The sequence below is a fragment of the Homoserinimonas sp. A520 genome (assembly GCF_054489245.1).
In genome coordinates this window covers 504,981-616,015 of record NZ_JBTMWX010000001.1, presented here as the reverse complement: position 1 = coordinate 616,015, position 111,035 = coordinate 504,981, and the positions used below count along the sequence as shown (strand labels likewise).

Below are 111,035 nucleotides of genomic sequence, written 5' to 3'. Positions count from 1 at the left end.
GCGCCGCCGGCGTGCTCGGACCGGACAACATCGGGACGCCGACAGATCCGGATGCCACCGGCTATGTTGCCGAGTCCACGGTGCGTAACAACGCGGTGAACAAGGTCACGGAGTCGCGGATCATCCCCTCCGGCTCGATCAATCGCCAGTCGGTCTCCGTCGCACTGAACGCGGCGGCATCCGACAACATCGACGTCGACAACATCACCGCACTGGTCACGGCGGCGGCAGGCATCAACGCCACCCGTGGCGACGAGGTCACCGTCGAGGTCGTCCAGTTCAACCAGGTCGGCTCAGAGGAGGCCGTTGCAGCGCTCGCCGCAGCGGAAGAAGCCGCCGCAGCCGACCGGTTCGCGGAGATCGTCCGCACCGCGATCATCGCCCTCGCCATTGCACTGCCGCTCGCGATCATGCTCATCCTGCTCGCCCGCCGTTCCCGCCGCCAGAGGCGCGACGGCATCGAGCTCGGCGAGCTCGAAGAGCAGCGCGCCATCATGAACGCGGCAACAGTCCCGGTCTCGCTGGTCGGTCCGCCGAAGCCGATCGGCACAGCGCACCTGCCGCAGGAACCGCTCGATAACGCCCAGCGCCGGGCGGACATCGACGCGCTCGCCGAGAAGGACCCAAGCCGTACCGCGGAGTATCTGCGCGGCCTGATGGATGAGAAGCAACCCGCATGAGTGACGCCACCACCACGCTGACCGGCACGCAGAAGGCCGCGATCGTCCTCATGAACATGGACCAGCTTCGTGCCGCCCAGGTGATGAAGCAGTTCACCGACGGCGAGGCGGAAGAGATCGCAGCCGAGATCGTGCGCCTGCGTCGCGTCGACTCGTCCATCGCGGAACGCACCATCATCGAATTCCACGACATGACCATCCGAAGCGGCTGGAACTCCCGTGGGGGCAAGGACTTCGCGGCCGGGTTGCTGGAGGCGTCCTTCGGCTCAGAGCGTGCTGCCGGAGTCATGACCAGAGTCAATTCCTCGATGGCCGGCAAGTCGTTCGAGTTCCTCGACACGGCTGAGCCGTCCCAGATCCTCACCCTGCTCGATGGCGAACTTCCGCAGACCATCGCGCTGGTGTTGGCGCACATGCGCCCTGAGCAGGCCTCTCCGGTGATCGCCGGCCTGGAAGGCAGCATGCGCACCGATGTCGCCCAGGCCATCGCGACCATGGGCACCGCAGCACCGGAGGCCGTGCGCGTCGTGGCTGACACCCTGCGGGTGCGCGCCGGCGCTGTGGTGGGAAATCGCGAGCAGACCGAAGTTGTCGGTGGGGTCCAACCGTTGGTGGAGATCATCAACCGGGCCGACATTTCGACCGAGCGCGCGCTGTTGGAAGCCCTCGACGAGCGTGATCCGGAGCTCGCCGAGGAGGTGCGCTCGCGCATGCTGACCTTCGCCGACGTGGTCAAGCTCGAGCGTAAGGACGTGCAGCAGGTGCTGCGCGGAATCGACGTGGGCATTCTGGCTGTGGCCATGAAAGGCTCGACGGAGGCGGTGACCGAGGTCATCCGCACCAACCTGTCAGAACGCAACCGCGAGATCCTCGACGAAGAGTACGAGGCACTCGGCCCGGTGCGGGTCTCCCAGGTGGAGGAGGCACGCGCCGAGATCGTGCGGGCGATTCGTGCGCTCGAGGCAGAGGGCATTATCACGGTGCAGCGCGGCGACGAGGACGAATATGTCAATTGACGCATCCTTCCTCCCGGTCAGCTTCCCCGCGCTGCGGAACAGCGCCCAGGACGCCGGCGATCTCAGGTCCCGTGTGTCAGGGCACGCTGCCGGCTATGCGGCGGGCCTGAACGCCGCCGCAGACGACCTCGCCGCCCAGAAGGCCGAGCAGGAGGCGGCGCTCGCCGATGCCATCGCTGCCGGGCAAGCGCGAATGGATGAGGCCGTTGCCGTGCTCAACGCGGCCACCGTGGCACTGGAGCGTCGCACCGTTCCGCGTCTTCAGGAGGCACAGGATGCGATTGCCGCCACCGCCATCGAACTCGCCGAAGCCATCATCGGGCGTGAACTGCAGGGCAGTGACACTTCGGCCAGGTCTGCACTCCAGCGCGCGCTGAGCGACGTCGACCCGGCCCTCGTGAACGTCGTTCGGCTGAATCCAGGTGACCTGGCAGCTCTCGACCAGCAGACCATCCTCGCCGCCGGTGTCACGTTTGTAGCGGATGCCGCACTCGAGCGGGGCGACGCCGTCACCGAGTTCGCCGACGGCTACCTTGACGCCCGCGTTTCGGCAGCGCTGGAGCGCGCCAGGGACGCCATCTTCGAGGAGGGACCATGACCACCACCTGGCGCCCGCATCCCGAGAAACTCAACGTCGCGCTGAAGGCCGCCAAGCCGCAGCGGGTCGGCGTGGTCTCGTCGATCGTCGGGCTGGGCGTCGAGGTCAGCGGGCTCGACTGCGCCATCGGCGAATTCGTGAGCATCGGCGATGACCGCGGGGTGGATGCCGAGGTGATCGCAACGACCAAGTCCGGCATCCGCTGCATGCCGCTCAGCCGGCTGACCGGAATCAACGCAGGCGCACCGGCCAGGGCACGGGGCATCCCGCTGCTCGTACCGACCGGAAGCAACCTCTTCGGCCGGGTCATCGACGGCGTCGGCAGGCCCATCGATGGCAAGGGCCCGTTGCACCCCGAAGAAATGGTGCCGCTCGACAACGACGCGCCGTCGGCGATGCACCGCGCCCGCATCACCGCACCACTGCAAACCGGAGTGCGCGTGCTCGACACGTTGACCACACTCGGGAAGGGCCAGCGCATCGGACTCTTCGCGGGGTCGGGCGTCGGAAAGTCGTCTCTGTTGTCGATGATCGCGCGCGGCACCGAGGCGGAGGTCTCCGTGATCGCCCTCATCGGCGAGCGTGGACGCGAAGTGCGGGAGTTTCTCGAAGACGACCTCGGGCCGGAGGGTCTCGCACGGTCGATCGTCGTCGTCTCCACATCGGACGAACCAGCCATGATGCGGTTGCGTGCCGCATTCCTTGCGACGCGCATCGCCGAGTCGTTCCGTGACCGCGGGTCTGACGTCGTGCTGATGATGGACTCGCTCACTCGGGTCGCCATGGCCCAGCGCGAGATCGGACTCTCGGTCGGCGAGCCGCCGGCGACCAGGGGTTACCCGCCGTCGACCTTCTCACTTCTCGCCCAATTGCTGGAGCGCGCCGGAACAGCGCAGCGCGGATCGGTCACCGGCATCTACACGGTGCTGGTCGACGGCGACGACCACAACGAGCCGATCGCGGATTCGGCACGGTCGATTCTCGACGGACACGTTGTGCTCGACCGCAAGCTCGCCGTCGCAGGGCACTTCCCGTCAGTTGACCCGCTCGCCTCCATCTCGAGGGTGGCCAGCAAGGTGATCTCCACCGAGCAGGGTGCCACCGCGACCCTGCTGCGCAAGACCCTCGCCGCGCGGAAAGCCGCGCAGGACCTCCTTGATGTCGGCGCCTACCAGCCGGGCGCCAACCCGCTGGTGGATGCTGCGGTCGACAACGAAGACGCCATCAACTCCTTCCTCCAGCAGCGAATGGACGACCAGTCGACATCCGCCGGTGCCTGGGACCAGCTCGCCCGACTCGTCCGCAAATGGGGAGGTGCCTGATGGCCAGGATGTTCCCTCTCGCCGGGCTGCTGCGCCTGCGGCAGGTCCAGGAAGAGCAGGCCGCCAGCGACCTGGCTGTGGCCAATGCCCGCGCACGAGAGATCCGTTCCCGCCAGTCGCGGGCCAGGGACCTGCTCGGTGCATCCGGTGCCGAAGCTGCCAGCAGCACCGTCCTGTATGCGGTTGCCGCGGCCCGGGCGTCTTCGCGGAGCATGCTCGCCGAACTGGACGCCCTCGACGGTGAGCACCAGCCAGTGCTCGACCAGGCGAACGAAGCGTTCGCGGAGGCGCGGGCACGCTCCATCGGGCTGGAGAAGCTGGCCGGTCGTCACCAGGTCAAGCAGACGGAAGAAGAACTGCACGCCGAACAGGCGGCCATCGACGAGATGGCCTCCACCGGCTGGCACCGCAACAAGGACGGGAAGACCCCATGAGCATGATCGGGCTATTGACCGGTGCGCCCCAGGCCGCCGGCAACAAGGCGAAAGCGGATGACGCCGCGGCGTCCGGCTTCGGCAGCGCCCTCCAGGACGAACTGAATGCGCTCGCTACCCCGCAGGCGGAGCTCATCGAAACCCTCGCAGGTAGCGCGTTCCCCGCTGGCAACCCGTTGCCCGCCTCGACGCCGACCCCGCTGGGTGAGCCTGGGCCCACGCCGCCGGTTCCGAACGATGCGCCAGCATCGGTCGGCCGTTCGGTGGAGAGCGAGACCCCCACGGCTAACTCGGCTCCAGCTTCGACGATTCCGCTGGCTCCGCTTGTCGAAACCTCCGCGGGTAACGCGTTGCCTGCGGCGACTCCATCCCCGCTGGCCCCGCTTGCCGAAATCCCCACAAGCAACGCGTCACCCTCGTCCGCACCAGTCCCGCTGGCCCCGCTCGTCGAAACTGCCGCGAGTAACCCGTTGCCCGCTTCGACGGGCTCTGCGGGCGGAATGGGCTCAGCGACCGGTACCGCAACTGCGACGACTCCAAACCCGCTGGCCCCGCCCGTCGAAACCCCCACGAGTAGCCCGTTGCCCGCTTCGACGGGCTCAGCGAGCGGCATCGGCTCAGCGACCGGTACCGCAATTGCGACGACGCCAACCCAGCTAGCCCTGCCTGCCGAAACGCCCACCAGTAACTCGGTGCCCACTTCGCTTCCCGCGGTGCGGCCGACCGATGCTGGCGCATCGTCCGAGACCGGCGGGGTGGCCGCAAGCTCAGCGAGTGGAACGAGCTCAATGAGCGGTTCAAGCGCTCCGAGCGGAATTGCGACTCCCGTTTCGACAATTCCGCTGGCCCCGCTTGTCGAAACCCCGGCCGGTAACTCGCTCCCCGCTTCGACGAGCTCAGCGAACGGGAATGCGTCCGCAAGCGTGAATGCTGCAGCGACCGTCAACACCTCTCCGGTGGCCGCTCCCGTCAGCGCGCCGGTCCAGGCCTCCGCCCCCGTGGCATCCGTCGCTGCTCCCGCCCCAGCACCCACGGTGCCGTTCGCCACCCAGTTGGCGCGACCGATCTTCAGCCTTGCCGCCGCCGGAGCCGGTGAGCACGTCATGACGGTGAGCGTCACCCCCGACAGCCTCGGGCCCGTCACCGTTCGTGCCCACGTCGGAGCAGAAGGGGTTCGCGTCGAACTGTTCGCGCCCAACGACCTGGGCCGCGACGCCATCCGGGCCATCATCCCTGACCTCCGCAGGGACCTCGCCGGTGCCGGACTGGGCGGCAACCTCATGCTGTCGTCTCAGAACCAGCCGGCGGCGGATGGATCGGCTCACGGTTCCAACGCCGGGCAACCGGGGGAGCGGGGTGCCGAGCGCGGCAATTCGCTGCGCGACCCGTCCGGGGCTGATGAAAACACCGAAACGACTCGCGAACAGGCAGTAGACCGAACCGGACTGTTCGGCACCACGTCGACGATCGACGTGCTGGCGTGAACCGGACCATGAAAGACCACAGGGAAAGGAAGTCGCGATGACCACAGTCGACTCCGTAGTCGGAGCATCACAGGGGACCTACGTCGCCAGTTCGACGCCCACCCGGGCGCCGAAACAGACCATGGACTCCGAGGTGTTCATGTCGTTGCTGGTCGCACAGTTGCGCAACCAGGACCCCAGCTCTCCGATGGACACCAACCAGATGATCTCCCAGACCACGCAGCTGGCGATGATGGAGAAGATGAACGAGCTGGCCGTCACCGGCCAGGAGGACTTCTCCCTGCAGATGCGCATCGCCGCCGCTGCCTTCGTCGGCAAGGACGTCAGCTACACGGATGCCACCGGCGCCACCATTACGGGCGTCGCCAGGTCCGTCTCGTTCGCCGGACCGGTTCCCATGGTCACCATCGACGGGATGGAGATCCCGCTCGACCTCATCTCCGGAATCACCGCCACCTCGGCACCCTGATCACCCCAATTCGCGTTCACCAGCTCTAATCAAACGGAAGGCAGAACAATGCTTCGCTCGCTCTACTCCGGAATCTCCGGTCTTCGCTCGCACCAAACCATGCTCGACGTCACCGGCAACAACATTGCCAACGTCAACACGACCGCGTTCAAGTCGTCCGCCACTCAGTTTCGCGACACCCTGTCGCAGCTGACCCAGGGGGCCGGCGGGCCGCAGGCCCAGGTCGGTGGCACCAACCCGTCGCAGATCGGTCTCGGCGTGCAGGTTGCCGGCATCTCCACCAACTTCGCGCAGGGCTCCGCCCAGGCCACCGGCCGCGCGACCGATATCATGATCTCCGGTGACGGCTTCTTCGTCACCCAACTCGGCGGTGAGACCCTCTACACGCGCGCCGGTTCGTTCGACTTCGATGCGGACGGCCGCTTGGTCGCTCCGGACGGTTCCATCGTCCAGGGCTGGGGCGCCGTCAACGGTGTCGTCACCGAGGGTGGTGCGATCGGCAACATCACGCTTCCGCTGGATGCTGTTGCACCGGCATCCGCCACTGCCAACGCCACCGCCGGTGGGAACCTGCCATCGGACGCCGCTACCGGGACTGTTCTCATGCGCGACGTCGAGGTTTACGACAATGCCGGAGTGGCGCAGACCCTGAGCCTGGAATTCACGAAGACCGCCGCAGGGTGGGATGTCGTCGGAACCGACGAATCAGCCAACACTGACAACACCGCCCTCACCTTCGCAGGAGGAGCAGCGACGACCCTGCCAGCTGACCTCGCCATCACCGTCGGTGGTGTCGCTGTCAACCTGGCCAACATCACCGGCTTCGCCGACCTGACCACGGTGTCCGTCACCAGTCAGGACGGCCGCGACGCCGGAACGCTCGACTCCTTCACCCTGGCCAAGGACGGCACCCTGGTCGGTTCGTTCTCCAACGGAACCTCGGAGGCGATCGGCCGCGTCGTACTGGCCAGTTTCGTCAACCCCGGCGGCCTGGAGAAGGCCGGCTCGTCGTCGTACCGCGCGACCTTCAACTCTGGCAACGCAGCGATCGGTGCACCGGGATCGGACGGCCTGGGCTCGCTTACCAGCGGTGCCCTGGAGATGTCGAACGTCGACCTCTCGCAGGAGTTCACCAACCTGATCGTCGCCCAGCGCGGCTTCCAGGCGAACGCCCGCATCATCACCACCTCCGACGAGGTGCTGCAGGAGCTCACCAACCTGAAGCGCTAATAGTTCTCCTGCGGATCAGAGGGGCGGGCGCATCCGCCTCTCTGATCCCAAATGAAGGAAAAAACCACCGCGGATGCCGTCCTGCCCAACAAGGGTGTGACGAAGACCGGTTTTTTCCTTCATTTGGGATTCGCGCCGGATTCGCGACGGGATGCAGGACGGGGGCCGGGCATTTTCGGGGCTGTGCGGTGTTTCTACGGCGCCTTACACCCGGACTGCGGTAGCCGATAGTACGCACTGAGGGCAGGAAGCCCGAAGTTAGTAGAAGAAAGCCAGGGACGGGCTGATGATTGTTGTGACGCGACTGAACGACAGTCAATTTGCGATCAACCCCGACCTTATCGAGCGCATCCATCAGGCCCCGGACACCACCATCGTGATGGTCGACGGTCGCAAGTACATCGTCACCGAGTCGATGACAGAAGTCATCGAGATGATCGCGGCCTATCGTGCCCGGGTCGTCGCCATGGCCACCCAGATTCCCTCACCGCTACACCAATTGGGTTCCCGTCGGTTGGAGCTTGCGAGTGATGACAGTGACAAGTCAGGCGACGAATTGATGCTCGTCGAGCACGAGCCGGTTCGGCCGACGCCGATCCAGTCACGGAAGAACTGATGGATCCCGCCACAATCATTGGCCTCGCCCTCGCCTTCGGCTCCCTGTTGGCGATGATCATCATGGAGGGCGCCAGCCCGATGTCGGTGCTGATTCCCGCGCCGATGATCCTCGTGTTCGGCGCCACAATCGCCGTAGGCATCGCCAGTGCCACAATCAAAGACTCGATTCATGCTGTCAAGGCACTGCCGCGGGCCTTCCTGGGCAAAGTCTCGAAGCCGCAGGTCATGATCGATCAAATGGTCGCCATCGCAGAGAAAGCGCGAAGCGAGGGACTCCTCAGCCTTGAGCAGGAGGCCGACAATGTGGACGACCCCTTCCTCAAGGGCGCCCTCCAGAGCATTGCCGACGGGATGGATGCCGAGGAACTGACCGTCATCCTCGAAGACAAGATCTCAAGTTACGAGAGCTCGGCGAGGTCGGCGAGCAAGTTCTATGCATCCATGGGCGGGTACGCACCGACGATCGGCATTATCGGAACGGTCGTCTCGCTCACACACGTACTGGAGAACCTGTCCCAGCCCGACGAACTCGGTCACATGATCGCAGCGGCGTTCGTCGCAACCCTGTGGGGGGTGCTCTCGGCCAACTTCATCTGGCTGCCGATCGCCGGACGGCTCGGCCGTTTGGCCGACCTCGACGTCCAGCGGATGACCCTGACCATGGAAGGCATCCTGGCCGTGCAGTCAGGCAGCCAGCCGCGCAACCTCGGTGACCGACTTCAGGCCCTGGTGCCCCACCACGACCAGCCGAAGCCATCCAAGGCTGCCAAGGGTGCCAAGGGTTCGAAAGAGTCGAAAGAGTCCAAGGGTTCCAACGTTGCGGAAGCAGCATGAGCTCCCGGCGTCGGCGCGGCACTAATCACGCGGAAGAGACACACGTCGATGAGAGGTGGCTTGTCTCCTACGCCGACATGATCACGGTGCTGATGTGCCTGTTCATCGTTCTGTTTGCCATGTCGACTGTCGACCAGAAGAAGTACGAGCAGCTGTCTAACTCGCTGGCCACCGGCTTCGGTGCAACGGATGTCGGCGCCATCGACACGGCCGAAGGCGTCGTCGTACCGGAGGAAATGGTCAACGCGACCGACGTCGGCTTCAGCAACCTCGAACTGGCGATCCAGGAGGTCAACCGCCTCACAGAGCTCATGGAGCAGATCGACGCCAGCCTGCAGGCAAAAGGCCTCGCCCACACCGTCGAGTATGAGTTGGATGAGCGTGGCCTCACCGTTCGGCTGATCGGGTCCGAGACCTTTTTCGACAACAACAGCATCAACCTGTCCGGTGTTGCGACCAGCGTGCTCGACTCCGTTGCCCCGGTGCTCGTGTCCAGCACATACCAGGTCAGTGTCGAAGGGCACGCCGACCACCGCCAGGCCGCGTATCCGTTCGCAACCAACTGGGAACTGGCATCCGGGCGCTCAACCCAGGTGCTACGCCGGCTGGTGGAGTGGGGCGGAATGCCGCCCGCACAGATCGCGTCAGTCGGGTACGGTGACGCACGGCCGGTAGCGGAGGGGAGCAGTGCCGCGGAACTGGCGAAGAACCGGCGAGTCGATATCGTCGTGCTGTCCGACCAGCCGGAGACCGTGCGCTCCCTCATCCCGATGGTGATCGAGCGCCATCTGAACGTCCCAGAACAGGGGGTGCGGGAGGCAGATCGCTTACCGCCAGGGTAGCGGGGCCGATAGTCCCTTTCGTGACGGTCCAGGAACAAGCAGTTATTGGTGTGCCCAGGGTGCCGGGACGCACGGTTGAGCTGTACGACTTCCGTCGCCCCACCACCCTCGCCAGGGAGCACTCCCGCGTGCTCGAACTGTCGTTCGAGACGTTCGCCCGCCAATGGGGCACCCAGCTCACCGCCAAGGTGCGCGTCGTATCGCAGGTCACTTGCGAAGAGGTGCTCATGCAGACCTACGACGAGTACGCGACATCGCTGCCGTCGACGACGGCCATGGTGCTCTGCCAGCTCGAGGGTGCGGATGCGAAGGCGGTCATCCAATTCCCGGCAGCTGCTGCCCTCTCCTGGGTCGGTCACATGCTGGGCGGCGCCACCAGCCCCACCCCACCCGAGCGCAAGTTCACCCTGATCGAACAGGCACTGGTCAGGCGCCTCATGGAGGACGCCCTCGAGGACCTGCGCTACTCGCTCGGGCAGATGCTGGTCAACCCGATCTCACTGGATGCCATCCAGTACAACTCGCAGTTCGCCCAGGCAGCCGCGACCGGTGACCTCATGATCGTCTCGACCTACACCGTCAGGGTCGGCGACAACACGACGACAGCAACTCTGGCGATTCCCGCCGACCTGCTGCTCGCCCAACTGGGTGAAGCGAACCCGACCATCACCGCCGACAATGCACGTGAACTGGTCACCGCACAACTCTCGAGGGCACCGGTCGAAGTGTCACTCAGGCTCAACTCGGCCACCGTCAGCCCCGCACGCATCCTCGACCTCGCGGTCGGCGACGTGCTGCACCTTCCCCACCCACAGCACCGTCCACTGGACGTTGCCGTCGAGGGTCAGGCCCTCGCACACGCGGCCGTCGGCTCGAACGGTTCCCGACTGGCCTGCGTCATCGTCAACACCGAGGAGAAATAGTGAAGACCACCACCCTTGACCAGAACGCGGCGGCCGCCGCGGCCCTCGCGTCACTGCTTCCGAGCGCAACCAAGCTGAAGGCCACCATGCTGGACGCTTCGGATGCGCCCACCGTTCCACTGACCGAGGCGGTCGTCGTCTCGTTCGTGGGCGAGACATCCGCTGACCTGGCCGTCGTGCTCACCGACCCGGACGCCATGGCGGTTGCCGCCGGCCCCGACTCGGCGCTGGTCTCCCTCGGCGATGTGCTGCGTCCTGCCCTCGAGGGCGCGGTCGAGAGCCTCGGCTCCGGCGTACTCGGTGACGTTGCGACCCAGGATGCGACCGCACTGTTCGCCGACCCGGACACCGTCGTCTTCGTGCTGGCCGGACGCGGTGCACCGACCGGCTGGTTCGCCATCCGCATCCGCGAGTCGGGTGTCGTCACCGGCGCCACTCCGAAGTCCGACAGCAATGTGACCCACAAGCTCGGCCGCATCAGCAACGTCGAAATGGCCCTCACGGTGGAGATCGGGCGCACCCGCATGTCCATCCGCGACCTGCTGAGCCTCGAACCTGGCGCCGTCATCGAGCTGGACCGTTCGGCCGGAGCACCCGCAGACGTGCTGCTCAACGGCCGGCTGATCGCCCACGGTGAGATCGTGGTCATCGACCAGGACTACGCGGTTCGCATCACCAAGATCCTCGATGTGGCCGACGGCCTCGGCTAGAAGACGCCCAAACACGTGGAAACCATTTATCTCGCACTGCGGGTGCTCCTCTCCCTCGCAGTGGTACTGGCAGCGATCTGGTACGCCCATCGCCGGCTGACCAGGAGCGGGCGCCTCCCGCGCGCGACCAAGGCGGTCAACGTGGTGACCAAGCAGAGCATCGGAGCGAAAGCATCCGTTGTGGTGATGGATGTCGACGGCCAGCGCTTCCTGCTCGGCGTCACAGAGCAATCGGTGACCGTGCTGAACACCAGCGAAACACCGACGGCGGAGCCGGTGCGCGAGCTTGCCCCGGCCCCCAGCATTCCGGCGGCCGTCCCAGGGCTCAGCACCACCCGCCCAAGCGGAGGGGCAGCGTTCGCCAGGGTGCTCTCCGAACTCCAGTCCGAGCCGACCGACCACGCCAAGCCGGCACCGGTCGTGTACCTTCCCGAGCAGCGCACCACCACGCTTGACGGCTCCATCCTGTCGGCAGCGACCTGGAAGCGCACCGCGGCCGCGCTCCGGCGGGCACGATGACCATGGCGGCGAGCCGGGGCATCCGCTCCGGTGGATTCACCCGGGTGCTGGCGCTTGGCGTGCCCACCCTGGTGGTCGCCGCCGCCATCGTCCTCACCACGACCACAGTCGGCTACGCGGCACCCATCGACCCGGCACCGCCGGTCGAACCCGGGCTGCCCGGCAGCGGCGGGCTCAGCATTGACATCAACGGACCGGACGGCGAACCGTCATCCGCCATCGTCACGCTGCTCGGCATCACCCTGCTCTCGGTGGCTCCTGCGCTGCTCCTGATGATGACGTCGTTCACCAAGATCTTCGTGGTGCTGGCCATGACCCGCAACGCGCTCGCCCTGCCCACCATCCCGCCGAACCAGGTGCTGGCCGGGCTCGCGTTGTTCCTGTCGCTGTTCATCATGAGCCCCGTGCTGGGCGACGTGAACGAACTCGGCGTGCAGCCGTACCTCGACGGGACCGTGGATTTCACGAAGGCGATCGACCTGGCATCCGCACCCCTGCGTGAGTTCATGCTGCTGCATACGCGGGAGGAAGACCTCGCACTGATGACCCGCGCCGCCGCGCAGGAGAACCCGGTCAGCCCGGACACCGTCCCGATGCTCACCCTCATCCCGGCGTTCATGATCTCCGAACTGCGGGCGGCCTTCATCATCGGCTTCGTCATCTTCGTACCGTTCCTGGTCATCGACCTGGTCGTCGCCGCGGCGCTGATGTCGATGGGCATGATGATGCTCCCGCCGGTGATGATCTCGCTGCCATTCAAGATCCTGCTCTTCATCCTGGTCGACGGATGGGGCCTCGTCATCACCTCTCTCATCGCCAGTTACGGGGGTGGTGGCTAGTGGATACCAACGCCGTCCTGGACATCGGCCTGCAGGCACTCCTCGTCGCTGGGAAGCTGGCAGCGCCCATCCTGATCACCGCTCTGGTGGTCGGTTTCAGCATTTCGCTGCTCCAGTCGATCACCCAGATCCAGGAGGTGACGCTCGCCTTCGTGCCGAAGGCGGTCGCGGTCGCCCTGGCCCTGTGGATCAGCGGCCACTGGATGATCACCGAGATCGTCACTTTCACCGAGCAACTGTTCGACAAGCTGCCATCTCTCCTCGGCGGCGGATGATGGGCAGTAGCTGATGGAACTCGCGTTCTCGATGGGGTGGATCGAGGCGGTCATGCTCGCGGGGGTGCGCATGACTGCATTCATCTTCATCGCGCCGCCGTTCTCCTACAACGCCTTCCCGGCCCGCATCAAGGCAATGCTCGGCATCGGGCTGGCGCTCGCCGTCTCACCACAGGTCGTCCCCGGCTATGTCGAGCATGAACTCCCCGGATTCCTCGGCGCCCTGGTCATGGAGATCGTGGTCGGCGCCGTGCTCGGCTTCCTGGTGTTCATCGTGTTCGCCGCCGTGCAGTCCGCCGGAAGCATGATCGACCTGTTCGGCGGGTTCCAGATGGCCCAGGGGTTCGACCCGCAGTCGATGATCAACGGCGCCCAGTTCGCCCGCCTTTTCCACATGACAGCCCTCGCACTGCTGTTCGCGTCCGGCGGTTACCAGCTCATCATCGGCGGACTCGCGCGGTCATTCTCCGCCCTTCCCATCGGTGGCGGAATCGACCTCGCCGCTCCGGCTGAGGCGATGGTGCACGGCGTCACGCAAATGTTCCTCGCATCCGTTCAGATCGCCGGCCCATTACTTGTCGTACTCTTCCTCGCCGACGCCGGGCTCGGCCTGCTCACCAGGGTCGCCCCGGCGCTCAACGCATTCGCACTCGGCTTCCCGCTGAAGATCTTCCTCACCGTGACACTGGCCGCCGTCGTCTTCGTGGCCATGCCATCCATCGTCTCCTCCCTCACCGGCGAAGCCGTCGGCCTCCTGACGGGAGGCACCCGATGAGCGAGACCACAGAAGAGCGCACAGAAGAAGCAACCCAGAAGCGGATGAAGGAGGTCCGCGAGAAGGGACAGCTCAGCCGCTCACAGGACCTGACCGCATGGCTCGGCATCGGCGGTGCCGGCGCGATGATGCCGATCACTGTGGAGCGTGCGTCCCAGGCGGGGACCGACCAGATATTCGCGGTCGGGATGATCGCAGCACACCCCGACCCGCTCGTCGCGCTGGAGGCGCTCGGCCAGGGCCTCGCCTCCTTCGTCACCATCCTCGGGCCGTTCTTCATCGTCGTGGTGATCGTGGTGCTCGCCGGTGCTGCCGCGCAGGGTGGCGTGCACCTGAAGAAGTTCACCGGCAAGTACGAGCAATTCAACCTGGTGAATGGCGTCAAGCGGGTGTTCGGCCTGCAGGCGTTGTGGGAGGGCGTGAAGGCACTGCTCAAGACCGCGGTGGTCGGAGGGGTTCTCTACGGTGTTGTCCAGACCATGACCCCGGTGCTGATGTCGGCCGGCGGGCTCTCGGTCGCCAGCCTGCTGGACACCGCGAACGACGGTGTGACGATGCTCCTGCAATCAGCGGTCCTCGCCGGGATCGCCCTCGCCGTCGCCGACTTCTACGTGGTCATGATGCGCAACCGGAAGAAAACCCGGATGACCAAGAAAGAAGTGAAAGACGAGAACAAGAACTCCGACGGCGACCCGCTGATCAAGTCGCAGCGCCGCTCCCGGCAGCTGGCGATGAGCCGCAACCGGATGATCGCCGCCGTCGCCGGTGCGGACGTCGTCATGGTCAACCCCACGCATTTCGCCGTGGCCATCAAGTATGAGCCGGGCAAGTCGGCACCCCGCATCGTGGCGAAGGGGGCAGGTCAGATCGCTGCGCGCATCCGCGAACAGGCGGAGACTGACAAGGTTCCGATCGTCAAGGACATCCCGCTCACCCGGGCGCTGCACTCCGCCTGCGAGCTCGGCGACGAGATCCCGGCCGAGCTTTACACCGCGGTCGCCAGGGTGCTCGCCTTCGTCATGTCGCTGAAGGCGCGCGGCAGGGCGACCGGTGGCGTGCACACCGGTCCGGATGCCGATCGTCCACCTGTCCATTACGACGCCACCCCGGTGCGCCACAAGAACCGCCGCCGGGATCCCGCTCTCGAAACCACACCGTCCAACCCCGGAGGTCACTGACATGGGTCGCAATCTCAGCAAGTTCGCCGTGCCGATGGGAGTCGTCGGCATCATCATGCTGCTCGTCGTTCCGGTGCCGGCCGGCGTCCTCGACGTGCTCATCATCGTCAACATCATGCTGGCGCTGGTGATCCTACTCACCACCATGTTCGTGAAGAAGCCGCTCGACTTCTCCGTCTTCCCGTCACTGCTCCTGGTGGCGACGCTGTTCCGCCTCGGCCTCAACGTGGCATCCACCCGACTGGTGCTCGGTGACGCCTACGCGGGTCAGGTGATCGAGGCCCTCGGGCATGTCGCCATCAACGGGTCGATGATCATCGGTGCGGTCATCTTCCTGATCCTGGTGGTCATCCACTTCGTCGTCGTGACGAAGGGTGCCGAGCGCGTCGCCGAGGTCGGCGCGCGGTTCACCCTCGACGCCATGCCGGGCAAGCAGATGGCCATCGATGCCGACCTGAACGCCGGCCTGATCACGGATGTGCAGGCTCGCGAGCGCCGCGCCGAAGTGTCGGCCGAAGCCGACTTCTACGGCGCGATGGACGGTGCATCGAAGTTCGTCAAGGGTGACGCCATCGCCGGAATCATCATCATCATCATCAACATCGTCGGCGGGATCGCGATCGGCATCCTGCAACGCGGCATGGAGGTCGGCGAGGCGCTCGACACCTACGCGCTGCTGACCATCGGCGACGGCCTGGTCACGCAGATCCCGGCACTGCTGATGGCGGTGGCCACCGGAATGATCGTGACCCGGTCGAACGCGGAATCCGACATGGGCTCGACCGCATCCGCTCAGCTCAGCCAGTCGCGGGTCGCGTTGACCATCGCCGGCGTTGCTGCACTCATCATGGGGCTCATCCCGGGCATGCCGCTGTTCCCCTTCCTCCTGGTCGGGTCGTTCCTGATCATTGCGGGGCTGCGGATCAAGGCTGCCGAGGCTCGGCGTCAGGCCAGCGACGATGCGGCTGCGGAGCAGGAGAACGCGCCCAAGGCTGAGACCACCGAAGACCTCATCGAGCAGATGCGGGTGCACGCGCTGGAGATCCTGCTCGCCCCCAACCTGGTCGACATCGTGTCCGACGCATCCGACGACCTGCTGGCCAGGGTGCGTTCGCTCCGCCGCAAGATCGCCATGGAACTGGGCGTCGTTGTGCCGCCGGTGCGCACGCGTGACAGCGTCGAACTGCCGTACTCGACTTACGTCATCCGCATCGCCGGTGTCGAAGCCGGCAGGGGTGTCGCGCCGGCCGGGAAGGTGCTGGCCCTCGGCGATAACCTCGACACTCTCCCCGGGTCGACAACCGTGGAACCCGTCTTCGGCCTGGCCGGCAAGTGGATCCCCAGCGAGATGCGGCACAGCGCGGAACTGACCGGCGCGACCGTCATCGACCGGGTCTCGGTGGTCGTCACCCACCTGTCATCGATCATCACCGCCAACGCTGCGCGGCTGCTCTCCCGTGAGGACGTTCGCGTTCTCACCGAGGGCGTCAAACAGGTCAGCCCGTCGGCCGTCGACGAATTGGTGCCCGGCCTCCTCACCCTGGCCGAGGTGCAGCGCGTGCTCCAGGGGCTGCTCAGCGAGCAGGTGCCGATCAACGACCTGCCGCGCATCTACGAGGCGCTGGCGCTGCGGGCGAAGATGTCCACCGATCCGGAGGGTCTCGTCGAGGCGGCACGGCAGGCGCTCGGACCGGCACTCACGTCGAAACACGTCGACGGCCAGCTGCTGCGGGTGATCATGATCGACCCGCTGCTGGAGCAGTCCATGCTGGAGGGGATGCGCCCGTCGGAGCTGGGAACGCAGATCCTCATGGACCAGTCCGGAATCGAAGGTGTCCTGGCGTCGCTGAAGGACTCGGTCGAGCGCGTCGAGGCGGCGGGCAACTCGGCGGTGCTGGTGTGCGCACCGGCGTTGCGGCCGGCCATCCGGCGCCTGGTCTCGGCCCAGAACGACGGGCTGCCGGTACTGTCATATCAGGAGGTCACCTCAGCGCAGGTGAACATCGAAACCGTAGGGGTGGTTCGTGTCGCCGAGTCGATTTCAGCTTGAGGGTGCCTCCCTCGCCGAAGTGACGGCGAGGGCGCAGGCCGAGTACGGGCCGAAGGCGAAGATCATCGCGGCCGAGGCCGTAACCACCGGGGGCATCTCCGGGTTCTTCGCCCAGCGGCACTACGAGGTGACGATCGAGGTTCCGGATGACACGGCGCAGGATGCGCACGAGTTCGACCTCCCGGCGCGGGCCGGTATCGCGGCGCTGCTCGACGATGCCGACAGTGCCGAGATCGGCCTGGTCACGGAGTCGGCCAAGCCGAGCCTGTCGACCGAGTCGGTCGATTTCAGGGCGATCATGGCTGACCTCACTGTGAACACCGTTCGCCCGCTGCCTCAGCCCGTCGCATCCGCTGGGCCGGCAACGCTCACCGGCGCAGGCGATCTGGTCGTGATCGTCGGGCTGGCCGGGGACGCGCTGCGGATCGCCCGCACCATGGCGGTGGGGGAGAGCGCACTGCGGGTCGCTGGAGACGTGTACGAACCGAGTGTTGGGCGGGTCGATGACCGCCGATCGTTGCTCGGTGCCAGGGCCACGGGTGTGGAGGGCGGCCACAGTGTCATGGTGGCGTTCGGGTTCGGTTCGGCCGGGTTCGACTTCGGCAAGACGGAGGCGTTGCGCCGACTGCACGCCGATCAGGTGTTTGTCGTCGTCGACGCCTCACGGAAGCAGTCGGACACCGAGAGGTGGGTCGGCGCGGTGAAGGCCGCGGTGACGGTGGACGGCATGATCGCGTTCGGGCGAGAGCTGACGGCGACGCCCGAATCGGTGGCCGAGCTCGGGCTGCCGGTGCGCTGGGTGTAGCTGCCCGCATCCGCATCCCCGCCGTACCGCTCTCCCGCTTGTGTCGCCTCGGACGGTGTTTCTTTCCGCCACCCGCATCCGCCCCTCCGTTTCTGCGGCGGGTCACACGAAAGTCCGTCGATCGCGACATGGGTGCGCGCAGATGGGCGCCTCTAGGGTGGGGCCGGTAGGCTGAACCGGTGCTGGTGCTTACGCGGAAGCCGGGGGAGAGAATCCTCATCGGCGATGACATCGTGGTGACGATCCTCGATGTGCGCGGCGACGGCATCCGCGTCGGGATCGACGCCCCGCGTGGGGTTCGCATTCAGCGCGAGGAGATCGTGCGCCAGGTCGGCGAGTCGAACGTCGCGGCCGCGCAGGCACCCGCCGAGGCGGAGGCTCAGATCAAGGCCGCGCTCGGGATCACCCCGCCCCCACTCGAGTAGTCGCGCATAGGATCGCCGGATGAGACTCTGGTCGGTGCATCCGCGGTACCTCGACCGGCAGGGGCTCACCGCTTGCTGGCGCGAGGCGCTGCTCGCTCAGGCTGTGGTCGAACACACCAGCGGCGGCTACAGCAACCATCCGCAGTTGGAGCGGTTCCGAGCCACCGATGACCCGCTGGCAGCGATCGGCGCGTATCTGCGCGGTGTCGCAGCCGAGGCGGATGCTCGGGGCTACCGCTTCACGAAGACGAAGATCCTCCGCGGCGATGAGGTGCAACCCATCCGGCTGGCGAACGGACAGCTCGACTACGAGTGGGGTTACCTGCTGGCCAAGCTCGCCATGCGCAGCCTCGATCGGTACCACGCGTTCGCCGACCTGGTGACGCCGGAGCCGCATCCGCTCTTCGTCATTGTCCCGGGCGGCATCGAAAGCTGGGAACGTCCGAAATCCCTCTAGCCTGAATTTATGCCCTTCAGTCCGTTGCCGTTCTCGCTCCAGACCGACCGTCTCACGCTACAGCTCTGGGAGGAGTCGGATGCCGCCGGCTACCGCGAACTGGTTGGCGAGCGCGGCGACTCCAAGCCGACCCTCGAGGAGGCGATCGATGAGATCAAGGGCGCGCGGGCATCCGCCCCTGGCCGCGGCATCCACCTTCTGACCCTGCGGCTGAAGGGCACCGAGGAGTTCCTCGGCTACTGCGGGCTGGTCATCGGCCGGGCAAGCCTCGAGGAGCCGGAGATCGCCTACGAGTTGCTCCGCAGCGCACACGGCCACGGGTACGCGACAGAGGCCGCAGCGGCGGTCGTCGACGCGGCCGCCGCGACGGGCAGGGCACGGTTGTGGTCTACCGTGCGCACCTGGAATGCCCCCTCCTTCCGGGTGCTGGAGAAGATCGGCTTCGCACGAGACCATTCCACAACCGACGAGAAGGGCGAGATCGTCTGGTTGACCCGCAACCTGTAGTGCCGCGGCATCCGGTGGCAGGATGAACCTATGGACCTCCACATCACCGACGACCCGGCCGCAGACACGCTGCTCTCTGAGAGCCCTCTCGCGCTCCTGATCGGGATGCTGCTCGACCAGCAGGTGACGATGGAGAGCGCCTTCGCCGGCCCCGCGAAGATCCGCGATCGCGTGGGCTCGCTGGATGCCGCCACCATCGCCGACTACGATCCGGATGCCCTGGTCGAGGTCTTCAAGCAGACACCCGCCGTGCACCGCTTCCCCGGCTCGATGGCCGGCCGGGTGCAGTCGGTGTGCGCTGCCGTGCGCGACGACTGGGCGGGCGATGCCGCGGCGATCTGGACTCAGGGAAATCCGGATGGCGGCGAAATTCTCCGCCGGCTGAAGGCACTGCCGGGCTTCGGCGAGCAGAAGGCGAAGATCTTCCTGGCGCTGCTGGGCAAGCAGGGTGGGCTGGATGCTCCCGGCTGGCGGGAGGCATCCGCCCCCTACGGCGAGGAGGGTGCCTTCCGCTCGGTGGCCGACATCGTCGACCCCGGCTCCTTGGCGAAGGTGCGCGAGACGAAGAAGGCGGCGAAGGCCGCAGCCAAGCAGAAGTAGACGCGGGGGAGGGACTGATGGCCAAGGCTGACCCGCTGGCCGCCGCCGCGACCGAACTGTACGCACTGCCCCTCGACGAGTTCACGAAGGCGCGAAACGCGAAGGCGGCGGATGCCCGTGACGGCGGCGACCGGGAACTGGCCGACCGCATCCGCCAGCTGAAGAAGCCGACGGTGTCGGCGTGGGCGGTCAACATGCTGTCGCGCCACCGTTCCGAGGAGGTGGGGCAGCTGCTCGAACTGGGTGCTGCGCTGCGGGAGGCGCAGAGCGGGCTGGATGCCGATGAACTTCGGGCGCTCGGCAAGCAGCGACAGCAGTTGATCTCCGCGGTAGTGAAGCAGGCGCGCACGCTGGCGGCGGAGTTGGGCGGCACTCTGGCCGCGGCCGCGGCCGATGAGGTGGGCCAGACGCTGCAAGCTGCGTTGGCTGACCCGAATGCGGCCGACGCGGTCACGGCCGGCGTGCTGACTGGACCGCTGCTGGCCTCGGGATGGGGCTCAGTCGATGTCGATAGTTCGGTCGCAGTGCCGTCGCGCGCCGGGCGCACGGCCAAGGTCACAGATATCTCCGAGCGGCAACGCGCGAAGGCGAAGCGGCGATTGACGGACGCTGAGGAGGCGCTCGAGAAACGCGAATCCGAGGCCGAGAACCTGGACGAGAAACTCGACCAACTGCGCCCGGGGCGGAAGGAACTTGAAGGGGAGGTCGCCGACCTTCAGGAGCGCATCGCCGCCCTGCAGAAGCAGCTGGCCGCCCTGGACCGCGAGCGCGACTCCCTCAAGCGGCAACGGGAGAAGGTGGCCTCTGCGGTGGGGGATGCCGCGCTGGAGGTCGACGAGGCGGCGGCAGAGCTGAAGCGGCTGACCTGAGTCGCGTCGCGTAGCGAAACGGAAGCGACAGGAGAGTCAGCTCCGGGCGAAGGCGGTTAGCGTCGGTGGCGTGAACGAGCATCCGGTCGCCCGCGTCGGCATCTCCGGCTGGCGGTACGCTCCGTGGCGCGGCGACTTCTACCCGAAGGGCCTTCCGCAGCGGCGTGAGCTCGAGTTCGCCTCCCGGCAACTCGACACCATCGAGCTCAACGGCACGTTCTACTCCCTGCAGCGCCCGGAGTACTTCGCCGCCTGGCGCGATGAGACTCCCGACGATTTCGTTTTCTCAGTGAAGGGCGGCCGCTTCATCACCCACCTGCTCCGCCTCAAGAATGTGCACACGGCGCTCGCCAATTTCTACGCATCGGGGGCGTTGGCGCTCGGCCCGAAGCTCGGACCGTTCCTCTGGCAGCTTCCCGAGAAGCTCACCTTCGATGCCGAGCTGGTCGACCAGTTCCTGGAGCAGTTGCCAAGATCGACGAATGCCGCGGTGCGCCTCGCGCAGGACCACGACGAGCGGCTGGATCGCCGCGAATTCGTGAAGACGGATGCCGACCGCCCCCTCCGGCACGCGCTCGAGGTGCGCAGCCACAGCTTCGACACCCCGGAATTCTTCGCCATCCTGGAACGCCACAACGTGGCATCCGTCGTCGCGGACACCGCCGGGAAGTGGCCGCGGCTGACCCGCCAGACCGCCGACTTCTCCTACGCCCGGCTGCACGGCGAGAAGGTGCTCTACGAGAGCGGCTACGACGATGAGGCGATCGACCGGTGGGCTCAGACGGTGCGTGGCTGGCTGGCATCCGGTCGCGATTCGTACGTGTACTTCGACAACGACATCAAGGTGCGGGCGCCATACGATGCCATGGCGCTGGCGAAACGGCTGGCGGAGGGCTAGGAATTCAGCCCGAGGTCCAGCTTGTAGCCGACGTGCGAGGCGACGAAGCCGAGCCGGTCGTAGAACCGGTGGGCGTCCGTTCGCGACGAATCAGAGGTCAGCTGCACGAGTCCGACGTTGCGCCGTTTCCCCTCGGCGATCGCCCAGTGCATCATGGCGCCGCCGAGTCCGTTGCTCCGATGGTCGGAACGCACCCGCACGGCCTCGATCTGCAGTCGAGTCGAACCCGCTCGGGATAGGCCGGGGATGAACGACAACTGCATGATGGCGACGACCCCTTCTGCATCGTCGGTGGCGACGACCAGCAGCTGCGCGGCATCCGCGTCGACACGGCGGAAGCCCTGCAGGTAGGCGTCCCGCGATTCCGGTGCAATAGTCTCGATCGCCGCGCGCCGGGTGTCTTCGACGAGAAGGCTGACGATCGACTCGACGTCCGAAGCGGTCGCCTTGCGCAGCAGGTAACGGTTGTCGACGAGTGGGGTGGGGAGGGCTTGCACGACCCTAATTCTCACATGACTAGTCGTGCGCCGCGTGCTCGTGCGGGTGGCTGTCCTCCGACTCCAGCTGGAAGGTGGAGTGCTCGATGCTCAGCTCGAAGTGGTCGGCGACGCAGGCCTGCAGGTCGGCCAGCATCGTGGAGGCGTGACCATCGTGGAAGCACTCCTCGGTGACGACAACGTGGGCGCTGAGAGTCGGCAGTCCGGTGGCGATCTGCGAGGCGTGCAGGTCGTGCACCGACACGACGTGCGGCACGCGCAGGATGTGCTCGCGCACCTCGTCGAGGTCGAGACCACGGGGTGCGGCCTCCAGCAGCACATGCGAGGTCTCGCGCAGCAGCAGGAGCGCGCGCGGGATGATGAACGCGCTGATCAGCATGGCGGCGATGGCATCCGCCCCGGTCCACCCGGTGACTGCGATGACGATCGCGCTGATGATGACCGCGACCGAGCCGAGGGCATCCACCACCACCTCGAGGAAGGCGGCGCGCAGGTTCAGGTTCGCGGACCTGCTCGAGTTCAGCACCGCGATGGCGGCAAGGTTGCCGGCCAGGCCGATGACCCCGAAGATCAGCAGGCCGGTCGGCGAAACCTCCGGCGGCGAGGAGAGGCGGATGATGCCCTCAACCAGCGCATAGACTCCGACGGCCAACAGGATGGCGGCCTGGGTGGTGGCGGCGAGCACCTCGGTGCGTCGCAGACCCCAGGTGTAGCGCGAGTTGGGTGGGCGCAGCGAGAGGGACGCCGCCATCAACGCGAGCAGCAGCCCGCCCGCATCGGTGAGCATGTGTGCAGCGTCGACCAGCAGGGCGAGGCTTCCGGTGAGGATGGCGCCGATGATTTCGGCGACGAGGATGACGGCGGTGATGCCGAACGCGATGGCCAGTCTCGTGCGGTGCGTTTGCCGGACCGAGTGGGTGTGCGTCATCCGTTGTCCTTGTGCGAAGCCGCGGCGAGGAGTCTCCGCGGAGTGCAGCAACTCGAGCAGTTCGGCTCGGTCGCTATCTAACGATGATAGCCGCGGTGCACTTACGCCTCGGGCAGCTCGACGGGCTGCAGCGTCGCGATCTTCGGCTCGCGGTTGTCGCCAGACGACCGCCCGGTGAGCCGCCGCCCGATCCACGGCAGTACGTATTGGCGCCAGTAGGCGGCGCTGCGCATCCTCGGCTCCTCGGTGTCCGGGTCGTGGCCAGGCTGCGGGATGGGCAGCCCGAGCGCTTCGAGCACATTGCTGGCCGCCCTGGCGTGCCCGCGGGAGTTCAGGTGGATCTTGTCCGCCGACCAGTACCTCAGGTCGCCGAGTTCGGCATCCGCCCAGTTGTCGACGAAGGTCACGTTCTCTTTCGGCAGGTGGTCGCGGATGCCCTGCGCCAGTTGCTCTCCGCGGGCCTGCACCATCGCGCCCAGCGGCATGTGGGCCGACGGGTTGGCACCGCTGGCCAGCACGACGTGAATTCCCTCGGCGGCTGCGCGGTCGACGGCCTCAAGCAGCTGGTCGGCGACGCGTGTGATGGCGACGCGCGGGCGGAGGATGTCGTTGCCGCCGCCGTTGATGCTGAGCAGCGAAGGCTTCAACGCGAGCGCGGCATCGAGCTGTTCGTCGATGATCGGCGCGAGAAGCCGGCCGCGAATGGCGAGGTTCGCGTACAACACCGGTTCCCGGGACGCGTAGGCGAGCCCGACCGCGACCAGGTCTGCCCAGCCGCGCACACGCCCGTCGGGAAGCTCGTCCCCGACCCCCTCGGTGAAGCTGTCACCGATGGCGACGTAGCTGGAGAATGTGTGCACGAAGAAAGTCCATCACACTCAACTGAACGGTTACGGTTCTCAGAAACCGTGCCGTGTCATGACGCCGGTGGGTCAGGTAGCGTCGACGACCGGTGTGAGCACGAACACCGGAATCTCGCGCTCCGTCTTCTGCTGGTAGTCCGCGTAATTCGGGAACGCCGCGACAGCCCGCTCCCACCACACCGGCTTCTCGTCGCCTTCGACCAGGCGTGCCGTGTAGTCACCGCGTGCCGGCCCGTCTTGCAGTTCGACATTCGGATTCTTGAGCAGGTTGAAATACCAGACCGGATGCTTCGGAGCGCCACCCTGGGACGCGACCAGCGCATACTCGCCGCCGTGTTCGACGCGCATGAGCGGTGTCTTGCGCAGCTTGCCGCTTTTCGCACCCACGGTGGTCAGCAGCACGACGGGCATCCCGCGCAGGGTGGTTCCCTCAGTTCCGCCCGAGCTCTCGTAGAGTTCCGCCTGATCGCGGGCCCAGCCGGAAGTGCTCGGTGCGTATTCTCCTTGTAGTGGCATGGTAGTTACAACCTATCGGCTCCTGCGATATTCCAGAGGGCTAGGTGGAATCCGGTCCGAGCACCAGGCGGGCGTCGCCCAGCATTTCGGCGTGACGCGTGCGCGCAAGGAAATTCCGCATGGTGTCGCGGCTGCGACTCAAGCAGTCAATCTTCGATTCGAGTGACGACAGTTCAGCGGTCAGGGTCTCGGCGAGATTGCGTGTGCAGGTGCGGGCGAGTTCCCCGCCTTCGACACCGTCCATCCCGATCAGCAGGTGGATCAGCTTGGTGGGAAGCCCGGACGAGATGAGTCCGCGAACCAGGTCAACGACTTCGGCGGCGGTATCGGGGTAGTCGCGGTACCCGTTGGGACTGCGTTTCGAGGTGAGCAGCCCTTGCTCTTCGTAGTACCGCAGCATCCGGGTCGGCACGCCTGTTCGTCGCGAGAGTTCGCCGATTCTCATCATTACCGCCCAACCGCTTGACCTTCACATTGATGTCAAAGTTTAGCGTGAAGCCATGACTGAAGCCACTGTTGCGCGCCCGGTCGCGGCGACGATGCGATCTCCCTGGTTCGCGCTCCTCACGCTGGCCTTCGGCGTCTTCGCGACCGTCACCGTCGAGATGATTCCGGCAGGGCTGCTTCCGGCCATGAGCGCAGAATTCTCGGTGTCGGCATCCGCCATCGGATTGCTGCTCTCGTTCTGGGCGGTCACCATCATCGTCGTCAGCCTGCCGGTGATCCACCTCACCGCGCGGGTGGACCGCCGCACCATCCTCGTCGTAGCGCTCGCCGTAATGGCGGCCGCGAACGCCGTGACTGCGATAGCCCCGACCTACGAAATCGCTGTAGCGTCCCGCGTGGTCGCAGCTGTCGGGCACGGGGCGTTCTGGTCGATCGTGATGGTATACGCGACGTCGCTGGTCGCGCCCAGCGTCTCGGGTCGCACCGTCGCCATCGTCAGTGCCGGAGCGTCCGCGGCGACGGTCGCTGGAATACCACTCGGTACTCTCATCGGCCAGGTCGCGGACTGGCGGGTCGTGTTCGGGGCCCTGGCTGTCGCGCTCGGGTTGATCGCCGCGGTCATCCAGCGTCGACTCCCGCGCTCTGCCGGAGTCGTCGCCCGCAGCGGAAGGCGCATCGACGGGTCGATCTGGGTGGTTCTCGCTGCGGCGATGGCCTGCACCTTCACGGCAGCGGCAAGCTTCACCCTGTTCACGTATGTCTCGCCCTACCTGACGGATGCTGCCGGGCTCGACCCGAAGTGGATCAGCGCGCTCCTCCTGCTCTTCGGGGCCGCCGGAATCGCCGGTTTGGCGGTCGCCGCGGTCACCGCGGATCGCTGGCCGGTGGCCTCGCTCGTCACGATGACGGGTGCTTTCGCGCTGGCGCTCGCGGCTCTGGGCGTGGCGCCGGAAAGCACACCGGTCGTCGTGGCGGCGATTGCGGTGTGGGGATTCAGCATCGGTGGCCTCCCCGCGATGCTGCAGGCTCGGATGCTCGGGGTGGCGTCCCCGGCATTGCGTGGGGCGGCCAGCGCCTTGATGGTGGTGTTCTTCAACGGCGGTATCGCTGCTGGTGCGACACTCGGTGGGGTGCTTGAGGGGTTCATCGGGCTGACCGGTGCCGCTCTGGTCGCGAGTGTCCTGGCGGGTCTCGCCGTGGCATCCGTCATCGCATCGCGGCTGGTTGCCGGACGCTGAGAGTGGAAGGCTCGACAACGCCGGAGCCGCAGCGCAATTAAATATGGACCTGACGCGCGGATCGGCGCAGAATCTACCTCATGAACCCCACCCCGGGTGTCATACGCACGCCCGACCAGCGCATTCGGGTTTTCATCAGCTCCACCCTGAGGGAGTTGGCGCCCGAACGCAGGGTGACGCGCGCCGCGGTGGAGCGGCTGCACCTCGCTCCGGTGATGTTCGAGTTGGGTGCCCGGCCGCATCCGCCGCGCGAACTGTATCGCGCCTACCTCCAGCAGAGTGATGTGTTCGTTGGGATCTATGGCGACAGCTACGGCTGGGTGGCCCCGGATGAGGTGGTGTCCGGCCTGGAGGACGAGTACAACCTTGCCGGGTCGCTGCCCAAGCTCATCTACATCCGCGAATCGGCCAGTGCCCGGGAGGACCGGCTTTCCGAGCTGTTGTCGCGCGTGCGGGACGACGACCGGGCGTCGTTCAAGCACTTCTCAACCCCGCAGGAGTTGCGCAGGCTGATCGAAGCGGATCTGGCCATCCTGCTGGCCGAACGCTTCGACCAGAGCCGCCCTGTGTTGGCATCCGAACCGCCATCTCCCCGTGCGGTGCAGTCACCCATCCCGGCGTCGCTGACCGAGCTGATCGGCCGCGACGGCGAGCTGGCCACCGTGGAGAGGCTGCTTCGGCGGGATCCGGTGCGGCTGGTCACCCTGATCGGGCCGGGCGGCATCGGGAAGAGCCGGGTGGCCACGGCGGTCGCCTACCGGGAGCGTGAGCGCGGCGAGCGTGAGGTGGTGTTCGTGGACCTCACCCCGGTGCAGGATCCGGCGCTGGTCCCCAACCTCATTGCCCAGGCGCTCGGGGTGCTCGACACCGGCGATGAAGCGGTGATTGACAAGTTGAAGACGGCGCTGAAAGATCGCAGCGCACTGATCGTCGTCGACAACTTCGAGCAGGTGCTGCCGGCGGCGCCGATCCTCACGGCGCTGCTGGCGAGCGCACCGGGGGTGAAGTTCCTGGTCACCAGCCGCACACTGCTCCGGGTGTCGGGGGAGCACGCTGTCGAGATCGGGCCGCTCGAACTTCCGGGTGACGGCGACGCAGCGAAGCCGGGTGCGGTGTCGGCATCCGTCGCCCTCTTCGTCGAGCGGGCCTGCGCGGTGAAGCCGGACTTCGAATTGAACTCGGTGAACGCTGCAGCCGTCGCCGCGATCTGCGTGGCGCTCGACGGGGTGCCGTTGGCGCTCGAATTGGCCGCGGCGCGCATCCGGATGCTCACGCCACAGTCGATGCTCTCCAGGCTGGACAAGCGTCTCGCCCTGCTGGCCGGCGGTGCACGCGACCTGCCGGTGCGGCAGCAGACGCTGCGCAGCACCATCGAGTGGAGCACGCAGCTGCTGGAGCGCGACGAGAAACGACTGCTCGCACGGCTGGGCGTCTTCTCCGGAGGGTTCTCGCTGGAGGCCCTGGAGGCGGTGGCGTCGGGCGACGATGGGGCGGATGCGATGACGGCGCTGGGCATGCTCGTCGACAACAGCCTGGTGCGGGAGCAGGATCGCGGGGGCCAGCCGTACTTCTCGATGCTCGCCACGGTGCGCGAGTATGCGCTGGAACAGTTGGGGGAGTCCGGGGCGCTCGCCGCGACTCGGGCGGCGCACGCCGCGTACTTCTCGAGGCTGGCCAAGTCGCTGGAGCTGGACCTCGAGAGCGCGGGCCTGCGTGACGCGATCGAGCTGCTCAATGTCGACCGGGACAACCTGCGGGCTGCGGCCCGCTACTACCTGGACTCCGGCGATTACGAGGCGCTCGCCGAGTTCACCTGGACACTGCTCATCTACTGGTGGGTCGGTGGGCTGCTGGGCGAGGTTCGCGGGTGGATGGAGGATGTACTGGCAGCGGAAGGGGCTGTGCTGCCGGATCGCACCAAGGCGATCGCGCTGTACTTCACCCGGTCGATCAGGTTGTGGCACGACTCGACCGAGTCGGTGGCGCCCGGGCTCACGGAGTGCGTCGAGCTTTTCCAACGGGTGGGAGATCGGCAGGGGGAGGGGATGGCGCTCATCTTCCTCGGCCTCGCCGGGCTGGCGGAGAAGCCACCGGACCCGGAGCGCGCGACGCGAACGCTGGAAGAGAGCCTTGACGTGCTGAGGAGTATCGGCGACGACTGGGGTGAGGCCATGGCGCTGGTCACGCTCGGTCGGGTGTCGCTGATGAGGCGAGCCCTGCATGAGGCGATCAACCAGTTCGAGGCCAGTCTCGCCCTCGCCCGTGCTCGGAGGGACGATCTGGGAACGGCGATTGCGCTCCACCACCTGGGCTGGGCGACGATGGTGAAGGGGGACCGGGCGGATGCTCGGAAGCTGTTTGAGGAGAGCCTCGCCACCGCGGCGCGGCTCGGGCATGCCGAGGGTGTCGCCTACGGGCTGGAGGGGCTCACCGCCATAGCGGCCGCCGAGCGGGATGTCGGTCGCGCCGGCCGGCTGCTGCGAGCATCCGAAGCCTTGCGGAACCAGACCGGCCTGCACTCGGCGACCCGGTTCTCGTTCCATGAGCACTATTTGGCACCGATCCTCGCCGGGGAGGACGCCGAAGAGTTGCAGCGCGTGCGCACCGAGGGTGGCGAGGTGTCGATCGAGGAAGCGGTACGGTTCGCGCTGGGTGGCGTTGCGCAGGACGTGGTCACGCAATAGCGCTGCTTGTACCTCTGAGTGGTCAAGTGCACACTCAAGCATGACAAGTTTGGGAGAACGGAATCCGGAAGGCCATGCTGCGGCTCGCAGAAACCGGCCTTGTGCTGGCAACACCCGAACCACACGCAACTCGGTACCGGGCAAACCGCGCGCACGCTTCTTGATCAAGTGGCACGACGCCACGGCGAAGAGAAGGGTGATGAGCGACACCAGGAGGATGTCGAAACAGGTAGTCAGCCGCCTCGCGGACCGTGAGCGCTGATGAGCGTAGATGAAACACCGCATTCCTTCACCTGACAAACGGGTCCATTGCCGGAGCAACCAACGGCTGCTCCTTAGCCCTATGCGAGGAGCAGCGCGACGGCTGGGTCATGCCAGCCAAATAGCCTTGATCGAGTGGAGATCAAAGTGCGGAGCGCATATTCAGCGCGGGCAGCGGAGTATGCCGAACGTCTCGGAACGATGACGGCCGTGCATCCCTCAGACCGTCAGCTCGTGGACAGTTGGGGGCAATCAGTCGTCGGACCCGTAATTGATGCTGGATGCGGGCCAGGGCATTGGACGAACTACCTTTCGGAGAACGGTGTTGACGTCGAGGGTGTCGACATCGTGCCCGAGTTCATCGCTCACGCTCGCGCGCAGTTCCCAGGAGTGCGGTTTCGGACTGGAAGCGTCGATGAGCTTGGGGCGCCGAATGCTGCCCTGGGTGGGATCTTGTCTTGGTATTCGCTGATCCACCAGCCGCCCGAGACTGTGGTCGTGTCTCTGACTGAGTTTGCCCGGGTCATAAAGCCGGGAGGCACGTTGCTCCTTGGTTTCTTCGAGGGCTCGTCACTCGAAACATTTGCGCACGCTGTGGTGACCGCCTACCGCTGGCCAGTGGCCGAGCTGGGCAGGGAGCTTGAAAGCGTTGGGTTCGAGATTATCGAAACACACACCCGAACAGGTCCCGGCTACCGTCCGCACGGCGCACTCCTTGTTCGGCGCACATAAGATCCGGTTGTTCGCAAGGATTGGAGCGGATGACGGGAATCGAACCCGCGCTATCAGCTTGGGAAGCTGAAGTTCTGCCATTGAACTACATCCGCGCATCCGGCGGACCGGACCAATCAATTGTAGCCATGGCCGGCGATGACCTGAACCAGCATGAAGTCGTGCCTGCTAGCTGTCGAAGGCCACCGCGCGCACCGGTGCGCCGTCCGCGTCGATCGGCAACGGAAAGAAGCCCACACGGATGCGCTCGGGCAGCGCATCCACGCCTGTGATGTTCTCGATGATGAGGGCGTCACCACCGAGCACGACTTCGTGCACTGGGAAATCGGCGGCGTCACCACTGGTCGGGTCGGGGCTGAGCGTGTCGACGGCCAGTAATCTCATGCCGCGCCGCATCAGTTCTGCGGCTGCATGGCGGTCGAGACTCGGGTGGGCGAGCGCCTCGTCAGTGCCGAAGTGTCGCGCCCAGCCGGTGTCCATGATGACGATGGCGGGAACAGTCTTCGGGATCGCGCCCAAAGCATCCTCGATCTCCCTGATGCCGTAGGTCGAGCGGGGGGCCAACTCCGGGAGGTGGACGAGCAGGGCATCGCCGACGAGTTCATCAAGCCCGATCGAACCGGTGGTCCGACCACCCACAACGGTATGCGATGGTGCATCGAGGTGCGTGCCGGTGTGCGATCCGAGATGGAGAAGCGCGACATCCACCCCATCCCGCTCAAGCTCTAGCGCGGGTTTCAGCGTGACCGCCGGGTCACCGGGATACACCTGCATCCCGGTGCTGATTGGATGACTCAGTTCTCGCATCCTGCCCCTCCATCTGCCGGTTGTTCGTCAGGGCTCAGGTTGCAGTGCTCGATTCGACCTGCTCCTCGGTCTTGCCGGCCAGGTGCTCACTGCGCACGCCCTGGTGCCGCGCCCTTTCGGGCAGCATCACCAGGAGGTAAAGCGCGAAGGAGAGCGCGAACGCCGGTATCGTCGCCCCGATCGGGAGCGGCCACACGTAGGTCCACAGGTAGGAGACGGCGGCTCCGATGACCCACACCACGACCGCGATCCAGTTGACTCCTCCCTTGTACCAGTACCGTCCACCACCGGCGGCGAGGATGTCCTGGGTGTAGGCGGCGCGCTTCACGATGTAGTAGTCGACGATCATGATGGCGAACACCGGGACGAAGAAGGCTCCGATCATCACCAGGAAGTCGGTGAACTGGTTCAGGAGGCCCATCCAGGTGGCCCCGATTATGGAGATTACGCCGAGCACCAGCGCGGTGGGCAGGAACTTCAGCCTGCTGCCGACCTTGGCGTTGACCACGGAGGTGACCATTCCGTAGACGACCATGGTGTTCGTCGCCATCACCGAGAGGAAGATCACGATGGCCAGCGGAGCGCCGAAGGCACCCACGATCGTTCCTGGATCGAAAGCAGCAGCTTCGTCTCCGGAGAGCAACACGAAGACGAAGGCGGTGAGGCCGAGCGTCATCGAGGTCACGGTGGAGACGGTGTAGCCGATGCCGGAACCGATGACGCCCGCTTTCGTGGTGCGGGCGAAGCGGTTGAAGTCGGCGGAGAGCACTGTCCAGGAGATCGCGGTGGCAATCACGATGTCGAGTACCACGATCGGCGTGAAGCCGAGTGTCGGGTCAACCTCGACCGCCTGGAAATCGACCAGGTCGAAGGTGCTGAACGCGGTGACGAAGATCCACGCGATGATTGCCAGCATGAGGACCGCCATCCACGGTTCGATCCTGGCGATGCCCTCGTGCCCGAGGATCGCGAGAATGACGACGATGCTCTGGCAGATGACCGCGAACAGGATCGGGTTGGAGTAACCGGTGAGGCTGTTGATCAGGAAGTCGACGGTGATCCCGGCGAGCATGGCCTGCACCCAGCTCCACCCCATGAGAATGATCACGTTGGCGCTCACCGGGAGGAAGCTGCCCCGGGTGCCGAACGCGCCACGGGTGAGTGCCATGGTGGGCAGTCCGGTGCGCGTGCCGATCGCTCCGATGGAGGTGAGGACTATCGCCCCGGCCACGGTGCCCACAACGATCATCAGGAATGCGGTTCCGAAGTCGACACCAGGAACGAACAGCGTTCCTGTGAGCAGGGTGGTCACCACCAGGTTGGCTGCCAGCCAGATCATTCCGATGCGAAGGAGCGAATAGGTTCCTCGTACGGGTCCGCCCCCATCGGATTGTGCTTCAACGCGACGGTTGATTCGGGTGTAGAGCGACATTGCTTCAGTCTCCTCGGTAGGCGGTTGGGGGATCAGGATCCGGATTCCGGCGCAGGGGACAGGTGCTCGTGCATGGCCACCAGCTGGTCGCCATCGGCACGGAACACGATGGTCTCCCGTTCGCGATACGCATCTTCGGTGCCGTCGGCCTCAACGCGGGTGAAGACGTTGTGGCTGAATACTGCGCCGCCGGGGAACGACTGGACTGCAGGCTGCGTTGATGCGCATTCGAGCACCCGCCATCCGCTGTCGACCCATCCGGACCACAGGCGCTCGTATTCGGCGCGGCTGTCGATTCGCGCCGGCTCGGTGTGGAAGATGAAGGTCGCATCCGGGGCGAAGCCGGCAAAGTAGCGATCCCGGTCGGTGGCGGCGAAGGCTGCGACGATGGCGGATGCCGCGTCCAGAACTTCCTGCTCGCTGGGGGTTCGTGTGCTCATCGCCTGCTCCTTTGAATGCGTGACCGGGTGTGTCGAAAGTACGGTGTCAGTTGCGCGGCGCCATCGCGCTGATCAGCTCGTAGGCGACGTGGCTGGCGGCGACAGCGGTGAGCTGGGCGTGATCGTAGGCGGGGGCCACCTCCACCACGTCGGCGCCGATGATGTTTCGGTCGGCGAGTGAGCGCACCATTCGCAGCAGTTCACGGCTGGTGAGTCCGCCGGCCTCCGGGGTGCCGGTGCCGGGGGCATGGGCCGGGTCCAGGACGTCGATGTCGATGGAGACATAGAGTGGCTTGTCGCCGATTCGGGCGCGGATGCGTTCGATCGCCGCCTCCACGCCGCGCTCCTCGATCTCCTCGCTTGTCACGATCGTGAAGCCAAGGCGTTTGTCGTCGGAGAGGTCCTCGGCGCCGTACAGCGGCCCGCGAGTTCCCACATGCATGCTCGCAGTGAGGTCGATCAGTCCTTCCTCCGAAGCGCGGCGGAACGGTGTGCCGTGCGTGATCGGCGCGCCGAAATAGGTGTCCCAGGTGTCCAGGTGTGCGTCGAAGTGCAGCACAGCTACCGGGCCGTGCTTCTTGGCGACTGCCCGCAGCAGCGGCAGCGCGATGGTGTGGTCGCCGCCAATCGTGACGATCTTGTCCGCACGAGTTGCCAACTCCAGCGCTCCCGCTTCGATGTCGCGCACGGCTTCATCGATGTCGAACGGGTTGGCGGCAATATCTCCGGCATCCGCGACCTGCTGTACCGCGAACGGAGAGATGCTCTGGGCGGGGTTGTATGGGCGCAGGAGCCGCGAGGCTTCCCGCACATGAGCAGGACCAAACCGGGCCCCAGGGCGGTAGCTCACTCCGCTGTCGAAGGGGACGCCCACGATCGCCACGTCGGCACGCTCGACGTCATCCAGCCGGGGCAGGCGGGCAAAGGTCGCGATACCGGCAAAGCGAGGAACGATGCTCGCATCGATCGGCCCGACTGGTTGTTGCATGGTGGACAACTTTCGATAATCAATAGTAAACTTGAGGCAACCCTAAACCGATCAGTCGACTGGGTCAAGAGCGCGAGGAGCACCGTTGAAGCCTGTTTCGCCATCGCCCAGCATCGAGCAGCCGGCCATTGGAGCGCGCATCCGCGGGGCGCGGAAGGCGCAGGGGTTCACGCTCGAACAGGTCGCTCGCGCTGCCGGCCTGAGCAAGGGCTTCCTGAGCAGGCTGGAGCGCGACGAGACCTCCCCCAGCGTGGCTACGCTCCTGCAGCTCTGTCAAGTGTTGTCGCTGGAGATCGGGGCGCTCTTCGCGGAGCCTGATTCCGTCAAGATTTCGCTGAGCGATGCGCCCCACATCAACCTCGGTGGTCGTGGCGTGGACGAACGCCTGATCTCGCCGCGTAACGAGTCACGGGTGCAGGTCATCCGGTCGAAGATGGAACCTGCAGCGGATGGCGGCGACGCCTTCTATACGATCAGCTGCGAGGTGGAGGTGCTGCACGTACTCACGGGAGCGATCACCCTTCGGTTCGTCGACCGGGCCATCTCGTTGCAGGAGGGAGATTCACTCACATTTCCCGGCCGTGAGCCGCACAACTGGAAGGCTGATCCTGTGCTCGGTGCCGAAGTCGTGTGGACAATAGTCCCGGCTTCGTGGAGAGGGGAATAAGGCGGGCTGTCTAGTCGAAGAGGTCGCTGAGCCAGCTCTCCTTCTTCTTGCGGCCGTGCCCGTAGCCACGGTTGCCGTAACGCGAGTTGCGTGTTTGGTGCGAACGGTCGGACTGCCGAGCATCCGCATTCCAGTAGTCTCGAGTGCATGCTGCTCTCGGATCGCGACATCAAGGCGGAACTCGCATCGGGGCGAATCGCCCTCGACCCCCATGACCCGGAGATGGTGCAACCGTCCAGCGTCGACGTGCGCCTGGACCGGTTCTTCCGCCTGTTCGACAACCACAAGTACCCGTACATCGACCCTGCCGAAGACCAGCCTGACCTCACACATCTGGTCGAAGTCGACCCCGGTGAGGCGCTCATCCTGCACCCCGGCGAGTTCGTGCTTGGCTCCACCTACGAGCAGGTGTCGTTACCGGATGATGTGGCGGCACGTCTCGAAGGCAAGTCGTCTCTCGGGCGCCTCGGGTTGCTCACCCACTCGACCGCCGGCTTCGTCGACCCCGGTTTCACCGGCCACGTCACCCTCGAGCTGAGCAACGTCGCCACCCTGCCGATCAAGCTGTGGCCGGGCATGAAGATCGGGCAGATGTGCTTCTTCCGCCTGACCTCGCCGGCCGAGAAGCCGTACGGTTCGGCCGACTACAAGTCGCGCTATCAGGGCCAGCGTGGTCCGACGGCGTCACGCTCGTTCCAGAACTTCCACCGCACGGTTATCGACCGCTAAGCGAAGCCCGCGCCGCCCGGCTCGCGCGAGTCGGGCCATTTTGCGGGTCCCGAGCAAGTGCGACCCGCAACATGACCCGGCTCGCGGGTCTCAGGCGCGGGAGGGCTCCCGTAGTGGCGCACTCACGAACTCGCCGACGGCATCCAGCACCGCATCGTCGCGCAGGATCCGATGGTGCCCGAGCCCTGACGTGAACAGGGTGACGGAGTGCGGATGCGCGGCAGCCAGCGCCTCTGCCTGCGCGGCGGCCACCACCAGGTCGTCGTGGTCGTGGATGATCAGCAGCGGGATCTCGGCCAGCGGGGCAGTTGTCGCAGACAGCGTCGTCCAGAGGTCGGGTACAGCGCGGAACCGCCGCTGCTCGATCTTGCGGGTCAGGCCGTCCATCGTGCGCGGGCCGAGGTCGAGCATCCGCCCGAAGCTGGTGGCCAGGTAGCTGAGTTCGGCGACGCCGCCGACAGACACCAGCCGGCGGGCTCGCGTTCCGCTGCGAATGGCGAGCGCCGATGCCGGGCTGCCGAAGGAGTGCGCGACGATCGCTGCGAAGTCGCCGTACCTGCGCCCGATCGCACCGATCACGTCGGCGAAGTCGCGGATGTCGGGCCGTCGCCCAGCCGAGGCGCCATGGCCCGGCGCGTCGAACGCGATGATGGTGCGATCCTTCGCGCGCAACTCCCGCACGAGCTCGGCGAACTCGGCCGCGCGCCCCTGCCAGCCGTGTACCAGCAGCACGGGTCGTGGGCCATTGCCCCAGGTATAGACGGCGACGCGCTTCCCGCCCACCCGAAGGGTCGACACGGTTGCCTGGTCGATAACGGCTTGCTCGGTCGGGTGCACGCGCTTGGGCCGGCCGGTCGAGAACCAGAGTGCGTACGCTGCCTCAGCGGCGAGGGGCGGCGCCAGGCGTTCCATGAGCCGGAAGCTTCCGGCAATAGTGTTGCGGGTGAGCATGATAGGTCTCCGTTGTGCGATAATAGAATACGAACGATCGTACTATTAACTTGGAATGGATGCGAGACCTGTGATGCTTGAGACGGATGGACGACGCCGGCGTGGCAATGCCTCCCGCCAGGCGGTGCTCGACCGCGCCGTGCAACTCGCATCCACTGAGGGTCTCGGCGGACTCTCAATCGGGCAGCTCGCCACCGAACTGGGCGCCAGCAAGAGCGGTGTCATCGCCCTGTTCGGCAACAAGCTGGACCTCCAGCTGGCGACCATCCAGGCGGCGCGCTCCATCTTCATCCGCACCGTCATCGAGCCTGCCCTCAGGGTTCCGCGGGGGTTGCCGCGGCTGTGGGCGCTCTGCGACCTGTGGCTGGATTACTCCGATGCCCGCGTCTTCGAGGGTGGATGTTTCTTCCGTGCGGTGTCCGCCGAGAACGGCTCCAGGCCCGGTCAGGTGCGTGACGTCCTGGCCGAGATCGACGGGGAGTGGTTCACGTTCATCGAGCGGGCCGCAACGATGGCTCAATCCGAGCTCCCGAAGCTGGCGGATGCCGAACAGCTCGCCTTCGAGGTGATGGCGATCATGGACGGCGCGAACACCGCGTCACTGCTCCACCGCTCCAGCCGGTTCTACGAGCTGGCGCGAAGCGCCATCCGCGACCGGCTGATTGCGCTCGGCGCGGACGCGACAGCGCTCAGCTGACGAGTCAGCCCTGCCAGCCCAGGTTGACCGCCATCCGTTCGAGCGCGCTGAGGGTGGTCTCGTACTGTTCCTGGGTGAGGCCTTCACTGGTCTGGTCGCGGAGGCCGTCGACCACTTGCTGCAGCCGGCCGAACGCGGCACGCCCTCGGTCGGTGAGTGAGTAGACCGGGCCGTCGACGATGATCCAGTCGCTGTCGATCAGTTCGGCCAGGTGTTCCGCCGCGCTCTCGTCGCTTCCCGGCTCGATGAAGGGCGCGATCGCCTGGTCGAGCTGTTCGACGGTGGCGCTGCCCGGCTCCATGACGCCGAGCAGCTGCCACTGGCGACGGGTGACCCCGTGCTCTTCGATGATGGCGGCGAAACGCTCATCGATGAGGCGGTCGACGAGCTTCAGCCAGAATCCGATGGGACGATTAGCAGCCATGGTTAGACCCTAGGCGCGGCTCCCGTCCGAATCAACGACCGCCACTTCTGCCCGTAGGCGGGTCGAGCTTGTCGAGACCGGCCGAGCTTGTCGAGGCAGCGCGCAGACCTCAGTACTTGAACCCGAGCTCCTCCGGGTAGTCGCCCAGTTTGGTCAGCTGAGTCGCTGCCGCCTGCAGGTGGGCGAGGGTCAACCCGAGACTGAACGGGCCGAAGCTGACCCGTGAGATTCCGAGGTCAGCGAGACGCTGCAACGGAACGGATGACGGGTTCGAGATCACAGACACCTTGCCGTTGATCTCGGCGAGGGCCCGCTTCACCTTGTCTTCGTCGCCGAGGCCGAGCATGAAGATCACGTCGGCTCCCGCGTCGAGGTACGCGTTGGCGCGGGTCATCGCTTCGTCCCACTCGCCGCCTCCGGCCAGCGTGTCGACGCGGGCGTTGATGACGAGCGGCACTCCGGCCTTATCGGCCACTGAGCGAACCGCTGCGACACGGGATGCCGCGGTGTCGATGTCGAACTGCGGCGCCTTGGGCGGTCCGACGCTGTCCTCGATGTTGAGACCGGCGGCGCCCACCTCGATCAGGCGGCCGATGTTCTCTTCCAGGCGCGAGCCATCCGGTGAATACCCCTTCTCGAAGTCGACGGACACCGGAAGCTCGGTGGCGCGGATGATCACGCGGGCCGCCTCCAGGGCCTGGTCGACTGTGAGCCCTTCGCCATCCGGAACCCCATGCGCGAACGAGATGGAGTGGCTGGCCGTGGCCAGTGCTTTCACCCCGGGTGCTTCGGCGACGATGCGTGCGGTGACGGCATCCCACACGTTGGTGACGATGAGCGGGTTACCGGGGATGTGCAGCGAGCGGAGGTGGTCGGCTTTCTGGGCCTGCGAAGTAGTCATACCTCCACTCTCCCGCTCCCGGCAGACATTCGCCAGTCCCGTGACGCGGTCAGCGCTCGAACCACGCCGATCAGCTGGGTTGCGCGATCATCAGCCAGAGGATGACCGCCAGCCCGACGCCGCCGATGAGGGCGAGGGCGGCGGGGCGCCAGGAGGTGGCGAGTCCCTCCACAACCCCTTCGGTTCCGAGCCCCGAGACCTTCTTACGCGAGGCATCCGTCATCTTCGCCCCGGTGGCGAACCGCAGCCGGCTGAACGCCGGCGAGGCGATGCCGTACATCGCGCCGATCACCAGCACCAGCAGCACGATGGACACCCACAGCCACCACTCGCCCCACAGCCCGCCCATGAATCCGAGAACGACACCCGGGATGATGGTGAGCCAGAGCCCCGCGTACATGAGGTGCGCGCTCCATGCCGAAACGTCGAGCATGGCTGCGATGCGGGCGTGCTCGCTCTCCCGGCGCATCCGGAAGGCGACCGCAATGGATGTCCCGTGCCCCACGGCGAAGACGATGACGCCCAGTACGTGGAGAAAAATCATCAACGTGTACATACGCGTCAGCTTATTCCTGGGCCACCGACATCCGGAGGATTTCTCGCGAGGCGTCCCGTCGGCATCCGGATGCCCTGCAGGGCGTCGCCAGCTTCGTTACGGGCGGGTCTGTTCGGTGGTGCGCACGAAGAGCATCAGGATGAGGCCGACGAACAGCACGGCGACGATGCCGAGGATGCCCCAGGCGGTCGCGCCGAACGCGACGATGAGGATCGTCCACAGCGCGGGCGAGAGGAAGGATGCTGCGCGGCCGGTGGTCGCGTAGAGGCCGAAGATCTCGCCTTCGCGGCCGGCCGGGGTGACCCGCGCCAGGAATGAGCGGCTGGCCGACTGGGCGGGGCCGACGAACAGGCACAGCATGAGCCCGCCGATCCAGAAGGTGGCGTCGCCGAGGTCGCGGAGGAAGAAGACCGCGAGACCGGTGATGACCAAGCCGATGAGCGAGACCACGATGACGGATTTCGGCCCGAACTTGTCGTCGAAGCGGCCGGAGAAGATGGTGGACACCCCGGCGACCAGGTTGGCGGCGATGCCGAAGACCACCACTTCGAGGAATTCGAATCCGAAAACGGTGGATGCGATAACGGCGCCATATGCGAACACGCCGGCCAGGCCATCGCGGAACACCGCGCTCGCGAGGAGAAACCAGAACGTGGTGCGGGTCGTCTTCCACAGCCGCACGATGTGGCGGCCGAGGAGCACGTAGCTCTGGAAGAAGTTGACCCGTTCGGCCTGCTCGGTGACGGGCAGTTCCGGCACGTTGCGGAAGATCGGGATGGAGAAGAGGATCGTCCACACCGCGCATCCGAGTGCCACCACGCGGAACGGCAGGCCGTTGTCTTCGGGAAGCCCAAACCAGTCGGCGGTGTAGGCGACGACCACGATGACCAACGCGAGGATGCCGCCGAGGTAGCCGAAGCCCCAGCCGAGCCCGCTGACCTTGCCGACGGACTTCGGGGTGGAGACCTGCACCAGCATGGCGTTGTAGTGCACGCCGGCGATCTCACTGAAGACGCTGCCGATGGCGACCAGTCCGACGCCGAGGGCGAAGAACGACGGGGTACCTTCGACGAAGAACAGGGCGGCCATGGAGAGTACGACGAGTCCGGTGCTGATGGCGAGGGAGCGTTTGCGCCTGCCGGTGCCGTCGGAGCGTTGCCCGAGCACCGGGGCGATGAGGGCGACCAGCACGCCGGCGATGGTGTTGGCCAGGCCGAGCCCGCTGGTGAGTTCGGCGATGGCGCGGTCGTAGGCGGGGTCATCTTTGCCGAGCGCCGCTATCTGGGGGTCGATGAAGACATCCGTCGTCAGGTAGAGGGCGGTGAAGATGAAGGTGAGGATGACCGTGTTGAACGGTTGGTTGGCCCAGTCCCAGAGTGCCCAGGAGAACACCTGCTTGCGCGGGATGACCCGGCCCTCCTGCAGTTCGAGGCCCATCGTGGCGATGGCGCCCGAGTTAGCTGTAGCCGGGATGCTCTTGCCGGTCGCGGTGACGCCATTGTCAGGGGACTCGTTTGTCATGCCCACAGGCTAGTGGTGACTGGTAAACAATTGGGGTCTTTGGAGGCGGAGTCGGGTACCGCGATGTGTTACCTGCTCGCATTCAAACCTGCCGAACCCCCACCCAACCCACCACAATGGGAACCATGACAACTCCTGGCAGTGCTGCCGCATCCGTCACCCCCGCCAAGGCCACGAAGAAGCCGCTCTTCTCCCGCAGTGAGGGACCCACGCGACCGCCGCTCCCACAAGCCCATCGCAAGGCTGCTTTCATCTCCGGCCCGCTCAGCCTGGTCATCACCAATATCGGCTTGCTGACCCTCGTGCTGCCGCTGGCCATCTGGTATGCGATCGTCGTGCTGAAGAACCTGTTCGTCGGCCTGGTCGGCCTGACCGGCGGCGAGAAGGCCGCGGCCGACGTCAACGAGACCTCGAAGGCGATCAGCCTGAGTGGTCTGGAGGGCTTCGGCATCGCCATGGTGATCGTCGGCACGCTGCTCGCCGTGGCCGGCATCGTGGTGAGCGTGCGCATTCTGAGCAAAGCCGGCGTGCACCGCGCCTGGTCGGTCACCTTCTCTTCGGTGGGCGCATCCGTACTCATCCTGGGCGTGTTGATGATGATCGTCTGGGCGGTCGGCGGCCTCCTCTTCTCCGTCAACACGCAGTCGGTGGGTGAGTTGGTCTCGAACGCCGTGCTCGCCTTCGCCGCCTACGGCCTGCTCAACGTCGCGCTCGCCGCGGCCATCGGTGGTCTGGTCTGGTGGTGGATGGCGCACCTGTTCCGGTCGGCAGATGGGCCAGCAACCCCGGCAACTGACGACCGAACCACCGCCTCCAAGGTCACCAGCAAAACTCAGACACGAGGCACCCCGTGACCACACTCGCCGAACTCGGTCTGCTGCGGGCAGTCCAGCTGGGATGCCTTTAGCCCCCCGCCCGGCCGCGCAGCGCCTCGGCGAGCGGGCGGAGCTCGTTGTCGAGGATGTCAGTGATGAGGTTCGGCTCGACGCGGAAGTACTCATGAATTACGATATTCCGCAGGCCCGCGATAGACGCCCAGGGAACTCCGGAGATCGCCGCCTTCTCTGCATCGGGAAGGGCGCGCACTGCTTCGCCGATAACGGCGAGGTTCCTCAACACCGCGTCATAGGCCATCGACGCCACCTGCGGTTCCGCGTCACCAAGGTGAGGCTGGTAGCTGAGGCAGCGATCGATCGCAGCAAGAATGTCGGCGAAGCGTTCTTGAGTTGACCTGCTCACAAGGCAACCGCGTCACGGTGTGCGCTGGCCGACACCGGCTCCCGCATCAGAGATTCTGAAACCACGTCCACTCGCACCCCGAGGATCTGACTGAACTCCTCGCCGATACCCGCGATGCGCAGCAGCGCGTTGCCGCCACCCGGCTCGAGGTCGACCAACACGTCTACGTCACTGTCCGTCTCGGCGTCACCGCGCGCTACGGAACCGAACAAGCGAGGGTTGCTGGCCCCGTAATGGCTCAGCACATCCACGAGCGCAGCATGATTCGCAGAGATCGCGTCGCGAAGCGATCTCGACTGCTCGGTCATAGAGCTCATGGTCCAAGGATACCGGCGAGCGTCTTCAGCGAGCAGTTAGGCTGGGATTCGTCGGCGCGCTCACCATGGTCGGTCGGCGGCCCGACAGAATGGTGACATGACATCAGCCGCTGACCTCGGCATCCCGCGCGACTTCCTGTTCGGTGTGTCCACCGCCGCCTACCAAATCGAAGGCGCGGTAACCGAGGGCGGCCGGGGTCCATCCAGTTGGGATGCGTTCAGCCGTGCCGCTGGTCGCACCCTGAATGGCGACACCGGCGACGTCGCGTGCGACCACTACAACCGGTTCCCGGAAGACGTCGCCCTCATGAAGGAACTTGGCGTCGACGCCTACCGGTTCTCCTTCGCCTGGACACGTATCCAGCCCGAAGGGAAGGGCTCAGCCAATCGCAACGGCCTCGCTTTCTACGATCGGCTCGTCGATGAACTGCTGGCCGCGGGCATCCAGCCCAGTCCCACTCTGTTCCACTGGGACACCCCGCTCGCGCTTGAGGAGCAGGGCGGATGGCTGAACCCCGACACCCCGAAACGGTTCGGCGACTACGCGCACATCCTGGGCGAGCATTTCGCCGACCGCATCCCCCGCTGGATCACCATCAACGAGCCGGTCGTGCTCACCATGCTCGGTTACGGTGCCGGCATCCACGCGCCCGGGCTGAAACTCGGCTTCGGTTCCATCCCGGCAGCGCACCACCAACTGCTGGGTCACGGCCTCGCGGTGTCAGCACTGCGGGAGGCGGGCGCCGGCAACATCGGCATCGCCAACAACCACACCCCGGTTTGGCCAGCCAGCGACCGCGACGACGACCAGTACGCCGCGGCGCTGTACGACACGCTCGCCAACCGGCTGTTCATCGAGCCGCTGCTGCTCGGCCGCTACCCCACCGAGCTCGAGCCGTACCTCCCTCACAACTTCAGCGACAACCTGGCACAGATCAGCGTCCCCATCGACTGGTACGGCATCAACTACTACAACCCCACCAGCGTCGGCGCTCCGAGCGCGACCCCCGGCGCGAAGGTGGACGGCCACGAACTCGACACCGACCTGCCGTTCTCGCTGAAGGAGATCCGCGGATACCCCCGCACCGACTTCGACTGGCCGGTGGTCCCGCACGCGTTCACCGAAATGCTGGTGTCGTTCAAGCAGCGCTACGGCGACGCTCTTCCACCGATCTACATCACCGAAAACGGCGCCGCCTTCAACGATGAACCGGATGCTCGTGGCGAGGTGAGCGATACCCGCCGCATCTCCTACACCGAGTCCCACTTGGCTGCAATCGGTGATGCGATCTCTCAGGGCGTTGACGTGCGCGGCTACTTCCACTGGTCGCTGCTCGACAACTTCGAGTGGGCTGCCGGCTACTCGCAGCGATTCGGTTTGGTGCACGTCGACTTCCAGACGCAGAAGCGCACGCCGAAGGAGTCGTATGCCTGGTACCGGGGACTCATCCGCAGTTCGCGGTAGAGCCTTCCCAGCGCATTCCTATTACGGGCTGCGGTGATGGGCTCAATAGATCGGCTGGGACAAGAGGTTGTCCCCGGTGGCACTGTTGCCTCTCGTTCGAAGGTACGGATTCATGCCGTTTTCCACCACCTCCACATGGTCGGAGGAACCGCCCCCGCTCACGGAGACCGTGTTCGGGTTGCTTCGCACATACGCAACCGCAGTAGGTTTGTTGAGCCAGGTACTCGCTTCTCCGTTGCGTCCTTGGAAGTAATACTCGGTGATTGTTCCTAGTGTGGGCGGTCGGCTCGACACTTTGATCGCGGTGATTTCGTACAAGGTGGGTAGGCCCTTCCTCTTAGGTACTAAGCGGCCGCTTGGCCGTGCTCGCATTTTGGCACATGCGACAGACATTCAACTTACGCCGGTAAGGGGCGAGGCGAGTTGATGATCGTGGACGGCGGCTCCAGGTCCCCGTTCCTACACGGTGGCTATCGAGCGCGGGGCCTACCGGTCTGAATTGAGCCACCTCGACTCAACTTTCACGACTCTCGCCTTGACATCCGAAACCGCTCCACTAAACTTGAGCGGGTGAGACTCAACTCTCACAATCACAGACTTTGTAGAGAAGGAGAACGAGCATGGCTCGAGCAGTAGGAATCGACCTGGGAACCACCAACTCGGTGGTCTCGGTACTTGAAGGTGGAGAACCCACCGTCATCGCGAACGCCGAAGGCTTCCGCACCACCCCATCCGTCGTCGCATTCACCAAGGACGGCGAGACGCTCGTCGGCGAGACCGCGAAGCGCCAGGCGGTTACCAACGTCGACCGCACCATCGCATCCGTCAAGCGCCACATGGGCACCGACTGGACCACCGAGGTTGACGGCAAGAAGTACACGCCGCAGGAGATCTCGGCCCGCATCCTGGCCAAGCTGAAGCGCGACGCCGAGCAGTACCTGGGCGAGCCGGTGACGGATGCCGTCATCACCGTCCCGGCATACTTCAACGACTCCGAGCGCCAGGCGACCAAGGACGCCGGTGAGATCGCCGGCCTCAACGTGCTGCGCATCATCAACGAGCCGACTGCCGCCGCACTCGCCTACGGTCTCGACAAGGGCAAGCAGGACGAACTCATCCTCGTCTTCGACCTCGGTGGCGGAACGTTCGACGTCTCCCTGCTCGAAGTGGGCAAGGACGACGACTTCTCCACCATCCAGGTGCGCTCCACCTCCGGTGACAACCGCCTCGGCGGTGACGACTGGGACCAGCGCGTCGTCGACTACCTGATCAAGCGCTTCAAGGACTCCACCGGCGTTGACGTCTCCAACGACAAGATCGCCAAGCAGCGCCTGAAGGAAGCCGCCGAGCAGGCGAAGAAGGAACTGTCCTCGTCGATGAGCACGAGCATCCAGCTGCCGTACCTGTCCCTCACCGAGAACGGGCCGGCCAACCTGGACGAGACGCTCAGCCGTGCCAAGTTCGAGGAGCTCACCAACGACCTTCTCGAGCGCACCAAGAAGCCGTTCCACGACGTCATCAAGGAGGCCGGTGTCAGCGTCAACGACATCGCCCACGTGGTGCTCGTCGGTGGCTCCACCCGCACCCCAGCGGTGCAGGAACTGGTCAAGAACATGCTCGGCGGCAAGGAGCCGAACAAGGGCGTGAACCCCGACGAGGTCGTCGCCGTCGGCGCCGCCCTCCAGGCTGGCGTGCTGAAGGGCGAGCGCAAGGACGTCCTCCTCATCGACGTCACCCCGCTGTCCCTCGGTATCGAGACCAAGGGTGGCATCATGACCAAGCTCATCGAGCGGAACACGGCCATCCCCACCAAGCGCAGTGAGACCTTCACCACGGCGGATGACAACCAGCCGTCGGTCGCGATCCAGGTCTTCCAGGGTGAGCGGGAATTCACCCGCGACAACAAGAACCTCGGAACCTTCGAGCTGCAGGGCATCGCCCCGGCACCCCGCGGCGTGCCGCAGGTCGAGGTCACCTTCGACATCGACGCGAACGGCATCGTGCAGGTTCACGCGAAGGACAAGGGCACCGGCAAGGAGCAGTCCATCACCATCACCGGTGGCTCGGCCCTGTCGAAGGAAGACATCGAGCGGATGGTTCGCGAAGGTGAAGAGAACGCGGCAGAAGACAAGAAGCGTCGCGAGGCAGCGGAGGTTCGCAACTCCGCCGAGCAGTTCGTCTACTCCACCGAGAAACTCATCAAGGACAACGACGAGAAGCTGTCGGATGGCGTCAAGACCGAGGTCCAGGCCGACATCGACGCCCTCAAGTCGGCGCTCGCCGGCGATGACGACGCGGCCGTGAAGACTGCACTCGACAAGCTGAATGAGAGCCAGCAGAAGATCGGCGAAGAGATCTACGCCCAGAGCCAGGCCGAGCAGCCGGCCGAGGGTGCGCCGACGACCGAAGCCCCTGAGGGCAGCGACGAAGACATCGTCGACGCCGAAGTGGTCGACGACGAGCCGACAGAGAACAAGTAACCATGGCTGACAAGAAGGACAAGAACCCGAAGAAGGGCGAGGGCCAGGTGCCCGAGCCCGACTCCGGGGCCACCGAACAGGACGACGGCCTGATCGAGGCCGAAGGTCCCGACGTCGAAACGTCGCTCAGCGAAGCGGACCTGGCATTCCTCGGTCAGAGCGCGGAAGACCTGGCAGCCGAAAGGCTCCAGGACCTCCAGCGGCTGCAGGCCGAATACGTCAACTACCGCAATCGGGTGGAACGGGACCGCGAGACCAGCAAACAGGTGATCGTCGCGGACGTGGCGAAAACCTTCCTGCCGATCCTCGACGACCTGGACCGCGCCGAAGCGCACGGCGACCTCGAAGAGGGCCCCATGGCGCTCATCGCCCAGAAGTTCCGCACCACCGTCGAGAAGCTCGGCGTCACGCGCGTGGGCGTCAAAGACGAGCCGTTCGACCACAACGTGCACGAAGCCGTCGTGCAGGTACCGACACCAGACATCGAAGCGATGACGGTGGCGGATGTCATCGAGCCCGGCTACCAGCTCGGCAGCCGCCTGCTCCGGCCGGCGAAGGTCGTCGTGGCGGTACCGCAGGAAGAGTAGTACCCAAGCGGGTCGAGCTTGTCGAGACCAGCACCAAAGCGGGTCGAGACTGTCGAGACCAGCTGAGCTTGCCGAAGCATCCGGATCTCGACAAGCTCGATAGGTCTCGACAAGCTCGACCCGCGAAGGACAAGCTCGACCCGCGAACGGCACGATAGAAACGAAGGGAGGCACAGATGGCCAGCCAGGACTGGTTCGAGAAGGACTTCTACAAGATCCTCGGTGTCTCCAAAGACGTGTCAGAAGCCGACCTGAAGAAGCGGTACCGCAAGCTCGCGCGGCAGTACCACCCGGACTCCAACCCGGGTGACGCGAAGGCCGAGGCGAAGTTCAAGGAGATCAGCGAAGCACACGCCGTGCTCGCCGACCCTGAGCAGCGCCGCGAATACGACCAGGTTCGGGCCATGGGGTCCGGCGCCCGGTTCACCTCCGGCGGACGCGGCCAGGCCGGAGGCTTCGATGACGTCTTCGGTGGCATGTTCGGCCAGGGCCAAACCCAGGGGGCCGGACAGCGTCCCAACTTCTCGCAGGGCGGCTTCGACGACATCTTCGGCGGACTCTTCGGCGGTGGCGGGTTCGGCCAGTCGACCGGCGGCTTCCGCGGTGCGGGCGGCCCGACCAAGGGCCGCGACGTCACCGCGACCACCACCCTCGACTTCGTCAGCGCCATCAATGGCGACACCGTGAAGCTGCAGGGCCAGGGCGGCAAGCCGATGACCGTGAAGATCCCGGCTGGGGTCGCGGACGGCCAGAAGATCCGGCTCAAGGGCAAAGGCGAGGCGAGCATCGATGGCGGCCCATCCGGGGACCTGACGATCACGGTGTCTGTGCGCAAGCATCCGGTATTCGAACGTGATGGGAAGAACCTGAGGGTGGATGTCCCAGTCACCTTCGCAGAAGCGACGCTCGGTGGAACGATCGAGGTCCCCACCCTCGGCGGGCCGCCCGTCAAGCTGAAGGTTGCTCCGGGCACCCCGAGCGGCCGAGTTCTGAGGGTCAAGGGACGAGGTGTGCAGACCACGACCGGCGTCGGTGACCTGCTGGCCACCATCCACGTCGTCGTACCCAGCCACCTCAGCGCCGAAGCGACCAAGCACCTCAACGCGCTCGCGAAGGCCCTACCCGACGAGAACCCGCGCGACGACCTGCTGGCCAAGGCGCGGAGTTAGCCATGGAGCGGAGTTGAACATGGACCCGAGCGCCCCCATCTTCGCCATCGCGGTGGCCTCCGAGTTGGCGAACATGCACCCGCAGACGCTGCGGCAGTACGACCGCATGGGGCTGGTCAGCCCGAAGCGCACCAGCGGGAAGTCGCGCCGGTACTCGATGCGCGACGTCGTGCAGTTGCGTGAGATCGCGAAACTCGGCTCCGAAGGGGTCAGCCTGGAGGGCATCCGCCGCATCCTCGAACTCGAGAACACGGTCTCCGCGCTCCACGAGCGGGTGCGCGAGCTCGAGGTCGCGCTCGCCGATGAGCTGCTCAACCGCCCGGGTCGTCGCGTGTTCGCGGCCGACGAGACCGGTGACGTGGTCTCGCTGAAGGCCGGCGAACGCGTCAAACGGCACACGCAGCTGGTGCTGTGGCGCCCGAACGGTCGCTCAGGCTCGTGACGGCGGACGGGGAGTCGGGAGGGGCGATGGTCGACTTCGACCCGGACTTCGATTTTGGCGCGTTGCGCCGGTTTCCGGACGTGGAGGCCGAGAACCTGTTCGCCGTCGACGCGAGCGACCGGCTCATCCTCGATGAAGCCGCCGCGGACCTTGCCGCGCACCCAACCTCGGTCGGGGTCATCGGCGACCGCTACGGTGCCCTGACCCTCGGCGCGGCCGCCCGCCATGGGGCGCACGGCATCCGCGTGTTCCAGGACCCGCTCAGCAGTGAGTTCGCCCTCGGCCACAACGCCGCGGCCGCCGCGCTGGATGACCGGTTCGAGAACCATGGGCTGGGCGCAGAGCTGCTGACCGGCGCCCGCGTCGTGCTGCTGCAGTTGCCGCGCAGCCTGAACGAACTCGACGAGATCGCCGGGGCGATCGCTCGGCACGCCGACCCGGAGGTCGTGGTCTTCGCCGGCGGACGCCTCAAGCACATCACGCAGGCGATGAACGACGTCTTGGGGAAGCACTTCGGGTCGGTGTCGGCGACACTGGCCAGGCAGAAGTCACGGGTGCTGGTCGCGCGCGGCCCCAAGCCGTCCGAGGGGCAGTACCCGCAGCGGGAATTCCACGACGACCTCGGCCTGTGGGTGTGCGCGCACGGCGGCGCGTTCGCCGGCACCAAGCTCGACATCGGCACGCGGTACCTGCTCAGCTTCCTGCGCGAGATGAAGGCGGATGCCCGCACCGCCGTGGACCTCGGATGCGGCACCGGCATCCTGGCCGCCGCCCTCGCGCGCAGCCGACCCGACCTGGCGATCCTGGCGACCGACCAGTCCTGGGCGGCCGTGGCATCCGCTCGCGCAACAGCAGAGGCGAACGACCTGACGTTCACCGTTGCCCGCGACATCGGACTGAGTAAGCAGCCGGATGCCTGCGCCGACCTGGTCCTGCTGAACCCGCCGTTCCATGTCGGCTCGGCCGTGCACGCCGGGGTCGCCCTGACCCTGTTCGACGAGGCCGCCCGCGTGCTGAAACCCGGCGGCGAGCTGTGGACCGTATTCAACTCGCACTTGAAGTATCGGGCGGCTCTGATGCGCTCGGTCGGGCCGACCCGCCTGGTCGGCCAGAACCCCAAGTTCACCGTGACAGTGTCCACCCGCATGGAGGCGACCCCATGAGCGCGCGCCTGACCTCACCCACGAGAACTCGCACTCGAGAGGGTCGTTCGCTTCGAGCGCACGCCGACGCTGGCAACCTGAGTACCAAGCGAATAAACTTGAGTCTGTACGACTCAACTTTGAGGAACGGATAACCATGGCGAACATGCAGGGCGCACCTGATTCTGAAGAGGACGCCAAGACCGCACTCGAGCGGTACGGCGTCGACCTGACCGAGATCGCCCGCGCCGGAAAACTCGACCCGGTGATCGGCCGCGATGCGGAGATCCGTCGTGTCAGCCAGGTGCTCACCAGGCGCACCAAGAACAACCCCGTGCTCATCGGCGAGCCCGGCGTCGGAAAGACCGCCGTGGTCGAGGGTCTCGCCCAGCGCATCGTCGCCGGCGACGTCGCCGACTCGCTGAAGGGTAAGCGACTCGTCGCCATCGACCTGGCAGCGCTCGTCGCCGGTGCCAAGTACCGCGGCGAATTCGAGGAGCGCCTGAAGGCCGTCCTCAAGGAGATCAACGACGCTGAGGGCGAGATCATCACCTTCGTCGATGAACTGCACACCCTGATGGGTGCCGGTGGCGGCGAAGGGTCGGTCGCGGCATCCAACATGCTCAAGCCCATGCTCGCCCGTGGGGAGCTGCGGCTGATTGGCGCGACCACCCTCAACGAGTACCGCGAATACATCGAGAAGGATGCCGCGCTCGAACGTCGTTTCCAGCAGGTGTACGTCGGCGAGCCGAGCGTTGAGGACACCGTCGCCATCCTGCGCGGGCTCAAGGAACGCTACGAAGCCCACCACCGTGTCGCCATCGCCGACAACGCGCTGGTCGCCGCCGCCGTGCTGAGCAACCGGTACATCTCCGGGCGGCAACTCCCGGACAAGGCCATCGACCTGATCGATGAGGCCGCCAGTCGGCTGAAGATGGAGATTGACTCCTCCCCGGTCGAGATCGACGAGTTGAAGCGCGCGGTCGATCGGCTGAAGATCGAAGAGCTCGCGCTCAAGAAGGAGAAGGACGCGGCATCCCGTGCCCGCCTGGAGAAGCTGCGCTCCGACATGGCCGAGCGGCAGGAGAAGCTGGACGAGCTGGAGAAGCGGTGGAAGAGCGAGAAGGGCGCGCTGCAGGATGTCGGTGAGCTGAAGACCCGGCTCAACGAGGCACGCATCGCCCTCGACCGTGCCATGCGCGAAGGGGAATACCAGGACGCCTCGAGGCTGAACTACGAGGTCATTCCGGAGATCGAGAAGAGCCTCGACCAGGCTGAGCACCCCGAAGTGCAGGGTGAGCGGATGGTCAACGACCAGGTCACCGACGGAGACATCGCCTCCGTGGTCGCGGCCTGGACCGGCATCCCGGTCGGCCGCCTGCTGCAGGGCGAGACCGAGAAGCTGCTGCACCTGGAGGCTGAGCTGGGCAAGCGCCTGGTCGGCCAACGGCGTGCTGTGGGTGCGGTCTCGGACGCGGTTCGCCGCTCGCGGGCCGGCATCGCGGACCCCGCCCGCCCGACCGGATCGTTCCTGTTCCTCGGACCGACCGGCGTCGGTAAGACCGAGCTGGCCAGGGCGCTCGCCGAGTTCCTCTTCGACGACGAGAAGGCCATGATCCGCATCGACATGAGCGAGTACGGCGAGAAGCACACCGTTGCGCGCCTGATCGGTGCGCCCCCCGGGTACATCGGATTCGAACAGGGTGGGCAGCTCACCGAAGCCGTTCGCCGCCGTCCTTACAGCGTCGTGCTGATGGACGAAGTCGAGAAGGCGCATCCGGAAGTCTTCGACGTCCTGTTGCAGGTTCTCGATGACGGTCGGCTGACGGATGGGCAGGGTCGCACAGTCGATTTCCGCAACACCATCCTGATCCTCACCTCCAACCTCGGCAGCCAGTACCTGGTCGACCAGACGCTGACCCAGCAGGCGAAGGAGGATGCTGTCAACGCGATGGTCCGCCAGGCGTTCAAGCCCGAATTCGTGAACCGGCTCGACGACATCGTCATCTTCTCCAGCCTGTCGATGGAGGACCTGTCCCAGATCGTCGAGCTGTACATCGACCGCCTGTCGACACGCCTCGAGGAGCGGCGCCTGACTTTGGCGGTGACACCGGATGCCCGTGCCTGGCTTTCCGAGCGCGGCTACGACCCCAGCTATGGTGCCCGCCCGCTGCGTCGCCTCATGCAGAAGGAGATCGATGACAGGCTGGCGAACGCCATCCTGGCCGGGCGCATTCGCGACGGGGACACGGTGCTCGTCGGGCTGTCGTCGGACGGGGAGTCGCTCACGGTCGACCGGCAAGAGGGCGCACCGGCCGCGTTCTGACCGGCACTATGGCGGGTCACTGCAGCGCGGGCATGACCTTGCGCTCGAACAGCTCGAGGCCCGAGCGGTCGTACGCCGCTTCGGGGAAGTAGTGGATGGCGTAGCCGAGCCCCAGGGACTTCAGGTGGAGCATCCGCTCGACCACCTGCTCGGGGGTGCCGACAGCGTTGGCTGACGCGTACTCGTGCAGCTGCTTTGCGGTCGCTTCCGGACTCAGGTAGCGCGAAAGCCGGGCCTCGAGGGCACGCAGGCGCTCCTTCACCTCGGCCTCGGTGCTGGCGATCACGGTGTTGAAGTTGGAGCTGCGCACGATTGCGTCGAAGTCGGTGCCCACCTCCGCGCAATGCTGCTTCAGCAGGTCGCTCTTGTGGCTGAAGGTGTCCCGGGTGTTCACGAAGTTCGTGTAGTTGGCGTACTTCGCGGCAATGCGCAGCGTGACCTTCTCGCCCCCGCCGGCGATCCACAGCGGGATGCCGCCCTCCTGCAACGGGAGCGGGCGCACGATAGCGCCATCCACCTGGTAGTGCTTGCCGTCGAGCGTGGCGCTGCCGGTGCTCCAGGCCTGCCGCATGATCTGAACGCCCTCGTCGAGCCTGCCGAGCCGTTCGCCGGCGCCCGGGAAACCGTAGCCGTACGCGCGCCACTCGTGCTCGTACCAGCCGGCGCCGATGCCCATCTCGACGCGGCCGCCCGAGATCACGTCGATGGTGGATGCCACCTTCGCCAGGTAGGCGGGGTTCCGGTACGTCATGCAGGTGCACATCTGGCCGAGCCGGATGCGACTGGTGGATGCCGCGAAGGCCGCCATCAGGGACCACGCCTCGTGCGTCGCCTCCTCGCTCGGCACCGGCGAGGTGTGGAAGTGGTCGTACACCCAGATCGACTCCCACGGCCCGGCGTCGGCGTGCGCAGCCAGCCCGCTCATGGTCGACCAGTGGTCAGCCGGGTCGATGCCGACCAGGTCGAAGCGCCAGCCCTGCGGGACGAACATGCCAAATCTCATCCCGCCAGCCTAGGAGTTACCTTTGCGATAGCGCCCGTTCCGGAGAGATGTGCCCCGCGGAACGGGTGCATCTCTCCGGAACGGGCACTATTGCGGACTAGGAGAGTTCGGCGCGGATGGCCGCGACGAACGCGTCGATGTCGGCCTCGGTGGTGTCGTAGGAGCACATCCAGCGCACCTCGTTCCTGGCCGCGTCCCAGTCGTAGAAGCGGAACTTCTCGCGCAGGCGGTCGGCGACACCGGCCGGCAGTACCGCGAAAACGGCGTTCGCCTCGGTCGCCTGGCTGAAGCCGAGCCCACCGATCGCGCCGGATGCCATGCCGTCCTCGAGAGAGGAACGCAGCCGCGCCGCCATCGCATTGGCATGTCCGGCCGAGCGCAGGTAGAGGTCGTCGCTGAGCAGCGCGATCAGCTGGGCGGACACGAACCGCATCTTGGAGGCCAGCTGCATGTTCAGCTTGCGCAGGTAGATCAAGCCCTCGGAGGCATCCGGGTTCAACAGCACGATGGCCTCACCGAAAATGAGGCCATTCTTGGTGCCGCCGAAGCTCAGGATGTCGACGCCGGCATCCGTCGTGAACTCACGGAACGGAACGCCCAGGGCCGCAGCCGCGTTGGAGAGCCGGGCGCCGTCCATGTGCAGCACCATCCCGCGGGCATGGCAGTGGTCGGCGATAGCGCGGATCTCGTCCACCGTGTACAGCGTGCCGAGTTCCGTGGTCTGCGTGATGCTGACGGCGAGCGGCTGTGCGCGGTGTTCGTCGCCCCAGCCCCAGGCCTCCTGGTCGATCAGTTCGGGGGTGAGCTTGCCATCCGCCGTCTCGACGGTGAGCAGCTTCAGCCCGCTGATCCGCTCGGGGGCGCCGTTCTCGTCGGTGTTGATGTGCGCCGTCTTGGCCGAGATGACCGCGCCCCAGCGGGGGAGCACGCTCGTCAGCGCAGTGACGTTCGCGCCCGTCCCGTTGAACACGGGGAAGGTTTCGGCGCGCTCGCCGAAGTGGTGCTTCATGACATCCTGCAGCTTCGCCGTGTACACGTCTTCCCCGTAGGCGACCTGGTGGCCACCATTGGCTTCGGCGAGTGCCGCCATCACCTCGGGGTGGGCCCCCGCATAGTTGTCGCTGGCGAATCCGCGGTAGTTCTCGTCATGAAGTTTCACGCCCACCAGTCTCTCATCCGGGCGCGTCCCCACCCGTCAACAACGGACAGCCCCGCACACGGTACGTGTCCAGGGCTGTCTTCAGTTGACGGGTGAGCGGATGCTGCGGCTCAGGCGGCGCGGCGCTCAGGCTGCGCTGTGGGCGTGCTGCTTCAGGCGACGCGAGGCCGCGTACGGCCGGGTCGCTGGCGCGCCAGTTGTCCAGGCGCGGGAGGATGCGGTCACTTCGCCGCCGTCGGGAATCGTGGTGTCCCGTTCGATGCGCGCGAGTGCGCCGACCTTGACGTCATTGCCGAGCCTGGAGTGGCTGCCGACCCGTGCCCCGCTGGCCAGTTGCGTGCGTTCGCCCACGTGCACATTCGCACCGACGAAGACGCGCTTGCCGATTCGTGCTCCGCGGTCGATCCAGCTTCCCGGACCGATCCAGCTGTCTTCGCCGATCTCGGCGCCGGACTCCACGTAGGCCATCTCCGAGACGAATGTGCTTGGGTGTACGACCGCACCGGGGGAGACCCATCCGCGCCCGTTCGGGTGGCGGCGGTACTTCTCTACTGCGCCGGTGGGGTGTTCTACTTCTTCATTTACTCGTGCCATTGCGACCTCCTTCTGCTCGATCGCAACGGGTACAACGCAGTTTGTACCCCGAAAATTCCCTCGACTTACTTCGACAGGGCCTCGGCGAGCTTCACCCGCGCGCCCATCTTCAGCAGCCCGTTCGAGTACATCCGCGACCCGACACCGATGACGACGATGGTCGACACGATGAGGATCACCAGCGCCAGCAAGGGCTCCCACCACTGGGTGGCGCCGAGGAACACGCGCATCGGCATGCCGACGGGCGCCGAGAACGGCACGTACGACATGATGCCGAGCACGAGGGGGTTGTCGTTGAAGAAGATGACCAGGAAGTAGGGGATCATCACCAGGTAGGTGACGGGGGCTGTGGCGGATGCGACGTCCTCCTGCCGGGAGACCAGCGCCGCCGTCGCCGCGTACAGGGCCGCGAGCAGCACGAAGCCGAAGGTGAAAAACACCACGAACCAGACCAGGGAGGGGCCGACGTCGGCCAGCAGGATGTCCTGCCCGGAGGCGAGCATCCCGACCCCGGCCAGTCCGACGATGAGGACGATCTGGGCGAAGGCGAGGAGGCTGTTGCCGAGGATCTTGCCGGCCATCAGTGCGCGCACCGGCACCGTGGCCATCAGGATCTCGACGATGCGGGTCTGCTTCTCCTCGACAACGCTCTGGGCGATGGTCGTTCCGAAAGTCATCGCCGACATGAGGAAGACGACACCGAAGCCGACGGCTACCAGGTAGGCGAGGAACGGGTTCTGCCCCAGCGGTTCGAGCACCTCAACATCGGGGGAGACGCTCATCACGCTCAGCACCGATGATGGAGCGCTGTCGAGCCCGATCACGCTCACACCGGTGGGGCCGGATGACGGCACGATGGCGGCCTCGACCTCTTCGGAGCGCACCAGCTCTTCCGCCTCGTCGACGGAGCCGGCCTCAACGACCTCGAGTGCGCCACTCTCCTCCGCCAGCGACACGGCCGTGCCGACCGCGGCGACCTTGGGAAGCGTCGGGTTGGCGCCCATGATGCCGCCGATGACGACCGACGCGAGCACGATCAGCAGCAGCACGCCGGTCGAGATGAGGAATGCCTTGCTGCGCAGTCGCATCCGGATTTCGCGTTCGGCGACCAGCCAGGTCGCCTGCGCCATCCCGGGGGTCTGGTAGGTGCTGGTGCTCATCGGATGACCTCCTGGAAGATTTGGGACAGTGACGGATGCTGCGGTGAGAACGAGTGAACGGCACCGATCTGAATGGCCCGCTGCAGCACTCGTTGAGCCGTGTCGTTGCTGTCGACGTCGAATAAGGCGTAGCCGCCGGCAAACTCGAGCACCGTGACACCCGGCTCGGCGCGCAGCCATCCGGTGTCCCCGTCGAGTTGCAGCTCGTAGCGGTCCCGGGAGTGCTCGCTGCGAAGGCCTTCACGGGATCCGCTCGCCCGGATCTCCCCGTCGGCGATAACCACCAGGTCGTCGCAGAGACGCTCGACGATGTCGAGCTGGTGGGAGGAGAACAGCACGGGAACGCCGCGCGCCGTGTAATCCTTCAGCACCGACATGACAGTCTCGACGGCGATCGGGTCGAGGCCGGAGAACGGTTCGTCGAGCACCAGAACCTCGGGGTCGTGCACGAGTGCGGCCGCGATCTGGGCGCGCTGCTGATTGCCGAGCGAGAGACTTTCGACGGTGTCGTTCTTGCGCTCGCCGAGGCCGAGCCGCTCGAGCAGGCCGTCCGCACTCTCCTGTGCCTGGGCCGGCGGCATCCCGTGCAGGCGGCCGAGGTAGACGATCTGCTCGAGCACCTTCATCTTCGGGTACAGCCCGCGCTCCTCCGGCATGTAGCCGAAGTGGGAGCGGCGCTCCGCGGTGAGCTCGGCACCGTCGATGGTGACGGTGCCAGAGTCGGCCGATAGCACCCCCAGGATCACCCGCATGGTGGTCGTCTTGCCCGCACCGTTGCCGCCGACGAAGCCGGTCATGCGTCCGCTGCCGACCGTGAACGACACGTCACGCAGAACGCGCCGCTCGCCGAATGATCGGTTGATGGAGTCGAGTTGCAGCACGGGTTCCCTCCCACTGGTGGTCTTCGTTCTCAAGGTTATGCAGGCAGCGGATGCCGGGCATCCGTCCCACGGCTGGTCTGCGCCTCCGCCCTGAGGTGGACCCTGCAATAGTGACCGTTCCGGAGAGATGTGCCCGGCGCAACGGGTGCATCTCTCCGGAACGGGCACTAATGGTCAGGGGGCGGGCGAGACCAGGCCGTTCTCGTAGGCGAAGACGACGGCCTGCACGCGGTCGCGCACCCCAAGCTTCTGCAGCACTTTCGACACGTGCGTCTTGACCGTCGCCTCGCCGAGGAACAGCGACGACGCGATCTCGGCGTTCGACCAACCGCGGGCGACCAACGCCAGCACTTCCGCCTCGCGCTCGGTCAGGCCGGTGTCCGGCTTCGGGCGAGCGGATGCAGTCGGCGTCAGATTGCGCTCATCAACACTTCGCAGACCAACACTGCGCTGCCTCACACTCCTCTCGATCACGCTGCGCGTCACGTCGGGGGAGAGCAGGGCGTCCCCGCGGGCGACCACGGCGACCGCCTCAACCAGCTGCTCGGGGCTGGCCGTCTTCAGCAGGAACCCGCTCGCCCCGGCCTGGAGCGCCTCGAAGAGGTAGTCCTCCCGGTTGAAGGTGGTCAGGATCAGGATGCCGGCGTGCACCTCCGGGTCCGACACGATCAGGCGGGTAGCTTCCAGTCCGTCCATGCCGGGCATCTGCACGTCCATGCAGATCACGTCGGGTCGGAGCGCCCGGGCGCTGGCAACCGCATCGGCTCCGTTCGCCGCCTCGCCGACGACGTCGATGCCCGGTTCACTGTTCAGGATGATGCGGAAGCCGGCGCGCACCAGCTCCTGGTCGTCGACCAGCAGGACGGATGTCATCCGGTCACCGCCGCCGTGTCGGCAACCGTCGTGGGAACGCTGGCTCGCACCAGATAACCGCCTCGCATTCGAGGACCGACCTCAAGCTCGCCGCCGGCTGCGGCGATGCGTTCCCGCATGCCGACGAGGCCCAGCCCGCGCCCGTTGCCGGTGCCATGACCGGTGCCGGTGTCGACGATTTCGAGTTCAACCCGATCAGGTTCGTAGCGCAGTCGAACGTCCGCCGTCGCATCCGGGCCAGCGTGCTTGCGCACGTTGGTGAGGGCTTCCTGCGCGATGCGGTATAGCGTGAAACCGGCCAGCGTGGTTACTTCGCGGGGTTCGCCGATGACCTGGAACCGGGTGGGAACGCCCGCGGTCGTGGTCGATTCCGCCAGGGCGGCGAGCTGGTCGACGCCGAGGGTGCTCGAGCTCTGCGATGCGGCATCCGACTCTGTGCTGCGCAGTGTGGTCAGCAACCGGTGGAGTTCATCGACTGCCTCGCGGGCGCTGCGCTCGATGAGTTCGAGCGACTCGGATGCCTGCGCCGGGTTCGACTGGATCACCCGGCGCGCAGCCCCGGCCTGCACCCCCATCACGGACACGTGGTGGGCGACGACGTCGTGCAACTCGCGGGCGATGTTCACGCGATCGAGGGCGACGGCTTGTGCAGCACTGTGCTCGCGCTCCTGGGCGAGCTCCGTGGTTCGCGCCTCCAGGTCGGCGCGCTGACGGGCGGATGCGTACATCGCGTTCCCGAAATAGTAGGCGCCGCCGAAGTACAGGATGTTGGTGATGATCTGGATGGTGGCGACCGAGGCGAACTGCGAGAACAGTCCCGACCGGGAAACTTCCGGCATCAACTCCGGATCGCTGACCGTGATGATGAGGTTCACGGCGATCCAGACGAACATCCCGAGGATGATCGCCACGCGGACGAGGTTCGCCACCCGCCGGTTCTGCCCCCAGGCGCCCAACGTGTAGATCGCCATGAACAGCGCGATGTTGATGAACAGCAGCTCGGGAACGGAGAACTGAAGCGCAACGAAGAAGCCGATCGAGACGAGGATGGCGACCGTTGCGGGATAGCGGCGCCTAAAAGCCAGCGGGACGGTGAGCACCGCGATCGCCAGGGCGCTCAGCCAGCCCGGTGCCGGTTCGTCGAAGTACCCGACGCGGTCGTGCAGGAACAGGCTGACGATCGTCCCCGCGGCGACCAGTGTCGCTGCAATCGCATCGCCACGGTAGCTGGCTGCGTCGGGGCGCGGCCTCACCCATGCTTCACTCACGCCTCAACGCTAGCGGCGAGCGGATGCCCGGGCATCCGCCCTGCGGCGGAGCCGGCTGCTACGAAGCCTGGGCGGCACCCTCGCCGTGCTCGAGGTATCCGAGCTGGGCAGACATGGTTGCCGCGCTCTCGGTGACGAGTTCGACCCAGTGCTCTTCCGGATGCTGCTCCCAGCGGGCGCTCGGCACCGAGACGCTGATGGCGGCCGCCACTGCACCGGACACGTCGAGCACCCCTGCGGCGACGCACCGCATGCCCGGGGTCGATTCCCCGTCTTCGAACGCCACACCGCGTTCGCGCACTGCCGCTAGTTCCGTCTCGAGCGCCGGCAGCGTGCGGATACTCCGTTCGGTGAACACCGGGAGGTTCGCCGGGTCCGGATACAGTTCCTGCAGCTTCTCCTCCGGAATGTCCGCCAGCAGCACCTTGCCGAGTGCAGTGACGCTAGCGGGTAGCCGCTGCCCGATGCTGGAAGGCAGCCGAGCGGTGTCGCGGCCTTCGATCTTGGCCAGGTAGAACACTTCTGACCGCTCCCGTAGGGCGACGCTCACCGTTTCCCTGCTGCGTTCAGACAGGTCGCGGGCGACGGCGTTCGCGGCCGTCAGCATGTCGAAGCGGGACGAGTAGGCGTTGCCGAGGTGGAGCAGTCGCACGCCGAGCCGGTACGTGTTGGTCAGTTCGTCCCGCTGCAGGTAGTCCCGCGTCACCAGCGTTGATAGCAGCTCGTGCACGGAAGTGCGCGGAAATCCGGTGAGCCGCCCGACGTCGGGGGCGCTCAGCGGCCGGCCGTCATCGAGGAACAGCTCGAGGATGTCGAGTGTCCTCATCACGGCGGGCGTCAGTCTGGCCATGCCTCTATGGATATCCCCTCTGCCACACCTTTGCAAATGCCGCCGCTTGACACGCCGCAGAAATTCGTGTTCTATATATCGAACGAGTCGCGACAAGTCGAACACTACGCGTATCGCGCGAACGAGTTCCCCCGGAATTTTCCCCCACCAGCAGGCTCGACCACACAGAAGTGAGAAGCGGATGGCACAGCCCATTAGCGCGGCAATCATTGGTTCCGGCAACATCGGGACCGACCTCATGATCAAGATCCTGCGCGGCAGCGGCATCCTCCGCATCGCCGCAATGGTCGGCATCGACCCAGAGTCGGACGGACTCGCCCGCGCAGAGCGTCTCGGCGTCACCGCGATCGCAACCGGCGTCGACGGCCTCATCGACCACGACGTCTTCGCCGACATCGACATCGTCTTCGATGCGACCTCCGCCGGTGCCCACGCATACAACTCGCGGAAGCTCACCGAAGCCAAGCCGGGCATCCGCCTGATCGACCTGACTCCGGCCGCGATCGGTCCGTACTGCATCCCGGTCGTCAATCTCGAGGACAACCTCGACGCCCCGAACGTCAACATGGTCACCTGCGGCGGGCAGGCGACGATCCCGATGGTTGCAGCTGTTTCCGCTGTCACTCCGGTGGCTTACGCCGAGATCGTCGCATCGATCTCGAGCCGGTCAGCCGGCCCAGGAACGCGCGCCAACATCGACGAGTTCACCGAGACGACCGCGGCCGCGCTCCGCGAGGTCGGCGGAGCGGCCAGCAGCAAGGCGATCATCGTGTTGAACCCGGCCGAGCCTGCCGTGATGATGCGCGACACCGTTTTCGCGCTCAGCGCCGACGGCGACCGTGACGCCATCGAGGCATCCGTCGCCGCCATGGTGGCCAAGGTGCAGGAGTATGTGCCCGGCTATCGCCTCAAACAGCAGGTGCAGTTCGACGACGTGACCGAGCCGGTCAACGTGCCGGGCGTCGGGGAGTTCACCGGCCTCAAGACAACCGTGTTCCTCGAGGTGGAGGGCGCCGCCCACTACCTGCCCGCGTACGCAGGCAACCTCGACATCATGACCTCGGCCGCTCTGCGCACCGCAGAGACGATCGCGACCCGATCCCTCACCATGCAGGAGGTGGCCTGAGCCATGTTCGACCCCACGAAAGACAAGTTGTACATCAGCGACGTCACCCTGCGTGACGGCAGCCACGCCGTCAGTCACCAGTACGGCGTCGACGACGTGCGTGCCATCGTCGCCGCACTGGATAAGGCAGGGGTCGACAGCGTCGAGGTCGCCCACGGCGACGGACTGAACGGCTCCAGCGTCAACTACGGGTTCTCGCGGCACTCCGATACCGAACTGATCGAGGCTGCGGCCGAGGTGGCCAAGAACATCTCGATCGCCACCCTGCTCCTGCCCGGCGTCGGGACGATCGAAGACCTCAAGCGCGCAGCATCCGCCGGCGTCAGCTATGTGCGTGTCGCCACGCATTCCACCGAAGCGGATGTCTCGGCGCAGCACATCGCGACGGCACGCGAGCTGGGACTCAACACCACCGGTTTCCTCATGATGAGCGCCATGACCACGCCAGCGAAACTGGCGGAGCAGGCGAAGCTGATGGAGGGCTACGGCGCGCAGTGCGTGTACGTCGTCGACTCCTCCGGCGCCCAGACAATGGACGACGTGACCGACCGGGTCAATGCGCTGCGTGACGTGCTCGACCCGGCCACCGAGGTCGGAATCCACGCCCACCACAATTTGTCCCTGGGCGTCGCCAACTCCGTCGCAGCGGTCAAGGCCGGAGCGAACCGGGTTGATGCCAGCCTCACCGGCATGGGTGCCGGCGCCGGAAACGCCCCACTCGAGGTGTTCATCGCCGTCGCAGACAAGCTCGGCTGGAACCACGGCACCGACCTGTTCGGCCTGATGAACGCCGCAGACGACATCGTTCGACCGCTGCAGCGCCGCCCGGTCCAGGTGGACCGCGAGACCCTGATGCTCGGGTACGCCGGCGTCTACTCGTCGTTCCTGCTGCACGCCGAACGGGCATCCGCCAAGTATGGAATACCCGCCCACACGATCCTGCTCGAGGTCGGCCGCCGCCAGCTCGTCGGTGGTCAGGAAGACCTCATCGTCGACGTCGCACTCGACCTCCTGGCTGCCCAGGCCGCCTGAGCCCCCGGAGTTATCCACGACCGCGACATTGACCTGTCGCACCCCATTCAATGAAGAAAGGCACCACCAGCATGACAACTCTCGACGAACGCCCTGAAGTGGTGGACAAGGCCGACCTGGTCACCCCAGCCGACCGTCGCCGAGCCCTAGCGGGATCCGCCGTGGGCAGCGCGGTCGAGTGGTACGACTTCTTCCTTTACGGAACGATGTCGGCACTCGTCTTCGGCCCTCTGTTCTTCCGCACTGACGACCCGACGCTGAGCACCATGCTCGCACTCGCGGCGTTCGCCCTGTCGTTCCTCATCCGGCCCATCGGCGGCATCATCTTCAGCCATATGGGTGACCGGATCGGCCGCAAGAAGACGCTCGTCATCACCCTCACGATGATGGGTGTTGCCACGGTGCTCATCGGCCTGCTGCCGACCTACGACCAGATCGGCGTGCTGGCGCCCATCCTGCTCACGTTCCTGCGTCTTGTGCAGGGTCTCGCGCTCGGCGGCGAGTGGGGCGGCGGCCTGCTGATGGCGGTGGAGTATTCGCCGCGGAAGCGCCGCGGGCTGTGGGGCGCAGTGCCGCAGACCGGTGCACTCCTCGGGCTCGCGCTCGGCAACCTTGCTGCCACCGGCAGCCTGGCGATCTTCCCGGAGGAAGCGTTCCTCTCGATCGGCTGGCGTATCCCGTTCCTTATCTCCGTGGTGCTGGTGGCGGTCGGCCTGTGGATCCGTCACACCGTCGATGAGACCCCGTCGTTCAAGAAGGTGGTCGCGACGAAGGCGACCGCTCGTGTCCCGCTCGTGTTGACGCTGAAGCGCAACTGGCGCGAGGTGGTCATCGTGATCCTCGCGAAGTTCATCGAGACAGCCACTTTCTTCCTGTTCGCCACCTTCTCGGTCGGCTACGCCGTCACCCTCGGCTACTCGCAGACTGAAGCGCTCAACGCGGTGCTGATCGCGGCGGTGCTCGCGATCCCGGCGATGCTCGCCTGGGGTGCCCTGTCCGACCGCATCGGGCGCAAGAGGCTCTACATCGTCGGGGCTGTCGCCGCAGCGGTGTTCACTGTCCCGTTCCTGTGGATGATGAACCAGATGACCTTCGGATGGCTGTTGACTGCGTTGATCATCGGCTTCTCGCTGATCTGGTCGAGCTACGGCGCGATTATCGGCACCTTTTTCGCGGAGTCGTTCCCGGCGGATGTTCGCTACACCGGTTCGTCGCTCGGCTACCAGGTCGGCGCCGCCATCGCCGGCGGCCCGGTGCCGCTCATCGCGACCGCGATCGTCGCCGCCGCGAACAACTACACCGGGGTCGGAATCCTCATCGGCGTGTGCGCCGTGATCTCGATCGCGGCCGTCGCGTTCGCGCGGGACCGGACCGGGCAAGAGCTCGACTGACGTTTCCTGTGGGTTGGGTAGGTCGCTAAGCGACCGTATCGAAACCGAGTTGGTTTCGATACGCGCTGGCGCGCTACTCAACCCACAGGGGGCCTAAGCGGTCTCGGCCGTGATCCCGGAAGTCGACTCGATTGTCTCCGTCATCTTCTTCGACAGCGCCTCGAAGAACATCGACAGCGGGAACTCGTCGTCCATCACCAGGTTGGTGAGCTCCTTCGCCGGACCATCCAGCGGCAGCTCACCGTGAGCCCAGACGGATGCCGGGTTCGGGGTGACCGTCGAGGTGACCAGTTCGTACGCGGCCAGCCAGTGCGCCACCTTTGGCCGGTCGATGGACCGCCAGTACAGGTCGTTGATGGCCTCGCCCAGCTGGTTGACGACATCCGGAACCTCGTCCCAGTCGATGGTGAGCTGGGTGTCAGTCCAGTGCAGCACGTGGTGCTGGTGCATCCAGGCGAACAGCAGCTGGCCACCGAGTCCGTCGTAGTTGCGCACCCGGCTGCCGGTGAGGGCGAAGCGGAAGATCCGGTCGAAGATCACCGCGTACTGCACCAGCTTGGCGTGCTTGCGGGTCTTCTCGTCGGTGTCCTCGGCACGCGTGAGCTTCACCGACTCGCGGAATGCGGTGAGATCGCAGCGCAGCTCTTCGAGTGAGTACAGGAAGAACGGCATCCGCTGCTTGATCATGAACGGGTCGAACGGCAGGTCGCCGCGCATGTGGGTTCGGTCGTGGATGAGGTCCCACATCACGAACGTTTCTTCCGCCAGCGTCTGGTCGTCGAGCAGCTCGGCGGCCTCGGCCGGCAGTTCGAGCCTGGTGATCTCGGATGCTGCGCGCACCACCCGGCGGAACCGGGCGGCCTCGCGGTCGGCGAAGATCGCACCCCAGGTGAAGGTGGGGATCTGCCGCATGGCGACCGTCTCCGGGAACAGCACCGCCGAGTTGGTGTCGTAGCCGGGAGTGAAGTCGATGAACCGGATCGGCACGAACAGCTTGTTCGAGTACTCCCCCGCCTCGAGCTCGCTGATGAACTCCGGCCAGATGACCTCGATCAGCACCGCCTCGACCAGGCGCGACGTGCTGCCGTTCTGCGTGTACATCGGGAACACGACCAGGTGGCGGATGCCGTCAACCCGGCTTTGCTGCGGCTGGAACGCCATCAACGAGTCGTAGAAGTCCGGCACTCCCAGGCCGTCGGCGACCCAGCGCTCGAAGTCGTTGACCAGGGCGCTCAGGTAGGCGGCATCGTGACGGAAGAACGGCGCCAGCTCTTCGACCGCCGCGGTGATGGCCGCAATATGGGAGGTGGCTTCCGCCTTCTCCGACTCGACCGATCCATCCTGCGACTGGAGGGCCTGCATGGCGACGGCGGCGGCCTTGAGGCGAAGCCAGGCCGGGTGCTGCGCGAGTTCAGTGCTCGTGACGGCGTCTTCGACGACCTCGGGCTCACCGATGATTGGGCTGCTGGTGTTCGTGACCTGCGACATGGTTTTACCTCCCGTCGTCCTGAATAGATGCGTACCTCCAGCGTAACGGTCGAATGTCAGCGTTTCCTTGACCGTTCCTGCGCATCGTTGCGCGGCGGATGCCCGCGACGCAGCCGTTTCACGCTGGGCGGGGGTTAGTTGCCTACCCGGCGGCTGCAGGCATCCGTTTCTCTACAGCCCGTGTTGTGCGAGCCACTGTCGCAGGATGCGCTCGAATTCCTCCGGTTGCTCAACGTTGGGCAGGTGGGCCGACCCCGGGAAGCGCGCGCTGTCGGCTTTCGGGATGGCGGTCGACAGGTACTCGTACTGCGCGAGGCACTCGCTGACGTCGTGGTCGCCGACGAGCACGAGGGTCGGCACGTCGATGTCGACGACGCGGTCGAATGCGGGCGGCTCCAGGGGGACGTGCGCGGCTGCCTCTTCCGCGTGCTGCAGGTTGACGGCGTTCAGTTCGTACGCCCTGGCGACGAACTCCTGGTCGAGGTCTTCCTCCCGGCGGGCGGGGCCGATGCTCCACAACTTCACCTCGAGGTCGCCCAGCGACTTCCAGTCCTTCGCCTCGAAGGCGGCGTCCATCTTGTCGGAGATGGCGTCCTCTTCCGGGGTGAGCTCCGTGTCGGGGAAGCCGCTCGGCCCCGAACCGATGGTCACCAGTCCGCCCACCCGCTCCGGATGCTCGATGGCCAGGTCGATCGCGATGCGCCCACCGCGGGAGCAGCCGATGACCGTGGCCCGCCGGGCGCCCACCTGGTCCAGGATGGCCAGGGCATCCGCATGATCGGAGAATTCGATGTCGTCGGTGGTGGTCTCGCCGAAGCCGCGGGTGTCGTAACGGATGACGAAGTGGTCCTTGGCGAGGGCGGGAACCTGGGGATCCCACATCCGCAGGCTGGCAATGCCGGCGTGGATGAGCAGCAACGCGGGCGCGACGGCCGGCCCTTCCGTCTCGTAGTAGAGGCGCGCTCCGTTCACGTCGAGGTGTGGCATGCCTTGAGGCTATTCCGGCCAGCCTGAAGAAACCAGCGTTGCGCTGGGAGCGGATGGGGTGTAGCGCCTACTCCTGGGGGATTTCGATGGCGCGGATGCTGTCGATCGCCTGGCGACCGAGGCGCCGGTCGCCCACGGTGACAGCCTGCAACAACTGCAGCTGCGCATCCGCCACCGCAGCGATATCGATGGCGTGGGGCAGGTCGAGGCTGCCGAGCCTGATCAGGTGCACGACCCGAGTGATGCCGTCAGTGAGGATCGGGTTGGTGGAGAGCGCCATCAGGTGGCTGAAGAACGCGAAGTTGGCTGTCGCGATCGCCGGGTAATCGAGCGTCTCCAACTGGGCGATGTAGGTGGCATGGTCGTGCGCCATTGCCTCGCGAACGTCGCCCGGAACACGGGCGGCGACCTCATCGACGAGCGCGCCGTAGAGGGCGGTCCAGACGACCATTGCCTGCGCGGTCTGTTCCGGAGTCACGGATGCCACCCGCGTGTAGCGGCTGGCGGATGCTTCAACCAGCCCGAGGTCGCGCAGCCGCTGGATGGCTTCGCGCACCGGTGTGCGGGAGACCTGGAATTGTTCGGCCAGGGCGCCGTCGCTGATCCGCTCACCGGGGAGCAGGCGACCCTCATGGATGCCGCTCAACAGGGTGTTGAAAATGGACGCGACCACCGGGCTGAAGCTGCCGTCGTCAGCGCCGCTGTCGCGAGTGTCGGGGGCCACTACGCTCATCGCTTGATTGTAAGGGTGGGAACTCATGCGTGGTTGCCGTCAGCGAAGTTCGACGGTGCCCGCAGGCCCGCCCAACACCGCTGTGAGCCTGGTCTGCGGAGCGCGCCGGAGCGTGAGGCCGACGCCAAGGCTGCCCAAATGTTCGCGCACCCGGATGGGGTCCGGATGCTCGCCGGCGAACGACTCGAGGGTCAGCTGCGGCAATTCGCGGGTCGACGGATGCGGGGTGTCACCCCACTCGATCAGGAACGGCAGCACGGTGTCCTTCGGCATGGTCAGTCGCCACGAGAGCAGGCCCGTCTCCGCCTGACGCGACATGGCGACCGGCTCTCCCGGGTCGTAGCCTCGCTCACGCGCACCGGCGACGACGAAGTCGATCTTCTCGGTGCGGATGGCCCAGCCGACCAGGCGCGGCCTGGTCAGGGCGCCGATCCCGAACCAGCGTGGGGCGACATCCTGTGCCCCATCCGGCCCGATCAGCTCGAAGTACCGGCCATCCCCCAGGCCGTAGAGCAGGTTGCGGGTGCCCATGCCGGGGTGGCTGCCTCCGGGTGCCGGGGCGAGGCCGAGCCGTTCGGTCAGGTCGGCGGCCGTGGCGTCGAGGTCGGGAGTGGCGTAGACGATGTGGTCGAGGACGGGCATGCTCGCTCCCTAGAAGATCATCGGGCGGTCGTCGTCGACCTCGACGTCCAGGTCGACGACCACCGGAACATGGTCGCTCGGGGCGTCGCCCTTGCGCTCGTTGCGGTGGATGCTGGCACCGGTCACCAGCTCGGCGAACGCCGGCGAGCCCAGGATGAAGTCGATACGCATGCCCTCGTTGCGGGGGAAAGCCAGCTGCTTGTAATCCCAATAGGTGAAGCCTTCCGGAACGAGCGGGCGCACGACATCCGTCAGCCCGGCCTCCATGAAGGCGTTGAACGCGGTGCGTTCCGGTACCGAGATGTGGGTGGACAACCCCGGGACCAGGCCGGGCACGTTCTGGTCGGCATCCGTCGGGGCGACGTTCCAGTCGCCCATCAGGGCGAGCCGCAGCCCGGGGTCCTCCGACAGCCAGGCGGCGGCGTCCTCGCGCAGGGCGGCCAGCCAGTCCAGCTTGTAGATGTAGTGCGGGTCTTCCAGCGATCGCCCGTTCGGGACGTACAGACTCCACAGCCTCAGGTCGGCCACCGTGACACCGAGCGCGCGGGCCTCGATCGGCAGGCCGGGGCCCTCCTCACCCTTCAGGAAGCCCGGCTGGCCCGAAAACTCGGTGGCGACATCCGTCATCGGCAGGCGGCTCGCGAAGGCGACGCCGTTCCACTGGTTCAGGCCGTGCGCGACCACCTCGTAGCCGGCCTCCTCGAACGCCTCCAGCGGGAACTGCTCCGGCTTGCACTTGATCTCCTGCATGCCGAGCACGTCGACGTCCTCCCGCAGCAGCCAGTCGACGACTCGACCGTGACGGGTGCGGATGGAGTTCACATTCCAGGTGGCGACGCGCATGCCCCCAGCCTATTGAGTCGCCGCCCCTCGTCCCTGATCCTAAATGAAGGAAAAACCCCGTCCACGTCACAACTTTCATGGGCTGGAGCCGCATTTTCACGAAAGTTTCCTTCATTTGGGATCAGACCGGCGGGAGGAGGGCCGGTAGCGTGGACACATGCTGAAACTGGGATTGAAGGCATCCGCCGAGCAATTCGCCCCGCGCGAACTGGTCGAGCTCGGAGTGATGGCGGAGAAGCACGGATTCGAGAGCGTCACCGTGAGTGACCACTTCCAGCCCTGGCGGCACAAGGGTGGGCATGCCCCGTTCTCCCTCGCCTGGATCGCTGCGGTCGGCGAGCGCACCGAGCGCATCCAGATCGGCACCTCGGTGATGACGCCGACCTTCCGCTACAACCCGGCAGTGATCGCCCAGGCATTCGCAACAATGGGCTGCCTCTACCCGGGGCGCATCCTCCTCGGCGTCGGCACCGGCGAGGCGCTCAACGAGATCGCAACCGGATTCAAGGGCGAATGGCCCGAGTTCAAGGAGCGCCTCGCCCGTTTGCGCGAGGCCGTCGACCTGATGCGCCAGCTCTGGGTCGGCGACCGCGTCACCTTTGAGGGTGAGTACTACCGAACCGATGGCGCCTCGATCTACGATGTGCCAGAGGGAGGCATCCCGGTCTACATCGCAGCGGGCGGTCCGGTCGTCGCGCGCTACGCGGGTCGCGCCGGCGACGGTTTCATCTGCACGTCGGGCAAGGGCATGGAGCTGTACACCGAGAAGCTGCTGCCTGCCGTCGCGGAGGGCGCCGAACAGGCCGGACGCAATCCAGACGACATCGACCGGATGATCGAGATCAAGCTCTCCTACGACACCGACCCCGAACTCGCGCTCGAGAACACCCGATTCTGGGCGCCGCTATCGCTGACGCCGGAGCAGAAACACTCCATCGAGGACCCCATCGAGATGGAGGCGGCAGCGGATGCCCTCCCCATCGAGCAGGTCGCCAAGCGCTGGATTGTGGGTTCCGACCCCGACGAGGTGGTCGCCCAGGTGAAGCCATACATCGACGCCGGGCTCAACCACCTCGTGTTCCACGGTCCCGGACACGACCAGAAGCGCTTCGTCGAACTGTTCGAGCGCGACCTCGCCCCGCGCATTCGGGCGCTGGGCTGATCGTATGAGCGCTGTTTCCATTGGGTACGCCGCGATGCTCGCGCAGTTCCCGCCGGCGGAGGCCGTCGCGCTCGCCGAGTATGCGGAGCAGCGTGGCTTCACCGGGGTGATGGCGACCGACCACTTCCAGCCCTGGGTTCCGGCTCAGGGGCAGAGCGCGTTCGTCTGGAACGTGCTGACGGCGATCGCCGAGCGCACCACCGGGGACATCGGGCCCGGGGTGACCACCCCGACGTTCCGGTGGCATCCGGCGATGGTGGCACAGGCATCCGCCACCCTCGCCGCCATGTATCCGGGACGCCACTGGCTCGGAATCGGCTCGGGGGAGGCGCTCAACGAACACGTGGTCGGACAGTACTGGCCGGAAGCGCACGAACGCATCAACCGGATGTTCGAGGCCATCGAGATCATCAAGAAACTGTTCAGCGCTTCACTGGCCGGCAAGGACGTGAAGCACGCCGGTGAGTTCTACAAACTCGAGTCGACGCGGCTGTGGACGATGCCCGCCGTCGCACCGGAAATGCTGGTGGCGACCTCCGGGCCGGTCACGGCGAAGCGGGCCGGGCGGGTGGCGGATGGCTTCATCACCGTCGAAGCACCGCGCGAGCGGCTCGAAGTGCTCTTCAACCGCTTCGCCCAGGGCGCGCGCGAAGCCGGCAGGGATGCGGCGACCATGCCGAAGGTGCTGCAGTTGCACGTGTCGTGGGCACCGACCGACGAGCAGGCGATGGCCAACGCGCTGCACGAGTGGCCGAACGGCGGCATGAGGTTCCCGAAGGGCGACATCCGCTCCCCGTTCGAGCTGGAACAGATGGCGAAGCTGGTGCGGGCGGAGGATTTCGAGGGGCGGATGGTGATCGATGCCGACCCGGACGTGCACCGCGCGTATATCCAGAAGTTCGTCGACCTCGGCTTCGACCGCATCTACCTGCACAACGTCGGCCGCAACCAGCGCGAGTGGATCGACGTGTTCAGCCGCGACGTGCTGCCCGCGCTTCGCCGCTAGCTAGAGCGCACGTTACCCCTCCCACACAAACCTGTCGCCAACGACGGGGATACTCGCGGCACGCCGACTTTCGCGCGGCTGGTCCCGGCGCGTTGCGAGTATCCCCGTCGTTAGCGACGGGGACACTGCGCACTCCGGAGCGACCCGTCGACCTACCGCGACCGGAGGTACTCGAGTTGCGCCTGCACAGACAATTCGGCGGCGAAGCGCACCGCGGGGTCGATGTCCGGGTAGACGGCATCCGCGATTTGTGTCACCGTCGCATCCGCCCCTATTCGCGACAGTGCTGCGCGCACCTCGTCCAGGCGCATCTCGCGATGGGCGATGAGCGCGTCGCAGGCGTCGGCGATCGAATCCAGTTCCGGACCGTGGGCCGGCAGCACCCTCGCGGAGCCGAACGCGCGAAGGAGCTGCAGCGAGTCGAGGTAGTCGGCGAGCGACCCGTCGATGACCGTGGTGCCCCGCCCGAGGATGGTGTCGCCGGTGAGCACGGCGCCGTCCACCACGAAGCACACCGAGTCGTTGGTGTGGCCGGGCGTCGCCAGCACGCGGATGCTCACACCCGCCGCCTCGATCACCTCGCCGTCGGTCAGCGGGCTGCCACCGTGGCAGTGCGCGGGGTCGACGGCGCGCACGGGCGCCCCGGTCAGCCGGTGCAGCTCGGCGCTCGCCGCCGTGTGGTCGGCGTGGTGGTGCGTGACCAGGATCAACTCCGGTTTCAGCGCAACGAGCTTCGCAATGTGGCCGGCATCCTCCGGGCCGGGATCCACGATCACGCAGGTTGTCGAGCCTGGTGCGCTGAGCGCGTAGGTGTTGGTGCCCTCGAGCGTCATCGGCCCGGGGTTCGGGGCGAGGATCACACGGGCGGCCATGCCCGGAATTCTACCGACTACGGTGCCGGATGCTCGGTGACGCCGTAACCCGCCTCGGCGGGGATCACGGCAACCCTCGCGCCGCCCTCGCGCACCTCGACCGTCGGCATCACCGTGAACAGGGGCCGGTTGCGGGCTGCCTCGATCGCGCCAGCCGAGTCGGTGCTCTCGGCCAGTCGCATGAGGTTCAGCAGCGTCGGGAAGATGATCGACTGAGCATCCGATTCCGCCCGCCTTACCGTTTCTGCGGGGCTTGCCCACTCGACCGCGACCGTCTCGCCGCCGTCCGGAACGGGCTGCTGGCCCACCGGTGCACGCGCCAGCAGGAAGTACGTGTCGAAGCGGCGGGGCGCTACCTCGGGGGTGACCCAGTGGCTGAAGGGTTGCACATCGTCGAGCATGAGCAGTCCGCCGGATGCGCGCACCACGTCGATGAACCGGGCGTCGGTGCGGTCAGGTTGTGCGATCGGCTCGCCATCTGGCCGGGCTGCCAGGAGCAGGGCAGTTTCTTCGAACGTCTCGCGAATGCCGGCAATACGGATCGCGCGCTCCGGGTTTGCGATGCCGGCCCCGCTGCCGAGCAATGGCATCCAGTCGTCGCTGTAATCGTCCTCGTCGACGGCGCCGCCAGGAAATACGAGGGCGGATGCGAACACCGCCTTCGCGTGGCGCCGCACCATCAACACCTCGAACGGGTCGTCGCGCACGAGCACCATCGTCGCCGCCAGGCGGGCTTCGGGCGGGGTTGTCGGTTTCATGGGTTCTCCATTCCTCAGCCTAAGTGCCGGCTGGGGGAACCTCCTGCTTCCGAGCCCGTTCCGGCGCCACGAGCCTGCCGCGGCGAGGGCGCCTCGCCGAGCGGGGGCGACCTAGGGCAGCTGCGCGAGCGCTTCGCCGATGGAGGTCTCGCCGCCCACGAATGGAATCGTCCTGCCGATGGTGCCGTCACCCCGGAGCGCCGCCGCAGCAACCGCGGCGACATCGTCGCGGCTGACCTTGCCGCCCTGATGTTCGTAGCCGACGGTGATGAGCCCGGTCCCCGGGTCGAGGGTCAGGCCGCCCGGGCCGAGGATGGTCCAGTCGAGGTCGGTCTGGCGCAGGTGGTCGTCGGCGGCGGCTTTCGCCTCCGCGTAGGCGAAGAACGAGTTGTCCGGGTCGACGCCGTGGTCGGCGCGCGCACCCAGGTACGACACCATCACGTACCGCTTGACGCCGACGGATGCTGCGGCCTCCATCGAGCGGATCGCGGCATCGCGGTCCACCGCGTACGTGCGTTCGGGGTCGCCGCCACCTGCACCGGCCGACCAGACGACGGCATCGTGGCCGGCGAAGTGCGGTGACAACTCCTCGGCGGAGAGGTGCTCGACGTCGGCGACAACCGGCGTGGCACCGTGCTCGGCCACCTCAGCGGCATGGTCGGGGTTGCGGATCAGCGACGTGACTTCGTCCCCGCGGTCAGCGAGGATCCGTGCGAGTCGCAGCGCGACCTTCCCGTGCCCTCCGACGATGATGATGCGTGACATGGTGCCTCCTGACGACGAGCGGTAACTCCACCGTACGCGCGAGCCGCTTTCGGCGCGCACGATACTGACCACGAGACGTTGTGTTGATGGAGTGCTGCAACGTTCCACCGCGCGGATGACAAACCCGAGTTTTGTTGAGGCCGCGCGGCTGGGTCAGGAAGGCTACGCCCAGCGGGCGTGCAGGCCGTTGGCGGGCGCTCCGGCGCGCGCCGCGGAGGCGAGGGCCTCGGCGACCGGGAGCACATCATCCGGCACGGCCCCGGCCGTCACCCGGATGAACGCCTCTGCCGATTCGACTGCGAAGAACGGCGAACCCCCGGCGACCCGGATGCCCGATGCCGCGAGCTCGACGATGGCTGACTGCTCGTCGGACACCGGCAGCCAGGCGTTGATGCCGTCCGCCTGGCGCACGGCGAGGCCGAGGTCGTTCAGTGCACCCGCCAGCGCCCCCTGCCTGGCGGCGTAGCTGCGACGGGCTTCGGCGACCTCCTCGAGGCTGGCGCTGTTGGTGAGCAGGTCGTGCAGGATGGTTTGCAGCATCCGGCTGGTCCAGCCCGGTCCGAGCATCCGCCTGGCAATGATCCGGTCGATCAGGTGCGCCGGTCCGCCGAGGGCGGCGATGCGCAGGTCTGGCCCGTGCGATTTGGAGTAGCTGCGGATGTGCAGCACCCGGTCGGGCAGCCAGCTGCCGAGACTGACGTCCGGTGCGGTGCTGATGTCACCGGAGTGGTCGTCTTCGATGACAACCACGTCGTGCCCGCGCAGCAGCCCGGCGAGTTCCTCTGCGCGGTCTGCCGGCATCGAGGCGCCGGTCGGATTGTGGGCGCGCGGCTGCAGGATGACGGCGGATGGCGAGCGGGTGAGCGCCTCCCTCAGCGATGCCGGCACGATCCCGTTCTCGTCGACCGCCACCGGCAGCCGCTCGAGGCCGAGCTGGTCGACCAGGTCGAAGAACGGCGGGAATCCGGGGTTCTCCACGACCACGCGATCACCGAACCGGGTGACCTGCTCGAGGCTGCGGGACAGCGCATCCAGTGCCCCGTTGACGATGGTGAACGACTCGGCGGGGTATGGCCAGGAGGTGTGGAGCAGGTTCAGCAGCTCCGGCAGCACTGAGAGGTCCTGGTAGCTGGGGGTTTCGGCGCGCTGCGAGACGCGGGTGAGCGCCGGCCCCAGCGCCGGCAGAAGCGCGGGGTCCGGGGTGCCGCGGGACAGGTCGAGCCTGGGGTGAAGCGACTGATGGGATGCGCTACGCGTGTTCGGCCGCTGCGTCGCGGGTTCTCTCACGAACGTGCCGTTGCGGCCGCGGGACACGATGAGCCCCGCCGACCCGAGCGCCTGCCACGCCTGGCTCACCGTCGCCGGGCTGACACCGAGGTCGGATGCCAGCTCCCGAACGGTGGGCAGGCGGTCACCGACGGCCAGGCGCCCGGAGCTGATCAGCCGTCCGACGCCTGCCGCTATCCCCGCCGGGGTGCGATGCTCGATCTCTGCTGCAAGCATCCGTCAAGGCCTCTTGTGTGTGAATGGCTCTTGCCTGAACCCGATTGGGCACCAGTATGATGACTGTACGCCCACAGGGAAAACATAAACTAAATATTCAGCATCATCAATAACAAAAAGTAACAAGTCGAGTCGCGCCGATTGTGAGATCGGCCCGGCAAGCTGAGCACAAGGAAGTGTGGAGGACGGCTATGAGCAACATTGTTCGCGCGGCGATCACGCAGACGACCTGGACTGGCGACAAGGAGTCGATGCTCGACAAGCACGAGCAATTCGCCCGGGACGCGGCCGCCGAAGGGGCGCAGATCATCTGCTTCCAGGAACTCTTCTACGGGCCGTACTTCGGCATCACCGAAGACAAGAAGTACTACTCCTATGCCGAGCCGGCCGACGGGCCGATCGTGCAGCGGTTTGCGGCGCTCGCCAAAGAACTGAGCATGGTCATGGTGCTGCCGATCTACGAAGAGGACATGCCAGGGGTGTACTACAACACCGCGGTGGTGGTCGACTCCGACGGAACCATCCTCGGCAAGTACCGCAAGCACCACCTGCCGCACCTCGACCGGTTCTGGGAGAAGTTCTACTTCCGTCCAGGCAACCTCGGCTACCCGGTCTTCGACACGGCGGTCGGTCCGGTCGGCGTCTACATCTGTTACGACCGGCACTTCCCGGAGGGGTGGCGAGAGCTGGCGCTGAACGGTGCGCAGATGATCTTCAACCCGAACGCCACCAAGCCGGGGCTCTCCAACCGGCTCTGGGAGGTCGAGGGCCCGGCGGCAGCCGTTGCGAACGGCCTGTTCGTGCTCCAGCCGAACCGCGTCGGCCGCGAAGACAACGAGTACGGAGAGCTGGCCGTCGACTTCTATGGCACCAGCCAGGTCATCGACCCGCGCGGCAACTGGGTCGGGGAGCGCGGGTCGGGCACCGACGAGGAGATCATGATCCGCGACCTGGACATGGACATGATCCGCCAGATGCGCGATGACTGGCAGTTCTTCCGCGACCGCCGCCCGGACTCGTACACGAGCATCCCGAAGCCGTAAGACCCGCTGGTCGCCAGAAGGAGGAGAAGTCAATGAAGACCCTCATCAAAAACGGGACCGTCGTGAACTCGACGGGGACAGCATCCGCCGATGTATTGATCGACGGCGAGACGATCGCGGCCGTGCTCGCGCCCGGCTCGAACCTGCTCGGCTTCGACGTGGAGAACAACGTCGACACCGTGATCGACGCCGCCGGGAAGTACGTCATCCCGGGCGGCATCGACGCGCACACGCATATGGAGATGCCGTTCGGCGGCACTTTCGCCAGCGACACCTATGAGACGGGAACCCGCGCGGCGGCCCACGGCGGCACGACCAGCATCGTCGACTTCGTGGTGCAGTACGCCGGCGAGAACGTGATCGACCAGTTCCAGGCCTGGCACGCGAAGGCGGCCGGCAACTGCGCGATCGACTACGGCTTCCACCAGATCCTGTCGGACGTTCAGGATGCCTCGCTCACCGCGATGGACGAATTGATGGGCGAGGGGGTCTCCAGTTTCAAGCTCTTCATGGCCTACAAGGGCGTCTTCCTTTCGGACGACGGGCAGATCCTCCGCGCGTTCCAGAAGGGTGCAGAGCTCGGCGCGATGATGATGATGCACGCCGAGAACGGCGCGGTCATCGACGTGCTGGTGAAGCAGGCGCTGGAGGCCGGCAACACCTCCCCGTACTTCCACGGGCTCACCAGGCCGTGGCAGGCGGAGGAGGAGGCAACCCACCGCGCCATCATGCTCGCCAACCTCACCGGGGCGCCGCTCTACGTCGTGCACGTCAGCGCGAAGCAGGCGGTCGAGCAGATCGCGGCCGCACGGGACAAGGGCCAGAACGTCTTCGGCGAGACTTGTCCGCAATACCTCTACCTGTCGCTCGAGGAGCAGCTCGGCGCACCAGGGTTCGAGGGCGCCAAGTGGGTGTGCTCCACTCCGCTGCGCTCGCGGGCGGAGGGTCACCAGCACCACATGTGGCAGAGCCTGCGCACCAACGACATCCAGATGGTCTCCACCGACCACTGCCCGTTCTGCATGAAGGGCCAGAAGGACATGGGGGTGGGCGACTTCTCGAAGATCCCGAACGGGATCGGCGGGGTCGAGCACCGGATGGACCTGCTCTACCAGGGCGTCGTCGACGGCAACATCTCACTGGAACGTTGGGTCGAGGTCACCTCGACCACGCCGGCGCGGATGTTCGGAATGTACGGCAAGAAGGGCGTCATCCAGCCCGGGGCTGACGGGGACGTGGTCGTGTACGACCCGAACGGTCATACGTCGATCGGGGTGGGCAAGACGCACCACATGAACATGGACTACTCCGCGTACGAGGGCTTCGAGATCGACGGGCACGTCGACACGGTGCTCTCCCGCGGCAAGGTCATCGTTGACGACAACCAGTACCTGGGCGCGAAGGGCGACGGCAAGTACTTCAAGCGCGGCCTCTCGCAGTACTTGATCTAGGAATTCCATGCAGACGTCAAGAGCAACCGCAATAGTGCCCTTTCCGGAGGAAAGTGCCCGGCGGAACAGCCACTATCCGCCGGAACGGGCACTTTCGAGCAGGGGGAACTGAGCATGGATTTCGGAGCAGTACTACAGACCAACCCGCCCGCCGCGCGCACCGTGCAGCTGGCGAAGCTGGCGGAGGAGCACGGGTTCAGCCACCTCTGGACTTTCGACTCGCACCTGCTGTGGCAGGAGCCGTACGTCATCTACAGCCGCATCCTGGCCGAGACGCACAAGATCGTGGTCGGCCCGATGGTGACCAACCCGGCCACCCGCGACTGGACCGTGACGGCTTCCACCTACGCCACCCTCAACGAGATGTACGGCAACCGCACCATTTGCGGGATCGGCCGCGGCGACTCGGCGGTACGGGTGACCGGCGGTGCGCCGACCACGCTGAAGACCCTGCGGGAGGCGATTCACGTCATCCGCGAGCTCGCCAACTCGCGGTCGGTCGAATACAACGAGACCACGCTGCAGTTCCCGTGGAGCAAGGGCTCGAAGCTCGACATCTGGGTGGCGGCGTACGGTCCGCTGGCGTTGAAGCTTGCCGGCGAGGTGGGTGACGGTTTCATCTTGCAGATGGCGGACCTCGATGTCGCCGAGTGGATGATCAAGACGGTGCGGAACGCCGCCGAGGCCGCCGGCCGCGATCCGCTGTCCGTCAAATTCTGTGTCGCTGCCCCGATGTACATCGGCGATGACTGGGGCCGCATGCGCGACCAGTGCCGCTGGTTCGGCGGGATGGTAGGCAACCACGTGGCCGACATCGTCGCCAAATATGGGGCGGATGGCGCAGTGCCGAAGGCGCTCACCGACTACATCGCCGGCCGGCAAGGCTACGACTACAACGAGCACGGTCGAGCCGGCAACACGCACGCCGACTTCGTGCCGGACGAGATCGTCGAGCGCTTCTGCCTGCTGGGGCCGGCTGAGGACCACATCGAGAAGTTGAAGGCACTGAAGGATCTCGGCGTCGACCAGTTCGCCGGCTACCTGCAGCACGACAACAAGGAAGAGACGCTGCGCGTCTACGGCGAGACAGTGATTCCTGCGCTCAGCGAGCACATTGTGGCCAAGGCATGACATGACCGTCACTCCCACGATGCAGGTCATGACGGTCGACGCCTCCAGGGGGCGGCCGAAGCGGGCTTCGTCTGGGCGAGGCCGCCGCGGCCAGTGGCGCCGGGTCGCGTTGGGAACGCTCGGAGTGCTGGGTATCGGGGTGCTGTGGGAGCTGTACAAATTCCTTGGGCCGGAGAAGGGATTCGTGGTCGGCGAACTCATCTTGTTGCCGCGAACCAACGACATGTCGATGCCACACATCGCCACCATGTTCGAGCGCCTGCTTGAGCCGCTCACCGGCGCCAGCAACTCGGTCATGATGTGGGAGGCGGTGCTGGAAACCTCAAGCTTCTCGCTCTACATTGCTGCTGTCGGCTGGATCATCGGCGTCAGCGTCGGCCTGCTTCTCGCCCTCGTCATGCAGCGTTTCCGAACAGCGCAGTCTGCCGCGCTGCCGTGGATCATCCTGAGTCAGACGGTTCCGCTGATCGCCATCGCGCCGCTGGTTCGCCGCTGGGGTGCGCAGATTGAAATCGGCTCCTTCGTCTGGGAGAACTGGATGTCGGTGGCGTTGATCGCGAGCTACCTCGCGTTCTTCCCGGTGTCGATCGGGGCACTTCAAGGGTTGAACTCCCCGGACACCGCCCACGTGGAACTATTCCGCGCCTACGGGGTCGGCTGGTGGAAGACCCTGCTCAAGCTTCGGATCCCGGCCAGCGTTCCGTACCTTCTACCAGCCCTGCAACTCGCTGCGGCAAACGCCGTGATCGGCACGATTGTGGCCGAAGTCTCGATCGGGCTCAAGGGTGGGATCGGCCGAATGGTCATCGAGTTCGCTGGTGCCGCCGGCGGCGATCCGGGAAAACCGTGGGCACCGATCTTCGGCGCTGTCGCAATCGGGCTGATTGCTGCCGGAGTCGTCTCACTATTCGCGTTGTTCGCCCGTCGCTACCGCCGAGGGGAAACCAACGCATGACCGACACACAACCTGAGGTGAAAATGACCGAAGAGGCCCACCCGTCTAACGAAGCGATGATGGCGCAGTCAGCGGAATCCCCCGCAGTCGTCGTCGACAACGTGGGAAAGATCTTCACCGTCGAAAAGGGCGCACAGGTCACCGCTCTCGAAGAGATCAGCCTCACCGTCGCCAAGGGTGAGTTCGTTTCCCTGATTGGACCATCTGGCTGCGGTAAGAGCACCCTCATGCGCCTGATCGCGGACCTGGACCATCCGACCAGCGGATCACTCGCCGTTTTTGGCAAGACGCCGAAACAGGCGAGACTCGACCAGGACTATGGCATCGCCTTCCAGCAGGCCGGGTTGCTGCCCTGGCGCACTGTTCGAGCCAACATCGAGCTTCCGCTCGAGCTTCACGGCAGCAACCGGTCGGCGCGGACGAAGAGAGCAACTGAACTTCTGTCGCTGGTCGGGCTCACCGACTTCGCCGACAACTTCCCCGACCAGCTTTCCGGCGGAATGCAGCAGCGGGTCGCCATCGCCCGCGCACTGGCGGAGAGCCCCAACCTGTTGCTCATGGACGAGCCTTTTGGAGCCCTCGACGAGATGACCCGCGAGCACATGCAGGCCGAGTTGGCTCAGATCTGTGGCGAAACGAACGCCGCAGTTGTTTTCGTCACCCACTCCATTCCCGAAGCGGTGTTCCTGGCCAACCGGGTGGTAGTGATGTCACCGCGACCTGGTCGCATCCGCGCCATTGTCGACATCAATCTGGGAGATGCACGCCACCGCACCGACGAGCTGCGTGAAGACGAAGCGTTCTTCGCTGCCGTCAGTTCGGTGCGGGAGCATCTGCACGGAACTTCCGGTGCCAGCGCGCGAGGAGCTGACAACCGGTGAGAGCAGCGTTTGGAGCATCGAAGGGGTTACTCCCGCCGTTGATTCTCGGCGTGGTAACCCTTGCGTTGTGGCAAATCGCCGTGGTCGCGTTCGAGATCAAATCGTTCGTACTGCCCAGCCCGGCCTCCATTGGCGAGCAATTCTTCTCCAACCTGCCAACAGTCTGGTCGAACTCGCTGGTTACCGGCCTGAACTCCCTGATCGGACTACTGATCGGGATGGCCGTGGCGGTGGTCTTCGCCATGATTTCTGCGCTGGTGCGAACGATTGATGAACTCACCGCTGCGGTGGTGTCTGCCGCAATGGTGCTGCCCATTGTGGCGCTGGCGCCGGTACTCTACGGGATGTTCAGTGCCAGCCAGCAGACCGCCAGGGTGCTCGTCGCCGCGCTCGCGGTCTTCGTGCCGGTCTACGTGAACACGCTGAAGGGGTTGCGCCAGGTTCGCCCCGTGCACCGCGACTTGATGAGGGCGCATGCGGCTTCCACCTGGCAAACGACCAAAATTGTCACGCTACCAACCGCACTGCCCTTCCTGTTCACGGGACTACGCATTGCCTCCGCTCTGGCGGTCATCGCCGCAGTGATCGCAGAGTACTTCGGTGGCCCCATTGGCGGACTGGGCAAATCGATTACGACGGCTGCCGCCGGGAGCAACTACCCGTTGGCCTGGGCCTACGTGCTCGGATCGATTCTTCTCGGTCTCGCCTTCTACCTGGCCACCATGGCGGTCGAACGACTGACTCTGCACCGGCGTGCCTGAACCGCACAGTTCTCATGAACCGCAACAAGGAGGAACAATGAAACACAGCACACGCCTCATGACGGGCACCGCTGCATTCGCGGTTGTCGCCCTCGCATTCACCGGCTGTTCGCCAGGGGGGTCGACGACAGAACCAGGCGAGGACGGACTGACTCCGGTCACGTTGCAATTGCAGTGGTTCGCCCAAGCCCAGTTCGGTGGCTATTACGCCGCAGTCGATCAAGGGTTCTATGAGGAGGAAGGCCTCGACGTCACCCTCCAGGAGGGCGGTGCAGACATCGTTCCGCAGGATGCCCTGGTCTCTGGAGACGCGGACTACGCCATCTCCTGGGTTCCGAAGGTGCTGGGTTCTATCCAGCAGGGTGCGAACATCACCAGTGTCGCCCAGATCTTTGAACGCTCTGCGACGATGCAGGTGTCGTTCAAGGAGCACGGCATCACCAGCGCTGAAGACCTGGCCGGCCACACGGTCGGCAGCTGGGGCTATGGCAACGAGTGGGAGATCTTCGCCGGACTGCAGCAGGCGAACCTCGGCGTAGACGACATCACCCTGGTCACGCAGGCCTTCGACATGCTGGGGCTGCTACAGGGCGACATCGATGCGGCACAGGCCATGACCTACAACGAGTACGCGCAGGTGCTGGAAAGCATCAACCCGGACACCGGAGAGCTCTACCAGCCGGAGGACCTCAACGTCATCGACTGGAATGAGGAAGGCAGCGGAATGCTGCAGGACTCGATCTGGGCCGACGCCGAGCGCCTCGCCACTGACACCGAGTTTCAGGAGACGACGGTGAAGTTCCTGAAGGCCTCGATCAAGGGCTGGATCTACGCGATGAACGACCCGCAAGCATCCGCTGACATAGTCACCGCTGCTGGATCGACTCTGGGCACCAGCCACCAGCTGTGGATGGCCAACGAGGTCAACAAGCTGATCTGGCCGTCCACGAACGGGATCGGCATCACTGACGAGGACGCCTGGGACCGCACGGTGGACATCGCGATGGAGACGCAGAACGAGACGGGAGCAACCATCCTCACCGAGCTGCCGCCCGAGACTGCGTACACCAACGAGTACATCCAGAAAGCGCTCGACGAATTGATCGCCGAGGGCATCGATGTGAAAAACGAGGGCTACGAGTCCATCACCGTCGAACTCAAAGAGGGCGGCAAGTAACTAGCCGCTTGCCGGGTAGCCCACGCGGCTGCCCGGCAGCGAGCTCCCATTAGAAGAAAAAAGAAAGAAGCACGATAACCGTGACCGACACCACCACCACCGTCGACACCGATCTGGATGCCAGGGCGATCGAACTCGACAAACACGTCTTCCACTCCTGGTCGGCGCAGGCGACCCTCAAGCCGTTCGTCATCTCCGGCGCCCAGGGCTGCCGCGTGTGGGACCACTCCGGTCGCACCTACCTGGACTTCTCCAGCCAGCTGGTCAACGTGAACATCGGCCACCAGCATCCGGCCGTCGTCGCCGCCATCAAGGAGCAGGCCGACACCCTCACCACCATCGCGCCATCGACCGCTAACCTGCGCCGCGGCGAGGCGGCCAAGCGCATCACCGACCGTGCACCAGACGGCTTCAACAAGGTCTTCTTCACCAACGGCGGGGCGGATGCCAACGAGAACGCCATCCGGATGGCCCGCCTGCACACCGGCCGGGACAAGGTGCTCTCGACCTACCGCTCGTACCACGGCAACACGGGTGCGGCCATCGTCTCCACCGGGGACTGGCGTCGCGTCCCGAACGAATACTCGCGCGGGCACGTGCACTTCTTCGGACCGTACCTGTACCGGAGCGAGTTCTGGGCAACGAGTCCCGAGCAGGAGAGCGAGCGGGCCCTGCGCCACCTGGAGCGGGTCATCCAGAGCGAGGGTCCGGCCGGTATCGCGGCCGTGCTGCTCGAGTCGATCCCGGGAACAGCCGGTGTGCTGTTGCCCCCACCCGGCTACCTGGCCGGTGTGCGGGAACTCTGCGACCGCTACGGCATCATGCTCATCCTCGACGAGGTGATGGCCGGTTTCGGCCGCACCGGTCGCTGGTTCGCCTTCGACGGATACGACGTCGTGCCCGACCTGATCACCTTCGCGAAGGGCGTCAACTCGGGCTATGTGCCGGTCGGCGGCGTCATCATCTCGGATGCGATTGCGAGCGACTTCGACAACACCGTGTTCCCCGGAGGTCTGACCTACAGCGGGCATCCGCTGGCGATGGCGTCCATCGTCGCCGCACTCGACGCGATGGAGTCGGAAGGCATCGTGGAGAACGCAGCCCGGGTCGGCCGGGACGTGATCGCACCGGCGCTCGCAGAACTGAAGGCGAAGCATCCGATCATCGGTGAGGTGCGAGGTGAGGGCGTCTTCTGGGCGGTCGAACTGGTTGCCGACCAGGCGACCCGGGAGCCGGTCAGTGGAGCGGTGATGGGCACCATCAAGTCCGAGCTGATGGGCCGAAGGTTGCTCCCGTTCATCTCCGAGAACCGCATCCACGTCGTGCCGCCCTGCGTGGTCACCGACGCCGAGGTCGTCGAGGCGATGGCCATCTACGACGAGGTGCTCGGCCTCGACCTGCTTTAGTCCCCCTCCCGCTGGCCCCGCTTGTCGAACCCCACGAGAAACCTTCCGGATCTCGACAAGCTCGATCCGCGAATCAACAGAAACGAAACAACGAAATGACCGAAACACTCTCCCACTACATCAACGGCGCATCCGCTGATGGCAACTCGACCCGCACCTCGCCGGTGTTCAACCCGGCCACCGGCGCGGTCGCCAAGAACGTGCGACTGGCCAGCACCGCGGATGTCGATACCGCGGTGGCCGCTGCCCACGCCGCCTACCCGGCCTGGCGCGACACTTCGCAGGCCAAGCGGCAGGTGATCCTGTACAAATTCCGCGAGCTCATCAACGAGCGCCGTGACGAGCTGGCAGACATCCTGACCGCCGAGCACGGCAAGGTGACGTCGGATGCCCGCGGCGAGGTCGCCCGCGGCATCGAGGTGGTCGAGTTCGCGCTCGGCATGCCGCACCTGGTCAAGGGTGACTTCAGCGAGAACGTATCGACTGGCGTCGATGTGTACACGCTGCGCCAGCCGCTCGGTGCCGTGGCGATCATCAGCCCGTTCAACTTCCCGGCCATGGTGCCGATGTGGTTCTATCCGATCGCGATCGCCGCCGGCAACACCGTCGTGCTGAAGCCTTCCGAGAAGGACCCGTCCGCGGCCAACTGGATGGCCGAGCTCTTCACCGAGGCCGGCCTTCCCGAGGGTGTCTTCAACGTGGTGCACGGCGACAAGGAGGCGGTCGACGCCCTGCTCGTTCACCCCGACGTGAAGGCTGTCTCGTTCGTCGGGTCGACACCGATCGCGAAGTACATCTACGAGACCGCGTCGTCGCACGGCAAGCGGGTGCAGGCCCTCGGCGGTGCGAAGAACCACATGCTGGTGCTCCCGGATGCTGACCTCGACCTCACCGCGGACGCCGCCGTCAACGCCGGGTTCGGTTCCGCCGGCGAACGCTGCATGGCGATCAGCGTGATCGTCGCGGTCGAGCCGGTCGCCGACGACCTGATCGCGAAGATCACCGAGCGGATGAAGGGTCTCAAGGTCGGCGACGGCATGCGCAATTGCGACATGGGTCCGCTGATCACCGAGGCGCACCGCGACAAGGTCGCCTCCTACATCGACCTGGCCACGAAGGATGGGGCGGATGTCGTGGTCGACGGCCGAGGGATCGAAGTTGATGGCGAGGCATCCGGTTTCTGGCTCGGACCGACGCTGCTCGACAAGGTGACCACGGACTCTGACGTCTACAAGGACGAGATCTTCGGGCCGATCCTGGCGATCATCCGGGTGGACAGCTACACCGAGGGTCTCGACCTGATCAACCGCAGCCCGTACGGCAACGGGACGGCGATCTTCACCAACGACGGTGGCGCGGCACGTCGTTTCCAGCACGAGGTGGAGGCGGGCATGGTCGGTGTGAACGTGCCCATCCCCGTGCCGGTCGCGTACCACTCCTTCGGCGGCTGGAAGGACTCGGCGTTCGGTGACGCGAAGGCGTACGGCCCGGCCGGGATCTCGTTCTACACGCGGGAGAAGGCCGTCACCTCACGCTGGCTCGACCCGAGTCACGGCGGGATCAACCTGGGCTTCCCCCAGAACCACTAAGTGCATGTTTCGCTGGTTGAGCTCGTCGAAACCCCCACGGGATCTCGACAAGCTCGATCAGCGATTGCTGCCGACTCGCTCAGGGACGGAAGCCGATCGACCTGCGGAAAGCAGGAACGGTTACGCGCTGATGCTGCGCTTGGCCTCTGCCGGCTGCGCGTGCGCAACCAGCGACTCGGTCTCTGATGTGAGGGTGCGCATCCGCTGAACGTACTCGTGCAGCACGGACTGCTGTCGGCGAAGGTCCGAGATGTGGGTTTCGGCGTCCCTCGTCATCGAGTTCACCATGTCTTCGGTGTCGCGGGTGATGGTGCTCGCACGCACCATCGTCTTCGACATCAGGTTGTCGGTGAACGCGAGTGCTGCCTGGGCGTCTTCTTCCGCGCGGCGCTCGGCCTTGGCCAGCATGGCCTCGGCGTCGGCCATGAGTGCGGCTGCCCGCTGGGATGCCGCCTCCACGTGGGCGTCCGCCTGGGCGTAGGCCTTCTGCGCGTAGCGCTCGGCCTCCTCGTGCACCGTGGCCCGGGCGAGTTCGGCCTCGTCCTGACGGTCACGAACGTCGGCCTCGGCTGCGACGATCATCTCCTGGGCGGCATGGAACAGCTCAGCAGCCTCCCGCTTGACCTGTTCGGCCTGACGGCTGGCCGCGGCCTGGATCTGGGCCACCTGCCGCTCCGCCTGGGAGATCATGGTGGCGCTGCTGCGCTCAGCGCGAGCGCGGGTGTTGCGTGACTTCGCGGACTCGTCAGCGGCCTGCTGGCGCAGCCCAGCCACTTCCGCTTCCGTGCTGAGGCGCAGTTCTTCGGCAGCCTGCTGGGCATCCGCAATCAGCGTGCGGCTTTCCCGTTCAGTCTGCTCACGGATTCGCGCGGCATCGGCCTTGACCGACGCGCGGATGTCGGCCGCCTCCTCGCTGGCCTCGGAAAGCATCTTGCTCGCCTGGGTCTCCGCCACACGAAGGGTTTCCTCGAACGCGGTTCCGAGGTCGGCAAAACTGGGCTTGATCCGGGACGCGCGCTCGTTGGCATCCGCCAGTTCCCGCTTGAGCCGCTGGATCAGGTGGGCGTTGTCTGCCCGCTCCTCGTTGTAGCGGTCGAGGCGTTCGTTCAGTTCGACGACGATCCGGTCCACATCCGCTGGATCGTAGCCACGAATTGTGCGGCGAAACTCGATGACGTTGTCTGACATGCTCATTGTGGCTCCCCGCGGCGCACCCGAATGCGCCTAATGTCCCGAAACACGGCTCCCGATATGCCGTAGCTCTCCAACGTACCGGTGAAGCACCGCCTCCTGCCGCGCCGGGGCTACCCACAAACGGGGGGTCGGTCCACTAGTCCGGCAGGGTGATCGCGCCGGTCTCCACCGCGTGCAGCCGCTGCACTTCGGCTGCGCGCTGTCTCAGTACCGCGACGACGGTGCGAACCGCGAGGCGCTCGGCTCGATCCGGGCGCATCAACGCCACGATCTGCCGTTCCGCGTCGATGCCCCGGAGCGGCTTCAGCACCATCTTGTCGGCCAGCTCGGAGCCCGACGAGTAGCGCGGCACCAGGGCGATGCCGAGGCCGGCCATGATGAACGCCTCGATGATGCGCAGGTCGGAGAACCGCTGGATGATGTTCAGCCGGCCGTTGCCCAACTGCTCGATGTCGTGCAGCACCCGCTCGAACGGAAACCCTCCCGGTACGCCGATCCAGGGTTCGTCGACGATATCGCCGGCGGTCAGGTAGCTGCGTCCGGCGAGCCGATGCTCTGAGCAGACACCGATGTCGAGCTGTTCTGTCATCAGCGGGACCACCGTGAGGCCACGGCCGCCCCAGGAGCGCTGACCGCTCATCGTGTGCGCGAGGACGATGTCGTGGTCGGCGGTCAGCTCAGAGAAGTCGTTGAGTTCCGGGTCCTGGTCCGTGCAGTTCAGGATGATGTCTCCCAGGTCGGCCAGGTCGGCGATGGTGCCGGGTAGGAGCATCTGTCCGGCCGTGGGGAAGGTGACGATGCTCACGTCGCCGGTTGCCTTGTTGCGGAACTCATCCCAGACGGCATTCGCGCGCTCGATGGCGATCGCAACGTCGGTGGCGCTGCGAGCCAGCGCGCGGCCGGCATCCGTCAATGCGAGCCCGCGTCCGCTGCGTTCAGTGAGGGGCAGCCCGGCCTCCCGCTCAAGCACTTTGAGCTGTTGCGACACGGCGGACGGCGTGCGGTGCAGGGCGCGGGCCACCTCGGTGACACTGTGCCGTTCGGACAGTTCCCTGAGCAATTCGAGACGCTGAATGTCCATGTAGCCACGCTACAGCGTTCGTGCAGAATAATGCGATTGTGGTTTATAGATTCCGGTGATGGAATAGAAAACAGTCGAACACGAGCAAAGGCGCCTCCGTCTGGTCGACGTTCCCACGAAACCCCTACGAAAGGCACCTTCTCGTGTTCGCTCTACTCACCATCATCGGCATCCTGGCCATCACGTCCATCGTGGCCGTGTACTCGGACATCAAGACCGACGGCTACAGCCACCACGCTGCCCAGAAGGAACTGCAGTTCTCCTAGGCGGTTGATCGCCGTTGCCGGCGATACCCAGCAGTGCCGACGCTCGGCCGGAGGGGGCATCCTCCGCAGCCGGGCGTTCCTGCGTTAACCCGCTGGGTAGAGTTGGCGGGTGACCGAAACGCGCCAGCAGCTCATCGAATTCATCAAGGCCGACGCCGTCTTCCACGGGGACTTCACCCTCACCAGCGGCAAGAAGGCTACCTATTACGTCGACCTGCGGAAGGTCAGCCTCGACCACCGGGTCGCCCCGCTGATCGGTCAGGTGATGCTGGACTTGATTTCCCAGGTTCCCGAAGTTTCGGCCGTCGGTGGCATGACCATGGGCGCCGACCCGATCGCATCCGCCGTACTGCACCAGGCTGCTGCACGTGGCGTGGCCTACGACGCGTTCGTCGTGCGGAAGGAGCCGAAAGACCACGGTCGTGGCCGCCAGGTTGAGGGCCCGGATGTGGCGGGCAAGCGGGTCATCGTGCTCGAGGACACCTCGACGACCGGTGGCTCTCCGCTGTCCGCCATCGAGGCGCTGAAGAAGGTGGGCGCCGAGATCGCCGGCGTCGCCGTGGTCGTCGACCGCAACACGGGCGCCCGTGAGGTCATCGAGGCGGCCGGCTACCCGTACTTCGCTGCGATCAGCCTGGACGACCTCGGCCTCAGCTAGCACCTGCCCGCCGCCGGCCCACCCCTCCGCTTCCGTCCCAAATGAAGGAGATTTCGCGGTCGACGGGCTTCTCGCCCAATGAAAGTGTTACCGAAGGCGGGTATTTCCTTCATTTGGGATAGCGCGAGGGGCGGGGTGCTCAGCGGGCGGTGTCCAGCAGGTCTGCCACGCTGTCGATGACCTCGTCCGGTCGGAACGGATAGCGGTCGATCTCGGCCCGGTCGCTGATACCGGTCATCACCAGGATGGTGTGCAGCCCGGCCTCGATGCCGGCGACGACGTCCGTGTCCATCCGGTCGCCGATCATCCCGGTGTTCTCCGAGTGCGCGCCAATCTTGTTCATCGCCGAACGGAACATCATCGGGTTCGGCTTGCCGACCACGTACGGCAGCTTGCCGGTGGCCTTCGTGATGAGGGCGGCGACTGCGCCAGTGGCTGGGAGCGGTCCGTCGATGCTCGGGCCGGTGGCATCCGGGTTGGTGGCGATGAAGCGTGCACCGCCGATGATCAGGCGGATCGCTTTGGTGATGGCCTCGAACGAGTAGTTGCGCGTCTCGCCGATCACCACGTAGTCGGGGTCGTTCTCGGTCATGGTGAACCCGGCCTCGTGCAGTGCCGTGGTGATGCCGGCCTCGCCGATCACGAATGCGGACCCGCCCGGAATCTGCGATTGCAGGAAGTCGGCGGTGGCGAGGGCGGATGTCCAGAGGAACTCTTCGGGAACGACCAGTCCGGATGCCCGCAGACGGGCACTGAGGTCACGCGGCGTGAAGATGGAGTTGTTGGTGAGCACCAGAAACGGTTTGTCCTGTTTGCGCCACTGCTGCAACAGTTCGGATGCCCCGGGGATCGGCCGGCTCTCGTGCACCAGCACGCCGTCCATGTCGGTCAGCCAACACTCGATGTTGTCACGGTCGCTCATGCGGCAATCGTACTGAGCACGATTTGGGCCGTCCGGAATCCGGGGCATCCCGAGGGGTCTGCCCCGCGAACGTGGGCTCTGCACTTTCAGGTTCTTGTGCCATGCTCAAAGGGTGACTGACTCACGACGCGATTATGCCGTGGGCGTCCAGAGACCCTCGACGGCCACCATGCGGCGATTCGGCTCCATGGTCATTCTGGTGGGCGGCGTCGCCCTGATCGGGGCGTTCATCCCCGGTGTCACCTTGACGGCGCTGATCGTGGCCGTCCTTGGCCTGGCCCTCGGCATTCTCTGCCTCGTCCTGGACCACAGCTTCAACGTGCTCGGCCTGATCGGAACAGTCATGTCGTCGGCGGCCGTCAGCCTGGCGATCATCATGGGGCTTGTCTACGGTTCCTGAGCTGCGCGATCGGTGGTCTCGATACACGTTCTCGCTTCGCTTGCCCGCACTCGACCCGCAGAAGGCGAGTGGGCCGCAGTGGTTTCTTGTGGGTGAGTGGGCGCGCAACAGCTATCTGTGGGTTGAGTAGGCGCGCAGCGCCGTATCGACCTGTTCAGGCGTGTCAGTCGAACGGTGTGTACTCGCGTTCGCCCTGTACGATCTGCCGGTTGAGCTGGCGTCCCCGTTGTTTTCTGGGCCATGATGAACCCTGTGGATCGCGACCGGCTTACTCTCGCTGAGGAAGTATTGCTGTCGGAGCCGGCGACAGACGGGCGGATGGTCTACGGCGGATTCACCATCGGGGCTGCGGCCCTTGTAGAGCTTGCCGTCCGCGGCATCGTCGTCATGGGACGTGTCCGGTTGTGGGGCCAGCGGCTGACGCTCGTAGATGACGCACCGGTGGGTATCGAGTCGTTGGACGTTGCCATCAATGTCCTCGCCGGCCGGCAACGCCCGTGGACGGCCCGGGCCGCTATCTGGAAGGTATCGGAGCCGGTGTCAGCCTCCGCAGTCATGGAACTCAACCGACGAGGCATTGTCCGCGCCCGCGGCCTGCCGATGCGACACGGCGGATGGCTGGAACTCCTGGACTTCGAACTCCGGCACCGCACACTGGCCGAGAACCGCCCACACAGCACCGCTGCAGGCATCGACACGGGGATGGTTCGCGACATTCACCGCCGATCCGGCCGCCAACTGGTCGGTGAGGGCCCAGACGCGTGGAAGCTTGAACTCCTCGGCCAGTATCCGACTGAGTCGCTGCCAGCGGTGACGCTGGTGCTCTCCAGCCTGAACGCCCTCACCGCACCGGCGTACTGAATTCAGCCAGCTGTGCGGATAGGTGACCGCGTAGGCACTGGGGCCGGATCCAGAGCGATACCCTGAGATACGTGCACGAGCAGCCGGACCCCTCCCATGAGTTGACCACCAATGGGGTCGGCCCCTGGAAGGGCGAGCTGCCCGCCGATGAGCGCTACGACCCCGAACTCCTGGCCAAGGGTGACACCCGCAACGTCATCGACCGCTACCGCTACTGGAGCATGGCGGCGATCGTCTCCGACCTGGATGAGCACCGGCATCCGTTCCACGTCGCCATCGAGAACTGGCAGCACGACATGAACATCGGCTCGATCGTGCGCAGCGCCAACGCGTTCGCCGCCGACACCGTGCACATCGTCGGACGCCGCCGCTGGAACAAGCGCGGAGCCATGGTGACCGACCGTTACCAGCACGTGCTGCATCATCCGGATGTCGCCGACTTCGTCGCCTGGGCCAAAGAGCGCGACCTTCCGATCATCGCGATCGACAACGTGCCTGGCAGCGTGATCATCGAAACCTTCGACTTCCCGCGCGAGTGCGTGCTGCTCTTCGGCCAGGAAGGCCCCGGCCTGTCGCCCGAGGCGATCGAGGCGGCGGATGCCGTGGTCGAGATCAGCCAGTTCGGCTCCACCCGCAGCATCAACGCCTCCGCGGCCGCAGCCGTCACCATGCACGCCTGGGTGCGCCAACACGTGTTCGGAACGTGAACCGCACAACTCCCATGGTCAGCCCCGGCCACAAGGCGGGGTGTTCCAATGCCCTACGATTATCTCGTCTGGGCAGTGTCGCCCGAAGAAAAACTGGAGAAGAATAATTGGCTCAGCCTGCTCACGTCGTCATCGTCGGTGCCGGAATTGTCGGACTTTCCACGGCATGGTTCCTGCAGGAACGCGGGGTCGAGGTGACGGTGCTCGAGAAGACCGGGGTCAATGCCGGCTCGTCGTGGGGCAACGCCGGCTGGATCGCCCCGGCGCTCACCCTTCCGCTGCCGGAGCCCTCCATCTTCCGTTATGGACTCAAGGCCGTCTTCAGCCCGTCGTCGCCCGTCTACATCCCGATCAGCCTCGACCCGAAGCTGATCCGCTTCCTGCTCGGCTTCGCCTGGTATTCCACCCCACCGAAGTGGCGCAAGAACATGGCCACCTTCGCCGAGATCAACAAGTGGGGCGTCGACTCGTTCGACCGGCTCGCCGACGGTGAGGTCAAGGAGAAGGCGATCGTCGCCGACCCCTTCCTGACCGGGTTCGTGAACGAGCGCAACGTCGCCGTGCTCGAGCACGAGTTTGCCGAGATCGCCGCCCGCGGCGGTCACGTCGACTTCGAACGGATCACCGGGGATGAACTCCGTGCTATCGAACCGACCATCAGCGGCGCGGTGACCCATGGCATCCGCATCGCCGGCCAGCACTACATCAACCCGCCGCTCTACGTCGACTCGCTGGCCGAGGCGGTACGCGAGCGTGGCGGCAAGATCCTGACCGGCATGGATGTCCGTGACATCAACGACCTCGGGGCAGACGGCGTTGAAGTCGTCGTCGCGTCCGGCGAGAACGTGCGTGCAGACCAGGTGGTCGTCGCCACCGGAACCTGGCTGGGCGAGTTGGCCCGCAAGTTCGGTGTTCGCCAGCTGGTTCAGGCCGGACGCGGGTACAGCTTCAGTGTTAAGCCGAAGGTCGTTCCCCAGCACCCGATCTACTTCCCGATCGAACGCGTCGCCTGCACCCCGCTCGGCGACCGCCTGCGCATCGGCGGCATGATGGAGTTCCGGCCGGCCCACGCGGCACCCGACCAGCGGCGCATCCGCACCATGGTCGAGGCTGCCAGGCCCCTGTTCGACGACGTCGACTGGGACGCGCGCGAAGAGGAGTGGGTGGGCTCACGCCCGTGCACGCCGGACGGCCTGCCGCTGATCGGAACCACTAAGTCCCCGCGCGTTCATGTTGCCGGCGGGCACGGGATGTGGGGGGTCACCCTCGGCCCGTTCACCGGCCGCATCGTCGCCGATAGCATCACCGGCAATGGGAACCACGAGCTGCTCAAGGCATTCGACCCGCTGCGCTAAGCGAACCGGGTGCCGCGCGTCCGGCGCAAAAGCAGGAGGTTCTCCCCTTTCGCGGGAAAAACTTCCTCCTTTCGGTGCGGATAGCGCAAAGGGTCCCTCAATTGGGAAACCCACACGGGCGCTTCGGCTCAGTCGGTGCCGAAGTCGAACGCGGCACCCTCGAGTGCGCGCTCTGCGGCATCCGTTGCCTCGCTCTGCTCGGTACCCGCAGCGATCTCGTCGCCGCCGCCGCTCTCGAGGCTGCCCATCAGCTTCGCCGTCTCACCGGTGATGATCCCCTGGCTCACGTATTGCTCCAGGCGGGTGCGGGAGTCGGCGATATCGAGGTTGCGCATGGTCAGCTGGCCGATGCGGTCCTGAGGGCCGAACGCTGCGTCCCCCACACGTTCCATGGAGAGCTTGTCGGGGTGGTAGCTGAGCGCCGGCCCCTCGGTGTTCACGATCGTGTAGTCGTCACCACGGCGCAACCGCAGGGTCACTGAGCCGGTTACGGCAGATGCCACCCAGCGCACGATCGACTCGCGCAGCATGAGCGACTGCGGGTCGAGCCAGCGTCCCTCGTACATGAGGCGGCCGAGGCGACGGCCCTCCTGGTGGTAGTTGGCGACGGTGTCTTCGTTGTGGATTGCGTTGAGCAGGCGCTCGTAGGCGATGTGCAGCAGGGCCATCCCCGGGGCCTCGTAGATTCCGCGGCTCTTCGCCTCGATGATCCGGTTCTCGATCTGGTCGGAGACGCCCATACCGTGGCGGCCGCCAATGGTGTTGGCCTCGTGAACCAGCGCGACGGCATCCGTGAACTGCCTGCCGTTGATCGCAACCGGCCGGCCGGCTTCGAAGGTGACCGTCACCTCCTCGGTCGCAACCTCGACGTCATCGCGCCAGGCGGCGACGCCCATGATCGGCTCGACGATGTCGACCCCGACGCTCAACTCCTCCAGGTCTTTGGCCTCGTGCGTTGCCCCCCAGATGTTGGCATCCGTGCTGTATGCCTTCTCGACCGAGTCGCGGTAGGGGAAGCCGTGCGCGACCAGCCATTCGCTCATCTCCTTGCGGCCACCGAGCTCGTCGACGAACTGGGCATCGAGCCACGGCTTGTAGATGCGCAGGCGCGGGTTGGCGAGCAGTCCGTAGCGGTAGAACCGCTCGATGTCGTTGCCCTTGTAGGTTGAGCCGTCGCCCCAGATGTCGACGCCATCATCCTTCATGGCGCGAACCAGCATGGTTCCGGTCACGGCGCGACCGAGGGGGGTGGTGTTGAAATACGTCTTGCCGCCGCTGCGGATGTGGAAAGCGCCACACTGCAACGCGACCAGGCCCTCCTCGACGAGGGCGGTCTTGCAGTCGACCAGCCGGGCAAGCTCCGCGCCGTACTCCGTGGCGCGCTGCGGTACCGACGCGATGTCCGGCTCGTCGTACTGGCCGATGTCGGCCGTGTAGGTGCAGGGGATCGCGCCCTTGTCGCGCATCCAGGCGACGGCGACGGAGGTGTCGAGTCCGCCGGAGAATGCGATCCCGACGCGCTCGCCGACGGGGAGGCCAGACAGTACTTTAGACATTCATCAAGAGTATTGCCTCCGCACGCGCGTGACGGCCTGTTTCGGCCGCCGCACCCCGCGCGCGGGGGGTTCGGTAGACTGAGGTGCAATCCCCCACAGATTCGAAGGGACCTCCCATGCCTGCAATCGTGCTGATCGGTGCCCAATGGGGCGACGAAGGCAAGGGCAAGGCCACCGACCTGCTCGGTGACCGAGTCGACTACGTCGTCAAGTTCAACGGCGGCAACAACGCCGGCCACACCGTCGTCATCGGCGACGAGAAGTATGCGCTGCACCTGCTGCCATCCGGCATCCTGTCACCCGGCGTCGTCCCGGTGATCGCGAACGGCGTCGTCGTCGACATCGAGGTGCTGTTCGAAGAACTGGACGCCCTGAACGCACGCGGCGTCGATGTCTCGCGCCTGCTGGTCAGCGCCAACGCGCACGTCATCACCCAGTACCACCGCACGATGGACAAGGTGACGGAGCGCTTCCTCGGCAAGCGGCAGATCGGCACAACCGGCCGCGGCATCGGCCCCACCTATGCCGACAAGATCAACCGCGTCGGCATCCGCATCCAGGACCTGTTCGATGAGAACATCCTGCGCCAGAAGGTGGAGGGCGCCCTCGACCAGAAGAACCACCTGCTGGTGAAGATCTACAACCGCAGGGCCATCACCGTCGACGAGATCGTCGAGGAGCTGCTGCAGTACTCGGAGCGGCTGCGCCCGATGGTCGCAGACACCGGCCTGATCCTGAACCAGGCACTCGACGCGGGCAAGACGGTTCTCTTCGAGGCCGGCCAGGCAACCATGCTGGATGTCGACCACGGCACCTACCCGTTCGTCACCTCGTCGTCGGCCACCTCCGGCGGCGCCGCAACCGGGTCCGGTGTCGCACCCAACCGCTTCGACCGGGTCATCGGCGTCGTCAAGGCGTACACGACCCGCGTCGGCGCCGGCCCGTTCCCGACCGAACTGTTCGACGAGTCCGGTGAGTTCCTGCGCAGCAACGGTGCGGAGTTCGGCACCACGACGGGACGCCCTCGCCGCTGCGGCTGGTACGACGCGCCCATCGCCCGCTACACCGCGCGCGTCAACGGCGTCACCGACTTCGTGCTCACCAAACTCGACGTGCTCACCGGCCTCACCGAGATCCCGGTCTGCGTGGCCTACGAGGTCGACGGGGTTCGCTACGACGAGGTGCCGGTCAACCAGACCGACTTCCACCACGCCGTGCCGATCTACGAGAACTTCCCGGGCTGGACGGAGGACTTGACCGGTGCCCGCAGCTTCTCCGACCTGCCGAAGGCCGCGCAGGACTACGTGCTGGCGCTCGAGGCGATGAGTGGCTCCCGCATCTCGGCGATCGGGGTCGGCCCCGGCCGCGACGCGATCGTCGTGCGCCACGACCTGGTCGGCTAGCTACGCGCCCTCCCGACTCCGCCAACAGGATGAATAGCCGACCGCGCCGTGCGGCTGCCTGCGCGGGTCGGCGTGTTGCCGAAAGCATCCTGTTGACGGCATGTCTGCCAAACTGATCCGGTGACTGCGCACCGCCCGGAACCTGCTCCGCTGATCGGCGACTACATCCGCCTCGACCCGCTCACCGCTGAAGACCTGCCCGCGCTGTACCGGGCGATCGGGCATCCGGTCGTCTTCAGCTGGGGGTACGGCGGAGGGCTGGCCGCCTACCGCGAGACGGAGGCAGAGTTCGTCGAGTGGGCGAAGGGCCACTACCACTTCGACGAGGGCATCCCCTACGCGGTTCGCGTGATCGGCGGCCCGCACGACGGCGTGCTGGTCGGAACGACAACGCTGGGCGAGTTCGACCTGCGCCGAGAGGCAGCACACATCGGCTGGACAGCATACGACCCGCGCGTCTGGGGTACCGCGGTGAACGCTGAAGCCAAGCTGCTGCTCCTAGGGCAGGCGTTCGAGGCAGGCTTCGGGCGCGTGAAGATCCAGACGGATGTGCTCAACGCCCGATCGAGGGCAGCCATAGCCGGCATCGGGGCCACCTTCGAAGGGGTCCTTCGCCGGGACCAGCCGCGAGCCGACGGCACCTGGCGCGACACCGCCGTGTTCTCGGTGCTCGCCGATGAGTGGCCCGAGGTGAGGGTGACGCTACGGGAGCGACTTGCGCGCACCGCCGGCCGGCCCGTGCTGTACCGCTCGCGCATCGAGTAACCCGACCCCCTTCCCGCAATTGAGGGACCCTTTGTGATTTCCGCAGTGAAAGGAGGAGGTTTTCGGCCCGGAGAGCGGAATGTCCTCCTTTCGGGATGGCCCCGAGTAACCGTTCCCCGCGGTCGAGTAGCGTTAACCAGTCGCACGCACACTGGAGGACCGATGATCGAGAACGACACCACCGCCGAACTCCTGAGCCTGCGCCAAAGCATCGACAATGTGGATGCTGCGCTGATCCACGTGCTCGCCGAGCGTTTCAAGTTCACCCAGCAGGTGGGCCGGGTGAAGGCTGCCGCCGGGCTCCCGCCATCCGACCCGGAACGGGAGAAGGTGCAGATCGCGCGGCTGCGCGCACTCGCCGTTGAGTCCCACCTCGACCCGGAGTTCGCGGAGAAGTTCCTGAACTTCATCGTCGCTGAGGTCATCCACCACCACCAGCGCATCGCGAGCACCGGCGCCATCGATATTCAGGAATAGCGTGTCCCCGTTCAGGAATAGCAGTGTCGTCGGCTGGCTGTAATGTCGGCTTGTGAAGGATAATCTGGCTCTCCTGCGTCGCTCGACGACCCTGCTGCAGTTTCTCGGGATGGGCCTGATCTGGGGCTCCAGCTTCCTCTTCATGAAGGTCGCGTTGACCGGTGTCTCGTTCACCCAGATCGCCTGGTCACGGGTCATTCTCGGCGCCATGGTGCTCGCCGTCTTCATGCTCATCGGCCGCCACAAGCTGCCACGGGAACCCGTGATCTGGGTGCACTTCACGGTGATCGCCGTCTTCAACTGCATCATCCCGCACCTGCTGTTCGCCTGGGCGGAACAGCACGTGTCGTCCAGCCTGGCCGCCATCTACAACTCGATCACCCCGATCGCGACCGCCGTCATGGTGACCCTGGTGTTCCACGTCGAGAAGCTGACCCGAAACCAGTTGATTGGCGTCGTCATCGGCATCATGGGCGTGCTGCTGGTGATCGGACCGTGGCAGACCGGCACGCTGACCGGCGACCTCTACGGGCAACTGGCCTGCATCGTCGCCGGCTCGTCGTACGGCGTCGCCATCGGCTACCTGCGCAAGTTCGTCAGCCATCGGCCGATCCCCGGCACGACCGTCGCATTCACGAACATCGGCATGGCGGCGGTGATCATGATCCTGTTGACGCCGATCATGGCACTCTCCCCGGTGCGGCTCGACTTCTGGGTGGTGTCCAGCCTGCTGCTGCTCGGCGGTCTCGGCTCGGGTCTGGCCTACATCTGGAACATCGCCGTGCTGCGTGCCTGGGGTCCGACCAGCTCCTCCACGGTCACCTACATGCTGCCGGTGGTGGGCATCGTGCTGGGCGTTGTGGTGCTGCACGAGACCTTCACCTGGAACCAGCCGCTGGGCGCTTTGCTGGTCATGCTCGGCATCGTCTTCACGCAGGGCAGGCTGAAGCTCCCGACCAGGCGACGGATGCGCCCCCGCGCCGTGGTGGACCCGGGCGAGGTCGTCGGCCCCTCCACCTGACCTGCCGCGGCGAACTGTGGGATGAGCTGGTGCCGCGGGCGATACTGGAGGCATGCCTTCTTCCCGGTCGCCGCGCTGGTCGGTGCGAACGCGGATCCTCGCAGCCATCCTCCTGGTGACCGCGCTGAGCATGGCCGGCGCGGGGCTGATGGCCTACCTCGTGCAGCGCGACCGGATCATGCACGAGATCGACGATCGGCTGCTGTCCCGCGTCGAGGCGGTTCGCGTGGTGGTCAGCGGGTCTCCGGCGACGGATGTCTCTGGCGCCGACGGACCAGCCCCCGCCGTTTCGCCGCACGCCACCACCAGGGAAGCGCTTGAGGCGGTATTCTCCCGGGTTCTCCCCGGTCGCAACGAAAGCTCGCTGGGAGTCATCGACGGTAGGCCGGCGCTCGTCTCCGCGATCGACGTGGACGTCCACCTCGAGGACGACCCCGCGTTGGTGGACCGGATCATCGCGGAAGTGTCCGACGGTACCGTCCGGCTGGGTACATCGGTTGGCACGCTCGGCACCCTCCGCTACGTGGCAACGCCGGTGAGGGTTGAGGGCGACCCGCAGCAGGGGGTCTACATCGCCGCGCTCGACATCAATGCCGAGTTGAACGACAGCACCAGCGCGTTCGCCACCTACGCGATTGTCGCGGCCGGCGGACTCGTGGCGGTCGGACTCGTCGGCTGGTTCGTCGCCGGGCGGTTGCTGCGCCCGCTGCGCGACCTGCGGGAGACGGCATCCCGCATCAGTGCAACCGACCTCACCGAGCGCATCCCGGTACAGGGCAACGACGACCTGTCCGGCCTCACCTCCACCGTGAACACCATGCTCGATCGCATCGACGGCGCGGTCAGCGCCCAGAAACAGTTGCTCAACGACGTGCGGCACGAACTCAAGACGCCAATCACCATCGTGCGCGGTCAGCTCGAGGTGGCTGACCCCGAGGATCCAACGGATGTGCGGCAGGCGATGGCAATCGCCATCGACGAACTGGATCGGATGTCTGCGCTGGTCGACGAGATCGAGTCCCTCGCCGACAGCCAGCAGGCGCTGGTGAATCGGGGCCCGGTAGACATCCGCGACTTCACTGAGCAGGTCTTCGCCAAGGCGGCGACGGATGCCGGCCACGCCTGGACGCTCGCAGAATACGCGGATATCGTCTGCCTGCTCGATTCGGCTCGAATCACCCAGGCCTGGCTGCAATTGGCCGACAACGCGGCGAAGTACTCGCCGGACGGTTCGCCGATCTCGTTGGGGAGCCGCGTTGTCGACGATGCCACGGTCGAGTTCTGGGTTGCGGATCAGGGGCCGGGCATCCCGAAAGACATGGAGGACCGCATCTTCGAGCGTTTCGGCCGGGTCGGTGCGAAGCGTGGTGTGCAGGGCTCCGGGCTGGGGCTGCCGATCGTCGCCGCGATCGCGAAGGCGCACGGTGGACGGGTGACGCTGCACAGTTCCCCGGTCGGTTCGCGGTTCGGCATTGCGATTCCGCTGGCTCAGCAGGAGGTGGGCGGATGAGCAGCATCCTGATCATCGAGGACGAGGAGCGCATCTCGAGCTTCATCAGCAAGGGGCTGAAGGCGCAGGGATATGCCTGCACCGTGGTGGAGGATGGGATCGACGGCCTTCAGTTGGCGCTGTCCGGCGAGTTCGACCTGGTGCTGCTCGACGTCGGGCTGCCCGGTATCGATGGCTTCGAGGTGCTGCGTCGCATCCGCAAGCAGGATTCCCAACTGCCGATCGTCATGCTGACCGCCCGCACGGCGACGGAGGACACGGTCACCGGACTGGACGCCGGCGCCAACGATTACCTGGTGAAGCCGTTCAAGTTCGACGAGTTGGCCGCCCGCGTGCGCAGCAGGCTGCGGGATGCGACGGGCGGGTCGCCGCAGGCGAGCCTGACGCTCGAGCATGGCGGGCTCAGCATCGACCTCCGGTCTCGCCGGGCGACTGTCGAGGGGCGCACCGTCGAACTGTCCGCCCGGGAGTTCGCGCTCGCCGAGGAGTTCCTGCGGCATCCCGACCAGGTGCTGAGCCGCGAGCAGTTGCTGAGCCGGGTCTGGGGCTACGACTTCGACCCAGGCTCGAATGTGGTTGACGTGTACGTCAGCTACCTGCGGGCGAAGTTCGGGCCCGGTCGCATCGAGACGGTGCGGGGGATGGGCTACCGCCTTAAATGACTAATGCCGCCGCCCCGTCCGGGCAGCGGCACTACTCACGCCCTGGTTAGTCGGCGCTCGGGGCGGAGGCCGGGTCGACGGCGCTGACGGCGCTCTGTGCCGAGACGGCGGTGACCGCGCTCACTGCGCTGCCATTGGGGGTGACACTCGTGGTGGCCGGCGTGCTCGTCGTGGTGATGGGAGCATCCGGTGCCGACTGCGCCGAGTCGACCACCGAGTTCGAAGCGCCGGTCGATACCTTGTCCGTGCCAACCTTCTCACCAGTGGTGTCATGGATGGTCATCGCGTTCGCGGTGAGGACTCCTCCGCCGGCAACCAGGCCGATTCCCAGGGCGGATGCTGCGCCGACGGCCGTCCATTTGCGCTTGTTGTTCATGGGTAGTCTCCTTTAGCTGTTCCGCAGCTTGCGCCGCAATCCTTCTGACAAGAACAACTATCGCGATCGCAGGTAAGGCGAAAGCCAGAGCTTGGTTACAGCCCTCTAATATTCGTGCGCTGGTAGCAACGTACCGGCGCGCTCGACCAGCTCGCGGGCATCCAGCGCCTGGTTCAGGGCGTGCGCGAGCAGGTGGGTGGCCGCGATGGCGGTCGCCCGTTCGGCGAAATCGGGATCCTCTTCCCGGCGCCAATTGGCCCGCCAATGATGGGCCAGGGACTCGCGGCCCTCCGCAATCTCCGGGCGGTCGGCGTTGAGTGCGGCCGTAACGATCAGGTGGGCGTACAGCGCGCCGGCGTCGTCGGCCGGGTCACCGTACCCGCCCGTGTCGATGTCGAGAACACCGGTGATGGCATCCGTCTCGTCGAGAAAAAGCTGTCCGACGTGAAGGTCGCCGTGAATCGTCACCGGCGGCGGCGCACCGGCATCGGCCAGCACAGTGCGGATGCGCGTGGCCACCTGGTAGATCGCCCCACCGAGCGCGGGGTGAACCTGGGTCAACCGGCGCTCGTACCAGTCGAGGCGCTGGGACAGGGACGTGCGGGCATCCGTCGCACTGGGAATGGTGGCGATGCGCTGTCGGAGGGCCAGCAATTCGTTCGTGAAGCGGAGGGGGTCGAGGCGGGCGACCGCCTCCACTGCGGGCGTGCCGCGAAGGGCGGACAGGGCGACGAGCCCCTCGTCGCTCCAGCCGAGCACCTGTGGGACCGGCAGGCCGGCGTCGAGCCAGGCGTTGTGGCGTTCGGCGATCACGCCGGCCGCACCGGGGGCGACCACCTTGAGGAAGACGGTTGACCGGTCGGTGTCCACCCGGATCACCGCGCGCTTACCCGGTCGGTACGCCTCCAGCCCCAGCGCGACGTGGCTGCCGGGATCGACGCCCAGGCGCTTCAGGATGACCGCGGCGCCGTCCGGGAAAACCGCCGCCGGGAGGGCGGGAAGCGCGGGGTCGCGAGGGTAAACCCAGACCGACACCTGGTCACCGGTCGCCTCGTCGCGCATGGTGAGCACGCCGTCCCGTCGCTCGGTGCGGGGGCTCGTTTCGACGTAAATGAGGTGACTTTCACTGCCGTTGGCTGACCCGAATTCGACCTGGTGGGCGACGACTACACCATCGCCGATGACCGTCGAGCTGACGCGGTGGTGGGAGACCAGGGTGCGTTCGAGAGATTCGGCGACCGCCCCGAGGAGTGCGGCATCCGCTGCGTGGTCAGTTGTCATCGTCATCGAGGTCATCATCGTCGTCGTCATCGAGATCCTCCGGCGGCGCGGGAGGGACGGGAGCGGGAGACGACGGTGGTTCCACGGACGGCTCGGGAGTGGCGGTCGGAAGCGACGGGTCGGGGGTGGCAACAACGGGCTCGACCGGCTGGGACAATCCCGGCTCGTTCCGGACAGTCAGCACGTTCGCCGTCACCACGCCGGCGCCGACGAGAGCCAGCACGATCGCGGCGGTGATGATGATGGCACTGCGACGCATGACTCCATCCTGCCTGTCTTTGCTGCAGGAGGCGTCAGAAACCGAACGTCACCACGGGTGCCAGCGACCCGGCTCGGAGGCGTTCGAGCACGAACAATTCGTGGGGAACCACGTGTGCTGGTAAGGAATCGAACGGGAACCAGGCCAGACCGGCGGCCTTCGTCTCCTGCAACTCCGGTTCGCCGGTCCAGGCGCGGCATTCGAAGAAGAAGTCGACCCGCTGGTCGATCGCCAGGCCGCTGTCGCTGGTGCGGTGCATGGCGGTGACCGGCGTCAGGTCGGCGGGCTCGACGACGATCCCGAGTTCCTCCAGGGTTTCGCGACTGGCCGCTTCGAGCACCGACTCGTCGGCCTCGACGTGACCGGCTGCTCCCGCAGCCCAGTAGCCGTCGTAGTACCCGGTGTCCTTCCGCAATTGCAGCAGCACATCGTCGCCATGCCGGAGGAAGACGTAGGCCGCCGGCACGACTCGGAAGCTGTGGGCCGGCGGCACGCTCCTACGCTCCGACGACCGGACCGAACGCCGACGGCAACGTGCCGCGGTGGGCGGCCTGCAGCTCGTCGAGCGACACGGTGAACTGGTCCTGCACCTCGAGCGCTCCACCGGAATCGGTGACACCGATGCGAAGGAACGGGTAACGGCGGCCCTCGCAGAGCCCGACGAACTTGACATCGTCCTCGCGCGGGATGCTGACGATGACCCGCCCGGTCGATTCGCTGAACAGGGCGGCCGTTGCATCGACGCCATCACGCTGCATGATCTCGGTGATCCAGACGCGGGCGCCGATACCGAACCGCAGCACCGACTCGGCCAGCGCCTGCACCAGGCCCCCGTCGGTCAGGTCGTGGGCCGAGGAGATCAAGCTTTCGGATGCCCCGGCCGAGATGAGCGCGGCCAGCGCCTTTTCGTCGTCGTACGATACGACCGGCGGATGTCCGCCAAGGTGGTCGTGGAGCACTCCGGCCCAGGCGGAACCGTCGAGTTCGTCGCGGGTCACGCCGAGCAGGTAGATGTTGTTGCCTTCGTCCTGCCAGCCGGACGGGATGCGCTTCGCGACATCGTCGATCACGCCGAGCACCGCGACGACCGGGGTCGGGTGGATCGGCTCATCTCCGGTCTGGTTGTAGAAGGAGACGTTGCCGCCGGTGACGGGAATCTCGAGTTCGAGGCATCCGTCGGACAGCCCGGCGACCGCTTCGCTGAACTGCCACATGACTTCGGGGTTCTCCGGGGAGCCGAAGTTGAGGCAGTCGCTGACCGCGACCGGCGTCGCACCGGTGACGGCGACGTTGCGGAACGCCTCCGCGAGGGCGAGGCGGGCGCCCTGTCGGGGGTCGAGTTGGCACCAGCGGCCGTTCGCATCCGCCGCCACGGTGAAACCGAGACCGCTCTCCTCGTCGATGCGCACCATGCCGCCGTCGTCGGGGAAGCTGAGCGCGGTGTTGCCGCCGACGTAGCGGTCGTACTGGTTGGTGATCCAGTCTTTCGAGGCCAGGTTGGGGCTCGCCAGCAGCCGCAGGAACTGGGCGCGCAGCTCGGCCGGGTCGGTTGCCCGCGGGAGGCGACCGGCGCCATCCGCCTGCAGCGCGTCGATCCAGGTCGGGTAGGTGACCGGACGCTCGTAGACCGGTCCGTCGACGGCCACGGTGCTGGGGTCGACGTTGACGATCTCGTCGCCGTGGTGCGTGATCACCAGGCGGCCGGTGTCGGTCACCTCGCCGAGAACGGAGGTTTCGACATCCCATTTGTTCACGACCTCGAGGAAGGCGTCCAGCTTGTCCGGGTGGACGATGGCCATCATCCGCTCCTGGCTCTCGCTCATCAGGATCTCTTCGGCGGTGAGCGTGGGGTCGCGCAGCAGCACCTTCTCGAGCTCGATGTGCATGCCGCCGTCGCCGTTGGCGGCCAGCTCACTGGTGGCACAGCTGATGCCGGCTGCACCGAGGTCCTGGATGCCCTCCACCAGTTCCTGCTTGAACAGTTCGAGGCAGCACTCGATGAGGATCTTCTCGGCGAACGGGTCGCCCACCTGGACGGCAGGGCGCTTGGTGGGCCCACCTTCCGCGAAGGTATCTGACGCCAGGATGGATGCCCCGCCGATGCCGTCGCCGCCGGTGCGGGCACCGAAGAGGACGACCTTGTTTCCGACGCCGCGGGCGTTGGCCAGGTGCAGGTCTTCGTGGCGGAGCACGCCGACCGCGAGCGCGTTGACCAGCGGGTTCGCCTGGTACACCGGGTCGAACCAGGTCTCCCCGCCGATGTTCGGCAGGCCGAGGCAGTTGCCGTAGAACGAGATTCCGGAGACGACGCCGTGCACCACGCGGGCGGTGTCTGGATCGTCGATGGCGCCGAAACGCAGCTGGTCCATGACGGCGACCGGTCGGGCGCCCATCGAGATGATGTCGCGAACGATGCCGCCGACACCGGTTGCAGCACCCTGGAACGGTTCGATGAACGACGGATGATTGTGCGACTCGACCTTGAAGGTCACCGCCCAGCCCTGGCCGACATCCACGACGCCGGCGTTCTCGCCGATGCCGACCATCAGGTTCTCCTTCATCTTTTCAGACACCTTCTGGCCGAACTGGCGCAGGTAGATCTTGGACGACTTGTAGGAGCAGTGCTCACTCCACATGACCGAGTACATCGCCAGCTCGCCGCTGGTGGGGCGCCTGCCGAGGATGGTCTTGATCTGCTCATACTCGTCCTGCTTCAGGCCGAGGGCGCCATACGGCTGCTCCTTCTCGGGCGTCGACTCGGCATTCGAAACGGTGTCGGCAACGTGGAGAGGGGTGGTGGAGGTGGTCACGCGAAGGCTCCTGGGTGGAAGGCGGCCGGATGCCTCGATTCTAGCCGTGCCGGATGTGCGGGTCCGCCCTACTGCCGGCCGCCGGGCGGGCCGAGGATGAGCAGCACGGTGAACACCACGACGACGCCGACGACCAGCAGGGCGCCGAGCACGAGCGGGTGGTTCAGGAACCATCTCAGCAGGCGGTCGATCCAGGTGTTGTCGCGCGGGTCATCCGTCGCTGTCGTTCTCCAGGCACCCTCGAGCTTCCCGTTCTTCTCCAGCCAGCGGTCGAACGGGATGGTCGCGTAGGGCACGATCGCAGTGAGGACGCCCATGGCGATGAGTCCGACCTTCCAGCGCTGGTTCACGCCGACGAGCACCGCGGTCGCCGCGTAGACCAGGAAGACGAAGCCGTGAATGGAGCCGCCGACGCGTACGCCGAGGTCGCCGGCGTCGAGCGCGTACTTGAGGATGAGGCCGGCGATCAGCAAGGTCCAGGTCACCGTCTCGGCGATGGCGACTATTCGGTAGAAGCGGCGGGGGGTCACACGGGTGGTGGTCAGTGGGGAAGTCACCACTTCATCCTCTCAAGCGCAGTCGCCCGGGCCATCCACCGAAAGTTCGACCATTGAGACGGGGCGTTCTGCGGGTCGTCACGCTGACGCACCCGCATAGTGGCCCGATTCGAGGCGCTTCGTCGAGAGGGGAGAGCGAATGGCAAAAGTCGTGCCGCCGACGCGACTAGCGAACCAGGGCCTGCTGGATAACGCTGGTGAAGAAGGTGAGCCCGTCGGTGCCGTTTCGCATGGCGAGAGCGGTGTCAGGGCCGAAGCCTTCTTCGACGGCGTGCTCCGGATGCGGCATAAGCCCGACGACATTGCCGCGGTCGTTCGATACGCCGGCGATGTCGTTCACCGAGCCGTTGGGGTTCACGTCGACGTAACGGAACACCACCTGGCCCTCGCCCTCCAGCCGGTTCACGGTCTCGGTGTCGGCGATGAAGCCGCCCTCACCGTTCTTGAGCGGGATGGTGATCTGCTGGTTCTCCTGGAACCCGGTTGTCCAGGTGGTCGATGTGTTCTCGACAACAAGCTTCTGGTCGCGGCAGATGAAGTTGCCGTGGTCGTTCCGCACCAGGCCGCCGTCGAGCAGGTGGGCTTCGGCGAGCATCTGGAAGCCGTTGCAGATGCCGAGCACCGGCATCCCCTTGTTCGCCGCGTCGATGACCTCGACCATGATCGGCGAGAAGCTGGCGATGGCACCGGCGCGCAGGTAGTCGCCGTAGCTGAAGCCGCCGGGCAGCACGAGTGCGTCGACGTCCTCCAGGCTGTGCGACCCGTGCCACAGGGCGACCGGCTCTGCACCGGCCAGGCGGATGGCGCGCCCGGCGTCCCGGTCGTCGAGGGAGCCGGGGAAGGTGATGACGCCGATCCTCATCAGTGGGTCTCCCCTGCGGCGAGGTCCTCCGGGGCGATGATGCTGACGACATCCTCGATCACCGAGTTGGACAGCATGGTCTCGGCGAGTTCCTTCACCTCGGCGAGCACATCATCCGTCACCTCGTCGACCGTGATCTCGAAGCGCTTGCCGATGCGAACACCGGTGAAATGGGTCTTGCCGAGGCGGGCCAGTGCACCGGCGACGGCCTTGCCCTGGGGGTCGAGCAGCTCGGCTTTCGGCATGACCTCGACGACGATTGTGGGCACCAGTGACTCCCGGAAGTTTCGCGCGGATGATTGCCTCCAGTCTACGTCGCGCAGACACACTCGCTGGTTGAGCGAGCGAAGCCGGATCTCGACGAGCTCGATCAGCTTGAGGGCGTATCTTGAGTTACTCAAAACAACTGGTAGAATGGATGCATGATCGCACCGGCCGCCGAAGAGCTCACCCTGAGCATCCGCGGCGCCGGTTTGAAGGTCACCGAGCCGCGGATCGCGGTACTGAAGGTGCTCGCCGAAAGCCCCCACGCTGACGCCGACAGCGTCTTCGGTGCCGTGAAGCGGGACCTTCCCGGCACCTCACTGCAGGCCGTGTACGGCGTACTGGCCGCGCTCACCACCGCGGGCCTGCTGCGCAAGATCGAGCCGGCCGGGTCATCCGCCCGCTACGAACGCCGGATTGGCGACAACCACCATCACCTGGTCTGCACCCAATGCAGTGAAATCCAGGATGTCGACTGTGTTGTCGGCGAGGCGCCGTGCCTGACACCGTCCCAGAGCGGCGGATACGCCGTTCACACCGCAGAGGTCACTTTCTGGGGACTCTGCCCCACTTGCCAACAGTCCAAGCCAACATCAACAATTAAGGAGACATCGTGAGCAACTACACGACCACCCAGAGTGGAGCACCCGTCGCCAGCGACGCGCACTCTCTTACCGCCGGACCGGATGGCATCACCGCCCTCCACGACCGCTACCTGGTCGAGAAGCTCGCATCGTTCAACCGGGAGCGCGTCCCAGAGCGCAACCCGCACGCCAAGGGCGGCGGAGCTTTCGGTGAGCTCGAGATCACCGAAGACGTCTCCCAGTACACGCGCGCGGCCGTGTTCCAGCCCGGCGCCAAGAGCGAGACTCTTCTGCGCTTCTCGTCGGTCGCTGGCGAGCAGGGCTCCCCTGACACCTGGCGCGACGTGCGTGGATTCTCCCTCCGCTTTTACACGACCGAGGGCAACTACGACATCGTCGGCAACAACACCCCGGTGTTCTTCGTGCGCGATGGCATCAAGTTCCCCGACTTCATCCACTCGCAGAAGCGCCTGAACGGTTCCGGCCTGCGTGACGCCGACATGCAGTGGGACTTCTGGACCCTCTCCCCGGAGTCGGCCCACCAGGTCACCTACCTCATGGGCGACCGCGGACTCTCCCGGTCGTGGCGCCACGTGAATGGCTACGGATCGCACACCTACCAGTGGATCAACGCTGAGGGCGAGCGTTTCTGGGTGCAGTACCACTTCAAGTCCCGTCAGGGTGTCGTGAACATCGATGCGGCCGAGGCTGAACTGCTCGCCGGGTCTGACTCCGACTACTACCGCCGCGACCTGTACGAGGCCATTGAGCGGGGCGAGTACCCCACCTGGGACGTCCACGTGCAGATCATGCCGTACGAGGACGCTAAGACGTATCGCTTCAACCCGTTCGACATCACCAAGGTCTGGCCGCACGCCGACTACCCGCTGATCAAGGTCGGGCACTTCACCCTCAACCGCAACCCGCAGAACTTCTTTGCCGAGATCGAGCAGGCCGCGTTCTCGCCGGGCAACCTGGTTCCCGGCGTCGACATCAGCCCCGACAAGATGCTGATGGCTCGCGTGTTCTCCTACCCGGACGCCCAGCGCGCCCGCATCGGCACCAACTACAACCAGCTGCCGGTGAACCAGCCGCACGCCGCGCACGTGACCACGTACATGCACGAGGGCAACATGCAGTTCAGCTACAACGATGCTGCCGCCAGGGTCTACGCCCCGAACTCGTTCGGTGGCCCGTCGGCTGACCCCGCCCGCGCCGGCGAGGGCAGCTGGGAGACGGATGGCGAGATGATCCGCGCGGCGGCGACGCTGCGCTCCGAGGACGACGACTTCGGCCAGGCCGGAACCCTCTACCGCGACGTGTTCACGGATGAGTCGAAGGCCCGCTTCCACGAGACGCTCATCGGCCAGTACAACGGGTTGACGATCGACCGCATCAAGGAGCGATTCCTCTGGTACTGGACCCAGGTGGATGCCGGACTCGGCGCCAAGATCACCGAGGCTGTCGGCCACGGCGACGTCACCGCCAACGAGGCCGCCGAGCCGGTAGGCGTGCCCGAGTAACAGCACTATCGCTGGTCGAGCTTGTCGAGACCCCGCACGGTTGCCCGTCGGAGGTCTCGACAAGCTCGACCAGCTTAATGCAGGGTTTCGAGCAACTCCGGCGGCACCTCGCCGAGGGCAAACGCGACCCACTCGCGGTACCCATCGGGCCCGGGGTGGAACCCGTCACTCGCCCAGAAGGTCGGGGTGTACGGCGGCGGCTTCGGGACGGCGAACACCCCCTGAAGTTCGGCGACGGATGCGCGAGCCCCGGCATCCAGGCTGGCGGCGTGCAGGGCCAGGTTCCAGCGCACGGGGTTGCGGAGGCTCTCGAACCGGTCGAACCTGGGCATCAGGGAGACCAGGATCAGGGCATCCGGGTTCACCGCCCGCAGTTCGTCGACGATGTGCCTCACGTCCCGGCTGAAGACGGTGCGACTGCGCATCCCAAGGGCGTCGTTCGCGCCGATGGTGAGGAAGACGACGTCGAAAACCTCGCCGGTCGCATCCGCCAGGTGATCGGTGATGACGTCGCGAGCTGTGGCCCCATTGCGGCCGAGTGCCCGCCAGGTGGTGCCGCGCCCGAAGCGCGACTGGAACTCGCGGGCCAGGAACCCGGGAAGCGCCTCATCCTGCGTTGCAGCACCGACGCCGGCCGCAGTCGAATCGCCGAGCACCAGCAGCCGGATAGGAGCGGGTCCGGCGAGTTCACCGGTCCAGGGCAGCGCGGCATCCGGCAGCCGGGGAATGGTGCGCCGCAACCATCGCCCCTGCGCCAGCAGCACCGGCGCGAGCGGGATGGCGATGACCCGGCTGAACCGCTGCATCAGCGCCTGACCCTGGGACGCGCCGGCACGATGGTCAGCACCATGACGAAGGCGAGGATGGCGAAGCCCCACGGGTAACCGGTGGCGATAGCGAGGTACCCGAACGCCACCGAACCGATGCCCATGCCGGCGTCGAATGCGATATTCCACAGCACGCTGACCCGGGCGAAGTCGCCAGCGTGAGTGTTCTCCAGCATGAGCATGAGCGACAGGTTCTGCACCGCGCCGAGCCCCAGGCCGAAGACCGCCATTCCGGCGATGATCGCCACTGCATTGTCGGTGAAGAACAACACCGCAATGCCCAGCGATGCCAGCAACATGGAGGGAACCAGGAACCGGCGCGACCCGTAACGGTCGCTCAGCCGGCCGGCAAGCCAGCGCGCGCCGGTCGTCGCCAACCCCTGCACCAGCAGGGCGATCGCCGCAATGCCGAGCAGTGCCTCGGTGGCGAGCGGGAGGAAGGTGGCAGCAACCCCCAGCGCCAGAGTCGTGGCCGTGAAGGCGATGGTCGGGCGTACGATCGCGCGGGTGCGAAGCAGGGCGAGCGGGTTCGCGCTCTGCACCGAGTCGGACGGGTGGGCGCGGAGGAATGGCACGGCCACCAGGGAGGCAACGCCCAACGCTACAGCGACGATGAACGCGGTGGCGAAGTCGAACTGGTTCACCAACCACAGGCCGAGAGGGAGGGCTACCACGGCGGGGATGGCGGATGCGACGCCGTAAATCCCGACCACCTCACCCTGGCGATTACCGGAGCCGATCGCGGCGGCGATGGCTGTTCCGGCAACAACAGTGATGGCGAGCCCGGCACCCCGAAGGATGCTGACCCCGAGGATCATCGGGAGGGCGCTCGAAACGAGCAACAACAGGGTGGGGAGCGACAGGAGGAGCACCCCAACGGCGATGACCCTGCGCTGGCCGAACTTCGTGAACAGCTGGGCGGTGAACAACTCGGTGATCACCGTCGAGAGCATCATCGCGCCGGTGGTGAGCCCGGCCCCGACCATGCCGGAACCGGTCTCGCTGGCGAACAGGGGAACGACCGACAGCAGCATGAAGAAACTGCCCAACGCCAGCACCGCGAAGAGCAGGAGCCACAGCAGCGGCGGCGACATGATCTTCACCATCACAGGCTAGCGGCCGCGCAGTTCCACCTCGCCGGGTAACTTGGACGAATGCGACTCCGGCGAAACCGTGCAATGCAGCCCCCGGCCGACCTCCCCACGACGGAGAAAGTGAAGCTGACCGGGTCGCCGCGCGCCCTGTGGACCGACTCTCTCGGGAGGCTCGCCATCCGCTGCTCACAGGTGCTCCTTGTCCTGTTGGTCGCCGTGGTGATCGTCTACGCATCCATCCAGTTGAAGATCGTCGTGATCCCGGTGCTGTTGGCGCTGATCATCGCATCCGCGGTCAGCCCGTTCATCCGGTGGATGGAGCGTCGCCTCGTTCCGCGTGCCCTTGCCACCTGGATCGCCCTGCTCACCGGACTGATCATCTTCGGCGGGATAGTCACGCTGGTGGTCGCCGGCGTTCGCAGTGAGTGGGACACGCTGGTGGATTCTGTCAGCTCGGGTATCGAGACGGTGAACGAGTACCTGGTTTCCGGCGCGCTGCCGATCGATGCTGCACAACTGGATGACCTGCGGGTCACGGTGATCGACTTCCTGACCAGCGCCGAGTTCGGGTCAGGGGCGATCGCCGGCGTCGGCAACGTCGTGGAGATCGTCGCCGGCCTGGTGCTCACCATCGTGCTGCTGTTCTACTTCCTGAAGGACGGCCCGGTGATCTGGGCATTCCTGATCAGGCCGTTCCGGCCGGACCTTCACGCCCGGGCCGAACGGGTCGGTCATCGCGCAGTCGGGGTGCTCGGCGGCTACGTCAGCGGAACTGCGGTAGTCGCCGCCGTCGACGCGATCCTCATCGGCGCCGCACTGTGGATCCTGCAGGTTCCGCTGGCCCTGCCGCTGGCGATCATCGTGTTCGTCGGCGCCTTCATCCCGATTGTCGGGGCGACGGTGGCCGGCATCGTCGCCGCGCTGGTCGCGTTGGTGACGAACGATCTGGCTACCGCACTGATCGTGGTCGCCGTGGTCGTGCTGGTGAACCAGCTGGAAGGCAACCTGCTCGCGCCGGTCGTGCTGGGCAAGTCACTGCGGCTGCACGAGCTGGTCATCCTGCTCGCCCTCACCGCAGGCACGATTCTCGGCGGCATCGTCGGCACGTTTCTCGCGGTTCCATTCGCAGCGCTCGCCTGGGCGGTCATCAAGGCGTGGCGCGACCCGGATGCTGCCGTTCCGACTCCCGATTCACGCGTCGACTGACGCGGTTATCCCCGCCCAGTCGGGGCAATCTGCTGGTGCGTCCTCCGCACCACCCACAGACTGCCCCGACTGGGCGGATGCGTGGAGCGAGGGAGCGCAGATCAAGCAGCGGACACCCGCACCAGGTTCGCCCACGGGTCGTCGAACCTGAGCTCCGTCTCGTCGCGGGCAAAGGCGACATTCCGCGAGGTGAGGCGTTCGGCGAGGGCGCCGAGGTCATCCGCCCCCGGTACCCGGATCGACACCTCGCCGAGTCCGAGCGCGGGCGTGCGCGTGCCGGCACCCGACGACAGCCAGGTGTTCATCCCGAGGTGATGGTGGTAGCCGCCGGCGCTGACGAACAGCGCCTGCGTGCCGTACTCGATGGTGGTCTCGAAGCCGACGGTGTCGACGTAGAACTGCTTCGCGGTCTGGATGTCGCCGACCTTCAGGTGCACGTGGCCGACGCCGCTGGCGCTGGCACCGACATCCGTCGCTCCCGCCTCGGTGAGGTTCTCCTGCAGGAATCGGTTCGGGTCGAGGTAGACGGTGCCCATCTCGATGGTGTTGCCGTTCCACTTCCACACGCTGGGGTCGCGGTCCCAGTACAGCTCGACGCCGTTGCCTTCCGGGTCGTCGAAGTAGAAGGCTTCGCTGACGAAGTGGTCGGAGCTGCCGGTGAAGGTGGTCGGATACTTCTGGGCGACCGAGTAGACGGATGCCGCCAGGTCGGCCTTGGTGTCGAAGAGGAAGGCCGTGTGGAAGAGCCCGGCCGCGTTCTGAGAAGCGTGCTGGAGTTCTGGAGCCAGTTCGAGGATCAGCGACGGCTTGCCCGGGCGGCCGAGGATGGCGCTGTCGCCCTCCTGCGCGAGCAGGGTGAGGCCGACTCCGTGCTGGTAGTAGCCGATCATCCGGTCGAGGTTGGCCACCTTCAGGGTGACGGCGCCCATGGCGGTGTCGGTTGCGAGGATGTCCTGCGTTGTCGTCATTCGTTCACTCCCATTTACTTGAACGTTCAACTATCGTATCAGACGCAACCGGGCGAGTCGAGGGGTGCTCTTCAGGCGGTGAGCCGCTCGAGGAGTTCGCGGTAGCGCGCGGCTGTCTGCTCGACGATCTCTTGAGGCAGCACCGGTGGAGTCCCTGTCCCGTCCCAGTTGGCTGACAACCAGTTGCGCACGATCTGCTTGTCGAAGCTCGCGGTGCGGTCACCGGATGCGTACAGCTCGGCGTCCCAGTACCGACTGCTGTCCGAGGTCAGCACTTCGTCACCGAGAGTGAT

At 66.0% G+C, this 111,035-nt stretch carries 119 protein-coding genes and 1 tRNA gene (2 of these 120 cut by a window edge); 69 read left to right on the top strand and 51 right to left on the bottom strand.

All coding sequences use genetic code 11. The features are described from left to right. From fliF to ACX3PH_RS03005, 26 genes are all read left to right on the top strand, one after another. Positions 1–680, top strand: partial view of a flagellar basal-body MS-ring/collar protein FliF gene (gene fliF / locus ACX3PH_RS03130; RefSeq protein WP_459089282.1) — the final stretch only. The gene continues 904 nt to the left of window position 1, outside the view; 680 of the gene's 1,584 nt are visible here — the last part of the coding sequence; the start codon falls outside the window, past its left edge; the stop codon is at positions 678–680. Next, on the top strand, positions 677–1,696 hold the full coding sequence (gene fliG / locus ACX3PH_RS03125) for a flagellar motor switch protein FliG (RefSeq protein ID WP_459089280.1): 1,020 nt from the start codon (positions 677–679) through the stop codon (positions 1,694–1,696). The genes fliF and fliG overlap by 4 nt, the downstream gene beginning before the upstream one ends. Beyond that, the gene (locus ACX3PH_RS03120; RefSeq protein ID WP_459089278.1) at positions 1,686–2,294 is read left to right on the top strand and encodes a FliH/SctL family protein; all 609 of its coding nucleotides are present in this window, start codon (positions 1,686–1,688) and stop codon (positions 2,292–2,294) included. Before fliG ends, ACX3PH_RS03120 begins: the two co-directional genes overlap by 11 nt. Beyond that, positions 2,291–3,616, top strand: a complete 1,326-nt coding sequence (locus ACX3PH_RS03115) for a FliI/YscN family ATPase (protein ID WP_459089276.1) — start codon at positions 2,291–2,293, stop codon at positions 3,614–3,616. The genes ACX3PH_RS03120 and ACX3PH_RS03115 overlap by 4 nt, the downstream gene beginning before the upstream one ends. Next, positions 3,616–4,050, top strand: coding sequence for a flagellar export protein FliJ (locus ACX3PH_RS03110; RefSeq protein ID WP_459089274.1), 435 nt, complete (start codon positions 3,616–3,618; stop codon positions 4,048–4,050). Before ACX3PH_RS03115 ends, ACX3PH_RS03110 begins: the two co-directional genes overlap by 1 nt. Further along, complete coding sequence (locus ACX3PH_RS03105) at positions 4,047–5,534, top strand: flagellar hook-length control protein FliK (protein ID WP_459089273.1); 1,488 nt, start codon at positions 4,047–4,049, stop codon at positions 5,532–5,534. Before ACX3PH_RS03110 ends, ACX3PH_RS03105 begins: the two co-directional genes overlap by 4 nt. A gap of 37 nt (positions 5,535–5,571) precedes the next feature. Beyond that, entirely contained in the window at positions 5,572–6,003 is a 432-nt protein-coding gene (locus tag ACX3PH_RS03100; protein ID WP_459089272.1) for a flagellar hook assembly protein FlgD, read from the top strand. A gap of 48 nt (positions 6,004–6,051) precedes the next feature. After that, positions 6,052–7,233 (top strand): flagellar hook protein FlgE, encoded by a 1,182-nt coding sequence (locus tag ACX3PH_RS03095; RefSeq protein WP_459089271.1) that lies wholly within the window; start codon positions 6,052–6,054, stop codon positions 7,231–7,233. 286 nt (positions 7,234–7,519) lie between these two features. Continuing rightward, positions 7,520–7,849 (top strand): flagellar FlbD family protein, encoded by a 330-nt coding sequence (locus ACX3PH_RS03090; RefSeq protein ID WP_459089269.1) that lies wholly within the window; start codon positions 7,520–7,522, stop codon positions 7,847–7,849. After that, positions 7,849–8,685 (top strand): motility protein A, encoded by an 837-nt coding sequence (locus ACX3PH_RS03085; RefSeq protein ID WP_459089267.1) that lies wholly within the window; start codon positions 7,849–7,851, stop codon positions 8,683–8,685. Before ACX3PH_RS03090 ends, ACX3PH_RS03085 begins: the two co-directional genes overlap by 1 nt. Further along, entirely contained in the window at positions 8,682–9,527 is an 846-nt protein-coding gene (locus tag ACX3PH_RS03080) for a flagellar motor protein MotB (RefSeq protein ID WP_459089265.1), read from the top strand. The genes ACX3PH_RS03085 and ACX3PH_RS03080 overlap by 4 nt, the downstream gene beginning before the upstream one ends. A gap of 50 nt (positions 9,528–9,577) precedes the next feature. Next, positions 9,578–10,450, top strand: a complete 873-nt coding sequence (locus ACX3PH_RS03075; protein ID WP_459089263.1) for a flagellar motor switch protein FliM — start codon at positions 9,578–9,580, stop codon at positions 10,448–10,450. Next, positions 10,450–11,160, top strand: a complete 711-nt coding sequence (gene fliN / locus ACX3PH_RS03070; RefSeq protein ID WP_459089261.1) for a flagellar motor switch protein FliN — start codon at positions 10,450–10,452, stop codon at positions 11,158–11,160. Before ACX3PH_RS03075 ends, fliN begins: the two co-directional genes overlap by 1 nt. 15 nt (positions 11,161–11,175) lie before the next feature. Then, entirely contained in the window at positions 11,176–11,679 is a 504-nt protein-coding gene (locus ACX3PH_RS03065) for a FliO/MopB family protein (RefSeq protein WP_459089259.1), read from the top strand. Positions 11,680–11,681: 2 nt separating this feature from the next. Beyond that, the gene (gene fliP / locus ACX3PH_RS03060) at positions 11,682–12,518 is read left to right on the top strand and encodes a flagellar type III secretion system pore protein FliP (RefSeq protein ID WP_459089257.1); all 837 of its coding nucleotides are present in this window, start codon (positions 11,682–11,684) and stop codon (positions 12,516–12,518) included. Beyond that, complete coding sequence (gene fliQ, locus ACX3PH_RS03055; protein WP_459089255.1) at positions 12,518–12,793, top strand: flagellar biosynthesis protein FliQ; 276 nt, start codon at positions 12,518–12,520, stop codon at positions 12,791–12,793. Before fliP ends, fliQ begins: the two co-directional genes overlap by 1 nt. Positions 12,794–12,806: 13 nt before the next feature. After that, on the top strand, positions 12,807–13,568 hold the full coding sequence (locus tag ACX3PH_RS03050) for a flagellar biosynthetic protein FliR (protein ID WP_459089253.1): 762 nt from the start codon (positions 12,807–12,809) through the stop codon (positions 13,566–13,568). Continuing rightward, positions 13,565–14,746, top strand: coding sequence for an EscU/YscU/HrcU family type III secretion system export apparatus switch protein (locus tag ACX3PH_RS03045; protein WP_459089251.1), 1,182 nt, complete (start codon positions 13,565–13,567; stop codon positions 14,744–14,746). The genes ACX3PH_RS03050 and ACX3PH_RS03045 overlap by 4 nt, the downstream gene beginning before the upstream one ends. A 1-nt stretch (position 14,747) precedes the next feature. Continuing rightward, positions 14,748–16,796, top strand: a complete 2,049-nt coding sequence (locus tag ACX3PH_RS03040; RefSeq protein WP_459089249.1) for a flagellar biosynthesis protein FlhA — start codon at positions 14,748–14,750, stop codon at positions 16,794–16,796. After that, a complete protein-coding gene (locus ACX3PH_RS03035; RefSeq protein WP_459089247.1) occupies positions 16,771–17,601 on the top strand; it encodes a hypothetical protein in 831 nt (276 codons plus the stop codon). Before ACX3PH_RS03040 ends, ACX3PH_RS03035 begins: the two co-directional genes overlap by 26 nt. A gap of 179 nt (positions 17,602–17,780) precedes the next feature. Beyond that, positions 17,781–18,026: a carbon storage regulator CsrA gene (gene csrA / locus ACX3PH_RS03030; protein ID WP_459089245.1), complete on the top strand. Its 246-nt coding sequence runs from the start codon at positions 17,781–17,783 to the stop codon at positions 18,024–18,026. Positions 18,027–18,045: 19 nt separating this feature from the next. Then, a complete protein-coding gene (locus ACX3PH_RS03025) occupies positions 18,046–18,483 on the top strand; it encodes a pyrimidine dimer DNA glycosylase/endonuclease V (RefSeq protein ID WP_459089243.1) in 438 nt (145 codons plus the stop codon). Positions 18,484–18,492: 9 nt separating this feature from the next. Further along, positions 18,493–18,990 carry a GNAT family N-acetyltransferase gene (locus ACX3PH_RS03020; protein WP_459089241.1) on the top strand — a complete coding sequence of 166 codons (498 nt, stop codon included), beginning with the start codon at positions 18,493–18,495 and terminating at the stop codon, positions 18,988–18,990. A 30-nt stretch (positions 18,991–19,020) separates the two neighbouring features. Further along, positions 19,021–19,590 carry an HhH-GPD-type base excision DNA repair protein gene (locus tag ACX3PH_RS03015; protein WP_459089239.1) on the top strand — a complete coding sequence of 190 codons (570 nt, stop codon included), beginning with the start codon at positions 19,021–19,023 and terminating at the stop codon, positions 19,588–19,590. 17 nt (positions 19,591–19,607) lie between these two features. Next, the gene (locus tag ACX3PH_RS03010; RefSeq protein ID WP_459089237.1) at positions 19,608–20,459 is read left to right on the top strand and encodes a zinc ribbon domain-containing protein; all 852 of its coding nucleotides are present in this window, start codon (positions 19,608–19,610) and stop codon (positions 20,457–20,459) included. Between the two features lie 70 nt (positions 20,460–20,529). Then, the gene (locus ACX3PH_RS03005; RefSeq protein WP_459089235.1) at positions 20,530–21,357 is read left to right on the top strand and encodes a DUF72 domain-containing protein; all 828 of its coding nucleotides are present in this window, start codon (positions 20,530–20,532) and stop codon (positions 21,355–21,357) included. Here ACX3PH_RS03005 and ACX3PH_RS03000 read toward each other — a convergent pair. From ACX3PH_RS03000 to ACX3PH_RS02980, 5 genes are all read right to left on the bottom strand, one after another. Next, positions 21,354–21,854 carry a GNAT family N-acetyltransferase gene (locus tag ACX3PH_RS03000; RefSeq protein WP_459089233.1) on the bottom strand — a complete coding sequence of 167 codons (501 nt, stop codon included), beginning with the start codon at positions 21,852–21,854 and terminating at the stop codon, positions 21,354–21,356. The two genes, ACX3PH_RS03005 and ACX3PH_RS03000, sit on opposite strands and share 4 nt — an antisense overlap. A gap of 19 nt (positions 21,855–21,873) precedes the next feature. Then, positions 21,874–22,782 carry a cation diffusion facilitator family transporter gene (locus ACX3PH_RS02995; RefSeq protein ID WP_459089231.1) on the bottom strand — a complete coding sequence of 303 codons (909 nt, stop codon included), beginning with the start codon at positions 22,780–22,782 and terminating at the stop codon, positions 21,874–21,876. A gap of 101 nt (positions 22,783–22,883) precedes the next feature. After that, positions 22,884–23,642: an SGNH/GDSL hydrolase family protein gene (locus ACX3PH_RS02990; RefSeq protein WP_459089229.1), complete on the bottom strand. Its 759-nt coding sequence runs from the start codon at positions 23,640–23,642 to the stop codon at positions 22,884–22,886. Positions 23,643–23,714: 72 nt separating this feature from the next. Next, complete coding sequence (locus ACX3PH_RS02985) at positions 23,715–24,161, bottom strand: nitroreductase family deazaflavin-dependent oxidoreductase (protein ID WP_459089227.1); 447 nt, start codon at positions 24,159–24,161, stop codon at positions 23,715–23,717. 40 nt (positions 24,162–24,201) lie between these two features. Next, the gene (locus tag ACX3PH_RS02980) at positions 24,202–24,606 is read right to left on the bottom strand and encodes a MerR family transcriptional regulator (protein ID WP_459089225.1); all 405 of its coding nucleotides are present in this window, start codon (positions 24,604–24,606) and stop codon (positions 24,202–24,204) included. Positions 24,607–24,661: 55 nt separating this feature from the next. Between ACX3PH_RS02980 and ACX3PH_RS02975 the strand changes: the two genes are divergently transcribed. From ACX3PH_RS02975 to ACX3PH_RS02965, 3 genes are all read left to right on the top strand, one after another. Continuing rightward, on the top strand, positions 24,662–25,846 hold the full coding sequence (locus ACX3PH_RS02975; protein WP_459089223.1) for an MFS transporter: 1,185 nt from the start codon (positions 24,662–24,664) through the stop codon (positions 25,844–25,846). 80 nt (positions 25,847–25,926) lie between these two features. Then, the gene (locus ACX3PH_RS02970) at positions 25,927–28,530 is read left to right on the top strand and encodes a DUF4062 domain-containing protein (protein WP_459089221.1); all 2,604 of its coding nucleotides are present in this window, start codon (positions 25,927–25,929) and stop codon (positions 28,528–28,530) included. A 396-nt stretch (positions 28,531–28,926) separates the two neighbouring features. Beyond that, the gene (locus ACX3PH_RS02965; RefSeq protein WP_459089219.1) at positions 28,927–29,523 is read left to right on the top strand and encodes a class I SAM-dependent methyltransferase; all 597 of its coding nucleotides are present in this window, start codon (positions 28,927–28,929) and stop codon (positions 29,521–29,523) included. Positions 29,524–29,544: 21 nt separating this feature from the next. Here ACX3PH_RS02965 and ACX3PH_RS02960 read toward each other — a convergent pair. The 5 genes from ACX3PH_RS02960 to speB all read right to left on the bottom strand — a co-directional run bounded on the left by ACX3PH_RS02960 (position 29,545) and on the right by speB (position 33,190). Further along, positions 29,545–29,618: transfer RNA gene (locus ACX3PH_RS02960), tRNA-Gly, on the bottom strand. Positions 29,619–29,691: 73 nt separating this feature from the next. Next, complete coding sequence (locus ACX3PH_RS02955) at positions 29,692–30,330, bottom strand: cyclase family protein (protein ID WP_459089217.1); 639 nt, start codon at positions 30,328–30,330, stop codon at positions 29,692–29,694. Between the two features lie 34 nt (positions 30,331–30,364). Continuing rightward, positions 30,365–31,762, bottom strand: a complete 1,398-nt coding sequence (locus ACX3PH_RS02950; RefSeq protein WP_459089215.1) for a purine-cytosine permease family protein — start codon at positions 31,760–31,762, stop codon at positions 30,365–30,367. A 32-nt stretch (positions 31,763–31,794) separates the two neighbouring features. Beyond that, a complete protein-coding gene (locus tag ACX3PH_RS02945; protein WP_459089213.1) occupies positions 31,795–32,202 on the bottom strand; it encodes a YybH family protein in 408 nt (135 codons plus the stop codon). A gap of 46 nt (positions 32,203–32,248) precedes the next feature. Next, complete coding sequence (speB, locus tag ACX3PH_RS02940) at positions 32,249–33,190, bottom strand: agmatinase (RefSeq protein ID WP_459089211.1); 942 nt, start codon at positions 33,188–33,190, stop codon at positions 32,249–32,251. A gap of 85 nt (positions 33,191–33,275) precedes the next feature. On the opposite strand from speB, the gene ACX3PH_RS02935 reads away from it, so the two are divergent. Further along, a complete protein-coding gene (locus ACX3PH_RS02935; RefSeq protein WP_459089209.1) occupies positions 33,276–33,857 on the top strand; it encodes a helix-turn-helix domain-containing protein in 582 nt (193 codons plus the stop codon). A 147-nt stretch (positions 33,858–34,004) separates the two neighbouring features. Continuing rightward, positions 34,005–34,586, top strand: a complete 582-nt coding sequence (gene dcd / locus ACX3PH_RS02930) for a dCTP deaminase (RefSeq protein ID WP_459089207.1) — start codon at positions 34,005–34,007, stop codon at positions 34,584–34,586. Positions 34,587–34,676: 90 nt separating this feature from the next. On the opposite strand, the gene ACX3PH_RS02925 is transcribed toward dcd, so the two are convergent. Further along, positions 34,677–35,537: an alpha/beta fold hydrolase gene (locus ACX3PH_RS02925; protein WP_459089205.1), complete on the bottom strand. Its 861-nt coding sequence runs from the start codon at positions 35,535–35,537 to the stop codon at positions 34,677–34,679. 55 nt (positions 35,538–35,592) lie between these two features. On the opposite strand from ACX3PH_RS02925, the gene ACX3PH_RS02920 reads away from it, so the two are divergent. Further along, positions 35,593–36,234, top strand: a complete 642-nt coding sequence (locus tag ACX3PH_RS02920) for a TetR/AcrR family transcriptional regulator (RefSeq protein ID WP_459089203.1) — start codon at positions 35,593–35,595, stop codon at positions 36,232–36,234. Between the two features lie 4 nt (positions 36,235–36,238). Here ACX3PH_RS02920 and ACX3PH_RS02915 read toward each other — a convergent pair whose 3' ends face one another. The 4 genes from ACX3PH_RS02915 to ACX3PH_RS02900 all read right to left on the bottom strand — a co-directional run bounded on the left by ACX3PH_RS02915 (position 36,239) and on the right by ACX3PH_RS02900 (position 39,636). Further along, positions 36,239–36,658, bottom strand: coding sequence for a MarR family winged helix-turn-helix transcriptional regulator (locus ACX3PH_RS02915; RefSeq protein ID WP_459089201.1), 420 nt, complete (start codon positions 36,656–36,658; stop codon positions 36,239–36,241). A gap of 109 nt (positions 36,659–36,767) precedes the next feature. Next, a complete protein-coding gene (locus ACX3PH_RS02910) occupies positions 36,768–37,559 on the bottom strand; it encodes an isocitrate lyase/PEP mutase family protein (protein ID WP_459089199.1) in 792 nt (263 codons plus the stop codon). A 70-nt stretch (positions 37,560–37,629) separates the two neighbouring features. Then, entirely contained in the window at positions 37,630–38,115 is a 486-nt protein-coding gene (locus ACX3PH_RS02905) for a hypothetical protein (RefSeq protein WP_459089197.1), read from the bottom strand. Between the two features lie 96 nt (positions 38,116–38,211). Further along, positions 38,212–39,636 (bottom strand): MFS transporter, encoded by a 1,425-nt coding sequence (locus ACX3PH_RS02900; protein WP_459089195.1) that lies wholly within the window; start codon positions 39,634–39,636, stop codon positions 38,212–38,214. A gap of 125 nt (positions 39,637–39,761) precedes the next feature. Between ACX3PH_RS02900 and ACX3PH_RS02895 the strand changes: the two genes are divergently transcribed. Beyond that, entirely contained in the window at positions 39,762–40,490 is a 729-nt protein-coding gene (locus tag ACX3PH_RS02895; RefSeq protein ID WP_459089193.1) for a hypothetical protein, read from the top strand. Positions 40,491–40,539: 49 nt separating this feature from the next. On the opposite strand, the gene ACX3PH_RS02890 is transcribed toward ACX3PH_RS02895, so the two are convergent. Together ACX3PH_RS02890 and ACX3PH_RS02885 are read right to left on the bottom strand one after the other, a co-directional pair. Continuing rightward, positions 40,540–40,875, bottom strand: a complete 336-nt coding sequence (locus tag ACX3PH_RS02890) for a HepT-like ribonuclease domain-containing protein (protein ID WP_459089191.1) — start codon at positions 40,873–40,875, stop codon at positions 40,540–40,542. Then, complete coding sequence (locus ACX3PH_RS02885; protein WP_459089189.1) at positions 40,872–41,192, bottom strand: nucleotidyltransferase family protein; 321 nt, start codon at positions 41,190–41,192, stop codon at positions 40,872–40,874. The genes ACX3PH_RS02890 and ACX3PH_RS02885 overlap by 4 nt, the downstream gene beginning before the upstream one ends. Before the next feature lie 97 nt (positions 41,193–41,289). Here ACX3PH_RS02885 and ACX3PH_RS02880 point away from each other — a divergent pair, with 97 nt between their 5' ends. After that, positions 41,290–42,657, top strand: coding sequence for a GH1 family beta-glucosidase (locus ACX3PH_RS02880; protein ID WP_459089187.1), 1,368 nt, complete (start codon positions 41,290–41,292; stop codon positions 42,655–42,657). Positions 42,658–42,699: 42 nt separating this feature from the next. On the opposite strand, the gene ACX3PH_RS02875 is transcribed toward ACX3PH_RS02880, so the two are convergent. After that, a complete protein-coding gene (locus tag ACX3PH_RS02875) occupies positions 42,700–43,029 on the bottom strand; it encodes a DUF3892 domain-containing protein (protein ID WP_459089185.1) in 330 nt (109 codons plus the stop codon). Between the two features lie 248 nt (positions 43,030–43,277). On the opposite strand from ACX3PH_RS02875, the gene dnaK reads away from it, so the two are divergent. From dnaK to ACX3PH_RS02845, 6 genes are all read left to right on the top strand, one after another. Further along, complete coding sequence (dnaK, locus tag ACX3PH_RS02870; protein ID WP_459089183.1) at positions 43,278–45,137, top strand: molecular chaperone DnaK; 1,860 nt, start codon at positions 43,278–43,280, stop codon at positions 45,135–45,137. 2 nt (positions 45,138–45,139) lie between these two features. Then, the gene (locus tag ACX3PH_RS02865) at positions 45,140–45,724 is read left to right on the top strand and encodes a nucleotide exchange factor GrpE (RefSeq protein WP_459089181.1); all 585 of its coding nucleotides are present in this window, start codon (positions 45,140–45,142) and stop codon (positions 45,722–45,724) included. Positions 45,725–45,900: 176 nt separating this feature from the next. Continuing rightward, on the top strand, positions 45,901–46,893 hold the full coding sequence (locus ACX3PH_RS02860; protein ID WP_459089179.1) for a DnaJ C-terminal domain-containing protein: 993 nt from the start codon (positions 45,901–45,903) through the stop codon (positions 46,891–46,893). 19 nt (positions 46,894–46,912) lie between these two features. Continuing rightward, positions 46,913–47,335 (top strand): heat shock protein transcriptional repressor HspR, encoded by a 423-nt coding sequence (locus tag ACX3PH_RS02855; RefSeq protein WP_459089177.1) that lies wholly within the window; start codon positions 46,913–46,915, stop codon positions 47,333–47,335. 26 nt (positions 47,336–47,361) lie between these two features. Further along, complete coding sequence (locus ACX3PH_RS02850) at positions 47,362–48,498, top strand: class I SAM-dependent methyltransferase (RefSeq protein ID WP_459089175.1); 1,137 nt, start codon at positions 47,362–47,364, stop codon at positions 48,496–48,498. Between the two features lie 136 nt (positions 48,499–48,634). Next, positions 48,635–50,803 carry an ATP-dependent Clp protease ATP-binding subunit gene (locus tag ACX3PH_RS02845; protein ID WP_459089173.1) on the top strand — a complete coding sequence of 723 codons (2,169 nt, stop codon included), beginning with the start codon at positions 48,635–48,637 and terminating at the stop codon, positions 50,801–50,803. Positions 50,804–50,819: 16 nt separating this feature from the next. On the opposite strand, the gene ACX3PH_RS02840 is transcribed toward ACX3PH_RS02845, so the two are convergent. The 8 genes from ACX3PH_RS02840 to ACX3PH_RS02805 all read right to left on the bottom strand — a co-directional run bounded on the left by ACX3PH_RS02840 (position 50,820) and on the right by ACX3PH_RS02805 (position 58,591). Then, positions 50,820–51,806, bottom strand: a complete 987-nt coding sequence (locus ACX3PH_RS02840; RefSeq protein WP_459089171.1) for an LLM class F420-dependent oxidoreductase — start codon at positions 51,804–51,806, stop codon at positions 50,820–50,822. Positions 51,807–51,903: 97 nt separating this feature from the next. Continuing rightward, positions 51,904–52,971 carry a threonine aldolase family protein gene (locus tag ACX3PH_RS02835; RefSeq protein WP_459089169.1) on the bottom strand — a complete coding sequence of 356 codons (1,068 nt, stop codon included), beginning with the start codon at positions 52,969–52,971 and terminating at the stop codon, positions 51,904–51,906. 120 nt (positions 52,972–53,091) lie between these two features. Then, positions 53,092–53,559 (bottom strand): DapH/DapD/GlmU-related protein, encoded by a 468-nt coding sequence (locus ACX3PH_RS02830; protein WP_459089167.1) that lies wholly within the window; start codon positions 53,557–53,559, stop codon positions 53,092–53,094. Positions 53,560–53,624: 65 nt separating this feature from the next. Next, positions 53,625–54,719 carry an ABC transporter permease gene (locus ACX3PH_RS02825; RefSeq protein ID WP_459089165.1) on the bottom strand — a complete coding sequence of 365 codons (1,095 nt, stop codon included), beginning with the start codon at positions 54,717–54,719 and terminating at the stop codon, positions 53,625–53,627. After that, on the bottom strand, positions 54,716–55,600 hold the full coding sequence (locus tag ACX3PH_RS02820) for an ABC transporter ATP-binding protein (RefSeq protein ID WP_459089163.1): 885 nt from the start codon (positions 55,598–55,600) through the stop codon (positions 54,716–54,718). Before ACX3PH_RS02820 ends, ACX3PH_RS02825 begins: the two co-directional genes overlap by 4 nt. A gap of 174 nt (positions 55,601–55,774) precedes the next feature. After that, entirely contained in the window at positions 55,775–56,473 is a 699-nt protein-coding gene (locus ACX3PH_RS02815) for a response regulator (RefSeq protein ID WP_459089161.1), read from the bottom strand. Next, a complete protein-coding gene (locus ACX3PH_RS02810; RefSeq protein WP_459089159.1) occupies positions 56,470–57,741 on the bottom strand; it encodes a sensor histidine kinase in 1,272 nt (423 codons plus the stop codon). The genes ACX3PH_RS02815 and ACX3PH_RS02810 overlap by 4 nt, the downstream gene beginning before the upstream one ends. 58 nt (positions 57,742–57,799) lie before the next feature. Continuing rightward, entirely contained in the window at positions 57,800–58,591 is a 792-nt protein-coding gene (locus ACX3PH_RS02805) for an IclR family transcriptional regulator (protein WP_459089156.1), read from the bottom strand. Positions 58,592–58,772: 181 nt separating this feature from the next. Here ACX3PH_RS02805 and ACX3PH_RS02800 point away from each other — a divergent pair, with 181 nt between their 5' ends. The 3 genes from ACX3PH_RS02800 to ACX3PH_RS02790 all read left to right on the top strand — a co-directional run bounded on the left by ACX3PH_RS02800 (position 58,773) and on the right by ACX3PH_RS02790 (position 62,140). Continuing rightward, positions 58,773–59,717, top strand: a complete 945-nt coding sequence (locus ACX3PH_RS02800; protein WP_459089154.1) for an acetaldehyde dehydrogenase (acetylating) — start codon at positions 58,773–58,775, stop codon at positions 59,715–59,717. Between the two features lie 3 nt (positions 59,718–59,720). Then, the gene (gene dmpG, locus ACX3PH_RS02795; protein ID WP_459089152.1) at positions 59,721–60,749 is read left to right on the top strand and encodes a 4-hydroxy-2-oxovalerate aldolase; all 1,029 of its coding nucleotides are present in this window, start codon (positions 59,721–59,723) and stop codon (positions 60,747–60,749) included. 71 nt (positions 60,750–60,820) lie between these two features. After that, positions 60,821–62,140 carry an MFS transporter gene (locus tag ACX3PH_RS02790; protein WP_459089150.1) on the top strand — a complete coding sequence of 440 codons (1,320 nt, stop codon included), beginning with the start codon at positions 60,821–60,823 and terminating at the stop codon, positions 62,138–62,140. Between the two features lie 93 nt (positions 62,141–62,233). On the opposite strand, the gene ACX3PH_RS02785 is transcribed toward ACX3PH_RS02790, so the two are convergent. From ACX3PH_RS02785 to ACX3PH_RS02765, 5 genes are all read right to left on the bottom strand, one after another. Continuing rightward, positions 62,234–63,628, bottom strand: a complete 1,395-nt coding sequence (locus ACX3PH_RS02785; RefSeq protein ID WP_459089148.1) for a DUF6421 family protein — start codon at positions 63,626–63,628, stop codon at positions 62,234–62,236. A 171-nt stretch (positions 63,629–63,799) separates the two neighbouring features. Further along, positions 63,800–64,615 (bottom strand): alpha/beta fold hydrolase, encoded by an 816-nt coding sequence (locus ACX3PH_RS02780; protein ID WP_459089146.1) that lies wholly within the window; start codon positions 64,613–64,615, stop codon positions 63,800–63,802. Positions 64,616–64,682: 67 nt separating this feature from the next. Then, positions 64,683–65,348, bottom strand: a complete 666-nt coding sequence (locus ACX3PH_RS02775; RefSeq protein WP_459089144.1) for a GntR family transcriptional regulator — start codon at positions 65,346–65,348, stop codon at positions 64,683–64,685. Between the two features lie 39 nt (positions 65,349–65,387). After that, entirely contained in the window at positions 65,388–65,990 is a 603-nt protein-coding gene (locus tag ACX3PH_RS02770; RefSeq protein WP_459089142.1) for a VOC family protein, read from the bottom strand. Positions 65,991–65,999: 9 nt separating this feature from the next. Beyond that, positions 66,000–66,833: an exodeoxyribonuclease III gene (locus tag ACX3PH_RS02765; protein ID WP_459089140.1), complete on the bottom strand. Its 834-nt coding sequence runs from the start codon at positions 66,831–66,833 to the stop codon at positions 66,000–66,002. Between the two features lie 157 nt (positions 66,834–66,990). Between ACX3PH_RS02765 and fgd the strand changes: the two genes are divergently transcribed. Beyond that, positions 66,991–67,995, top strand: coding sequence for a glucose-6-phosphate dehydrogenase (coenzyme-F420) (gene fgd, locus ACX3PH_RS02760; RefSeq protein ID WP_459089138.1), 1,005 nt, complete (start codon positions 66,991–66,993; stop codon positions 67,993–67,995). 4 nt (positions 67,996–67,999) lie between these two features. After that, positions 68,000–69,001, top strand: coding sequence for a TIGR03557 family F420-dependent LLM class oxidoreductase (locus ACX3PH_RS02755; protein ID WP_459089136.1), 1,002 nt, complete (start codon positions 68,000–68,002; stop codon positions 68,999–69,001). Positions 69,002–69,153: 152 nt separating this feature from the next. Here ACX3PH_RS02755 and ACX3PH_RS02750 read toward each other — a convergent pair whose 3' ends face one another. The 4 genes from ACX3PH_RS02750 to ACX3PH_RS02735 form a co-directional block, all read right to left on the bottom strand. Next, the gene (locus tag ACX3PH_RS02750; RefSeq protein ID WP_459089134.1) at positions 69,154–69,873 is read right to left on the bottom strand and encodes an MBL fold metallo-hydrolase; all 720 of its coding nucleotides are present in this window, start codon (positions 69,871–69,873) and stop codon (positions 69,154–69,156) included. 17 nt (positions 69,874–69,890) lie between these two features. After that, a complete protein-coding gene (locus ACX3PH_RS02745; protein WP_459089132.1) occupies positions 69,891–70,631 on the bottom strand; it encodes an NUDIX hydrolase in 741 nt (246 codons plus the stop codon). Between the two features lie 111 nt (positions 70,632–70,742). Beyond that, entirely contained in the window at positions 70,743–71,396 is a 654-nt protein-coding gene (locus ACX3PH_RS02740) for an SDR family oxidoreductase (RefSeq protein WP_459089130.1), read from the bottom strand. A 162-nt stretch (positions 71,397–71,558) separates the two neighbouring features. Beyond that, the gene (locus ACX3PH_RS02735; RefSeq protein WP_459089128.1) at positions 71,559–72,899 is read right to left on the bottom strand and encodes an aminotransferase-like domain-containing protein; all 1,341 of its coding nucleotides are present in this window, start codon (positions 72,897–72,899) and stop codon (positions 71,559–71,561) included. A gap of 191 nt (positions 72,900–73,090) precedes the next feature. Between ACX3PH_RS02735 and ACX3PH_RS02730 the strand changes: the two genes are divergently transcribed. From ACX3PH_RS02730 to ACX3PH_RS02690, 9 genes are all read left to right on the top strand, one after another. Continuing rightward, positions 73,091–73,942 carry a nitrilase-related carbon-nitrogen hydrolase gene (locus ACX3PH_RS02730; protein ID WP_459089126.1) on the top strand — a complete coding sequence of 284 codons (852 nt, stop codon included), beginning with the start codon at positions 73,091–73,093 and terminating at the stop codon, positions 73,940–73,942. A 32-nt stretch (positions 73,943–73,974) separates the two neighbouring features. Next, a complete protein-coding gene (gene hydA, locus ACX3PH_RS02725) occupies positions 73,975–75,393 on the top strand; it encodes a dihydropyrimidinase (RefSeq protein WP_459089124.1) in 1,419 nt (472 codons plus the stop codon). 114 nt (positions 75,394–75,507) lie between these two features. Next, positions 75,508–76,524: a TIGR03842 family LLM class F420-dependent oxidoreductase gene (locus tag ACX3PH_RS02720; RefSeq protein WP_459089122.1), complete on the top strand. Its 1,017-nt coding sequence runs from the start codon at positions 75,508–75,510 to the stop codon at positions 76,522–76,524. A 1-nt stretch (position 76,525) separates the two neighbouring features. Continuing rightward, positions 76,526–77,479 (top strand): ABC transporter permease, encoded by a 954-nt coding sequence (locus ACX3PH_RS02715; RefSeq protein WP_459089120.1) that lies wholly within the window; start codon positions 76,526–76,528, stop codon positions 77,477–77,479. Further along, a complete protein-coding gene (locus ACX3PH_RS02710; RefSeq protein WP_459089118.1) occupies positions 77,476–78,360 on the top strand; it encodes an ABC transporter ATP-binding protein in 885 nt (294 codons plus the stop codon). The genes ACX3PH_RS02715 and ACX3PH_RS02710 overlap by 4 nt, the downstream gene beginning before the upstream one ends. A gap of 50 nt (positions 78,361–78,410) precedes the next feature. Next, positions 78,411–79,121 (top strand): ABC transporter permease, encoded by a 711-nt coding sequence (locus ACX3PH_RS02705; RefSeq protein ID WP_459089116.1) that lies wholly within the window; start codon positions 78,411–78,413, stop codon positions 79,119–79,121. 37 nt (positions 79,122–79,158) lie between these two features. Next, positions 79,159–80,298 (top strand): ABC transporter substrate-binding protein, encoded by a 1,140-nt coding sequence (locus ACX3PH_RS02700; protein ID WP_459089114.1) that lies wholly within the window; start codon positions 79,159–79,161, stop codon positions 80,296–80,298. Positions 80,299–80,378: 80 nt separating this feature from the next. Further along, complete coding sequence (locus tag ACX3PH_RS02695; RefSeq protein ID WP_459089112.1) at positions 80,379–81,704, top strand: aminotransferase class III-fold pyridoxal phosphate-dependent enzyme; 1,326 nt, start codon at positions 80,379–80,381, stop codon at positions 81,702–81,704. 95 nt (positions 81,705–81,799) lie between these two features. Then, positions 81,800–83,293, top strand: a complete 1,494-nt coding sequence (locus ACX3PH_RS02690) for a CoA-acylating methylmalonate-semialdehyde dehydrogenase (RefSeq protein ID WP_459089110.1) — start codon at positions 81,800–81,802, stop codon at positions 83,291–83,293. A gap of 120 nt (positions 83,294–83,413) precedes the next feature. Here ACX3PH_RS02690 and ACX3PH_RS02685 read toward each other — a convergent pair whose 3' ends face one another. Further along, on the bottom strand, positions 83,414–84,487 hold the full coding sequence (locus tag ACX3PH_RS02685) for a DivIVA domain-containing protein (protein ID WP_459089108.1): 1,074 nt from the start codon (positions 84,485–84,487) through the stop codon (positions 83,414–83,416). A gap of 136 nt (positions 84,488–84,623) precedes the next feature. Further along, positions 84,624–85,568, bottom strand: coding sequence for a LysR family transcriptional regulator (locus tag ACX3PH_RS02680; RefSeq protein ID WP_459089106.1), 945 nt, complete (start codon positions 85,566–85,568; stop codon positions 84,624–84,626). 143 nt (positions 85,569–85,711) lie between these two features. On the opposite strand from ACX3PH_RS02680, the gene ACX3PH_RS02675 reads away from it, so the two are divergent. After that, on the top strand, positions 85,712–85,834 hold the full coding sequence (locus ACX3PH_RS02675; protein WP_459089104.1) for a hypothetical protein: 123 nt from the start codon (positions 85,712–85,714) through the stop codon (positions 85,832–85,834). 109 nt (positions 85,835–85,943) lie between these two features. Further along, on the top strand, positions 85,944–86,492 hold the full coding sequence (gene pyrE, locus ACX3PH_RS02670) for an orotate phosphoribosyltransferase (RefSeq protein WP_459089102.1): 549 nt from the start codon (positions 85,944–85,946) through the stop codon (positions 86,490–86,492). A 139-nt stretch (positions 86,493–86,631) separates the two neighbouring features. Here pyrE and ACX3PH_RS02665 read toward each other — a convergent pair whose 3' ends face one another. Further along, positions 86,632–87,414, bottom strand: a complete 783-nt coding sequence (locus tag ACX3PH_RS02665; protein WP_459089100.1) for an HAD-IIA family hydrolase — start codon at positions 87,412–87,414, stop codon at positions 86,632–86,634. A 112-nt stretch (positions 87,415–87,526) separates the two neighbouring features. Here ACX3PH_RS02665 and ACX3PH_RS02660 point away from each other — a divergent pair, with 112 nt between their 5' ends. From ACX3PH_RS02660 to ACX3PH_RS02645, 4 genes are all read left to right on the top strand, one after another. Next, positions 87,527–87,814, top strand: coding sequence for a hypothetical protein (locus tag ACX3PH_RS02660; RefSeq protein ID WP_459089098.1), 288 nt, complete (start codon positions 87,527–87,529; stop codon positions 87,812–87,814). A 240-nt stretch (positions 87,815–88,054) separates the two neighbouring features. Further along, on the top strand, positions 88,055–88,675 hold the full coding sequence (locus ACX3PH_RS02655; protein WP_459089096.1) for a GPP34 family phosphoprotein: 621 nt from the start codon (positions 88,055–88,057) through the stop codon (positions 88,673–88,675). A gap of 71 nt (positions 88,676–88,746) precedes the next feature. Next, the gene (locus ACX3PH_RS02650) at positions 88,747–89,382 is read left to right on the top strand and encodes a TrmH family RNA methyltransferase (protein ID WP_459089094.1); all 636 of its coding nucleotides are present in this window, start codon (positions 88,747–88,749) and stop codon (positions 89,380–89,382) included. Between the two features lie 107 nt (positions 89,383–89,489). Then, on the top strand, positions 89,490–90,737 hold the full coding sequence (locus ACX3PH_RS02645; RefSeq protein ID WP_459089092.1) for an NAD(P)/FAD-dependent oxidoreductase: 1,248 nt from the start codon (positions 89,490–89,492) through the stop codon (positions 90,735–90,737). 128 nt (positions 90,738–90,865) lie between these two features. Here the strand turns inward: ACX3PH_RS02645 and argG are convergent, their stop codons facing one another. Beyond that, positions 90,866–92,293, bottom strand: coding sequence for an argininosuccinate synthase (gene argG, locus ACX3PH_RS02640; protein WP_459089090.1), 1,428 nt, complete (start codon positions 92,291–92,293; stop codon positions 90,866–90,868). 116 nt (positions 92,294–92,409) lie between these two features. Between argG and ACX3PH_RS02635 the strand changes: the two genes are divergently transcribed. The 6 genes from ACX3PH_RS02635 (at position 92,410) to ACX3PH_RS02610 (ending at position 98,131) form a co-directional block, all read left to right on the top strand. Continuing rightward, a complete protein-coding gene (locus tag ACX3PH_RS02635; protein WP_459089088.1) occupies positions 92,410–93,696 on the top strand; it encodes an adenylosuccinate synthase in 1,287 nt (428 codons plus the stop codon). 120 nt (positions 93,697–93,816) lie between these two features. Further along, complete coding sequence (locus ACX3PH_RS02630) at positions 93,817–94,461, top strand: GNAT family N-acetyltransferase (RefSeq protein WP_459089086.1); 645 nt, start codon at positions 93,817–93,819, stop codon at positions 94,459–94,461. 162 nt (positions 94,462–94,623) lie between these two features. Continuing rightward, complete coding sequence (locus ACX3PH_RS02625; RefSeq protein WP_459089084.1) at positions 94,624–94,938, top strand: chorismate mutase; 315 nt, start codon at positions 94,624–94,626, stop codon at positions 94,936–94,938. A gap of 52 nt (positions 94,939–94,990) precedes the next feature. Then, positions 94,991–95,959 (top strand): DMT family transporter, encoded by a 969-nt coding sequence (locus ACX3PH_RS02620; RefSeq protein WP_459089082.1) that lies wholly within the window; start codon positions 94,991–94,993, stop codon positions 95,957–95,959. Between the two features lie 52 nt (positions 95,960–96,011). Then, positions 96,012–97,469: a sensor histidine kinase gene (locus tag ACX3PH_RS02615; RefSeq protein ID WP_459089080.1), complete on the top strand. Its 1,458-nt coding sequence runs from the start codon at positions 96,012–96,014 to the stop codon at positions 97,467–97,469. Beyond that, a complete protein-coding gene (locus ACX3PH_RS02610; protein WP_459089078.1) occupies positions 97,466–98,131 on the top strand; it encodes a response regulator transcription factor in 666 nt (221 codons plus the stop codon). Before ACX3PH_RS02615 ends, ACX3PH_RS02610 begins: the two co-directional genes overlap by 4 nt. 46 nt (positions 98,132–98,177) lie before the next feature. Here the strand turns inward: ACX3PH_RS02610 and ACX3PH_RS02605 are convergent, their stop codons facing one another. The 8 genes from ACX3PH_RS02605 to purS all read right to left on the bottom strand — a co-directional run bounded on the left by ACX3PH_RS02605 (position 98,178) and on the right by purS (position 104,545). Then, positions 98,178–98,507, bottom strand: coding sequence for a hypothetical protein (locus ACX3PH_RS02605; protein ID WP_459089076.1), 330 nt, complete (start codon positions 98,505–98,507; stop codon positions 98,178–98,180). A gap of 105 nt (positions 98,508–98,612) precedes the next feature. Beyond that, entirely contained in the window at positions 98,613–99,818 is a 1,206-nt protein-coding gene (locus ACX3PH_RS02600; protein WP_459089074.1) for a phosphotransferase family protein, read from the bottom strand. Beyond that, positions 99,778–100,047 (bottom strand): hypothetical protein, encoded by a 270-nt coding sequence (locus ACX3PH_RS02595; RefSeq protein ID WP_459089072.1) that lies wholly within the window; start codon positions 100,045–100,047, stop codon positions 99,778–99,780. The genes ACX3PH_RS02600 and ACX3PH_RS02595 overlap by 41 nt, the downstream gene beginning before the upstream one ends. A gap of 34 nt (positions 100,048–100,081) precedes the next feature. Next, positions 100,082–100,540 (bottom strand): NUDIX hydrolase, encoded by a 459-nt coding sequence (locus ACX3PH_RS02590; RefSeq protein ID WP_459089070.1) that lies wholly within the window; start codon positions 100,538–100,540, stop codon positions 100,082–100,084. Between the two features lie 4 nt (positions 100,541–100,544). After that, positions 100,545–102,857, bottom strand: coding sequence for a phosphoribosylformylglycinamidine synthase subunit PurL (purL, locus tag ACX3PH_RS02585; protein WP_459089068.1), 2,313 nt, complete (start codon positions 102,855–102,857; stop codon positions 100,545–100,547). A 68-nt stretch (positions 102,858–102,925) separates the two neighbouring features. Continuing rightward, positions 102,926–103,414 carry a DUF3817 domain-containing protein gene (locus ACX3PH_RS02580; protein ID WP_459089066.1) on the bottom strand — a complete coding sequence of 163 codons (489 nt, stop codon included), beginning with the start codon at positions 103,412–103,414 and terminating at the stop codon, positions 102,926–102,928. Between the two features lie 166 nt (positions 103,415–103,580). Then, positions 103,581–104,276: a phosphoribosylformylglycinamidine synthase subunit PurQ gene (purQ, locus tag ACX3PH_RS02575; RefSeq protein WP_459089064.1), complete on the bottom strand. Its 696-nt coding sequence runs from the start codon at positions 104,274–104,276 to the stop codon at positions 103,581–103,583. After that, the gene (purS, locus tag ACX3PH_RS02570; RefSeq protein WP_459089062.1) at positions 104,276–104,545 is read right to left on the bottom strand and encodes a phosphoribosylformylglycinamidine synthase subunit PurS; all 270 of its coding nucleotides are present in this window, start codon (positions 104,543–104,545) and stop codon (positions 104,276–104,278) included. Before purS ends, purQ begins: the two co-directional genes overlap by 1 nt. Positions 104,546–104,698: 153 nt before the next feature. Between purS and ACX3PH_RS02565 the strand changes: the two genes are divergently transcribed. Then, positions 104,699–105,157, top strand: coding sequence for a Fur family transcriptional regulator (locus ACX3PH_RS02565; RefSeq protein ID WP_459089060.1), 459 nt, complete (start codon positions 104,699–104,701; stop codon positions 105,155–105,157). Next, positions 105,151–106,647 carry a catalase gene (locus tag ACX3PH_RS02560; protein WP_459089822.1) on the top strand — a complete coding sequence of 499 codons (1,497 nt, stop codon included), beginning with the start codon at positions 105,151–105,153 and terminating at the stop codon, positions 106,645–106,647. The genes ACX3PH_RS02565 and ACX3PH_RS02560 overlap by 7 nt, the downstream gene beginning before the upstream one ends. Positions 106,648–106,721: 74 nt before the next feature. Here the strand turns inward: ACX3PH_RS02560 and ACX3PH_RS02555 are convergent, their stop codons facing one another. Together ACX3PH_RS02555 and ACX3PH_RS02550 are read right to left on the bottom strand one after the other, a co-directional pair. Further along, complete coding sequence (locus tag ACX3PH_RS02555; protein WP_459089058.1) at positions 106,722–107,453, bottom strand: SGNH/GDSL hydrolase family protein; 732 nt, start codon at positions 107,451–107,453, stop codon at positions 106,722–106,724. Beyond that, the gene (locus ACX3PH_RS02550) at positions 107,453–108,568 is read right to left on the bottom strand and encodes an MFS transporter (protein WP_459089820.1); all 1,116 of its coding nucleotides are present in this window, start codon (positions 108,566–108,568) and stop codon (positions 107,453–107,455) included. The genes ACX3PH_RS02555 and ACX3PH_RS02550 overlap by 1 nt, the downstream gene beginning before the upstream one ends. A 60-nt stretch (positions 108,569–108,628) precedes the next feature. Here ACX3PH_RS02550 and ACX3PH_RS02545 point away from each other — a divergent pair, with 60 nt between their 5' ends. Further along, positions 108,629–109,774, top strand: a complete 1,146-nt coding sequence (locus tag ACX3PH_RS02545) for an AI-2E family transporter (protein WP_459089056.1) — start codon at positions 108,629–108,631, stop codon at positions 109,772–109,774. Between the two features lie 101 nt (positions 109,775–109,875). On the opposite strand, the gene ACX3PH_RS02540 is transcribed toward ACX3PH_RS02545, so the two are convergent. Both ACX3PH_RS02540 and ACX3PH_RS02535 read right to left on the bottom strand, forming a co-directional pair. Next, on the bottom strand, positions 109,876–110,742 hold the full coding sequence (locus ACX3PH_RS02540; protein ID WP_459089054.1) for a VOC family protein: 867 nt from the start codon (positions 110,740–110,742) through the stop codon (positions 109,876–109,878). Between the two features lie 71 nt (positions 110,743–110,813). Then, positions 110,814–111,035, bottom strand: partial view of a phosphoribosylaminoimidazolesuccinocarboxamide synthase gene (locus ACX3PH_RS02535; RefSeq protein WP_459089052.1) — the 3' portion only. Its footprint extends 627 nt past the window's final position; 222 of the gene's 849 nt are visible here — the last part of the coding sequence; its start codon lies off the right edge, out of view; its stop codon occupies positions 110,814–110,816.

What these genes read in the sequence shown, in the direction of transcription:
- ACX3PH_RS02880 (WP_459089187.1), top strand. Translation starts at nt 41,290, where the DNA reads ATGACATCAGCCGCTGACCTCGGCATCCCGCGCGACTTCCTGTTCGGT.
- ACX3PH_RS02610 (WP_459089078.1), top strand. Translation starts at nt 97,466, where the DNA reads ATGAGCAGCATCCTGATCATCGAGGACGAGGAGCGCATCTCGAGCTTC.
- ACX3PH_RS02615 (WP_459089080.1), top strand. Translation starts at nt 96,012, where the DNA reads ATGCCTTCTTCCCGGTCGCCGCGCTGGTCGGTGCGAACGCGGATCCTC.
- ACX3PH_RS02895 (WP_459089193.1), top strand. Translation starts at nt 39,762, where the DNA reads ATGACAACTCCTGGCAGTGCTGCCGCATCCGTCACCCCCGCCAAGGCC.
- ACX3PH_RS02665 (WP_459089100.1), bottom strand. Translation starts at nt 87,414, where the DNA reads ATGAGCGACCGTGACAACATCGAGTGTTGGCTGACCGACATGGACGGC.
- speB (WP_459089211.1), bottom strand. Translation starts at nt 33,190, where the DNA reads ATGCAACAACCAGTCGGGCCGATCGATGCGAGCATCGTTCCTCGCTTT.
- ACX3PH_RS02780 (WP_459089146.1), bottom strand. Translation starts at nt 64,615, where the DNA reads ATGCCACACCTCGACGTGAACGGAGCGCGCCTCTACTACGAGACGGAA.
- ACX3PH_RS02635 (WP_459089088.1), top strand. Translation starts at nt 92,410, where the DNA reads ATGCCTGCAATCGTGCTGATCGGTGCCCAATGGGGCGACGAAGGCAAG.
- ACX3PH_RS02625 (WP_459089084.1), top strand. Translation starts at nt 94,624, where the DNA reads ATGATCGAGAACGACACCACCGCCGAACTCCTGAGCCTGCGCCAAAGC.
- dnaK (WP_459089183.1), top strand. Translation starts at nt 43,278, where the DNA reads ATGGCTCGAGCAGTAGGAATCGACCTGGGAACCACCAACTCGGTGGTC.
- dcd (WP_459089207.1), top strand. Translation starts at nt 34,005, where the DNA reads ATGCTGCTCTCGGATCGCGACATCAAGGCGGAACTCGCATCGGGGCGA.
- ACX3PH_RS02865 (WP_459089181.1), top strand. Translation starts at nt 45,140, where the DNA reads ATGGCTGACAAGAAGGACAAGAACCCGAAGAAGGGCGAGGGCCAGGTG.
- ACX3PH_RS02710 (WP_459089118.1), top strand. Translation starts at nt 77,476, where the DNA reads ATGACCGACACACAACCTGAGGTGAAAATGACCGAAGAGGCCCACCCG.
- ACX3PH_RS02800 (WP_459089154.1), top strand. Translation starts at nt 58,773, where the DNA reads ATGGCACAGCCCATTAGCGCGGCAATCATTGGTTCCGGCAACATCGGG.
- ACX3PH_RS03015 (WP_459089239.1), top strand. Translation starts at nt 19,021, where the DNA reads ATGGACCTCCACATCACCGACGACCCGGCCGCAGACACGCTGCTCTCT.
- ACX3PH_RS02690 (WP_459089110.1), top strand. Translation starts at nt 81,800, where the DNA reads ATGACCGAAACACTCTCCCACTACATCAACGGCGCATCCGCTGATGGC.
- ACX3PH_RS02950 (WP_459089215.1), bottom strand. Translation starts at nt 31,762, where the DNA reads ATGTCGCTCTACACCCGAATCAACCGTCGCGTTGAAGCACAATCCGAT.
- ACX3PH_RS02910 (WP_459089199.1), bottom strand. Translation starts at nt 37,559, where the DNA reads ATGACTACTTCGCAGGCCCAGAAAGCCGACCACCTCCGCTCGCTGCAC.
- dmpG (WP_459089152.1), top strand. Translation starts at nt 59,721, where the DNA reads ATGTTCGACCCCACGAAAGACAAGTTGTACATCAGCGACGTCACCCTG.
- ACX3PH_RS02775 (WP_459089144.1), bottom strand. Translation starts at nt 65,348, where the DNA reads ATGAGCGTAGTGGCCCCCGACACTCGCGACAGCGGCGCTGACGACGGC.
- ACX3PH_RS02915 (WP_459089201.1), bottom strand. Translation starts at nt 36,658, where the DNA reads ATGGCTGCTAATCGTCCCATCGGATTCTGGCTGAAGCTCGTCGACCGC.
- hydA (WP_459089124.1), top strand. Translation starts at nt 73,975, where the DNA reads ATGAAGACCCTCATCAAAAACGGGACCGTCGTGAACTCGACGGGGACA.
- ACX3PH_RS02655 (WP_459089096.1), top strand. Translation starts at nt 88,055, where the DNA reads ATGATGAACCCTGTGGATCGCGACCGGCTTACTCTCGCTGAGGAAGTA.
- ACX3PH_RS02750 (WP_459089134.1), bottom strand. Translation starts at nt 69,873, where the DNA reads ATGGCCGCCCGTGTGATCCTCGCCCCGAACCCCGGGCCGATGACGCTC.
- ACX3PH_RS03115 (WP_459089276.1), top strand. Translation starts at nt 2,291, where the DNA reads ATGACCACCACCTGGCGCCCGCATCCCGAGAAACTCAACGTCGCGCTG.
- ACX3PH_RS03025 (WP_459089243.1), top strand. Translation starts at nt 18,046, where the DNA reads ATGAGACTCTGGTCGGTGCATCCGCGGTACCTCGACCGGCAGGGGCTC.
- ACX3PH_RS02900 (WP_459089195.1), bottom strand. Translation starts at nt 39,636, where the DNA reads ATGACAAACGAGTCCCCTGACAATGGCGTCACCGCGACCGGCAAGAGC.
- ACX3PH_RS02680 (WP_459089106.1), bottom strand. Translation starts at nt 85,568, where the DNA reads ATGGACATTCAGCGTCTCGAATTGCTCAGGGAACTGTCCGAACGGCAC.
- ACX3PH_RS02735 (WP_459089128.1), bottom strand. Translation starts at nt 72,899, where the DNA reads ATGCTTGCAGCAGAGATCGAGCATCGCACCCCGGCGGGGATAGCGGCA.
- ACX3PH_RS02855 (WP_459089177.1), top strand. Translation starts at nt 46,913, where the DNA reads ATGGACCCGAGCGCCCCCATCTTCGCCATCGCGGTGGCCTCCGAGTTG.
- ACX3PH_RS02970 (WP_459089221.1), top strand. Translation starts at nt 25,927, where the DNA reads ATGAACCCCACCCCGGGTGTCATACGCACGCCCGACCAGCGCATTCGG.
- ACX3PH_RS02550 (WP_459089820.1), bottom strand. Translation starts at nt 108,568, where the DNA reads ATGTCGCCGCCGCTGCTGTGGCTCCTGCTCTTCGCGGTGCTGGCGTTG.
- ACX3PH_RS02765 (WP_459089140.1), bottom strand. Translation starts at nt 66,833, where the DNA reads ATGCGCGTCGCCACCTGGAATGTGAACTCCATCCGCACCCGTCACGGT.
- argG (WP_459089090.1), bottom strand. Translation starts at nt 92,293, where the DNA reads ATGTCTAAAGTACTGTCTGGCCTCCCCGTCGGCGAGCGCGTCGGGATC.
- ACX3PH_RS02850 (WP_459089175.1), top strand. Translation starts at nt 47,362, where the DNA reads ATGGTCGACTTCGACCCGGACTTCGATTTTGGCGCGTTGCGCCGGTTT.
- ACX3PH_RS02740 (WP_459089130.1), bottom strand. Translation starts at nt 71,396, where the DNA reads ATGTCACGCATCATCATCGTCGGAGGGCACGGGAAGGTCGCGCTGCGA.
- ACX3PH_RS02920 (WP_459089203.1), top strand. Translation starts at nt 35,593, where the DNA reads ATGGATGCGAGACCTGTGATGCTTGAGACGGATGGACGACGCCGGCGT.
- ACX3PH_RS02755 (WP_459089136.1), top strand. Translation starts at nt 68,000, where the DNA reads ATGAGCGCTGTTTCCATTGGGTACGCCGCGATGCTCGCGCAGTTCCCG.
- ACX3PH_RS02715 (WP_459089120.1), top strand. Translation starts at nt 76,526, where the DNA reads ATGACCGTCACTCCCACGATGCAGGTCATGACGGTCGACGCCTCCAGG.
- ACX3PH_RS03105 (WP_459089273.1), top strand. Translation starts at nt 4,047, where the DNA reads ATGAGCATGATCGGGCTATTGACCGGTGCGCCCCAGGCCGCCGGCAAC.
- ACX3PH_RS02860 (WP_459089179.1), top strand. Translation starts at nt 45,901, where the DNA reads ATGGCCAGCCAGGACTGGTTCGAGAAGGACTTCTACAAGATCCTCGGT.
- purQ (WP_459089064.1), bottom strand. Translation starts at nt 104,276, where the DNA reads ATGAGGATCGGCGTCATCACCTTCCCCGGCTCCCTCGACGACCGGGAC.
- ACX3PH_RS02975 (WP_459089223.1), top strand. Translation starts at nt 24,662, where the DNA reads ATGACTGAAGCCACTGTTGCGCGCCCGGTCGCGGCGACGATGCGATCT.
- ACX3PH_RS03095 (WP_459089271.1), top strand. Translation starts at nt 6,052, where the DNA reads ATGCTTCGCTCGCTCTACTCCGGAATCTCCGGTCTTCGCTCGCACCAA.
- ACX3PH_RS02980 (WP_459089225.1), bottom strand. Translation starts at nt 24,606, where the DNA reads ATGAGAATCGGCGAACTCTCGCGACGAACAGGCGTGCCGACCCGGATG.
- ACX3PH_RS02845 (WP_459089173.1), top strand. Translation starts at nt 48,635, where the DNA reads ATGGCGAACATGCAGGGCGCACCTGATTCTGAAGAGGACGCCAAGACC.
- ACX3PH_RS02805 (WP_459089156.1), bottom strand. Translation starts at nt 58,591, where the DNA reads ATGGCCAGACTGACGCCCGCCGTGATGAGGACACTCGACATCCTCGAG.
- ACX3PH_RS03110 (WP_459089274.1), top strand. Translation starts at nt 3,616, where the DNA reads ATGGCCAGGATGTTCCCTCTCGCCGGGCTGCTGCGCCTGCGGCAGGTC.
- ACX3PH_RS03020 (WP_459089241.1), top strand. Translation starts at nt 18,493, where the DNA reads ATGCCCTTCAGTCCGTTGCCGTTCTCGCTCCAGACCGACCGTCTCACG.
- ACX3PH_RS02885 (WP_459089189.1), bottom strand. Translation starts at nt 41,192, where the DNA reads ATGAGCTCTATGACCGAGCAGTCGAGATCGCTTCGCGACGCGATCTCT.
- ACX3PH_RS02875 (WP_459089185.1), bottom strand. Translation starts at nt 43,029, where the DNA reads ATGCGAGCACGGCCAAGCGGCCGCTTAGTACCTAAGAGGAAGGGCCTA.
- ACX3PH_RS03045 (WP_459089251.1), top strand. Translation starts at nt 13,565, where the DNA reads ATGAGCGAGACCACAGAAGAGCGCACAGAAGAAGCAACCCAGAAGCGG.
- ACX3PH_RS02770 (WP_459089142.1), bottom strand. Translation starts at nt 65,990, where the DNA reads ATGCCCGTCCTCGACCACATCGTCTACGCCACTCCCGACCTCGACGCC.
- ACX3PH_RS02785 (WP_459089148.1), bottom strand. Translation starts at nt 63,628, where the DNA reads ATGTCGCAGGTCACGAACACCAGCAGCCCAATCATCGGTGAGCCCGAG.
- ACX3PH_RS02790 (WP_459089150.1), top strand. Translation starts at nt 60,821, where the DNA reads ATGACAACTCTCGACGAACGCCCTGAAGTGGTGGACAAGGCCGACCTG.
- ACX3PH_RS03100 (WP_459089272.1), top strand. Translation starts at nt 5,572, where the DNA reads ATGACCACAGTCGACTCCGTAGTCGGAGCATCACAGGGGACCTACGTC.
- ACX3PH_RS02600 (WP_459089074.1), bottom strand. Translation starts at nt 99,818, where the DNA reads ATGACGACGACGATGATGACCTCGATGACGATGACAACTGACCACGCA.
- fgd (WP_459089138.1), top strand. Translation starts at nt 66,991, where the DNA reads ATGCTGAAACTGGGATTGAAGGCATCCGCCGAGCAATTCGCCCCGCGC.
- ACX3PH_RS02730 (WP_459089126.1), top strand. Translation starts at nt 73,091, where the DNA reads ATGAGCAACATTGTTCGCGCGGCGATCACGCAGACGACCTGGACTGGC.
- ACX3PH_RS02700 (WP_459089114.1), top strand. Translation starts at nt 79,159, where the DNA reads ATGAAACACAGCACACGCCTCATGACGGGCACCGCTGCATTCGCGGTT.
- ACX3PH_RS02955 (WP_459089217.1), bottom strand. Translation starts at nt 30,330, where the DNA reads ATGCGAGAACTGAGTCATCCAATCAGCACCGGGATGCAGGTGTATCCC.
- ACX3PH_RS02925 (WP_459089205.1), bottom strand. Translation starts at nt 35,537, where the DNA reads ATGCTCACCCGCAACACTATTGCCGGAAGCTTCCGGCTCATGGAACGC.
- ACX3PH_RS02565 (WP_459089060.1), top strand. Translation starts at nt 104,699, where the DNA reads ATGATCGCACCGGCCGCCGAAGAGCTCACCCTGAGCATCCGCGGCGCC.
- ACX3PH_RS02905 (WP_459089197.1), bottom strand. Translation starts at nt 38,115, where the DNA reads ATGTACACGTTGATGATTTTTCTCCACGTACTGGGCGTCATCGTCTTC.
- ACX3PH_RS02685 (WP_459089108.1), bottom strand. Translation starts at nt 84,487, where the DNA reads ATGAGCATGTCAGACAACGTCATCGAGTTTCGCCGCACAATTCGTGGC.
- ACX3PH_RS02815 (WP_459089161.1), bottom strand. Translation starts at nt 56,473, where the DNA reads ATGACATCCGTCCTGCTGGTCGACGACCAGGAGCTGGTGCGCGCCGGC.
- ACX3PH_RS03050 (WP_459089253.1), top strand. Translation starts at nt 12,807, where the DNA reads ATGGAACTCGCGTTCTCGATGGGGTGGATCGAGGCGGTCATGCTCGCG.
- ACX3PH_RS02830 (WP_459089167.1), bottom strand. Translation starts at nt 53,559, where the DNA reads ATGGCACGAGTAAATGAAGAAGTAGAACACCCCACCGGCGCAGTAGAG.
- ACX3PH_RS02720 (WP_459089122.1), top strand. Translation starts at nt 75,508, where the DNA reads ATGGATTTCGGAGCAGTACTACAGACCAACCCGCCCGCCGCGCGCACC.
- ACX3PH_RS03085 (WP_459089267.1), top strand. Translation starts at nt 7,849, where the DNA reads ATGGATCCCGCCACAATCATTGGCCTCGCCCTCGCCTTCGGCTCCCTG.
- ACX3PH_RS02745 (WP_459089132.1), bottom strand. Translation starts at nt 70,631, where the DNA reads ATGAAACCGACAACCCCGCCCGAAGCCCGCCTGGCGGCGACGATGGTG.
- ACX3PH_RS02540 (WP_459089054.1), bottom strand. Translation starts at nt 110,742, where the DNA reads ATGACGACAACGCAGGACATCCTCGCAACCGACACCGCCATGGGCGCC.
- ACX3PH_RS02555 (WP_459089058.1), bottom strand. Translation starts at nt 107,453, where the DNA reads ATGCAGCGGTTCAGCCGGGTCATCGCCATCCCGCTCGCGCCGGTGCTG.
- ACX3PH_RS02605 (WP_459089076.1), bottom strand. Translation starts at nt 98,507, where the DNA reads ATGAACAACAAGCGCAAATGGACGGCCGTCGGCGCAGCATCCGCCCTG.
- ACX3PH_RS03120 (WP_459089278.1), top strand. Translation starts at nt 1,686, where the DNA reads ATGTCAATTGACGCATCCTTCCTCCCGGTCAGCTTCCCCGCGCTGCGG.
- ACX3PH_RS03040 (WP_459089249.1), top strand. Translation starts at nt 14,748, where the DNA reads ATGGGTCGCAATCTCAGCAAGTTCGCCGTGCCGATGGGAGTCGTCGGC.
- ACX3PH_RS02840 (WP_459089171.1), bottom strand. Translation starts at nt 51,806, where the DNA reads ATGAGATTTGGCATGTTCGTCCCGCAGGGCTGGCGCTTCGACCTGGTC.
- ACX3PH_RS02595 (WP_459089072.1), bottom strand. Translation starts at nt 100,047, where the DNA reads ATGCGTCGCAGTGCCATCATCATCACCGCCGCGATCGTGCTGGCTCTC.
- ACX3PH_RS03090 (WP_459089269.1), top strand. Translation starts at nt 7,520, where the DNA reads ATGATTGTTGTGACGCGACTGAACGACAGTCAATTTGCGATCAACCCC.
- ACX3PH_RS02995 (WP_459089231.1), bottom strand. Translation starts at nt 22,782, where the DNA reads ATGACGCACACCCACTCGGTCCGGCAAACGCACCGCACGAGACTGGCC.
- ACX3PH_RS02945 (WP_459089213.1), bottom strand. Translation starts at nt 32,202, where the DNA reads ATGAGCACACGAACCCCCAGCGAGCAGGAAGTTCTGGACGCGGCATCC.
- fliP (WP_459089257.1), top strand. Translation starts at nt 11,682, where the DNA reads ATGGCGGCGAGCCGGGGCATCCGCTCCGGTGGATTCACCCGGGTGCTG.
- ACX3PH_RS02825 (WP_459089165.1), bottom strand. Translation starts at nt 54,719, where the DNA reads ATGAGCACCAGCACCTACCAGACCCCCGGGATGGCGCAGGCGACCTGG.
- ACX3PH_RS03010 (WP_459089237.1), top strand. Translation starts at nt 19,608, where the DNA reads ATGGCCAAGGCTGACCCGCTGGCCGCCGCCGCGACCGAACTGTACGCA.
- fliG (WP_459089280.1), top strand. Translation starts at nt 677, where the DNA reads ATGAGTGACGCCACCACCACGCTGACCGGCACGCAGAAGGCCGCGATC.
- ACX3PH_RS03080 (WP_459089265.1), top strand. Translation starts at nt 8,682, where the DNA reads ATGAGCTCCCGGCGTCGGCGCGGCACTAATCACGCGGAAGAGACACAC.
- ACX3PH_RS02985 (WP_459089227.1), bottom strand. Translation starts at nt 24,161, where the DNA reads ATGCCACTACAAGGAGAATACGCACCGAGCACTTCCGGCTGGGCCCGC.
- ACX3PH_RS02545 (WP_459089056.1), top strand. Translation starts at nt 108,629, where the DNA reads ATGCGACTCCGGCGAAACCGTGCAATGCAGCCCCCGGCCGACCTCCCC.